Consider the following 110,948-nt stretch of genomic DNA (forward strand, 5'->3'; position numbering starts at 1 on the left):
CGGCTGGATCGGCTGGTACGAACGCCTGCCGCCGGTGGGCGAGTTGCTCGCCGCGAGCGTGCTCAACAATCTGCTGACGAGTTGGCTGATCGTCGGCGTGGCGCATGCGCTGGTCTACGCCGAACGCGCGCGCCGCCGCGAACGCCAGGCGATGGAGCTCGAAGCGCGGCTGGCGCGGGCGCGGCTCGATGCGCTGTCGGCGCAGCTCAATCCGCATTTCCTGTTCAATGCGCTCAATTCGATCGCCGAGATGGTGCATCGCGATCCCGACGGCGCCGACCGCATGCTGGTCGACCTCGGCGCGCTGCTGCGCCACAGCCTCGACCGCTCGCATCGCCAGGAGATCGCCTTGCGCGACGAACTGGTCGCGCTGGATCACTACATCGGCATCGAGAAGATCCGCCTCGGCGAACGCCTGCGCGTGCATTGGGCGATCGACTCGGCCCTGCTCGACGCACAGGTGCCGCAACTGTTGCTGCAGCCCTTGGTCGAAAACGCGATCCACCATGCGGTGGCGATGCGGACCACGCCCGGCGAAGTGTCGGTGCGCGCCGAGCGCCGCGAGGATCGCCTGATCCTCGAAGTCAGCGACGACGGCGGCGCCGGCGAGGCGGTGCACGGTGCCGGCATCGGCCTGCGCAACACCCGCGCGCGTCTGCAAGGCCTGTACGGAGACGATCACCGCTTCGACATCGGCGCGCGCACCGACGGCGGCACCTGCGTGCGCCTGCAACTGCCGTACCGGCGCTGGCAGCCGCTGGAGGCCGCCGCATGAGCCTGCTCGCGCCGGCGCCGCTGCGCGCGGTGGTGGTCGACGACGAGGCGATGTCGCGCGCGCGCCTGTGCCGCTTGCTGGGCCTGGAGGCGGATGTGGAAGTGATCGCCGAATGCGCCGACGGCGACAGCGCGGTCGCGGCCTTGCGTCGCTTGCCTGCGGACGTGGTGTTTCTCGACATCCGCCTGCCCGACCTCAACGGTTTCGGCGTGCTGCAGGCCTTGCCGGTGGCGCGACGGCCGCAGGTGGTGTTCGTGACCGCGCATGCCGAGCACGCCCTGCGCGCTTTCGATGCCGACGCCGTCGACTACCTGCTCAAGCCCTATTCGGCCGAGCGCCTCGGCGCGGCGCTGGCGCGGGTGCGGCGCGCACGCGCGGCGCTGGCGGAGCGTCCGTTGCGCGCGGTGGCGAGCGGCGAGGGCGTGCGCGAAGGCTATCCGCAGCGCCTGGCGGTGCCGGTGGGCGCGCGTCTGCGCCTGCTGCCGGTCGAAGAGGTCGAGTGCGTGATCGCCCAGAGCAACTACGTCGAGCTGCACGCCGGCGGCCAGGCCTATCTGCTGCGCGAGACCTTGAACGGCATCGAGGCGCGGCTGGACCCGCGCCGCTTCGTGCGCATCCATCGTTCGCGCATCGTCCATCTGCAGGCGGTGCGCGACATCGAACAGCTCGACGGCGGCCGCTATCTGCTGCGCCTGGTCAACGGCCAGCGCCTGGGCAGCGGCGCCAGCTATCGCGAACGGATACGCGAGGCCATGGGGCTGGGCTGAGCCTTGCGCATTCGCGCCGCGGCGATCAGTCCGCCGCCGCCTCGTCGCGCAACTGGCGGGCGCGGGCTTCGCCGAGGTAGCGGTGGATCCACATGCGCAGCAGATAGATCAGCGGGATCATCGCGAACGCGGCCAGCATCTTGTAGACGTAGTTGACCGAACCGATGGCGAGGAACTGCGGGATCGGCCAGTGCTGCGGGCCGAGAACGAAGGCGATGTAGAGCACGACGAAGCTGTCGACCAACTGCGAGACCGCGGTCGAGCCGGTCGCGCGCAGCCAGATGTGTTTCTCGCCGGTGACGCTGCGGATGCGGTGGAACACGCCGACGTCGATCAACTGGCCGATCATGAAGGCGATCAGCGAGCCGCCGATGCTCCACAGGCCCTGGCCGAAGATCGCCGCGAACGCGGCCTGGTAGTCCGGCACGCCCTGGGCCTGCGCCGCCTGCACCCACCACGCCGCTGGCGCCAGCGCGATCGCGGCGAAGGCGAACACGAAGCCGTAAGCGATCAACAGGGCCGCGAGCCAGGAGATCAGGCGCACGCCGCGGCGGCCGAAGAACTCGTTGATGACGTCGGTCATCAGGAACACCACCGGCCACAGCAGGGTGCCGGCGGTGAAGTTCAGCGAGCCGGTCTGGCCGAACAGATTCCACTGCAGCGGGGCGATGCCGAGGGTGTCCTCTAGGGCGAAGATCTTGACCCCGATGAACTCGGCCAACGCCGCGTTGACGCAGAAAAACGCCGACAGGACGATGAACAGACGCAGCGCGCGGTCCTGCAGGGTGCGGGTGCCTTCGCCGCCGGCGCTCGCGATCGCGGCGGCGGTCTCTATCCCGGATGCGCTCATCGCTTGGGCCTCACGTAATAGATCACGCCGCTCTTGTCGTCGCTGAAGAAGAAACTGTCGCGGCCCGTGCGCAGCACGTCGCAGGGGCGCCCGTGCACCTTGCCCTTGGCGAGGAAACCGTTGACCAACTCGCCGCCGCTGCGGCCGTCGGCGCCGACCCGGACGATGCGGTAGCCGTGATCGAGGCTGAGCTTGCTGCCGCCGTGCAGGGCGACCAGGTACTCGTTCTGCAGCATGGCGCCGTCGGCGGGCGGGAACCAGGTCAGGCCCAGCGCCGAGGCGTGCGAAGGGAAGGACGCGAACGGCTTGGGCACCTGCATGCAGCCGGGTTTGCGCGGAAACTTCGGATCGCTCAGGGCGCGGCCCTTGCTGTGATAGCAGAACGGCCAGCCGTAGTCCGCGCCGTCGCGCAGCGCGAACATCGTCTCGTCGGGTTTCTGGTCGCCGAGATGGTCGGCGCCCTGGTTGGTCGCGTACAGCTGGCCGTCGCGGAACAACAGGCCGACCGCGTTGCGCAGGCCCTGCGCATAGATGCGGCGGCCGCTGCCGTCCGGGTTCATCTGCAATATCGCCGCACGCACGTCTTCTTTCTCGATGCAGGCATTGCAACTGCTGCCGACCGAGACGTAGAGCTTGCCGTCGCCGAAGGCGAGGGTGCGGGTGAGGTGCCAACCGCCGTACTTGTAGCTCAGGCCGTAGTCGGGGAAGGTCGCCAAGGTCTCGGGTTCGGAGGAAGGCTTGAGGTCGCCGTTGCGGTAGCGGTAGCGCAGCAGCTTGTCGGTGTTGGCGAGGTACAGCCAGGACCGGCCCTGCGCATCGGTGTGGAAGGCGACGCTGTTGGGATTGCGCTGTTTCTCGAGATACACCGAGACCTTGCCGAACCGCGCGCGCTGCTCGTCCCAATCGTCGAGGGCGTAGACACGCCCGCGGCGGTTGTCGCTGAGGTCGTGCATGTCGGTGACGAACAAGCGCCCGTCCGGGCTGCGGGCGAAGAAGCGCACGCGCTTGAGGCCTTGCACCGCCGGGACGATCTCGAGCTCGGCCGGCAGGTTGAGAGTGAAACTGCGGCCGTCGTCGAGCGCGACGCGATGCGGCGTCAGCGCCGCAGGTGCGGCGACGGCAGCGCCGGCGAAGCCGGTGCAGGCGAGCAAGGCCGCGACCAGGCGCAGCAAGTGGCGTGGCTTCATGCTTGCGGCTCCTGCGGGTTCGGTGCGGCCGGCGACGGCACCGAGAACGGAATCGATTCGGGCGAGACTGCGCCCCCGGAGATGATGAAGCTCATCGCCTGGTCGACGGTCCAGTCGGTCGGGGTGATCTTTTCCACCGGCACGATCTCCAGATAACCCGAGGTCGGGTTCGGCGTGGTCGGCACGTACACCGCGGCCAGTTCGCGGCCGGTGCCTTGTTCGCGCATGACTCGGGTGACGAAGCCGATCGACTTCATCTCGTTGTGCGGGAAGTCGATCAGCACCACGCGCTGGGTGCCGTCGGGCTTGGTCTGCAGGATGTCGAGCAACTGCCGCGCGCTGCCGTAGATGGTGCTGGCCAGGGGGATGCGCTTGATCAGCGACTCGAACCAGCGCAGCACGGTCTGGCCGATCACGCGCCGGGTCATTACCCCCGACAGCAGGATCACCCCGAGCGTGGCGATCAGGCCGATCGCGGTCTGTACCCAGGGGTCGTTCAACCAGCCCAGCGTGTGCGGGTAGCCGAGGGCGAGGTTGTTGAGCAGCGGGCCGATCAAGGGACGGCTGGTGTCCGACAGCAGCACGAACACGAACTTGACCACGACCCAGGTCAGCCAGATCGGCAGCAGGGTCAACAGGCCGGTGAGAAACAGGCGTTGCAGGTTGGACATGCGCATGGCGCGGATTGTAGGCGACGGCGGTGGCGAACACGCGGCATGTGCCGACGCTGGCTGCACGGGTCGTCATTGCCAGCGCTGGTTCATAAGCAAATCCCCCCTAGCCCCCCTTTTGCAAAGGGCGGACGGTATGCCTCCGGTGATTCGTCCGTCCGAAAAGTCGTCCGCTCGAAAGCTCGCCCCTTGAAAGTTCGTCCCCTTTGCAAAGGGGGCGGCGCCCGATGTCGTTCGAGGTCGGGTGAGGCTCGCTGGCGCGGGGGATTTCGCTTCAGGTCGCGACGATCCCTGCGCCTCAGCCCCCAGCGCCTTAGCGTTCGCGCACCAGGCGGAAGCCGACGTCGTCGTAGCCGCGGGTGGCGTTGAGCGGACGCAGGGCCGAGCCGCTGCGCCAGGAACTGCCGCCGACCTGGCGTTGCTGGCAGGTGCGGCCGCAATCGCCGGACCAGATCGACAGCGCGCGACCGCCGCCGCCGGACATGCGCTGGGCTTCGTCGGCGGTCGGCAGACGATAGTGGCGGCCGGTCTGTTGGCTGTACCAACGCGCATAAGCCTCGGCGTCGGAGGTCGACACGCAAACCACCGGTTCGGTCTCGTTCTGGTCGAAGCCCGGCGCCTTCCAGTCCTTCGGCGCGATTACCCGCAGCAGCGACGCGCGTTCGCGGCACAACGCCGGCGCACGCTGGTTGGCGCTGACGAAGCGCGCGTACTCGCCGCGGCTGACCGGGCGCGGGTTGAAACTCACCGCGACGCTGCTGGCCGGCGCGGCCGCGCCGATCGTGGCCACGCCGCGCGCGACCGTGCCGTCGCCGGCGACGCCGCGTGCCTGCGCGATCAAGCGGGTGGACACGGTGCGCGGCAGGCCGAACTCCTCGGCCAGCGCGATCACGCGCCCGGCGTCGGCGCCGTCGCCGCGGCGCGCGGCCTGTTCCAGGCGGGTTTCCAGGGCTTGCGCGGCTTTTTCGCGCAGGCTGCGTTGCGCGGCCGAGTCGGCGGTGCCGGTTTGCTGGCCGAGCGCGGTGGCGTTGACTAGATGCTCGCGCGCACGCTGGTCGCGGCCTTCGCGCAGGTCGCGCGCCATCTCGTCGGCGAAGGCCTGAGTGAGTTCGCCGACCACTACGCCGACTTCCGGACTGGTGCTGTCCAGATGCCAGGCGGTGAGCAGGCTGTTGTAAGCGTTGGCGTCGGCCGGCGAGGCCAGGCGGCCCTGGCCGATGTAGATGCGGGCGTTCTGCAGCGATTCCTGCAGCGGCGCCTGCGGCAGCGGCGCCATCATCGCCTGGGTCGGGTCGTTGTCGATCCGGGCCGCATCGTTCTTGTTTGCGCTGGGCAGTTCGGCGCGGAAGAAACCGTCCTTCTCGACCCGGTTGAGGGCGAAGGCGATGCTGACCACGGCGACCGCGACCACCGCCAGGCCGGCCCAGGCCGGGGTCACCCAGCGCTTGAGCGGACGCAGTTGCGCGGCCGCCCGGCCGAAACGCGACAGCTCGCCGCGGTGCTTGATCTCGCTGACCGCCGCGGCCATTTCGGCGGCGTCGCTGAAACGCTGGTCGGGCTGCTTGGCCAGGGCGCGGTTCATGAAACGCTGCCAGTGCTTGAGCGGCGGCGGCAGTTTCGGAATCGGGTTCTGCGCGTGCATGACCGCCATCGACAACGCGTCCTGCGCCTCGAACGGCAGCCGGCCGGTCAACATTTCCCAGCACAACACGCCAAGGCTGTAGAGATCGGCGCGGCCGTCGACTTCTTCGCCGCGCGCCTGCTCCGGCGCCATGTAGGCGGTGCTGCCCACGGCCAGGCCGGTCGCGGTCATGCGCGCGCCGAAACCGCGGCGCAGGGCGATGCCGAAATCGGCCAGCAGCGGCCGCTCGGTGATGTCGAACAGGACGTTCTCGGCCTTGACGTCGCGATGCACGACGCCGCGCGAATGGGCGTACTCGAGCGCCGACAGCAGCGGCTCGACGATGGAAATGACCTCGGCTTCGCCGCGCGCGAAACCCTGCTCGATGCGCTTGCCCAAGTGGCCGCGCGGCAGGAACGGCATGGCGTAGTAGGGCAGGCCCTCGCGGGTGCGGCCGACTTCGTGGATACCGACGACGTGGGGATGTTCCAGGCGCGCGATCGTGCGGACTTCATTCTCGAAGCGACGGCGGCTGACTTCGTCGGCCAGCGCGTGCGGCAGCATGATCTTGATGGCGACTTCGCGGCCAAGCGCGACTTGCTCGCCCAGGTAGACCGTGGACAAGCCGCCGTGGTTGATGATCTGGCGCAGTCGATAGCCGGGAATCTCCGGCATCGGTGCGCTGGGTTCATCGGATTGCGTTGTGATGATCGACATTCGCGGCCCCGTGTCGCGACTGCACAGCATACGCTGTCGCAGTGCCCGCGTAAGCGGCTAGTGTGCTTCTTGCCGGCCCGCCATGACAAGTAGAGCGGGCGCTGGACCTTGGTCCACTGGCGCCGCGTTCGATCCGCTTGGATATGAGCAACCGGTCAACAATCGCGGTGTCGCGATCGCACCATACCTCCGCGCAGCAGGCGGAATGGTGCGGCGATCAGCGGTGGCTTGCCTTTCCAGCGCTTAGGGCGCTGTCCAAATTGGGCTTGTCGCGCTTGCGCCGCACGTACAGCTGTTTGCGGATCTTGGCGACTACTTCGCCGCTGGCGTCGACCACGTCGGTGTCGAACCAGTGCAGGTACTTGTCGCCGTGGGCGGTGGCCTTGCGCAGTTCGTCGAGCACCTCGTCGTCGAGACGGAATTCGGCGCGCACGGTGCCGCGCCCGGGTTTGACGAACTCGATCGAACCGGCGCGATCCCAGACGATGTACTCGCGGCCGAGGGCGTTCATCGCCAGCAGCATCCAGAACGGGTCGGTCATCGAGAACAGACTGCCGCCGAAATGGGTGCCGACGTAGTTGCGGTTCCAGGGGCGCATGCGCAGTTCGACCGTGGCCTGGCGATAGTCCGGTGCGATCGCGGCGACGTGGATGCCGGAAAACAGGAACGGCGGCCACAGATTGAGGCCGTGGCGCAGGGTGCTGGCTTTCATGGGGGCAAGGGTGGCGAAGGCCGGCCTAGCCTGCCATACGGATGCGTATAGTCAAGCCTTCGCTGGGTCTGGGACGTCGAAGGCCGGCGGCGGATCGGCCGCGTACCGGCTCCGGTCGGCCCGCTCAGAACAGCAGCGAGGCCATCTTGCGGCGGTACTGGCCGACCAGGTCCTGGTCTTCGACCACCTTGAAGGCATCGATCAGGGCCTTGCGCGGCAGGCCGTCCCGGTAGGTGCGGTCGCGACGCAGCAGTTCGATGAACTGCTCGAGCGCGGCCTGGTCGTGGCCGGCGGCGAGCAGGCGCGCGCCGAGCAGGTAGCGGGCCTGCAGGTCCTCGGGCTGGGCGGCGATGGCGGCCTCCAGCGTCTGCACCGGCGGCGCGTCCTTGCTCACGGCCAGGAAGCCGAGGCGGGCGCGGGCGCGCAGGCTGCGGTCGTCGGTGGCGAGGTTGGCCGGCAGGGCGTCGAGCAACTGCTCCGATTCCTGCGCCGCACCGGTCGCGAGCAAGGCCAGGGCCAGATCGAGCTTGAGTTCGGCCTTGTCGGGCTGTTCGGCGACTTCGTGGCGCAGGCGCACCACTTCATCGTGCGGATCGACCGCGGCAGGTTCGGCGACGGCCTCTTCGACCGGCGCGGCCTCGGCCGGCTCGATGCCGTGGTGCTTGAGGAATTCGCGCACCGCGCTTTCCGGCAGGGCTTCGGCGAAGCCGTCGACCAACTGGCCGCCCTTGACCAGGAACACGGTCGGGATCGAGCGGATCTGGAACGCGGCGCCGAGCTGCTGTTCGGCCTCGACGTCGACCTTGGCCAGCTCGAAGGCGCCGTTGTAGTCGGCCGCCAGTTTTTCCAGGATCGGGCCCAAGGTCTTGCACGGCTGGCACCATTCGGCCCAGAAATCGATCAGGACCGGCACCTGCAGGGACTTCTGCAGCACCTCTTCCTGGAAGCGATCGGCGGTGGCGTCGAAGACGTGGGGCTTGGCGGTTGCGGTCATCGTCTGGCTCGTCTGCGTGGTGCGCGGGTTGGAACCCGAAGTGGGGGCGATCGGGCGCAAGGCAAGCGCGCGCCGCGGGTGCGCACGCTAGCATGACGCGATGAAGCGCTCATCGAAATCGAGGAACGGGAACCCGACCACAGGCCCGGCGGCCAACACCGGCGCAGGCGCAGGCGCAGGCAAGGGCCGCGGCCGTGGCCGCATCCAGGCGCTCGCGTTGGCGGCGGCGTTGTGCTGCCTCGGCGCCTTGCTCGGTTTCGGCGCGGTGCTCGAAGGTTATTCGCATCGCCTGCATCCGCCGGGCCTGCTCGGCGCCGACGGCATCGCCCATGCGGCCGCCTTCAATCTGCTCGGCTTCGTGGTGCCGGGGTTGCTGTTGGCGGCAGTGGCCTGGCGGCTGCGCGAACGCCTGCGCAGCGGCGGCGCGATGGCGCGCATCGGCGCCTGGCTGTGGTGCCTGTCGGCCCTGGCCTGGGCGGCGCAGGGCGGGGTCTCGCTCGATCCGACCGACCTGGATGCGCAAGCCAGCCGTCTGCATGCGGCCGCCTGGATGCTGTGGTGGCTGGCCTTCGTGGCCGGCGCGGCCTTGCTCGCGATCGGTGCGCGCGGCCTGCCGGCGTGGCGCGGCCTGATCTCGGTCGAAGTGTTGTCCGGCGCGCTGGTGCTGGTCGCGGTGCTCGGCGCCGACATCGGCGTGTTGCCGGCGCCGGTCGCCCAGCGGCTCGCCTTGCTGGTCTGGTTGATCGCTTATGTGGCTACGGCGCGCGGCGAACGCTCCGGAGACTGATGCGCCGCGGCGCAACGTCGATGCGGCGCGGACGACCGCGAATGCGCGTCGCGCATCCGCTTCGATGACAGGTGCCGACGCCGCAGCAAGGTCGATCGTATTCGGCGCCTGCCGCGGACGCGACGTCCGCGGCCGACCTTGCTGCGGCGACGGCGGTCCTGGAGCGCGCGGCGTCGGAGAGGCCGAGGCCGCGCGGCGATGGACTCAGCGCGCGCTTTGCCGCGTGTCGACGATGCGCGCGGCTCGTACCGGCGTGGTCTGGTGGCGCTCGCGCGGCAACAGCGTGTCGCTCGCGGTGGCGGTGATTTCGCAATAGGTCGCGCGGCAGTCGTCGTACTCGACTTCGCAGGCCAGTTGCTGTTCCGGCGTGACGGCGCTGCGGATGCAGGCGCGGTAGGGATAGAAACATTCCGGGCACGGCGGGGCCGCGAATGCCTGGGTCATCGAAAGCAGGCTGCCGAGGGCGGCCGCACAAACGGCGGCGACGAGCAAGGGCGGTTTCATTCGAACTCCCTTTCAGTGAAGCGTGGGCCGGGAGGCGCGAGCGGCCTCGATGTACTGCGGCGTTTGAATCTCCTGTGCCGGATGCTGGCCCGGCACCGTGCTTATGCCACGCACGCGACGGGCCCGCCGTGACTCAGTTCACGGGCACGGCGGTGCTGCCGCCGCGGGCGGCTTTTCTGTGAACTGGAACTGGGCCGGAGCAGGCAAGCGGCTGCCAACGCCGACGCACGCTCACGCGCGTCGGCGTCCTCAGCGATGCGGTACGGCGCTTACGGGGCCTGCTTGAAGACCTGGCCGTCCTTCATGACGAAATCGACCTTCATCACCGCATTGATGTCCTCGAGCGGGTTGCCCGGCACGGCGACGATGTCGGCGCGCTTGCCGGCTTCGATCACGCCCTGATCGTCGACGCCGAGCACTTCGGCGGCGCGGATCGTCGCCGCCTGCAAGGCCACCGCGGCGGGAATGCCGGCTTCGACCATGTAAAGGAATTCGCGTGCGTTGTCGCCGTGCGGGCCGACGCCCATGTCGGTGCCGAAGGCGATCTTGACCCCGTTCTTGTAGGCCTTGGCCGCGGTCTGCTGGATCAGCGAGCCGATCCGCGCCGCCTTCGGGCGCACCACTTCGGGGAAGTAGCCGTCGATCTTGGCCTTGTCGGCGACGAAGCGGCCGGCATAGATGGTCGGCACGTACCAGGTGCCTTTCTGCTTCATCAGCGACATGACTTCGTCGGTCATGTAGGTGCCGTGCTCGATCGAGGTCACCCCGCCGAGCACTGCGCGCTTCATGCCTTCGGTGCCGTGCGCATGCGCGGCGACCCGATAGCCGTAGTCCTTGGCGGCGTCGACGATGGCCTGGACCTCGTCGACGGTGAACTGCGGCGCGTCGCCGGACTTGGCGTAGGACAGCACGCCGCCGGTGGCGGTGATCTTGATTACGTCGCTGCCGTCCTTGTAACGCTGGCGCACCGCCTGGCGTGCTTCGTCGACCGAGTTGATCACGCCCTCGGTCGGGCCCGGCGGGCCGAGCAGATGCGAGAGCGTGGCGTTATAGCCGTTGGTCGGGTCGGCGTGGCCGCCGGTGGTGGCGATCGACTTGCCCGCGGCCCAGATGCGCGGGCCGGCGACCAGGCCCTGGTTGATCGCATCGCGCAGGTGCGGGCTCACTTCGCCGCCGAGGTCGCGCACGCTGGTGAAACCGGCCATCAGGGTCTTGTTGGCGTAGCCGACCGAGCGGAAGGCGAAATCGACCGGGTCGAGGCGGAAGTCTTCTTCGTAGCTCTTCGGGCTGGACTGGTCGCCCAGGTGCACGTGCAGGTCGGTCCAACCCGGCGTACAGGTGTGGCCGGACAGGTCGACGGTGCGCGCGCCCGGCGCCTCGGCGCGGCCGTCGAGGACCTGCTCGACCTTGCCGTCGCGCACCACCACGGTGCGCGATTCCAGCACTTTGCCGCTGCGCGCGTCGAACAAGCGGCCGCATTGCAGCGCCATCGGTTCGGCCGCAGCGGCGGGGGCGGCATAGGCCGGGGCGGCGGACAGGACGGCGATGACGGCGACGGCGAGACGGGTCATATGCGGATTCCGGGACGAAGTTGGCCGATCTTAGCGGCCGATTCGGCCGCGCACCGTTGCCAAGGGTCATGCTTGACTGCAACTTGGGGGCCGATGCGGGCCGGCCGGACCGGAGGCCCGCATCGGCCGTACAGGCCCTTAGTCGGCATCCATCCGGTTCGTCCAGAACGAGTCGACCGTCATGATCAAGCTGTCGCTGTTGCTCGCCGCCGTCCTGTTGTCCGGGGCCGTCCAGGCCACCGATGTCCGCACCGCACCGGCTCCCGACCGCACCCGGGGCGGAGTCATCGGCAATCTGCCGAAGTTCTGCCCGATGGGGAAAACCGTCCGTCCGATCTACAACGAGAAGGGGCAGGTCGTCGCGTTCGAGTGCGTTTGAGCGCACGCCGGCGCCTGCGCCGGGGCGCTGCACCCTGGTCGCAGGCGTGAAAACCGAAGGCCGGTCCGCGAGGGCCGGCCTTCTTTGCAAGCGCCGGGGCGCGGCCGGCGAAGGCGGCAGGACGGCCTGTCGCGGGTCTTGCGGCCGCAGCCGCGGCCGCCCGCGCATGGCGGGGCTTGGTGCGCTGCGGTAGGCTTGCCGGTCCTGTCCTTCCGCTCATGCCCGCCTGTGTCTACCGACGTCCCCCACGCCCCGCACGACCCCAAGAGTGAAACCAAGGCCTTCGACCCGAGCAGCGTCGAAACCGCCGCCCAAGGCTATTGGGACGCCACCCGCGCGTTCGAGGTCGACGAAACGTCGGACAAGCCCAAGTACTACTGCCTGTCGATGCTGCCGTACCCCTCGGGTGCGCTGCACATGGGCCATGTGCGCAACTACACCATCGGCGACGTGATCTCGCGCTACAAGCGCATGACCGGCCACAACGTGCTGCAGCCGATGGGCTGGGACGCATTCGGCCTGCCGGCGGAGAACGCCGCGATCAAGAACAAGACCGCGCCGGCGAAGTGGACCTACGCCAACATCGCCCACATGAAGGCGCAGCTCAAGACCATGGGCTATGCCATCGATTGGTCGCGCGAGTTCGCCACCTGCACGCCGGACTACTACGTCCACGAGCAGCGCATGTTCGTGCGGCTGATGAAGCAGGGCCTGGCCTACCGCAAGAATTCGGTGGTCAACTGGGACCCGGTCGACCAGACCGTGCTCGCCAACGAACAGGTCATCGACGGCCGCGGCTGGCGTACCGGCGCGCTGGTCGAGAAGCGCGAAATCCCGCAGTGGTTCCTCAAGATCACCGACTACGCCCAGGAACTGCTCGACGGCCTGGACACGCTGCCGGGCTGGCCGGAAGCGGTCAAGACCATGCAGCGCAACTGGATCGGCCGCAGCGAAGGCCTGGAGATCCGCTTCGACGTGGTCGACGAGAACGGCGCCGCGGTCGAACCCTTGAACGTGTTCACTACCCGCCCCGACACCTTGATGGGCGTGACCTTCGTGTCGATCGCCGCCGAGCATCCGCTGGCCGCGCTCGCCGCGCGCAGCGACGCCGACCTGGCCGAGTTCATCGCCGAACTGCGCCGCGGCGGCGTGTCCGAAGCCGAGCTGGAAACCCAGGAAAAGCGCGGCCGCGACACCGGCCTGCGCGCGATTCATCCGATCAGCGGCGAAGCGCTGCCGGTGTTCGTCGCCAATTTCGTGCTGATGAACTACGGCACCGGCGCGGTCATGGCCGTGCCCGGGCACGATCAGCGCGACTGGGAATTCGCCAAGCGCTATCAGCTGCCGGTCAAGACCGTGATCGTGCCCGACGCGGTGCGCGATGCGCTCGCCGAGATCGGCGAGGACGTCGCCACCCAGCACAAGGACCCGATGCGCAGCGCCCTCGGCGGCGCGGCCTCGGTCGACGTCTACGGCACCACCGCCGCGGTGCAGGTGGTCGAGGAATTCCAGAGCGGCATCGACGAGCAGGGCGCCTGGACCGAGCGCGGCTGGCTGGTCAATTCCGGCGACTTCGACGGCCTGGATTTCCAGCAGGCGCTCGATGCCCTGGCGACCAAGCTGGAGGCCGAAGGCCGCGGCGCGCGCCGGGTCAACTACCGCCTGCGCGACTGGGGCGTGAGCCGCCAGCGCTATTGGGGCTGCCCGATCCCGGTGATCCTGTGCCCGAGCTGCGGCGACGTGCCGGTGCCGGAAAACCAGTTGCCGGTGGTGCTGCCGGAAGACGTAGCGGATGCCTATGCCAAGGCCGGCGCTATCACCTCGCCGATCAAGGCCGACCCGGAATGGCGCAAGACCACCTGCCCGCAGTGCGGCGGCGCGGCCGAGCGCGAAACCGATACCTTCGACACCTTCATGGAGTCGAGCTGGTACTACGCGCGCTACACCTCGCCGGGCGCCTCCGAGCAGGTCGACGGCCGCGCCAACTACTGGCTGCCGGTCGACCAGTACATCGGCGGCATCGAGCACGCGATCCTGCACCTGATGTATTTCCGCTTCTATCACAAGCTGCTGCGCGACCAGGGCCTGGTGAACAGCGATGAGCCGGCGACCAACCTGCTGACCCAGGGCATGGTCATCGCCGACACGTTCTATCGCGACAACGGCGACGGCTCGAAGGACTGGATCAATCCGGCCGACGTCGAGATCGTGCGCGACGAACGCGGTCGCATCACCGGCGCCGCGCTCAAGGCCGACGGCCAGCCGGTGCAGATCGGCGGCACCGAGAAGATGTCGAAGTCGAAGAACAACGGCGTCGACCCGCAGTTGATGGTCGGCAAGTTCGGCGCCGACACGGTGCGTCTGTTCTCGATGTTCGCCGCGCCGCCGGACCAGTCGCTGGAATGGAACGAAGCCGGCGTCGAAGGCATGGCGCGTTTCCTGCGCCGCCTGTGGACGATGGTCCACAAGCACGCCGCCGACGGTGCCGCGCCGGCGCTCGATATCGCCAGCCTGGACGCCGCGCAGAAGACCCTGCGCCGGCAGTTGCACGAGTGCATCCAGAAGGTCGGCGACGACTACGGCCGTCGTCACAGCTTCAATACCGCGATCGCCGCGGTCATGGAACTGCTCAATCACCTGGGCAAGTTCGACGATGCCAGCGTCAACGGCCGCGCCCTGCGCCAGGAAGCGCTGGCGGCGATCGTGTTGTTGCTCAACCCGATCACCCCGCATGCCAGTCACGCGCTGTGGCAGGTGCTGGGGCACGACGAGACCCTGCTCGAAGACCTGCCGTTCCCGGCGGTCGACACCTCGGCGCTGGCGCGCGACGCGGTGACCCTGGCGGTGCAGGTCAACGGCAAACTGCGCGGCACCATCGAAGTGCCGGTCAACGTCGCCAGGGAAGACGCCGAGCGTTTGGCCCTGGCCGAACCGAACGTGGTCAAGTTCATGGAAGGCCTGACCGTGCGCAAGGTGATCGTGGTGCCGGGCAAGATCGTCAACATCGTCGCGAGCTGAGTCGGGCGCTTGGGCGCGCGGCGCGGGTAAGGAAGAGCAACAGCAACAGCAACAGCAAATCCCCCCTGGCCCCCCTTTTGCAAAGGGGGGAGCGGTCTGGGTGGCCGCGTTGTTGTCCCCGTTGCCGTCGCTGTTGCCATCGCCGTTGCCGTTGCCGTCGCCGTCGCCGTTGCAGTCGCTGTTGCCATCGCCGTTGCCGTTGCAGGTGAGGCATGGCTGCCGCTCTCACCGAAGCCGCCGTCACCGCCTTCGCGGTTGCCGTTTCCCCCCTTTAAAAAAAGGGGGTAGGGGGGATTTGGCTTTTGGCTCTTACTTCCCAACTCCTCGAACCTCCGCCATGACCCCCATCCTCTACTGCCACCCCGATTCCGGTTTCAGCTACAAGGTCGCTTTGGCCCTGCGTCTGCTCGGTATCGACTTCGAGCAGCGCCACGTCGACATCCGCAGCCCGCGCGATCAGCGTTCGCAGGAGTTCCGCGAACTCGCCGCGCACGGTGAGGTGCCGGTGCTGCGTATCGACGACCTGGTGCTGTGCCAGTCAAACGTGATCCTCGACTACCTGGCGACCCGCGCCGGCGCGCTCGATGGCCAGACCATCGAACAACGCTTGCACGTGCGCGAATGGCTGTCGTGGGAAGCCAACCGGGTCAGCCTCAACGTCGCCCATTCGCGCTACGGCCGTCAGTTCGGCCACTACGATCCGGCGGTGTTGGCCTGGTACGACCGCCGCTCGCTCGCCGATCTCGATCGCCTGCAGGCGCAGTTGAGCCGGACGCCGTGGCTGGCGGGCGAGGCGCCGACCATCGCCGACATCGCTTGCAGCGGCTATCTGTTCTTCACCGTCGAGCCCTGGGCCGAGGCCGCCGGTTTCGCGATGCGCAGCTGGCCGGAGCGCTGGCCGGCGGTGCAGACCTGGCTCGACCGGCTCATGGCCCTGCCGGGCGCGCAGACGCCGCAGGCGCTGTTCGCGGGACACGCGATCCGTTACTGAGCGCCGACGGCGTCGCCGGATCGGCGCGCCGCCCGTGCCCCGAACGCGGGCGCAGACGCAGCCACGGCTGCGACCGCTTCGACGCCAATGCGGTTCAGGCTTCCTATTGATGCCCGAAGCCGCCTCGTCCAGACTTCGCCACATGACGCCTCGCACCCCCTTTCTCCGCGCGACCGCCCGCACCTCGCTGGCGGTCCTCGTGCTGGCCTTGTCGGCCTGCGGTTTCCAGTTGCGCCAGGCCCTGACCCTGCCGCCGGACCTCGGTCCGGTGCGGGTGGTCTCCGCCGACCGCTACAGCCCGCTCGCCGAATCCCTGGCCCAGGCGCTGACCCGCGCCGGCGCGGTGCCGGCGACCGCCGATTCCAGCGAAGTGGCGGTGCTCGATCTGTTGTCCGAGCGTTGGGGCGATACCCCGGCCGCGCTCGACGAACTCGGCCGCGTGCAGGAATACAGCCTGCGCTACGCCGTCGCCTTCGAGCTGCGCAAGGCCGACGGCACCGCCCTGGTGCCGCGCCAGAGCATCGAGCTGGCGCGCGACTACGTCTCCAACCCGGTCAACGCGATCGGTACCGAAGGCGAACGCGAAATCCTGATGCGCGAAATGCGTCGCGAGATGAGCGCCGCGGTGTTGCGCCGCGTCGGCGCCGTCAGCGAACGGCGTTGATCTTCGCTCACGGCTTGCGTCGGCGATCATGGAACTGACGCCCGAGCGTCTGCTCGCCCAGCTCGACAGCGAAGCCCTGCGGCCGGTCTATCTGATCGCCGGGCCCGAGCCCTTGCGCGTGCTCGAAGCCGCCGACGCGGTGCGCGCCGCCGCGCGCAAGCAGGGCATCGACGAACGCGAGGTGTACGAGGCCGAAGGCAATCAACGCGAACCCGACTGGAACGCGTTGTCCGGCGCCTTCCGCGCGCCGAGCCTGTTCGCCAGCCGGCGCCTGATCGAGCTGCGCCTGCCCAGCGGCAAGCCAGGCAAGGAAGGCGCCGAAGTGATTTCCGATTTCTGCGCCGACCCGCCGCACGACGTCAACCTGCTGATCACCGCGGGCGAATGGAGCAAGCAGCACGGCGGCAAGTGGAGCGAAGCGGTGGGCCGCGTCGGCCATATCGCCGTGGCCTGGGCGATCAAGCCGCACGAACTGCCGGAATGGATCGAACGCCGCCTGCGCGCGCGCGGCCTGCGCGCCGATCGCGACGCGGTGCAGAGCCTGGCCGAACGCGTCGAGGGCAATCTGCTTGCGGCCGCGCAGGAAGTCGACAAGCTCGCCCTGTTGTCCGATGGCGAGACCATCGACCTCGAACGCATGCAGACCCTGGTCGCCGATGCCGCGCGCTTCGACGTGTTCCGCGTGCTCGACGCCGCCATGAACGGGCAGGGCGGGCAGGTCTCGCGCATGCTCGCCGGCCTGCGCGCCGAAGGCGAGGCGGTGCCGGCCTTGCTCGGCATGGTGGTGATGGAATTGCAGCGCACCGCCGCATTGGCGCGGGTCAACGCGCGCGGCGGCAACATCAACGCCGAATTCAAGGCGCAGCGGATCTGGGACTCGAAGCAGCCCATGTACCGCCGCGCCCTGCAGCGTCACGACGCCCGCCGCTGGGAGGCCTTGTTGGCCCAGGCCGGCCGCGTCGACCGCATGGCCAAGGGCCGCGAGAGCGGCGATGCCTGGGTCGCGCTGGAGCGTTTGTTGCTGGCCGTCGCCGAGCCGCGCGCGCTGCGCCTGCTCGCGGTGTCCGGCGCCTGAGTCGCCGCCCATGGGCTTGCTGGTCTTCTACGGCGGCACCTTCGATCCGATCCACGACGGTCATCTGGCGATCGCTCGCGCCGCGCGCGACACGCTGCGCGCGCAGGTCCGGCTGATGCCCGCCGCCGACCCGCCGCATCGCGCCTTGCCCGGCGCCAGCGCCGAGCACCGCGCCCGCATGCTCGACCTGGCCGTGGCCGGCGAAGACGAACTCATGGTCGACCGGCGTGAACTGCGCCGCGAGGGCCGCTCCTACACGGTCGAGACCCTGCGCGAAGTCCGCGCCGAAGTCGGCCCGGAGCAGCCGCTGGCGCTGTTGGTCGGTGCCGACAGTTTTCTCGATTTGCCGAAGTGGAAAGAGTGGCAGGCCTTGTTTGGCCTGGCCCATTTCGTCGTCGCCGAGCGCCCCGGCAGCCCCCTCGACGCCGGGCGCATCGCATTCGCAGCAGGTCGCGAGACGGCCCAGGTCGAGGCCTTGAGGCAGGCCCCGGCCGGACGGGTTTTCCGCCTGAACCAGCCGCTCCATGCCGAATCGGCCAGCCAGGTACGTTCGCTGATCGCCGCCGGGCAGCCCTGGCGCGAATACGTTCCGGCGGCCGTCGCCGGCTATATAGAACGTCATGGTCTGTATGGCGTGCGAGCCCTGCGCGGCGCTTCGGTATAATCCCGGCACACTCCCCGTCACGCAGAGCCGATTTCCCCTTGACCAGCCAAGCCCAAGTCATCAAGACCCAGCTGCCGAACCCGCCGCCGCCGATCGCGTTGTTGCTCAAGACGGTCCACGCCGCGGTCGAAGAACTCAAGGCCAAGGATGTCGTCGAAATCGATGTGCGCGGCAAGAGCAGCGTCACCGATTACATGGTGATCGCCTCCGGCACCTCGACCCGTCACGTCAAATCCATCGCCAACGAAGTCGTCAAGTTCGCCAAGAACCTCGACGTCATGCCGTTGGGCGTGGAAGGCGAACGCGAGGCCGAGTGGGTGCTGGTCGATCTCGGCGACGTCGTCGTCCACGTCATGCTGCCGCGCGTGCGCGAGTTCTATGCCCTCGAGCGCCTGTGGACGGTCGGCGACCAGCCGCCGCCGCCGGAAGGCTACGAAGGCAAGTTCGAGACCGACGACGAAGATCGCTTCTGAGAAGGCCGCGCCCGATCCGAAGGTTTCGCAGCGAAGCAACGACGGCGCCCGAGGGCGCCGTCGTCGTTTGCGGGTGTATGTCTCACGCTTCGTAGCCACAGGCAACGGCGGCCGGGCCAGAACGCGTCCACCCCTGGGCAAAAAAAGGGCGCCCGAAGGCGCCCTTTGCAAAACACGAGCCGCTGGTATCAGTTGCGCGACTGCAGCTTCGACAGCAGGCGCAGGAACTCGATGTACAGCCACACCAGGGTGACCATCAGGCCGAACGCGCCGTACCACTCCATGTACTTCGGCGCGCCTTGCTCGACGCCGGTCTCGATGAAGTCGAAATCCAGCACCAGGTTCATCGCCGCGACCACCACCACGAACAGGCTGAAGCCGATGCCGATCAGGCCCGATTCGTGAATGTAGGGGATGTTGATGTTGAACAGGCCCAGCACCATCGTGGCCAGGTAGATCAGGAAGATGCCGCCGGTGGCCGCGGCCACGCCGAGCTTGAAGTTCTCGGTCGCTTTGATCAGGCCCGAGCGATACGCGAACAGCAGTGCGAACAGGGTGCCGAAGGTCAGCATGACCGCCTGGATCACGATGCCCGGGAACTTGGCCTCGAAGATCGACGAGATCGCGCCGAGGAAGAAGCCCTCGACCAGCGCGTACAGCGGCGCGGTGACCGGCGCCCAGGTCTTCTTGAAGGTGGTGATCAAAGCCAGGATCAGGCCGCCGATGGCGCCGCCCCAGACATAGGGGCCGGCGCCGATCGCGCCGAGCTCGGTGATCTGGACCTGGCTCCAGGCGAAGGACGCGGTGATGACGGTCAGCAGCAACAACACGCCGGTCTTGTTGACCGTACCGTTCAGGGTCATCACCTGGTCGCCGCCGCGCACGACCGAGCCGGTGCCGAGGTCGAGGAAGGTCGAGTCCTTCAATGCGGGATTGCCGCTGCGCATGGTCTTGCTCCTTGGAAAAACGCGGTTTCGAGAATGAATACTAGATAGGGTCGAAGCATACATCGCACAAGCGCCGCCGGCTCGGGCAGGGCGGTGCGCCGCCGGCAACGCACGATTGACAGGGAACAAAGCGCCGCCCACACTATGCGGCCTTTCGCGGTCTTGGCGTGTCGCGGGAGTCCCGGCTCGGGGTATAGCTCAGCCTGGTAGAGCGCCAGCTTTGGGAGCTGGATGTCGTGGGTTCGAATCCCTCTGCCCCGACCATCCATCGAGCAAGCTCGGCCGTCAGTTAAGATGTAATCTGGCGCCCGTAGCTCAACCGGATAGAGCACCGGCCTTCTAAGCCGGTGGTTGTGGGTTCGAGTCCCGCCGGGCGCGCCAAGAAAGTTTTCGTAAACGTGCGTTCGTGTTTCAATAACGTGCGTTGCAGTAGCAGGTTTATGGTGGATGTAGCTCAGTTGGTTAGAGCACCGGATTGTGATTCCGGGGGTCGCGGGTTCAAATCCCGTCTTCCACCCCAAAGTGTTGTGCGGTACTGATTTTTTCTGTATAGTTCCGCACCTGGTTTCATCGGGCTGTTAGCTCAGTTGGTAGAGCAGTTGACTCTTAATCAATAGGTCCAAGGTTCGAATCCTTGACAGCCCACCAAAATCGAAAGGCAGCTGGAGCAATCCAGCTGCCTTTTTCTTTGTCCGCGATTTTTGCCTGCAGTGCCTGCAATAGACGCGCGGCATTCGTCGCCGCCGAGCGGCACGCGGACGCGGACGGCGGCGATCATCCATCGCCTTGTGTCCGCAGATAGGCGATCAAGTCAGTGTCGTAGCCGGTGCGCATCGCCACGATGCGCCGCCAAGGCGCAGGACTTCCTAACTGCATGCGAAGTCGGCCGGTGGCCGTGCCCGGGTCATCCTCCGATGGGCCGCGATGGCTTGGGCACGAGGCGCTTTTTTTCGGCGCGGCGGCTAGAATGCGTCGGCCGCATCCATGCGATGCCGGCCCTGGGCGAAAGTGGCGGAATTGGTAGACGCACTGGATTTAGGTTCCAGCGGGTAACCCCCGTGCGGGTTCGAGTCCCGCCTTTCGCACCACACAAATCATTGAAAATCCTAACAGGATCAATGAGTTGTTATCGTGTTATCCCGAATGTGGGATGAGTTGTGGTCTTGGATTGATTGCGTTTCTGCAATCGGTGACGTTCCGGGGGTGAATCCTTGCAGCGCGCTGAGGGCTTCGACCTTGGTCGAGATCAGGGCCTTCGCGTAGATGTTGCCGGTGGTCTCGATCTTGGTATGGCCGAGCCACTCCTGGACCAGCTTGAGGTTCCCGGTCTTGTTGAGCAGGCGCGTGGCGCATGTGTGGCGAAGACTATGAATGACGCATTCAGGTTCGTCCGCGAGTGACGTCTCCTTCTTCGCGAGACTCCAAAGCGCCTGTGCCCGCCTTTTGTTCAATCCCATAAACGGGCCACGTCCCCCAAGCGCGCGCCTTCGCTCCAGGATGCGGCGCACCCGGTCGGTGGCCGGCGTGGTGCGCGTCTTGCCGCCCTTCTGCTCACCGGCGCGCCAGAAGCGAATACCGATCATGTTGGGCGCCCCGGCAACTCCGGCCTCAATCTCAACCACATCCCGCCAGGTCACCTTGTAGGCCTGGGCGTGGCGACAGCCGATGTCCGCCAGAAACACCAGGACATCGTGATAGTCCGCCGCGTCTCGAACGATCGGGTGCCCGCCGGCCGGGCCTTCAGGGCGCTCGTCGAGCTTCAGGAAGGCGCTAAACAGTTCAGCCTCCTCAGCCACCGTGAGGGTGAACAGGCGAGCGCTGTCTGCCTCGGAGGTCTGCCGGTAGTGGGGAATATCGCGGTGGTACTGCCCGGCGCGCTTTGCGAACCGCAGGACGGCCAGCAGGCAGAAAAGCTTGCGGTTGATCGTAGCGGGACTGTTCCCGCTGTCTGCGAGCGTCTCGACCAGGTCGTCCACGGTTTCTTGGTCGATTGACGCGACCGGCTTGGACTGGCCGAGAACCTTCTGGAGCATCCGGCAGTTGGTGGCGTAGGTCTCTTTAGACGCTGCCAGTGCCCAGCCCTTCGACTTCCCGTGTCCCTTCCGATCAGCGAGGGTCAGGTCGCAAGCTTGCTTGAAGTTCCAAGCTGTTTCATTTGCGCGACGCAGCGCGGAGATGGTGGTGTAGGCGCTGCCGCGGACCAGCGCCTTGAGTTCTTGCTTGGTGACCGATGGATCGGCCTGAATCGCATCTAGCACTATTTGTTCGCGGCGCAGCGCCAGTGCTTTATCACGTGTGCCGGATGAGAGACGCTCGCGGCGGTGGCCTGACTGCACGTCGATCATATAGACGCGACGGTCGGTTTCGCCCACGGCAGGGCGTACGCCCTTGAGGCGTAGAGGCATATGGGATTCCTTAGGGGCTTAGCGGCCCTTAGGTTCCAGGGCCTTGTTGACTTTAGTGGTGAGGCGTTCTATGAACTGCGCGCCTTTGGGGGTTATGTAAAGCAGGTTGCGACGGCGATAGTCTGGATCGGGCCGTTGCTGTATGAAGTCCTTGCCGGGCTTTCGGTTCTTATCCAGCTCGCTCCAGTCCATCACGTTGCGTGAGATGCTCGATGTCGTGAGGCCCTTTACGTGTTGGCCGACATCAATCTGCTGGAGGCCGGGGTTCCGCGCAGCAGCAACGAGAGTAAGAATCTTGTGGGCGATGATGTCGCCATCTACTTCGTCCCGAAACGTCTCTAGAGCGGTATGGAGCACTCGCAGTAGCTCGTCGGAAGTGAGCTGAGTCATAGCGTCGGAATCCGTAAATGTGGGACAGCCGAACCCACCCTGGATTCAGCCAACTTATGAAATATGTCCCTCAATTGAGATAATTGCAATACCGAGACCAACGACTGTATGTCTATCGTTGATCCGGTCGTGCCAAAAGCCGCGCTGCCAGGGCGTAGGGCGGCAAACGTGGAGGCTAATTCTTAGAAAGGGAATACGAAACACTGCCAATTCCTACGTTCCTGATTCGGGCCATGTTGCATGGCGGGCTAGTTTGAAACCGGTGAGATACAGGCTGCGGCGATCCTGCCGGCCACACTTATCTTTCATCGTTCTGAGAACGATCTACTTAGCTGGCGAACCGCGATTGACTTCGCGTCAGGCGCCAACTAAACGACAGTATTCCGTCACCTGAGCAGTAGTAGCCAACCAGCAACCAGAAGCAGTACGCCTCCGACCAAGAACGAGAGAAAGATGAGCTGGCCGACGCAGATGGCGAAGGTCAGCAGCAGTGATTTCATAGGCAACATTTCCAGAAGTAGAGGTGGTCATCGAAGGCAACCAAGAGTGGCGTGCCGTAGTGATCGCTGAGGATAGGAGTCATGTCTCTCGCTCGTTGAGACGGGCCGAAGGGCACCGAAATTGAGACGACCTCGTGCCCTGTCGCGGCCCATGCGACGGACTGTGCTGTGCGGCACAAACTTACGTTTGGTGGGCCGGCGACTGGGTCGCGGTCGGGCTGATAAGCTGGAGTGGCAACCCCCAGTTTGAATAAGGACATTCCGATGGCAGCTTCTCTACAGCGGGTGGATACCCGCGATCTGGCCGCGTTGCTCGCAGCCGCCGACTCGCAAGGACGGGTCGATCAAGTCGCCTTTGAGGCCGAACGTCTCATCTTGAGGAACCAACGAGTCGGCGGCGTGGACGCCGCGGCGCTCGTCAACGACCTACAGCACTCCGGGAGCCTGAAGCGGCATGATGCCGACACCCTTCTCGGCGCGATCGATCGGCGGCTGGAGGCCCCAGCAGAGCGGAGGCGATTCGCGGAGGCTCTGGATGCTGCGAACATCACCGACAGCTATCTGGAGCGCCAAGGCGAACGGCTAGCGGAAGCGGCGGCGGCCGTGCGCGATCACGCGGTCGAGCGCCTTAAGGCGGCCGACCAGGCGTTCGAGGACTTACGAGGAGCCGGTCAAGAACGACTACGCAACCTCGCCACCGACCCTAGCGCGAGCAGTGGCGAGAAGGCGGCAGCTGGTGCGGCGTCAGTCATGCTGGGTATGCATCAGTTTCAGGTGGGCATGGCGCGTGGAGCGTTGACCCACGCGGCCCGCACGGTCGGCGATTTCGTCGATGTGGCGCATATGGCTGATCGCCTTTCCAAAGACCCCGACTACCGAAAGATGGTCGTCGGCATGGCGAAGATGTATGCCGCCGAGGTCATGGACGACCCGAAGAAGCCAATGACCGACGCCCAGGCGGCGGCAAGCGACGCGCTGGAGAAATGGGACAAGGGGTTCCGCGAAGCTCAGGCTAAGCACACCGAGTCCGAATACCTGGGCGGCTCTGCCGGCGCCGTTGGTGTGGAGATCATCGCGAACTTCGTGCCGGCCGGCGCGCTCGGTAAGTTCGGTAAGGCGGCAAGCGCATTGGATACGCTCGTTCCCGCAGAGCATGCGGTCGAGTTGTCCCGACTGGGTAACGTTGTGCGGGTCGGCGGCCCCGACATGCACGTCCTAGGCAAAGCAGGAGATCTCGGCCGTGGTGCACGCGAGCTGGCCGGCGACACCGCAGAGGCCGTAAAGGACGCCGGTGATGTCCTTAGCAAGCTGGAACGAAATATAGGTCGCGGCGGAAGTGCCGCTGCCGGCGCCCAGGAGTTCGCGGAAGGACTAATCAGCAGCGCCCGCAGGAATGGCGACCTGGAAGGCATCGTCAGAGCTGCGCACTTGACGGACAACGTCGAAGGCATCTTGCGCAGCGGCCAGCTCACTCCAAAGGAACTGGGCGAGGTCGCCAAGCTCGACAAAACGATCTTCGACGGCAAGGTCAATTTCCAAGAAGCGCTGGACCACAGCCTGAAAGGTGTAGACCTCAATAGTCTCAGCCGAAAGCAGGTAGGCGACATTGGCGAAGCGCTCCAGACCTACAAGATGGTGGAGCAGGGCTACACCGATATTGTTTCGATCAAGAACAAGTCAGGGCAGGGCATTGACGTTGTTGGGCGTCATCCGGCCACCGAGCGGCTGGAGTTCTTTGAAGTAAAGACATCAATTCAAGGAAAGGCTGCGGCACAAAGCGGCCCCAGTCCTGAGGAATTTGTGGCTGCGCGCCTCGAAAGAGCAATCAACCAGCAGGGACAATGGCAGGCTCATCGAACGATCCCAGGCCTGGACGACATAGCTCGCGATATACAGCGAGAGGCTTTCCATAAAGGCAGTTTCAATGCAGATGCGACCTGGGTGAAGATCAATATTTCCAATGAGCCCGGGTCACACAAGCTCCGCATTGACGCCCATGACTCTGAGAAGTGGCTCCCGCCAGCAGAGCGTAAGGCCGAACTGTCGCCGAGCTTCGACGGCGTTAGGAGCAGCGCTGAATACCAAGCTATCTCTCGGGGAATTGCTGCGGCCGGTGGGCTCGATTCGCAACAGAGTGCGAACGTCTCAGCTGCATTGCTTCGAGAGGCCTCTTCCGACCCCCTGGTGCAGCGTATCGATCGTGCCGGCTTGTTCACATCGCAGGCCACCGGTGAACAGCTGGCGTATGCCATGTATTCTCCGCACGGCGAGAGAGGGCCTCACTTCGACGTGCGCGTTAGCGTGGCCCAGGCGGTCCAGGAACCTGCGGATCAGAACCTCGCCAAAGTTGAGCAAATCAATCTGCAACAGGCTGCCAAGCAGCAAGAGGCGTTGCAGCAGGCGCAGCAAAATCAAGGGCAGGGTGGTCCGAGGATGACGGTTTAATGCCAGCTAAAGACACTAAGGATGCGGCTCCGCGCTGGCATCCGTCTCTGAAGAAGGTGTTCAAGGACTGCGACCTGTGGTGGCAGAACAACATGGTCAAGCGGAACAAGCTTGAAGAAGAGCTTGGTGTCCTGAGCGTTGAGGTTGAGACTCCAGGCTTGTTCATTCCGAGCGCAGGAACCATGCAGATGGTGAGCCATGCTTATGCGACTGGAGCATGCACCAGCGAAGCCGTCGATAATCCTGCGTATCTCGCGGACATGCTCAGGCGCGCAGTGGAGTTCCGCGCGCTCGATTTGCGGACACTCGCGGGGATGTCGCTGCCCCTCGCAAATCAGCCGTTGCGGCCCTTCAAGTCCGGCATGTTGGCCGCGGGACCAGCGATGCTGTCACAGTGGCAACTAGCCGAAGTGTGCGCACAGGTGCTGATAGATGTTGCGGAAAAGGATTTGCAAGTGCACCCGCTCAAAGTCAGTCCTGATCGCTGGCGCCGGGGAACTAGCGATGCATTCTTGATCTACCTGTTTGCCGATGCGTTCAACCTAAGCACCACTTATGAACCCAAGGATTCCGTACTTCCGGAATACCAGGCGGTTCTAGACGCGTGGCGAACTGATGATGAGGGTCTTTTCCGTTCGATCATGCAGGCGGCCTCCGACTTTCACATCAGTCGCAGCCGCGGAAGCACGAACCGCATGGATTACGAGTTTGAGTACAACTTTGATCGGGTGTACCCGGCTGAGCTGCTGGCAGTTCAGGCGCTTCGCCGACGCATCGGGGCGCCTGAGTTCGCAGTAGGGCACATGCTGGTGGATACGCCGTGGACGTTAATTCGTGACTTGCCCGAAGTGGCCCCCCACGCGCTAGCTGTCCAAGCTGAGGCCCGACTGCGAAAGGATTACCCCAGCTTCCGCTGACGGTTTAAGGCACGTTGCCACCCTTGAGGGCGAGCCACACGGTGACGCAGCGCAGGGGATTGATGCACCAGCGGCGGTTATAGGGCGACCAATGCGCCCCGACCCAAGCGCTGCCCCATCTGAAGATGAGGCCGCACCTCAAGGGAACACCTCAGAAACGAGCAGCGCCGCCACTAGTACGCCGTCGAGGCTGAGGATGAGCCCGACTGCGTATCCAAGCGGGTTGCGCGCCTCAGCGGCCCGCAGACGTTCTTTCAGGGTCATGCAGGCGCCCCCTGGGACTGCGCCAGCGCATCGCGGGCCAGTTGGGCGTACTTGACGACGAACTGCGTCGCCGAGACGGGAATCAGCGGATAGACGCCGGTGACTCCGTCGTCGCGACGCCAGGCCAGCCCATCGATCGCCCGGCCGTCGAGCCCGTTCGCGCTGAGGATCGCGCAGAAGGCCGTCTTACAGTCCGGTCCCAGTTCATGCCCGTCGAAGCCGAGGTAGCGGATCGCGAACCGCGTGGCGCTGGTGGGGACGAGGCCATACGCCTGCGCCTCCATCAAGTCTTTGATGGTGGTGTCCATGTGTTGCTCCGAGTTAGAAGGCAGCCGTCGGCCGCCGAGAGAGGTAGTGCTAGAACCAGGGCTTGTGGTGCCCGTGTGTGTTTCGGTACGCGCTGCCGGCTGGCCGGGTGCGCGCATCAAACCAGCGCTCGACGCCGTAGCAGGCCCGGCGGACGCTTCGGTCCCGGGCGTATAGCGTGTGGTTCTTGCTGGTGTGAATCAGGATGCTTACTCCGCGGTCGTCGGGGCGGATCACGGCGACCGCCGAGCAGTTGAAGCGGAGCACGACTGGCCCGCCGAGGGACCGAGAGTCGATCCAGGTGTACGGCTTTGGGAGGATCGATTGTTCGCGGTCCAGGACTTCCATGCGGGAAGGCTAAGGCGCCCGAATCTCAGAATGTGATCCGCTAGTCGGCTTAACGGTTCAGTCGGCGTCGTCCTCTTGAGGCGTATGGCCCCAGTTGACGCCTTCCGATCCATAAGTCTGGACGATGCTCTCAACGGTTTCCCCGCGCGAGCTTATCCACTCCACGCAGGAAGCGCAGACGCCGTAGCCGGTGTCTTGATTCCAGTGCTGCTCCCAGCGTCCCGCGTAGTTCCCGCAGCAGGCGCATTGAAGGTTGCGTTTCATGCGACTCCGCCTACTCGGTTCACCGCGCAGTCGAGCAAGTGAGCGTGGGCGTGAGAACCACTGAGCCTTAATTGCTTCGCGGCTTCTCCCGCAATCGCGACCAGACCCTCGAAAGCCTCCAGGGCGCGTGCCACATCTTCGTCGCGCCCGACGATTTCGCCAGAGTGCGGGTCGCGTATCGCGGGATCGAGCATCTCCCGCACGTTTACGGTCTGCATTTCAGTTCTCCTAGTAGCTCAGGCGTTCGAAGCACGAACCGCATATTTCACGGTGTGCGCCTTCATCGGTGGAGAAGACCGGGCGCACTGCGTCGCCGTGTCGGTCTTCAAGGTTGTCGAGCAGCCCGTGTTCGTCGTGCTCGAACCGAATACGTCCGTCCGGGATGATTTGGCCCTCTTCGGCGTCCGCGCGAGCACACGCGGGGCACACGATGGTGGCGTTGTAGGAGTAGCCGAGGATTCGCATGCTGGGCCTCAGAAGTTGAATTCTTCGCAGAACAGGTCGATCTCTTCGGCCGTCATGCCGTCGTGGTCGCCGCTGCATGTGAGGATGTCGCCCACGTCGCCGTCGTTAGGTGCCACGGTGCCGGCGTCGAGGGAGAATTGCAGGAGACGCAGACCGGCTAAGATCGCGTCTCGCTCCTTGCTGGTGAATTCGCTCATCGCAGTTCCTCAGCAGTCGTGGATGAGGTAGGTCTCACCCCAAAAGGTGACCTCGGAGTAATCGACTTTCGCCTCTTCGGCGGCGGCCTCGAAGTCGAACGAGACGTGGCGCCAGGGCCATCCGCCGCTCTTCATCTCCTTCGGCATCTCGTAACAGTCGTCGATGAGCTGTTCGATGTAGTCTGTAAAGTGGCTCTCGCGGATCAGCGTTTCGCCATGTACCCAGTCGGAAACGTGGTCGCACTGATCGGCCAGGCTGCGCAGCTCTTGCAGTTCTTCCACCTCGCGGTTGTGTTCGTTTTCGTGTGCAGGGCTCGCGTCGGCCCGTACCGCCAGCAGCCACTCCTCGAACTCCAGGTTCGTCTCGCGGCTCTCGGTCTGAGCCCCATGCACTGCGCCGAGTTCACTTTCGAGTTCTTCGATGCGCTCGATCACGTCGCGGCTGTCGATCACGTCATCGGTGTTGGAAGGGGCCTTACGCATGTGCGGCTCCGTAGCAGTAGACGAGTGAAACGGCGACGCCGAAGCCGACCAGCGCCAGGAGGCGCCAGCCGACCACGTCAAGGATTTGTCCCAATGCTGCATTGATCCCGAATGTGGGATGCAATAGGCAAAGCTTGGGTGATCTTCTTCTTCTCGCGGCGTTGGACTGGATGAGAGGTCGAGCTTCCATGAGGGCCTCGCTTGTCGTGGTTGTTACAGCGTGAAAGGAATCAAGCCAGTGAAGCGGCCCCAAGGGTTGGGGGAGGTCGGGCAACCCTCAGAGCCGCTTCACTGGCTAGACTCTCCCCGTGTGATCGCCAGTTATCTCGCTACGGTGTTCGAGACTGGCGCGGGGCGTCTAGCCATGCCGGTTGTTTCATCGGTCGGGCCGTTCGTCACGGTCCTTTCCGACGCGCTTGGCACCTTCACAGTGCCTTGTGGCGGTCATGGGACCGTCCACCCTGTTACGCAGGTTCCGCCGTCTCGTTAGCAGGCGGTCAATCGTGTTGTGTTGCGACGTGTTGCATATTTGGGACGTATTAGCTACAGCAACCCGGGAGCGCCCACGTATCGCCGGGAGTTCATCCCGCTAGGCTCCCTTCGGTTCCCCAGCGATTGCCTTATGGCGTAGTCGCTGGCCCTTCAGGTGCCGCTCCGGTAGCGCTATGCACGGGCCGGAGTCGATTGGTTCGTATCGCTTCCCCTAGCGCCTCACTGGGAGGCTCGGGTGGGTCGGTGTCTGACCGTGGACATAGATTGACACGATCCCGAGTTCGCGTCAAGTCCCAAATCTGGTAAATGTTGCAGGGGCGCGCAGTGCGCATTAGGTAGGCCGCAGGGCAGGGCGGCAGGTGTGCAGGGTGTGCGCGGCAGGTGGACCGCATGTGTGCGCGGGTGGACCGTGGGTGTGTGTGTGCGTCCAGGTCAAAACTACAGATAGGGACAGACACAAGCGCATGCATGCGTTCGCATGCAGGGCCGCATCGGTGCGCTTGCGGTGCGCATGGTGTGGGCGTGCAGGGCAGGATTGGATAAGCAATCCAGCGATGCAGCGTGCTGCGTCAACAACTTAGGCGATCAGGTGACGCGGCAGGTGACGCGCACAAGGAACCGCAGGCGCGCGCGTGGGGCATTTAGGCCGGCTGTGTGTGAGCGCGAGGGGGTGGAGGGGGGCAACGCGCTGACCTTTGATGGTCATATCCCCTCACGGAAATTTGCGGTGGAATATTCGGACCACCTTGGACCACTCGAAGGCGCACCAGGAGCGCAGCAGGTGCGCGCACAGCGATCGTCTAGCCTGCCAGGTGACCGAGGGTAGCGGGGGCGATGAGCGCCCCGTGTAGCGCTGCTCAGTGCGCCTCGGCTTTAGCCTTCTCTCGCTTCTCGCGCTCGGCTTTATAGCGCGCGGCAGAGCCGCCCTCGTTGCGCTTCTCGGCCTCGGCGACCTGCTCAGTGATCGACGGCGCCGACCGGGTGTCCTCAGGAAGATCGAGGACCGAGGTCTTGCTCGGGATCGCAGCGGTCGTGGGCGCCTCTTGCGTGCAGGCGGTCAGGATCAGCACGGCAGTGGCGAGGATGACGACGCGAGTCAGCACAGGAGAACCTCAGGGGAACCGGTGGAGTACCTCAGGTGTTAGCTAAGTGATCCACCTACGGTTAGAACCTAAATATAAGACCTAAGGAGGAAACCTAAGATAGACCCTAAGGTACACCTTAGGTTTCTATCTATGATACCAGCCCTGTCAACACCCTCTCGGGTGGTCACCACTCGATAGCGGCACCGAAAAAGACGCTCAGGAATGCCCTGAGCGTCTCCGGGTACGAGGTCGCGTGAAGCGCCTGGTCTTCGTGTCGAACACGACCACGGGGCCGCCGGTCGAAACGTCGATTTCCGACGCAACTTCGACCGCACGGGCCGCGGAAGCGCCCATCTTGAGTGCTCCCAGGGCCGCCTGAGCGCCGCTTCCGTTGGCGTAGTGCTCCAGGTCCACCCGGGACGCCTTGGAAGGCCCACAGAACTCGCTGACGCCGTCTCCGTCGGCCCACAAGAGCAGCGAATAGTCGCCCTTGGGGAGCAGAAGGCCCCCTTCGAGGGCCTTCACCGCGTCCTGCACGTCGGCCCAAGTGCCACAGCCCATCACCACGGTCCGGATGCCCTCAGGCGTCTCGAACTCGAAGGCTTTTCGGGCCGTGAACTTGGTGTCGCCTTGGGTCAGCTGCGAGTCCACGGCCATGTAGCGGCCGTCGAACGCGATGGTGGTCATTAGAGGCCGCCAGCGCTCACAGGACGCGCCACAGGGCGAGCACAGCCAGCAGCGCTGCGGCGACCTCCACCGCGAACAGCAGGCCGTTGTAGGCCGCCTGCTTGCGCGTCACAGGCCTTCCGCCTTGAGCCACGCGGACACGTCAAAAGACGGGCAATCCTTGCGGACGCCAGGCCAATCGCGGTGACCGCGGACGACTAGGCCGGGGTACTTGCGCTTGTAGGCGCTCACCAGGTCGCGCAGGGCGACCTTTTGGGCCGGCGTGCGGGTGTCCTTCGGTGCCTTTAAGTCCTTCGTCAGGCCACCGACGTAGCAGACGCCGATATTGCCGGTGTTGTTCCGCCCGACGTGGGCGCCGACCTGGTCATCGTCGAGCGTGCGGACCGTGCGGCCCGCCAGTTCGATGACCCAGTGATAGGACGGCTGGCCGTAGGTGTCGATGTCCCATCTGGTGACATCGGCGGCCGTGTTAGCGCGACCCTCCGGCGTGGCCGCGCAGTGGATCGTCAGGAACTTGATCGGCGCCTTGGAGCGCTTGATGACGCCCATCATTCGGGCTCCGGGCTGGAGGCGGGGCCGTCGAATGGCTTGCGGCGGCGCAGCTTGCTACCGATGAAGACGATGACGATGGCGGCGATCACGAAGATCACCGCCGCGGTGGTGTTGTCCATGCGGGCCTCAGAAGTTGTCGTAGTAGTTGGGGTCGTTCGCGACGCCCTGCGTGAAGGACTGGATGAACTCCAGGTAGTCCTTCTCTTGCAGCTCTTCCTCTCGGCGCTGCTCTTCCTGGGTCACGTCGCGTGACAGCTGGTCGGACCAATAGGTCACGGCCATGGCGAGGGTCTCGATGCGGTCGTCGTGCTTGACGGCGCCGCGCTCCCGCGTCATGCGGGTCAGCTGATAGAACAGCTGGTGGTACAGCTTCTCGGTCTTGGCGTCGTTCTCGACCACCGAGCGGTCCACGACCAGGCGGTGCTGGTTCATCACCGGCTCCAGCGTGTCCACGATCCGCCGTTCCTTCTGCGTGTTGTGGCGGACCTCTTCGATGGTGCAGGGGTAGATGCGCTGGAGAACCGGTGCGAGCAGCTTGGCGAACATGCCGTCGCCGAAGTTCGACTCGATGAGGATCAGCTGTACCTTCTCGGCCCGCGCGATGTGGGCGATCGATTCCAGGACGGCGTCGTCATAGCCGCCTTTGAGGCCGCCGTTGCGCCGCAGGTAGATCATGCCGCGCAACATCTTGGTCACCGAGTAGCCGGTTTCGTCGTCGCCGCGGCCCGAGGGGTCGATAGTCATCAACGAGCCGGTGTAGGGCTCCAACTCGGGCGAGACGTACATCGGGGAATACCAGCGGTCGCCGGTGAACCCCACGGATTGCAGCTCGTTGATGACGTTTCCGAGCACGCGAGCCCATACGGTGCGCACCGGGGCGACCTCGCGGTCCACGTCCATGATGATGAGGTCGGAAAGCTTGAGCGGATAACGCTCACTATCGGCCATCGACGCGTCGAGCATGAACTGGAGCATGAAGCCGGAGCGCCCGTAGGACGCCTCGCGTTCCAGAAGATCTTCGTCGGTGAACCGAATGTTCTCGATGTTGGCCCAGGCCACGCTCGGATCAGCGTCGAAGACCTTGGCGACGATTGGCGCCAGGTTCTCGCCATACGCCTGTCTTTGCTTGGCGTCCCGGGGGTAACGCGCAGGCCACACGCGGATCGCGTAGCCGCGCTCCGGGAGCTTGTAGTAGAGCGATTCTTCCGTCTGCGGGGTGCCCAGGTAGGTCACCACGCCGTTCGGCTTGAGCACGGCGTCGAATTCCGTGACGAGTGCAGACAGCTTCTCGCGCTGCACGACCGTCATGGAGTTCTTAGGGACTTCGATGTCGTCCGCGATGATGTCGTCGGCGCGGGAGCCGGTGAGCTGGCCGGTGATACCGACGGACTTCACCGACGGGGACTGATCGGGCGTTGCGGGGCCAACGTCGAACGCGAGGTTTGAATCGCGCTGCCCGGGCTTCGGCTTGAGGTGGGCCAGTTCGGGGATGGTCTCAATCAGGCGCTTGACGAACACGGAGAACGCGTCGGCGCGCTCCTTGCTCGCAGAGACCACCATGATCTTGCGCTGCGGGTCTTTCCACAGTCGCCAGCAGACGAATGCGGCGGTAAGCCAGCTCTTGCCGATGCCGCGGTACGCCATGATGATGCGGCGCCGCGGGCCGTGCTGTAGGTAGTCGCAGATGTCGTACTGGAGCGGGGTCGGCGTAGGCAGACCCAGCTCTTTCCAGATGTGCCACGCAAAGTTCTTGAATACGTCGAAGGGGTGACGAGCGTGGATGCTCGTCATCGGCCCGACTGGAACGCCCTGGAGCGACTCGTCCGCATCCAATGCGAACGCGATCGCGCCTTCGAGTTCGGCGGACATCAGTGCGCGCGAGTGTCCTCAGCGGGATCGAAGGGGAACTGGGCGACCTTCTCGGCGAGAGCGCCGAGCGGCTGTCCTTCGCGTGGCGCGGCCTCGACGTTGTTGTCCTTGAGGAACTGGCGGGCTACGTTGAGGATTGCCGCGGTTCCCTTTTCGGTCGGATCGAGGTCTTCCAGTGCGGAGGCGAGGGTGGTTGCGAGCTTGTTGTGGAGGTCTTCGAGTGCGCCCTTCGACGCAGCCTTATTCACTTATTGAGGAACCGGTTGAAGAGCACCTCCAGTGCCGACACGCCAAGGCTCGCGAGGATGCAAGCGACGGCAATCTGCGGCACGAAGCCGATGCCCGGAAACAGGAGTACGATCGCACCCGCGGCGACGCCGAGAGCGCCGCTGAGGATGGCTCGGCCGACGATCTGGCGCGGCTTGAGCTTTTCGGTGGACGACAGCATCTTGGCGATGCCGATGACAGCACCGGCGCAGCCAAGCGCCGTCAGGAGCTTGAGGTCTTCGTTCATTCAGAGGTCCGTGTAGTAGTCGAGGGATACGCCCACGTCGATGAAGGCGCTTTGTCCCGAGGTGTCTGAGACGGTGCAGCGGAAGGTTGCGGACAGCGTGCTGCCCTTGGAGACTGAAGCGGACCAAGAGACGGTCTGCGCGGTAGTGCTGGAGATGTTGATGGCGTCGCCGCTAATGCGAACCCAGGAATAGCTCAACGCGCTGTTGCCGCCGCTGCCGGTGACGGTGTAGTTGCCGGCGGTCACGGTTGCGGAACCGGGAGCCGGTTCGGTGCGGAAGAGGTTGCCGTTGCTGTTCCCCGAGCCGGACACGGTGATGGGGACAGTAGGCGTCCAGGCGAGCTGCCAAGTGCCGCCGATGCGGACGTACATGGCTCGCTTGTGCCAGGCGCCGCCGGAGCGAACCCACACGGCTGCGGGGGTGCGCATTGCACCCCCGGATTTGATGCGGAGAACGGCCACTCAGAACTGAATCCAGATGTCGCCGTCCTGCGCCTGCCCGCCGGGGTCACCCGAGGACACGAAGGTGCGGGGTTGGTCTACCCAGGCGGCGCCGTTGGCTGCGAGAGTCTGCCAGCGGTTGTACGCCCGGGCCTGGCCTTCGATGCGGAACACGCCGCTTTCCGCGGTGAGCACCGGGCCACCGGCAATTTTCAGGCCGGCGAACGCCAGCTCATAGTGCGTGCCGTTGTAGTACAGGTATCGGTTGTTCGAGCCGGAGCCAAAGAAGATGACGCCGGTGGTGCCGTCGCGATTGGCGTACACGTCGCGGAAGGCCACGTCGCGCCCTTCCTCAGCAATCACTCGGTCAACGTTCCCAGAGTCCCTCGTGCGCAGCCGGCCACCGTTCCAGTAAATCGTGGTCGCATCAATGCCGGACCGATGGAAGCTAAGCATCGGGAAGGACGCGTCGTTGGTCCGGAGTTCGAGGTGACCCGTGCCGTAGGAGTTGGAATCGATCGGCCCGTTGCTCTTCGAGATGCGGACGTGACCGTCCCGGCCGACCCGGAGGCGCTCTTGATTGTTGGTGTAGAGCACCATGTCGTGGTCCGTGGCGACGGCCACACGCCCCTCGTTGTTCGCGTTGGCTGCGATCTGTATCTCGACGCCACCGATGTTCTGACATGCCACCGCGGTGTAGCTGGTGTTCGACTGCTGGTTCGTCAGGTTGGTGTTGACACGAATGCCGCCCGGGAGAACCGACAGCTCTTCCGCGGCGTCATCGCCGGCGGCGTTATAGCGCCGGAGGCGCACCGAGTTGTCACCGCGATTCCAAACGACGCCGGCCTTGTTTGCGCCGGTTTCATCCGCGAGCTGCACCAGGGAGTTCTGACCAACGGGCGCATTAAGCACCGCACGGCCCCCGGTGATGGTCATGTAGCCGTTGAACACCGGACTCGCAATCGGCGCCTTGGCGTCCAGTGCGGCGGCCAGGCCGGTCACCTGAGTGATAGGGTGGTTATGCGCATCCGGCGGCATCGTGGCAGGACGATTGGTCACGTCCGTTTGCCAGCTAACGGTGTTGCGAGTTGCCAGCGCGCCGAGGTCGCCGATGTCCGCAGCCACGAGAACTACCGAGCCGGACTTCCCGTTCACCGACGCTACCCTTTCGGTGTTGTCGATGACATCCCAGCTCGAACCGTTGTGGACGATCTGATCGCCGACATTGAACTCGTATCCGCCGTGAGTGCCACCGGTCGTGACCTTGTAGAAGTAGCCCTTCTGCGCGGGTGTCGGATAGGCGCCCGAGGATGCATCCCAGCCGCCCATGTAGACCAGCGTGCCGGTGACCGCGGCTGCGGCCTGGGACGCCCAGTGCTTCGCGCTGTACTCGCCTGGCTCAACCGGGGTGCCGGTAGGGGCGGACGACCACTGGCGGGCCTTGTCCCGTGCGGCCTCGGCGGCGGCCTTTGCCGCACTGGCGATCCCTGCCTCGGTGCCCGCGGTGTCCGCATGGGCACCGGCGGTTGCTTGGCTGTCCGCCGCGGCGTCGGCGCTATCGGCCGCTGCGAGCCGGTGGGTGTTCGCCGTGCTCGCGCTGTTGGCTGCCGCGTTGGCGCTCCCAGCCGCAGCGTCGGAGCTGGTGGCGGCTGCGGTCGAGCTTGCCGCCGCTGCGTCCTTTGCCGCGGTTGCAGCGGCGAGCACAGCAGCGGCGTCATCGGCCGCCTGATCGGCGGTCGCTCGGGCCTCCGCAGCGGAAGCACTGGCGGCGTCCGCGGCTTCACCCGCAGCGTTGCGGTGCTGGAGGGCGGTGTTCGCGTGAGCATACGCCTCGGCGACGCCGCCGGAGGCCTCGGACACTAGCCGGGTTACGTCGAGTTGCAACTGCGGGAACGAGGGCAGCAGATGGTTCTGTTCCAGGCCGTCCGTCACCGTCACCATGCCGGTCGGCTGGGTCAGCATCAGGCGCAGCTGGTTCTCTCGGGTGTTCCAACGATCGACCAGCTCCGCAATGCGCAGAGCCAGGTCGGAGTTCGTGATTGCCATTGATTCCTTGGTTTACCGGATGCCGTAGACGGAGCCGGAGATGCTGGTGATGTTCGTCCCGCCGGTGTAGAGAGCGCTCGTGTCCGGGCCACCTGCGGACAGGTAGACGACCTGGCGCCACCTCGCGATCACGCGAAACGCCCGGGGCGACGAGGTGGGCTGCCCGACTGCGTTGACGGTGACGTTCGTGTTCCGTAGCGGTGAGCGGATGCGGTAGAACGCGTTGCCTTCGCCGCCAGAGACCATGTAGTACGACTCGTAGTAGGCAACGTCGGTCCTCCCGATCTCGACCCATACCGACCCGCGGGCTTCCTGGACGATTACGTCGGGGCCGGGCATTCCCGGGGTGCAGCCGACGGTCAGGCTGAGCACGGGGGTATGCGCCTCGCCGACGAGCACGGGCGCTCCCAGGGTGAACTGGAGCACTTCGGTGTAGTCCTGGCCGATGGTCGTGGCCCCCGTCCAGTTGATTGCGGTCGCGGATTGGAACTGGCCTACGATGTTCGGAGCCGAGACCTTGCCGCGGAACGCGGCGTTGCCCCACCGGTCGAGCCAGAAGACGGCGTTGTTCTCGTTCTTGACGCCGGAGCCGACCCACAGGGGCCAGTTGCCGACGTTGGAGACCTCCACGCGGAACTCGCCGGGGTCGAGCACGTTGCCGTTGGCGTCCAGCGAGTGCGTTTTGAATGTGCCGCCGTTGATCGTGCCGGCGTTGGCCGTGATGGCCGACAGCGAGTTCGCCGTGATCTTCCCGGCGGTGACGGAGCCGTCCACTAGCAGTGCACCGGTGATGCCCACGGTACTGACGCCGCCGACATTGCCGACGACGAAGGGGACGCGCCGAACACCGTAGTTGGTGGGCGACACGATGGCGAAGCGGTCGGCCTGCACGACAAAGTCGGAGCCGTTCGGGTTGGCGCTGAGTGCGATGCCGGCGATGATCGGGTTGGCCGGGTCGCCGCCGTTGATGCGGAGGGACCATGTGCCGGACCACTTGGCGTCGTTGGAGCTGACGTAGGCGTTGTAGGACTGCTGGAGCGCCGCGAAGGTGCCGTTGGCGAACGCCGTCACGCTGGTGTTGGCTATCGACTGAGCTTCGGTCGGCGTGACCTTCGTGTCGATCTGCTGTTTGACCGCAGCCGCGACGGATGTGCCGCTTGCGCCGTCGCCGCCGAACTGGGCCGAGAACAGCTGGCGCCAGGTCGTGTTAGCACCGCCGGCGTTGGCGACGGTGGTCAGCGCTTCGTTCGTTGCGGCGATCGATTCGCCGTGCGTTGCCACAGTGCCCTCGACGGACTCCACGCGGGATTCCACGGCGTCCACGAGGGCGGTCACGTTGGACACTGCCTGTGCGACGTAGGTGTCGCGCTCGGTCGTGATCTGCGCGTGCAGGTCCGTCATGGACGACACGCGGGCGTTGCGCTCGGTGACGACCGCTTGGTTCACCTGGAGGAACTGAGCGGCGACGGTGGTCTCGCTAGTGACGATCCGGGTGAACAGCTCGGTGTACTGCTCGGCGAGCGCCTGCGTGGCGTCCTCGGTGAGCGAGATGCGCGTGTACGCGGTGTTGATCTTGTCGCCATGGTCGCGGTGCAAGTCGAAGAACTTGTTCGACCGCAGCAGCTCTTCGATGATGAGTTCGGCGTTGGCATCAACGTCCGGAATCTTTTCCTGGAGGATCAGGAAGGCCGGCGACTGCGTGACCAGGTCGATGAGGGTCTGGATGTCGATCAGCGAGTTGTCGCCGCCGCCGGGACTGCCGGAGACCCCGCCGGGGAACTCGCGGTTCTCCTGGTGGGCGTAGAGCAACTGCTTGAGCGAGGTATTGAGGTGGCTCTCGGGCAGCATCGCGCCGCCCTGGTATTCGATCGCAAGGTCTGCGATGGGCGTGACCCGACGGAGCGTCACGGCGTAAGGCGCGGTGAGGTGTGGCGTCTGATCCGGAATTTCTACGGTGGTGGCGTTGATCCACTTACCGAGGACGAAGCGCGGCGAGGCGGGGTCGCCTACCAGCACGCGGACGTGTTCTTGCTTGAGATACGGAAATGTGACGGTAAAACGCAGCGGCCCGCCTTCGTACTTGTATCGCACGAAGGACAGGCCGCGGGCCAATTCAATCATTGGGTCTCGTTAGTTGAAGATGGGATTGTCCAGCCAGGTCTTCTGCTTCTTCTCCGCGTTGCGCTCCTTGCGAGCTTCGGATTCGACTTCACTCTTCTTTTCGACGATCCCTTCCTGCTCCAGCCAATCGAACCCTTCACGCTGGATGTTCTGCCAGCCGGTCATGTTCTGGAACCAAAACAGTTTCGCGAAGTTCTCCAGTTCCTTTCGGGTGATCTCCTGGTCGTCCCGGATCATCTGCACCGGGAGCTTTGCGGCTTCCGCGGCGCGGGTCACGAAGTCGACCGAAGGGATGCCGCCCAGCATGTTGTTGGACAGGCCCGTCGAGCGGGTGTTAGCGAACACTGCCTCTTCGCCGGCAACGCCGAGCAGGGTGTCCGTGAGGGCCGGGATGACCGATCCCCACGACGACTGCGCCACCGCCGCTTTGAGGAAGTTGGCGCGGGTGAGCGTTTCCTTGCGCTTCTCTTCGTTCCCGGCCGTGTTGATGTAGCTGCGGGCGGCCCATTGCAGTCCGGCCAGGCTCGACGACAGCGTGACCATCTGCCACGTGTGCCAGTCCTTCCAGTGGTACGCCGAGTTGAGCAGGTGGCGTTCGTAGCTGTACGCCATGAAGCTGCGGAACTGGGTCACGAGCTTTCCGCCTGAGCTGTGCATCAGCATGATCGAATCCGATGCGTCACCTTCGAGTACCTGCTGCCGCGTCACGCGGAACATGAAGGCCGCGACGCGCTCCCTGTCGGCCAGCGAAAGGCCGGCTTCGGTGATGTCGTCCACCTTCTTGATCCCGCGAAGCGAGGCGAATAGCGCCTCCTGCGCTTCCTGGTCGAGACCGTAGGAACGGAGGCGCTGGATCATCGGCGCCGCCAGCGGGCGCTTGTCGTTCGCGAGCTGTAGGAGCTTCATGAGCGTGGCGCGTCCTGCGATCCGCTGGAGCATCGTGTTCATGGGCGCCATGCCGGACATCACGCTCGTGACGCGCTGCGCTTGGCCTTGCAGGTTCTCGTAGGCGCGGCCGATCTTGCTGTTGCCGTAGGTCGGGGAGGCGAATGCATCGTCCTCCAGGCGAAGGTACACGGGGTTTCGCAGGTGTTCCGTGCCGGTCGCGATCAGCTCGTCGAGGTAGCGAGCGGTGCCGCTCTTGAGCGTGCCGTCGGCCGCAGTGCGCATGAAGTCGCCGATGAAGCTAATAGACGACAGCGTGTTGCGGAGGCCCGCATGAGCGACCACGGGGCCTAGCTCGGTGAACAGCGTGAAGCCGACCTGGTTCATCACCCGGAGGAACTGGGTGTCCCTGAGAGCGCGAGCGATGCGGGCGCCGCCCGAGTTCGGGTTGACCTCGGTAGAGCGACCCATGATGCTGCGCACGCCGATGTCGAACATGCGCAGCGCCGTGTCGGTGTCGTCGCCGGCGATGTCCGCTTCCCGTTTGGTCAGCTGCCGGAGCGCTTCGAGTTCCCTTTGGTTCTTGACGCCGAGCTTCTGCGACAGGGCGGACCAGCCTGCGATGTCGCGGGTGTACGCCGTGACCACGCGGGAAACGTCGCTGTCCATGAAGTCGGTAACGCCGATCTCCACGTCGGCCCCGTGGCGGTTCTTGACGACCGTCCTGAACGACGGGTCGAGGGAGATGCGGCGCTTGGCGCTACTGATCTTTGCGTCCTCGGTTGCCTTGCGGGTGTACTTGTGGAGGATCGAGGTCGCCTTTTCCACGGAGACGCCAGCGTCATCCAAGGCCTGCTTGAGCTGCTCGAGGTCGTCCAGGTCCAGCGAGCGGACCATGTTCTCGGTCTCGCCGTGCACCTGGTTCTTGCCGCGGTTGATGATCGCTCTGGCATAAACCTCAGCCAGGTCTTCGTCAACCCCACCATCGTCCGCGATTTGCTTGGCCTGCTTGCGGGCGTAATCAACGTCTGCCTCGCGCTTGAGGGCTACCGCGAGCTTTTCCTTGGCTCCCTTGAGGCGCTCTTCCTGGCGCATCAGGCGACGCCGGCTCTCGTCGAGCTTGCGCTGTCTTGCGCGCCGGGAGATGTCCGCCCGTTTGCCGGTGCCGAGGTCTTCGGAGAGTGCAGCCTCGGCGTCGCGCACTGCCTGCTGGCGCAGCGCGAAGTCGGCGTTGATCTCGTCCGCGCGCGCGCGCGCGCGTTTAGCGGCATCGGAAGTGCCTTTGTAGGCGTCCTCCAGCTCGTTGATCTTGGCGACGTTAGCCGAGGCCTCGGGGTTGGCCGAGGCGCGCTTGCGCATATCGGACAGAATCGCCTGCTTGTAGATGTCGATGCCCTGGTCCTCGGACAGACCCATCTCGCCGAAGATGCGCTGATATGCGGCCTTCGACTGAATCTGCGGGAAGTAGCTCTCGTTCTTCGAGCCCGGGTCGAGGACGCCGTTACGGACGCCCGTGTCGAACGCCTCGTCCAGCACCTTGCGTACACGGGCTGCAGCAGCCTTGGCGGCCGGGGAATCGACCTCTACGCCGCGGAGCGCCTGGGCGACCTGACCGCTCCACTCCAGCTCGGCCGCTCGGTCCCACATGCTAAGGCCGCGGGCAGCTCGTTCGTCGCGCCAGGCGGCGTTGTAGCCGCGCTGGAGGGCCGTCTCGAAGCGCGCCCGGTGCATCCCTGCGAACTCGCCCGCGGACTGCTCCACGGCCTGATTGCGGTCGTTGTAGCCCACGCCGTCGCGGAACAGCTTGCGGCTGATCTCTCGGACCGTCGGGGACTTCATGTTGCCCATGCGGGCCGCGAGCGACCGGCGGATGTTGGCGAAGGCCGGCCGCAGCTCGATGTTCTCGACGCCTGCGTCCTTGATGTCTTCCATGGCGTCGCTCAGCGGCTTCCGGGTCAGGCCGGGAGTGGGCTCGTCAGGAATGCCGTACACCTTGGCGGCGCCGATGCTCTCGTAGGAGCCGGAGATGTCCCGGCGAACGATGTCTTGCACAGCCTTTGCGTTGACGAACTCGTCGCCGTTTCGCAGGTTCAGGGCACCGCCAAGCACAAAGCCGGCGCCGGCGGCGAGGACGATGTCCTTGTTGCCGACCTCCGGGTTGAACTCGGAGGCGCCGTAGGTCAGGGCGGCATTGGTGGCGCCCGCGGCGACGCCGGCACGGAGGCCGTTGACCAGGCGGCCGGCACGGGCAGCCCGGGCGAGACCGCCGGTGGCGGCGTCGGCGGCGAAGGCCACGGGGTCGGTGAGGCCGACCGCGAGGTTCGCGGCCAATCCGAACTGACCCTGCGTCTCCGAGGCCGCCTGGTTCTGCAAGGCGAACGACTGAAGCAGCTCGAAGTGCTCATCGCTGGTAGCACGGTCGAACAGGAGCCATTGCTCCTGCCCGATGCCGGCTTCCTGCATGCGCTCGGCGAAGTCCTCCGGGAGACGATAGTCCTCCTTGGCGTGCTCCATCACCGAGCCTTCCTGCCACATGCGGTGCAGGGTGCCGATGCCGCCTTGTACCTGCGCAGCGCCGATCAGGTCACCGACGGTCGAGTTCTCGCGCACACGCTCTGCTTCCGCTTGGCGTGCTCGTGACGCCTGCGCTCGGGCGGTGGAGCCGCCCTCGTTGCGCTGAGTCGCGATCGCGACTTGCTGGTTGATGTCCGGCGCCTGCTCGGGCGAGTCATCGGCCAGGTCGAGGATACTGATAGGCATTGCGATTACTGTCCTTTTGATTTCCGCGCAGTGCGGTGCTCTTGTAGGAAGTCCATGAACGACGGAAAGTCCTTGCCGTCCTCGGTAATGGGCTTGGTGCGGTTGTTAAATGCCTCGACCTCATCAGTGGTCATCAGCGACGGACCGCGCTTGCCGTCGTACCAGGGCGTCAGTCCGGCGCGCTCGGCGCCAACCCGCTGCTTGAACTTGGCGGACGCGCGAACTTCTGCTTCCTTGCGCTGGGAGTCGTACTCGACACGAGCTTGGGCCACTTCCAGCGGATCGAAAGTGATCGGACGGCCGGTCTTCGGGTTCACTACGGGATAGCCGTTAGGCAGCATCAACGCGAATCGGTTCGGAGCGCTCGGCAGCGGCGACGCGTACACGCCGGCCTGGAGTTCCTTTGGAATCACCCCATCCGTAGCCAAGCTCTGCGCCCCGTCTCGCACAAATGCGTCAATTGCGGGCTGGGCCGTCGGTCGCGCGCCACCGCGGGGCACCATGCGGCCATTTACTTCGATGAGATCGCCAAGCACCAAGCGTTCGGCCACAGCCAGATTGTCCAGTGGCGATGCATTGGGATTGGCGAGAGCGAGGCGTATTGCGCGTTGCTCGATTTGCGTCTTCACCTCACGAGTACGGGCCGCGCCGCTGGGCAAAGTAGGCCGTTCCTTATAGAACTGCGCCGTGGCTTGGCCGATCTCCCGCGCTACGTCCACGCGGCGACCTTTCGTTGCGCCGGTAGGCAGAGCTTGAATACTCTCTTCCGGCGTCATGCCGAACTTCGACACGTTGTCGTGGTGCTGCGCGAACAGCGTTGCATTGCTCTCCGACAGGTAGCGGTCGGCGGCGATCGGATCGATCTTCACCAACTCGGCGTAAAGGTTGTAGTTCGCGGTCAGATTGCGCGAAGTGGTGCGGCCGAGCATGTCCTTTAGCTGGGGGATGACGATGCCAGCGCGGGTGTAGCGCTCGATCACGGCCTGCTGCACCTTTCGGTCGCCGCCGGTGACCGCCGCGGCCCATTCCTTTTCGGCCGACTTGCTCAGCTGCGAGTCTGTCAGCGACAAGGCGTTCCCTGCGTTTATAGCCGCGATCACCTGTTTGTGTTCCTTGGCGCGGCGGGCTTCCGTTTCCATGTGCTTGAGGCCGGCGTCGTTCTGATCGATCCAGCGGCGCACGAAGGCGAGGCGGTCCTTGCCGTGCATGCCGACCTTGTCGGCAAGGGCGTTGATGTCGCCGATCGCAAGCTGGCCCTTGGAGGCGCGCCCCTGAAGCTGGTACTCCATGCCGGACAGCATCTCGGCCTGCGCCTCTTCGTACTTGCGGGCACGGACGGTGGAGCCGGCCGCGACGGCAGTCTCGAACTTCTCGCCCCAGCCGGTCCGATCCCACAGGGCGACCTTGGCGGCACCGATGGGCTTTTGGAGCGCGGCCTTCGCGTTCTCCGGGTCGATCTGCCCGGTCTCGATCAGGTCGATGTAGGCGCTCGACAGGATGTCGTCTGCATCATCGTCGTCGAGGTAGGCAAATGCCTCTGTGTTGAGCGCGGCGCGGAAGCTATCGACACCGGCGGGCGTCAGCAGCGAGCCGTCCTGCACGCCGTCGCGGGCGATCTGGCGCAGGTTCTCGGCCTGGCTGTCGAAGATTTCCGCCAGCTCGGTCTTTTGGCGGAACTCGACCACCCCTTCCTGCATCCGCTGGATCGCGGGCTGCATCTCCTTGAGGATCGCCGGGTCTTGGAACTCGGGCGCCTTGAGCATCTCTGTCATGCGCTCTTGCATAATCGGCGCGATGTCCTCGCCAGGCCGCAGCCCGGCCGTTGCCTTGGCGAGTTCGAGCTTGGTGGTGTGGATGCGGTTTGCGGCCTCGGTCAGGTAGTAGCCGCGGCGATAGCCGGCGGTCTTGTCCGCGAGCGACTCCGTCGGCTGTGCCGCGGTGCCACCAAGGGACTCGACGGTGCGATCCTTCTGGCCCTGGGTCTGATCCTCGGCGTCTTTACGCACCGCATGGTCGGCCTGGAGGCGCGATGCAGCGGCACCGAGACGGCCGAACACGTCAGCGGCGACCGAGCCCATGGCGGAATGTCCGCGGGATGAGTCGAGGTCGGCCTGCACGCGCAGGTTGGGCGCGTCGGAGTTCCGCTGCGCGGTTACGGTGCGCCGCGTGATCTCTTGCTTCTTGAAGCGCGCCATGCGCGGTCTCCTGGTAAGTGAGGGGAAGGACGCCGGGGTTTAACCCCCGGTCGCCCCTTTACGTCGGATCATGTAGTTCTGATAGCCGCTCATGCCGGTCGTGGCTGCGCCGCCGATGCCCTGGACCATCTCGGCGTTGGCGCCGCGGATGCGAGCGTTGGCCTCGGCCGAGCTGGCGAGGGAGCCGTTACGGCGATTGGTCTCGATCAAGGCAACGTCGCGGCCGGCCTGGCCCATCACGTCGATGCTGATCGCATCCACGGAGTTCCCGCCGATGGCGGCCTCTGCTGCTGCGGCCCGGGCTGTGGCGCGGAGGGCGCGTGCCTCTTCCATGCGCTCGTTCTTCTGCGTCGCTGCGGATGCGTCGATCTCGGCCTGTTGGACCTGGAGCGCATCCTTTGTCGCCTTCTTCTGCTCGCTGTTGGCGTAGACCGCGCCTGCGATCATGACCGCGGCGGTCGCGATGGTTACCGGCTCACACACCGGTGCCAACCCGATAAAAGTAGCGGAACGGAAGGCGAGCGACGCCGTAGGGCACGGGCTCGCCGAGCGTGAAGCCGGCCTTTACCAGCCAGGCCTTGGAAACCTCGTTCTCGTCGTCCACGAAGTTGTGCAGGATGGCGAACTGTTCGAGCCAGCCCTCCATGATCCGCGAGGTCTCCACTTGGAAGACCTTCGGGTCTTTCGTTAGGCCGTCGGTGCCCAGCATCCACACCGCGGCGGACATGCCGCCGTGATGGGCAACGCCGAAGATGCCCTCGGGCACGCCGTCGATTACGGCGGTGAACGAGTACGTCGAGGTGGACACCGCGGCGCACAGTGCGTTGAACGGCGTGTGACCGTGAGAGGCGGCTACTTCGAGAACATCGGACAGCCGCATGCGATCCGCGACCGACTGGATATCTTCGGTCGTCGGCGAGCGATACATTACTTCGGTCACACTTGGCTCCGGGAAGAGAACAGGGCGCGGTATTGCGCGGACTGCCACCAGCATTGGTAGGGCAGGCGATTGACTAGGGAGATGCGCACCTGGTCCGATCGGGACTGCACGGGGAACCGCTGCTCGCCCGAGTGGAACAGCGGGGCGTTGAGGCGGAACGTGGAGTCGTTGAGCGTGCGCGCGGTGAACAGGCCGGCGTGGCTCGCCAGGTAGGTCTGCGGGTCGGTCGAGCGCCCGCGGGTCGCCACCTCCACCTCGAAGTAGGCGGCGTCCTTGTAGGCGACCGTGATGTCGCGTACCTGAAGGCGGCCGACCGTGATGGCTTCGTTGTTTCGGTCCCGCAGGTACGGCCTGGTGAGGTCCGCCCGCGTGACGTAGCTGAGGCCGACCGCGAGGCGGCCCGCGGCGACGTTTCCGGGGAGTCGGAGCGTCATGCCGCCGTCTGCGAGCGTCGCGCCCTGTAGATCGACCAGCGACCCCGCGTCCGCCCAATCGTCCGTCTTGGCGACCACGACGTTCGTGAGTGATCCGAAGGCGTATGGCAGGTTGATGTCGGTGTAGTTGCCGAAGGGGTAGTGCGTCGGCTGCTGGACGGTGAGGCGGTCGAGCATGAAGCTGTAGTCGGCGGCGAAGTCGCTGTCCTCGGCAGCGAGGCTGAGCGACATGCGCAGCATCTCGACGCCGGTGGACGACCCAAGCTTTCGGGCGAGCACGTACAGGTAGCCGTCGATCACCTTGAGGTGGACGACCCGGCCGACGCCGGCGATGTCCCATTTGCACCAGGCAGACTGCACCTTGTCGGTGCCAGCCCAGCGCACGAAGTACGCATACAGCTGGTGCGGTGCGTTCTCTTGCGCGAGGACGATCACGTCCGCTTCGGGAGCGCCGGCCATAGCGCGGACGCGGCCGGGGATGTAGCGGGGGACATGGCTCGTTACGTCGGCGGCGTCGCCGGTGATGCTCACGTCGTCCACGAAGTATTCGCGGAGCGTCGCGAAGGCACCGGTGTCGGCCGCAAAGTACAGGCTATCGCCCAGCATCTCCGGCTTCACGTACCGCGAGCACTCGTAGTTCACGAGCGGATCGACCTTCGGCGTCTTCGGCGTCAGGAACGGGTCGGCGGTCATCTGGAAGTTGGCCCGGTCGCCGAAAAGGATCAGCGAGGACTCGTAAGAGATCGCATGGCGCAGTGAGGCGACGCCGTCGGTGTTGACCGCGAAGTCAACCGGGTCGGAGTCGAGCAGCTGCGTGACCGAGGTGCGCCAGAAGTTGAACGGACGGTCCACCTCGGACAGCGCGCAGTTCTCGGTCGAGAGGAACCCAACGCGGCTCCGGTGGTGGAACACGTCAACGATCTTCTCCCCCACAAAGGACGCAGGGATGTTCGTCGATGCGTCGCCGGCCAGCCGCCCTTCCCACTCGGGGGCACCGAAGGAGAAGTAGAAACCGTCGCCGTGTATCGGGTCGGGGATACGCTTGAGCAGATGCGGCATGGTGTTGCGGTCGAACCGGTGCTGGATACCCGGGCGGGCGACCTCCAGCCACACGCCAGCGCCAGCGCGCTGCACGTAGTAGTTGTCGAAGTCGTTGCCGGATGCGCCGACGATCTCGTAGATCACGCCCGGCGGCTCGGGGATGCTGCCGGTCGGCTTCGGGAGGTCGGTGAAGGTCTGGACGGAGCCCGTCAGTGCACCGGGGGAGAGTTCTGTGTCCATCTTGACGACTCGCTCGGTGTTCACGATGAAGGTCGTGTCGGCCAGCGTCATCGTCTTGAAGACGGACCAGGGCTGGAGCGAGGTCGCGAGGTACTGGAGCGCGTTGCCGGTCGGCACCACGTCGTACTCGTAGCCGGTCATGTGGTTGAACACCCGGATCGTGCCGTTACCGATGACCACCACGTAGCGCTCGAAGGCGTCGCGAACAATGGAGTGGTAGTGCGCCATCGGATCGAGGTCGTCGGCGAGCACCTTGACGAACTCGGCCGGCGGACGCTTGCCGGTGCCGAGTGCGGTGTGCAGCCAGGTGTTAATTGCTTCGCTGAGTTGGTTCGGACTGCGGACGGAATCGTCCTGTTGCGATGCGCCACCCAGGAACGACGGGTAGCGGCCAGTGGTCAAAGCCATTGCTTAGCTGCGATTTCCGATTGCGGACGTATCCGGGTCGTCGTTGATGAAGTTGTGGCATTGAGCGAACTCGAAGTCGTCCTGCTCCGATGCCAGGAGCGCGTAGGTCGTGCTTTCGTGCTCTTCGGTAAAGTGGTCCTGCGCCTCGCTGCCAAGCACGTTCTTCTGGAAGATGCGCGCCGCACGGATGGCGATGTACCGCCGCGCCGTTTCCGGCAGCAGCTCGTACTCGTAGAACCATGTGACCTTCGCGACCGGCGGCGACTCAGGGTCGAACACGTCGGTCCGATTGCTAAGGTCGTAGAGGAAGTTGTTGCGGTGCGTGATGCGCACCGTGCCGCGCCCGAGGGGCGTGACTCGAATGATCTGTGCGACCAGCGGAACCTTGTTCTCGGCGTTGAGCGTGAAGGTGTAGCTGTCGTCTTGGTTGAACCACCAGCCTTTCGACTGAACCTCACGGGAGATGCCGTGAAGAGTCTTGATGGCGATGGCCGCGTCGGTGTTGCCGACGGTGTCCAGGCTGCTCACGGGCATTTCGCCGATAGCGCCCAGCATCTCGTTTACCGCATCGAGTTCCGTGGTCAGAACGATCGGGAGTGCCATGAGTGTCCGTAGGTGAGTGGAAAAAAAAAGGGTGCCTCCGATAGATTGGAGGCACCCTTGGGGTGAAGCAGGCTGAGCGTTACGCGGCCTTCGACAGCTCGATGGCGCCATCGGCGCGGAGTTCGCCGTGGCCCAGCGCGTACTTGGACAGCATCAGGGTGCCCTGCTTGTTGCCCTGGTAAACGTCCTCGACCGACAGGCCGAGCAGCTGGAGGGTGCCGACCGATGCACGGTGGAAGATGGTGCCCACGGTGTTCGAGTAGTCGGCGCGGTACTTCGAGAGCACGCTGGTGTCCGCGGTCTCGTTGGTGTTCGGCACGCAGTTGATCTTGACGATCGGCAGGCGTGCGATCGAGGCGATCACGGCGTCGTTGTAGCTGCCCTTCGAGTCGGTGTTGATGTCCTTGTCGATCAGGTCCTTGTTCTCGGTCAGCAGGTAATACTGAGCCGGACGCAGGGCGGCGGTGTAATCCGACGGGTTGTCCGAGAGGTTCTTCTCGTCGAACACCTGGCGCGCGGCACGGAATGCACCGGCGAGGACGGTGGCGCTGGAGCCCATGGTGGTGTTCTTGATGACGGCACCGCCCGGCTGGCCTTCCACGACGGAGGTCGTGATGCGGGCTGCACGGATGGCGCAGCGCAGCTCGTTCATCATGCGCTTGCGGGCCAGCTCGTAGCCCTGCTGGCGGGTGTACTCGCCGCGCACGTCGAAGTGATTCATGGCCTCGTCGATGTTCGCGATGAACGCGTCCGAGATCAGCATCGGGTCGAGCGTCAGGATGCGCTCGTTGTGATCGACGGTCTGACCCAGGATGTCGGTGCCCGGCACGTGGTAACGCGAGCCGATGGTGCCGATGGCCGGGAAGGAGGCCGACTTGCCCGACGAGATGGAGCGGACCATGATCCGACCGTCCAGCTTGTACGCTTCCACGAAGGCCGCATCGACCTCCGCGGTGTAATTCTTGATGAACAACGCCCAGTCGTCGCCCGCTTTGTTGATCTGGCCGGGACGCGACGGGATGGAATCTGCCATTTAGTTCTCTTGAAGTAGAAGGGGTGTTTGACGCGGGTGCCCGCGGTCTCGCAGGTCTTGGGTTTGGGTCGGAGCGCCGCTGTGGTAGCCGGCGCCCCAGGTGTGGTTTAGAACGTGGACGCCATCAGGCGCGCTTCGTGTGCCTTGCGGTACGCCGGATCGGTGCGGTAGCGCGGATCGTTGACCGCGGTGCGAACTTCGGCTTGCGAGGCGTAAGGCGTGACGCCGCCTGCGGAGCTGGTCTTACCGTTGAGCAGCGTGGCCTTGCCGGCGTTCATTCGCGCGACCAGGCCGGCGACTGCCAGCTTCGCCTGCGCGGCGTTGCCGGAGCTGATCGTGGCGTTGAAGGCGTCGATGTCGCCGTCGCTGAGGTTCTGGCTTGCCCAGGCGGTCAACGCGGCGTAGCCCTCCTTGCCTTTGGTGCCTTCGTACAGCTGGGCCTCGTAGGAGCTGCGGCGGGCCTTGAGGCCGTCGAGGTAGACGTCCACCGTGGCGGAGTCGAACCCGGCCTTTTCCAGCTTCGCTCGGGACTCCTTGCCCAGGTCGCCGGTCTCGGCGAACTCTTTGGTGAAGTCGTCCTGATTCAGGCCAGCGGCCGTAAGCACGCTCTTGACACCGGCGTCGCCCGCTTCGTCCTTCGGCTTGATCGCCAGGTCGGCGTTCTTCGAGGGCTCGGGCGGGGCCTTGAGTGCCTTGTGGGCTGCGACCAGCTCTTCGACGCTGGCGAAGCCGGCGTAGTCGGGAGCGGCGTTGCCGCCGTCGGCCGGGGGTACTGCGGTGCCGTCGTTCGGCGGGGTGCTTCCGGGGTCGGCGGTGGACATCAGTTACGCTCGATGGCGACGGCGTTGAGCAGCACGGTGCCGTGCGCCAGCTCGGTCTTGATGACGTTGGCCGGCAATTCCGACTTCGCGGTCTTGGTCGGCTTCACCAGCGTTTCGAGCTTGGCGTCGGGGGTGCTTTCGGTCTTGTCGGTCATGCGGGGGCCTGTGGTGTGGGTAGTTGGTTTGCCATCGCGTTCGCCATGTTCGGCGCAGCGCGGACAGCAGCTTCTTGCATTGCGGCGCTCTGATCGTTCGCTTCAACGGTCTCGGGATCGAGCACCAGGCCCTTCGTCGAGATGTCCGCTGCGGCGCCGAGGCGCGACAGCCATTCGCCAGCGTCGATACGGCGCTTGAACTCTTGCTCGCCCAGGACGGCCTTGGCGGTATCGCCGAAGCGCACCAGCTTCTCGAAGTCGTGGCCGCGGCCAAGCGCTGCGGTGCCCACCGTGATGCGCGGCTTGATGAGACCCTTCGGCATCTGCGGGACGGAACCGTCGTTCTGCTTGCGGGCCAGGATGCGGCGCACGATAGGCGCGAGAATCTCCGGGCCAAGGACCGAGTAGATGCCCGCTCGGTTGTCTTCGAGGACGCGGGCGAGGTACTGAATCTCTTCCTTGGTCACGCGGTCGCCGCTGCGCTGGATCGCGGTGCCGACGCCGAAGACCAGCTCAAGCGCCTTCGCGGTGTCGGCAGCTTCCTGCCGGACGAACGTGAGGTCTTGGAACTTGTCGAGCGTGAGCGCGTCGATGTCGCCACGAGAGCCACGGACCACGGCGCCGGATTCGGCCTTCGTGAACTGCTCGACCTTGAGGGTCGAGTTCGGCTTGAGCATCCAGATGATCTTCGCGGCTGCGGCGGCGGCCTTACGGATCGCCTTGCGTAGCGCTTCGAGCGTCTCGAATTCGCCGCGGAAGTCCTCGATCAAGCCGCGACCATAGTCGTCGCCGGGGGACCGCGGGACTGCCATGGTGATCCACGGGCACGCGTCGATGGGGTATTGACCTTCGGAGTCGGGGATCATCACGCCCTCGACCTCCTGGTACACGAGCCAGTTCTCGTTCGACTCGTCGCGGTAGATGCGGGTATACAGCTCCACGTCTTCGGAGAGCTTCTTGATTCGCTCGGTTTCCGATACGCCCTGCAAGATCTGATTACGCACCGGCTCGGGTAGAACCTGGGGCGCGATCATGTCGAGGGTGACCATCTCCAGGATCGTTCCGAGGCCGTCCCGATCGACCACGTAGGACGTGAGCGGGTACAGCTTCGATGGACCGGTGTCCGGGATGTAGAGCGTGAAGTTGCCGCAGTAGACCGCGTGCTTGAGACCCTCGGCGAGGGTGGCGCGGACGGCCGCCTCGGTCTCGATCTCGTCCATGACGGACCGCTCGATCTCGGACAGCGCCGTCTCCAGCTCGCCCTTCTGAATGCCGGCCTCGTCCATCAGGTCTTGGGCGACGGACAGGTCAGGCGCCATCTTGAACGGGGTGATCGCGACGGGCAGCATGGCGAGCAGAAGCTGAGACGCCTGGGCGTTCACACAGCGGGCGCCGGTGCCCTGGACGGGCGTGACGTGGCTGGACTTCTTCTGCTGCGGATCGGTGTAGAGGGCCGGGATCGTGATGGCCGCGCAGCGCTTGGCGCGCGACTCGGCGTCTTGGCGCTTGGGTTTGAGATCGGTGTAGCGTTCTTTCGCTGAAACGAAGCCTTTCGACTCAGCCACGCGGGATGGTCAGTCCTGCGTACTGCTGCGGGGAGTTGAGGTCCAGCCGCAGGTCGCCCTTCTTGCGCTTGGCGGCGGCCTGGTTGGAGGCCTCGCCGTCGCGACGGGTAATCAGCAGGTCAGGCGTAGGGGTCGCCTTGGCCTTCGGGGTGCTGCACATCAGTAGCGGCTCTCGCGGGATTCTTCGAGATCGACCCGGCGACGATTGAGTAGAAACAGAACCAGGCGCCGTTCCCCCGATTTCAGCAGGAACTCGTCTCGATCCTGGGCGGGGTCGTAGATGACCTCGGGGTACTGCGCGGCCAGGTGGTCGATCAGCTCATCGGCCGTGAAGGGAATGGATTCCAAGGTTCTCCTTAGGTGTAACTAGAATGGGGAACCCTTCGGGTTCCCCTCTAGAACCACTGTTTTATTCAGGCCGCCAGCAGCGAGGCAAAGTACGCCAAGCGGTGCCGTGGGCCGTCATTGCGGAGGGAGCCGTTAAGCAGGTGCCGGCTCACGCCCGCCTCGCTGACGTGCTCGCTGACCGCAACGGCTTCGTCGCGAACCAGCTCGATCACACGCCCCCCGAGGCTCTGCACGAACTCGGCCTCGTTGTCGAAGCGCACGTCCGAGACCACTACGCCGGATTTGCCGTCCCGCTTGGCCCGTTCGATGGTGCGCTGCGCGATGATCAGCCACAGTTCGTCCGCGATCATCTCGCGTCCCCATTCGGTGCCGAGGGTTTGCATCATGCGGCGCGGGGTGATGCCGCCGAGCCAGGTAAGGGGCTCTTCCTTGAGCGGGCCGTCGGTCAACTGCTCGATGGTGAGGCCGGTAAGCTCGGCAACGAAGCTGCGGATCGGCCCAGCCAGGGTGATCTTGGCGAAGCCGTGGTGCTCCACCAGGTAGTCGGCCAGGGTGTCCTTGCCGGAGCGGGCACGGCCGGTGATTCCGATGATGTTCAGGGGTTTGTCTCCTCGGTCACTTAACGGCCGCTTGCAGCAACCGGCGGGCCAGCTGGGCCTCGCCGTCGCGGACGCCCGTGGCGTAGGCCAGGCCGCCGTCGGTGGGAATGGCGGGGTTCTTGGAGTCGATCAGCGTCGGCTGATCGGCGATGCCGCGGAGCAGGAGCGCCAGATTCGGGCTGAGGGTCAGGGCCTTCATGCGAAGAACCTCACGGCCAGCCACGACCAGGCCGCGAACGGCGCCCAGTAGGCGTGGGCGCGGGTCGCACCTACGAGAGGCGCGGCAGCGCCACGGGAGGCGATGACCACGTACCACAGGAACGACCACACCAGGGTGTAGATGGCGGCGACGAGGACGGCGACTACCGTCAGGAAAGCGAAGATGGTTTCCACAGGAGAACCTCGTTGGTTTTGTAGTTGAGATCGCCGTGCCGCAGGATGCGGGCGAGGCGTGCTTGAGTCAGTGCGTCGGCGGCCGTGAGCTTCTTGGCCTCGTAGGTCTTCACCACGGCGGCCCACAGGGCGGCCAGGTGTTCCTCGACGGGTGCTTCGCGGAACTGCTCGTGGACCGGCATGAGCGCCGCATCGGCGTTTACGGGGCCGCAGCGGGGGAGACCGGTGTAACCGTCGGTGCTGTCGCCGGTGAGCGTCTGCTTCATCCAGAACAGGTTTGCGTCGTGCTCGGAGATCGTGAGAGTTCCGAGGTCGGGCTTCTGCGGATTGAACAGGCGGCACGGGATGGTGCGAAGGTCTTTGTCGATCGAGACCACGATGCGAGCGTTCGGTGCGCGGCGAGGTGCCGGATGTGTCGCGAGTGTGCCGAGGATGTCATCGCCTTCGAGCGAATGGCGCATGACCACCTTGTCCTGATACTTCTCGCGGATGCATTCGTCCACGAAGTGCCACAAGGTCGGCCGCGGCTTCTCGTGCCGGGATTGCTTGTACGAGCTGAGCACGTCCTTGCGAAAGTTGTGCTCCGGGCAGGACAGGGCGAGCACGAAGTCGGTGGCCTTGAACTTGCGCACCAGGTTGTCGATCTCGCCGTCCAGGTCGTCGCGCGCTCGGTCGTAGTCGAGGATTTCCGTCACATCGCCGTCGTCGTCCCAGTCGATCGACTTGGTGTTGCCGTAGGCGAGCTGGTGGCGGAATACGTCGGCATCGATCAGGAGCGTGAGAGGCTTACGCTTGGGCACGAGCCCACTCGATGACAGCGTTGTAGTTGCGGCTGAACAGTTCCTTCGGAACCTCCACGACCTTGCGCTCGACGGCGGGCCAACGGTGAACGAACCGGCCGTCGTGAGTCTCGGCCTGCTCAAAGCCGTCCACCAAGCGCCACTGCCAGGCGCCGTTCTCTACGAAGCCCTTTACCGGCGGACCTTCTGGAGGCTGCACGGCGGACAAGTAGAGGCTGTCCCCGGCGCCTAGAAGAACTACGCGGCGACTCACAGTTTCACCTGCTGATCGTGCATGTGCGTGATGACCCTCTGTTCCAGCTGGGAGAAGTCGGCGTTGACGACGTGCCAGCGGTAGGGCTTAAAGGATTCCAGCCGAGCCAACATGCGGAACAGCGGGTCGGTACGCTCCCGGTACTCGCGATGGAGCCGCGCCAGCTCTTCGCGTATGTGGTGCTCCGGGAAATCCATGAAATAGCCGTCATGGGGGTCACTCACGGCTGCACCTTGCGCATGACCAAGTTGACAACGGTGTTTCCCGTTTCCATCTCGTAGAACTGCACAAGGCGCAGTTGAAGGCTTTGGAACGCACCGTCTACTGCGCTGTCCAGCTCGTCCGCCACCGAGGCCAGGATTGCGGCCTGCGCCTTCGCTTTGAGCTGCGCCTTGGCGTCGGCCAGAAACAAGCGGAGCAGGTGATCGTCGGGGATCGTGTTGCGCATCACGGCTTGCCGCCTTCGAGCTTACGAGCGCTCTCCAGCTGGCCGTTGCACCGGGTAACCGCGTCTTCGGCCTGGCCGGCGAAGTTGATGATGGATTTCGTGGTGGACACGGGATCGAGCATGACCTCGACGAGCGACGCGTGGTCGCCCTCGATCACGCACGGTTGCAGGAACGGATTACTGGCGGTATGCCTCACGCACGCCGTCAGGAATACGCTCGCGCAGATAATCGCCAGCAGGCGATGCTTCATTGGAGACCTCGTTGATTCGGGATTGGGTTTGCGCTCGGCGCTTGCGGACACCGGCGTCGAACTCGGCGCGGGTCACCATCTCTTCGGAGACGGTCTCCAAGCGGCGGGACACGTCGGCGAGCTGGTCTTTGGTCGCGCGGTTCTCTTCGGCGAGCTTGTCGTTCCGGCTGCTAAGCGTGGTGTAGTCGTAGATCAAGTACGCCAGGACCGCGAGCAGCACTGCGCAGGCGACGAGCTTGAGCTGGGCGAGCGGGGTCACCGCGGTCGCCTCACTTCCCGCACTTCGCCATTGAAGATCGGCGCGCAGTCCATGACGTACTCGACGCGCCGTTGCGGATCGTCCGGCGTATTGCCGCGAATGATCTCGCGGCCGATCCGGCTTTCGAGGCTGCGAATGATGTGCTCGCCATAGCCGTTGTCGTCGAGCAGCTCCGAGCGCAGCTCTTGATGCACGGCGTACACCTGACCGTTGATGCGGGCGCTGATTCGCAAGGCGACGCCGGGACCGCTGAAGTGTCGGTCGCGTGCGTGCGTGCCGAAGATATCGATCTCGCAGCAGTCGCTCAGTTTGGGGATTCTCATGAGTTCTCCTGGTAATAGCAGGCGACTTGCAGAAGTTCCGCAGGGGTCGCATCGGATTTGATTTGGTTCGCGCGTGAAGAAATGACGCGCACGTTGCCGCGCACGTAGCCCAGTTCGGGCTTGATTCGATCCAGCGTCGGAGAATTCGGCCCCTGCGCAGCGGCGCCCGCCGCTCGGTAGAGGGGGATGCCTAGCGCAGGGCAGAAACGCGGCACTTCCACGTCCTCGACGGTGAGGTCGAATGGAAGCCCGCGTTTCAATGCCCGACGTTTCGCAGAGCGCACAAGGACGCCTGCGGGATTCGTGTTGCGTTGCTTTCTCAGTGGGTTTCAGCCCAGTTGTTGCCGATCTTGTACTCGCCGGCCAAGGGACAGCGGAAGCCGAAGTAGTCGCCGGCCGCGGTGATGGATTCCACTGCGGTTCGGCCGACCAGCTCGGCGTACTCTTCATCGACCTCGATCTGCCACTCGTCGTGAACGTTCGCCACGAACTCGTAGTTCACGCCCGGGACAAGCCCGAGTTCCTGCAAGCGCGTATCGAGGATGTGCAGCGCCTTCTTCATCACCAGGGCTCCTGCGGATTGCAGCAGCGTGTTGAGGGCTGCGTGGTCGGACCGGATGTGAAGCCGGCGGCCGTCGAGGCCCTTGATCCAGCCTTTCTTCGCCGCCTTCTTGACGCCGGCAACGAGCTTGCGGAGCGCCGGCAGGCCCGCGAGGAACTGCTTGCGGAGAATGCCGCCGGCCTTGCGGCCCTTGCCGATGATCGAGCCGATCTTCCCGTCGCCCGCGCCGTACAGGAAGGCGTAGATGAAGGTCTTCGCCGCGTCGCGGTTCGGTAGACCCGCGGCCTCCATGTTGACGGTGTGGATGTCGCCTTCGAGCAGGATGCGTGCGTAGGCGCCGCCGTCGTGAAGCGCCATGAAGTGAGCGAGGCAGCGAAGCTCCAGCCCGGACGCGTCGGCGCCGACTAGCTTCTTGCCCTTCGGCACGGTGAACAGCTGGCGGCACTCGTAGCCCCAGCCGCCCTCCAGACCCATGAGCACGCCACGCTTCTTGCAGTGTTGGACCTTCGGGACCTGGGCCATGTTCGGGCCGCTGTGGGTCATGCGCCCGGTGACGGCGGCGTTCTGATTCACGCGGCCGTGGATGCGCCCGTCCTTCTTGCTGACGGCGTCGATCCACGCTTCGGACTTCTTGGGCTTTGCCTTGCTCGCCTCGCCGTTCTTGAGCAGCTTCGGCGCCGGGGTGGCGCACTGGCTGAGCCGCTTGGCGACCGTGAGGTACTCCAGCAGCAGCGGTATCTCCGGGAACTTGAGTTCGCTGAGCACCTCTTCATCGATCTTCGGCTTGCCCTCCGGTGTGAACACCGTGGGCTTCCAGCCGTAGAGCGTCTTGAGTCGGTTGGCGATGTGGTCGCGCGAGCCGGGGTTGAAGACGTACTTCTTGACTACCCGGTACGGCTCGCCCTTCACGCGGCCCCGCACCTTATCGTTGCGCTTGGCGATCTTCTCAGCGCCAAGCTCTTCCCACGGCGCGAACACCTTGGACAGCGCACTGGCGATCTCTGCTCGTTTCTCCAGCAGCTCGCGTTCCAGCTTGTTTGCGCGGGCAGCATCGAAGAGAAAACCGTAGCGCGTCTGCCTGGTCAGGATCGGCGCAATCGCGTGTTCGAGGCCGATGGCCTCATCAGACAATCCCTTAGACATCAGGAGAGCGAACAGCAGCATGGTGACCACCACGTCTTGTGCGCAGTAGTCGTCCATGTCCTGATTCCAGGCCGCCCAGGGGTCGAGCCCCTTGGCCTTCATCATTTCCGAGTAGTCGCCCTTCCACTCGCCCAGGCGGTAACCCCAGGCTTCAAGGGAGTGCCGACCCACCATCTGACCCGGTAGTCGCCCGGGCTTCTTCTTGAGGGTGTTGAAGTCCCGATCACGGAGGTCCGGGTAGATCAGGGTGGAGAGGAGCAGGGTGTCGATGGCGCGCTTGACGCGGAAACCGGGGAATACCTTTGCGATTGCGGGGATGTCGAACCCGACGATGTTGTGACCCACTACGAACGCCGCGTTGCGTAGCAGCTCCACGGCTTCGGCGACAGTTATGTCACCGTTGACGTTGTTCGCCTTGATCGGCGGCCCTAGCGATGTACCGTCTAGGGCCACCGGCCGGAGGTGGATGCAGTGAATCTTCGTCAGTTCGTCGAGCAGGCCATCGGTCTCACAATCGAAGCCGTAGCCTCCGATCATTTACGACTCGTGCCCGGTGCCGGAGACCGGAACGCGCGCGACATAGCGTCGTATACGGCGCGGGCGGGCGTTCGGCGTGAGCTTGATCCCGACCAGGCTGTAGCCGTAGTCGTTCTCGTAGTGCTCAATGCGCTTCGCCGTCCGCTCGGTGCCGTTGTTGTTCTGCAACTTGAGTCGTTTCTTTCGGCAATCGACGCGGGCTTGGTTAGCCATGACGGTCCGCAGCTCGGTGGCGCCGCGAATGCCGCCGGCGTTCACGACGAAGTAGGCGGCCAGCTGGCAGCATCGGAAGTCGAAGCGCCCGACGTGATCGAGCGGCTCACCGTAGACCAGCGACACCAGGTTGAACTCTTTCCCGCACGGTGAGAGCCAGCCCTCCGATCCACCTACCTTGCGGAGGTGGGTGAAGCCGGCTGCCGACATCTCGTTGACGGCCCGCAGGTAATGGCCGTGGTTGCGGAAGAACAGGTCGTAGTCCTTGACCGGAGTGCCATCGTAGTAGGCACGAAGGGCGCCACCCGCGAGGATCGAGACCTCGCGAGCACCCTTGGGAAGCACCGCCAGGATCGCCGCGGCGTAGGCCCGGAAGGTCACGACAGCAGGTCGTTCAGGCGGGAAGCGACGCGATGGGCGCGGCCGGCTTCGCTGCGCTTGTTAACGGCGGCGCGGATCATCTGCGCGGCTTTCTCTTCGGCCACCTTGGCTTCGGCGTTGTAGCGTTCGCGCGCGTCCAGCAGGCGGCCGTGGGTCGCGTGCAGCTGGGCGGCGATGGCCTCGACGCTTTCGGCCGGGCGGATGTAGAGCAGGATTGCGCGGAAGCCGGCGGCGATGGTTGCGGCGATCTTGGGGTTGCTCATTCGGGTAATTCCTCGGGTGTGATATGGACGACCACGCGGCGGCCTGGCTTCCCAAAGCGGGAAACGCAGGCGGCCGGGGTCTTGGGGAGTTCGTAGGGCAACGCCAGGCTCGCAGCAAAGGCGAGGGGAGCGTCGATGGGGATGTAGCCGACGTGACTGCGGCTAGTAATCGGTGCCGCCGGATTCATCGGCGAAGCCGTTGTCGTCGTACTGGGGTTCGCTGCACTCCACCAGGCGTCCCGTTTCGGAGACGTAGCGGAGATACAGGCAGTGGCCGGTGGCCTGGCCGGTGAAGCGATCCTTGAGGATGCGGAACGTGGTGGTACTTCGTTCGGCCAGGTCTTCGGCCTGCTGGTTACGCTCCATGCCGAACATGAAGTGGCTCCAGAAGCCAATGGCACGGGAGCCCTTGAAGTGGCGAATCATGACGCGACCGCCTTCCTCGTGAGGCTTGCCCTCAGGTGTAGCCAAGTGCGAGATGAAGTAGAAGCAGACGTTGTACTGCTGGGCGAACTTCGCGATCTGGGCGGTGATCGACTCCAGCGTCTTCTTTTCGTCATCGGCCTCGGCGGCGAACGCGGTCAGGTGGTCTAGGAAGATGTGCTTGACGCCCTCGACGAGCACCATGTGCTTCATCTTGGCCTTGACCACCTCCCAGTCCGACGAGCCGAAGTGGTCATACAGGAACACGTTGCCGGTGGCCTCGATCTTGTCGAAGGTCTCCGAGAGTTCCTCCTGCGTCCATCCGGCGTCCGGCACATGGAACCTGCGGTTCGCATGCTTGCCCGCGAGGCGCTTGCCTGTTTCCGTCGGCGGTTGCTCCAGGTAGAACAGACCGCATTTCTCGTTGAGGTCGATCGCAGTGAACTCGACCACCTCCATGAAGAGGTCCGTCTTGCCTACGCCGGTGCCGGCGCCCAGCGCGTACACCTCGCCGTAGCGTCGGCCATGCGTCAGCCGCGTCAGCTCCGGCCAGGGCCACGGCAGGCCGACCTGTACCGGGGCGAGCACGCGGTCCTTGAGCGAACCGAAGGTGACCACACCATCGGGGCGCACGGTCTGCGCCTCGTAGATGCAGCTCACGATCGCGCTCTCCATGCCGGCGACGAGCATCTCGTTCGGGTCTTTCAGCGGCAGCTGCGCGATCCGGGCTTTGCCCGGGGTCAGGATTTCAGCGACCGCTTCCGCGGCTTCACGGCCGGGCTCGTCCATGTCGAACATGAGGACGACTTCGTCGAAGCCCTCGACCCATTCGATCTCTCGCTTGATTGCCTGCACCGCGCCCTGTGCGCCGTTCGGCAGGGACACCACGGGCCACTTGAGGTTGAGCGCCTGGGCGACCGAGAGGCAGTCGATCTCGCCTTCGGTGATGACGAGTCGGCGCCCCGGCTGCCACAGGTGTTGGCCGAACAGGCCGGCTTGCTTGGAGTCGCCTAGGAAGGTGAACTTCTTGTCCTTGAAGCGGAGCTTCTGGCCGACGATCTGCCCGTCACGGCGGTAGTTCGCGATCTGACACGTCTTGTCGTTCTTGTTCTTTCCGACCCAGTAGCCGAACTTCCGGCAGGTCTCTTCGGTGAGCGCACGTGCGCCGAGCGCCTGTGCCTCACCGCTTGCAAAGTCTGTCATGCGCCTCGTGGTGGTTGAGGGAGAAGGCGAGTAGGTTCCGTCGCCTTTCTCGTGATGCCCGCAGCCGAAGCAATGGCCGTGCCCGTCGTCATAGCGCGCGAGGTTGTCTCGCGAGCCACACTTCGGGCACGGCTCTTTGGCTACGAACTGGGACTCACCGTGCTCCACGCAGCACGGACCAACCCGAGCGGTGCGGGGTCAGGCCGATCTTGCGGTTGAGTGCGGAGCGCACCATCGCGTAGAGGCGGGTGCGGCTGCTCTTCGGGGTGTTGGCCGACGCGGCGTCGAATGCCAGGCGCATTGCGTTGGGAATGTTCATGCGCGGTTCTCCATGTAGCGGGCGAAGTCTTGGGCGTCGTTCTCCGCGAACGCACGTTCGTCGAAGAAGTCCTGCTGCATTGCGTAGTCGGCGTAGCCGACGGTCAGCTCGGCGAGGGTGAAGCGTCGCTGCGACTGCACCGGCGCGTTCCGCGGCCGGCGGGTGCGCTTCTGCGCCTTCGTGAACGAGTAGCGCGTGTACGGCTGGCCGGTGGCGTCCGTGCAGCGGGCCTTCTCGATTTCGTAGCCGGCGTTCTTGAGTTCGCTGATACGCGACGCCAGGCGCCGGATGCGGTAGACGCCCTCGGCCTGCCAGCTGGTGAGGTGAGCTTCGGAGAACAGGTGGTTGCGGACGAGCGCGGCTTGCTTGGAGACTTTCATGTGGATTCCTGGAGGCAGATGCAGGCGCGGTCGAACACGACGGGCAGCTGGAGGGATTTCTCCAATGCTCGGAGCGCGGATCGCTGCTGCGGAGTGAATGTGTCGGCGGGAACGAGGGCTTCGCTGAGACCCCCGATCAGACACACCTGCAATGCGCGGTGGTTTGAGCCAGGAGCCAAGCAGCCGGGTTCGTCCGAGGCGCGTCCCGTGTGGACGGAACCGTCGCGCTCGATGACGTAGTGGACTGCGATCTTCGAGAAGCCTTGCGTACGGTGAATGCGCGCCAGCTCCGCTACGGTGACCTCGTGGGTCGGCCGCGTCATGGAGGCGAGCACGTAGAGCAGCTCGGCCGATGCCATCTTTTTAAGACGCATCAGGAGAGTGACTTGATGATTACGGCGGTGTGTGCGGCCTCACCGGGGCGAGCAAAGCGCTTGCGGGCAACTAGATCGGTGACCCACTTGTCGTCTTCCCACAGCTTTGCGTGTGTGATTGCGTCGAGAGGCGCTTTAACGTAGTTGTCGATGTCGCCTTTCGGGGTGGACAACTTCGAGGTGCGGGCGCGGGTGCAGACGACCTCGACGGTCACATGCAGGTGGCGGTCCGGCGGGACGCGGGCGGACACTGTGCTGAGGTATTTGGCCGCTTCCGCGAGCCAGCCCTTGTACGGCTTTGCGATGTAGGTTCCCCACTTCGTCACGCGCGGTCGCGAGGCGGGCAGAGGCTCCATCGGGAAAACCAGGGAGGCGCAAAGATGCGCCTCCCCGGACGGCGAATCAGTAATCGCCGCTTTCGTCGTCGGAGTCACCGCTCTCGCTGTCGTCGTCGCTGTCGTCGCCGGACTCTTCGGCGCCGTCGCCGCCGTCGAAGCCGTCCTCGTCGTCGAAGTCGTTAGCCGCAGCTGCGCCACCGCCGAATTCCACCAGCTCGATGATTTGCACCGCGACGAGCCGCAGCGACAGGCCGAATTCCTTGTCCTTTGCGTTGAAGTACGGCATGACCTCGAACGAGACCTTGAGCTTGCTGCCGCCGCCGATGTTCGGCGGATTCTTCAGGATCACCTTCTTGGCGTTGAGGATCGTCGGCTTCATGACGTAGACCTTGCCGGTCTTCTTCGCGGTGACCTTGGCCTTCATCTTGAAGTTCATGAGGGTGCGGCCGGTCTCTTCGCCGTCGTCGTCCAACTCGGCCGAGAAGAAGTCCACCTGCTTCGCGACCTTCTTGAACTTCGGGTTCTCCGAGAGGTACTGCTTGAACGCGTCTTCCCGGACGGCGGTCAGGTCGGCGATCAGCTTATTTGCGGCGTCGTCGTCGCCGTCGAACGCCAGCTTGGCGCTGTAAACGCCGTCGGCGTCGAACTTGGTGTCGGGTTGGTTCAGACGCGGCCAGATGGCCGTGCCCTTGGGCGACACGTAACGCTTACGTGCCTGCTTCTTCTGCGTCATCGTTGAACTCATAGAGGGGATTGATGATGTGGCCCGCCTCGATCAGGCGTGCCTCGATTGCGGCGTCCGCGCGGCCAGTGGTTTCCAGCTGGAACTCGCGGATCGCGTGCAGGGTGTCGAGGTAGCAGCTCATTGCAGCTTCCCCGCGATCTCGTTGTCGGCGTACTTCGCGACCGCCGAGAGGGTGTTGGCTTCGCGGAACCGGCAGTCGGCTTCCATGCGCTCGACGAGAACGATCAGGTCGATCGGGTCGTGCCCGCAGGCATCCGCGGTGTACTTGAAGGCACACGCCAAGCCGATCAGCTGATCGGCCGGGTGTTCGATGTCCTGCATCCCGTTGATGGCGGCGAAGGCCCCTTGCGAGGCGGCCTCCGCGCTGCGGGAGTACAGGACGTGGCGGCGCAGGCGCGGCTCAGCGTGCATAGAGCGGAACCGGCGAGCGGTTGGGCGGGAGCCACAGCCGCGGCGTGGGCCACGGCGGGGCGACGGGCTTGCGCGGGGGCTGAATGCTCATTCCTGATTGAGCCGCGCCATCGCGTTGCGGAAGCCGGCGATGTCGCCGTGCTCTTGCGGGCTGTAGATGCCGACGACCTGGCCCACGATGTCCTGCGCGACGTAGGTGCCGAGCTGCTTGTTGTAGTTGATGGTCATATGCTTCCTTTGTGGAACATGTTGCAAATGTGGGATGAATTAGGCAAAGAAGTACCTGGATTCGTGAACTCCGGCCAGGTCCAAATTGCCGACAGGTGGGAGGGGCGGAATTTTTTCGGCGATGTCCGCGGGGAGTTGCGCGACCAGCTCATCGCGGAACGCGCCGAGGACATCTGCCTCGTACTGCTGCACGAACGCGTGCCTCAGCGCTGCTGCGATGATCCCAGTGTTCGCTGCGTGCGTACCGTAGGAGTCGTGGATCATCGCGAAGCTATCCAGCCCGTTGTCCGCTGCCACATTCACGGTCAGCATCATGTGTGATGCGTCGCAGCTGTGGACGAAGTTCGGACTGATACCGAGGGCCTGGCGACGGCGGTCGAGGGTTGTACCGTCTATAACCACTGTTATATCGACAGCCCGCCCGCCGACATGCAGTTGGAGCCTCTTTCCCTTGTCTTCCCGGTACTCCTGGAGCACGGGGAAGCCGGCCGGGGTGGTCCAGCTGATCGGGAGATCGCCAGCGGATGCAACTTTGGAGGCGGCCTTGAGCCAGTCCATCGCGTGCCGTGCTGCGATCACCACGTCGCCGATGCACTTCCACAGCAGCTCCGCGAGGTACTCAGCTGCGGCCCAGTCAAGCTCGATTCCCTCCTTCGACGCGGCATCGAGCACCTGCGCGCGCATGCCGGCTTTCGTGACGCCGTAGGGGAGCGTCATCACCGGGGTCTTAACGATCTTCCGGGTCAGCCTGCCGTCAAGCACGAGTGCAGCGGGGATGCCAGCCTCGGCGTCCGCCTGCACGCGGGCAGCGACCAAGGTCAGCACCTCTGTATAGATGTCGGCCGGCTTGGGGTGTGCGATCAGGTTCGTCGCAGCGCCGCCGACCTCGTCCCGCAGCATTGCGGAGAAGTTCTGTAGGCCGTTGCAGGAGCCGTCGAGGGCGACCGGCAAGTGCGACACGTGGTCCTCGCCGTTGATGCGATAGCCCAGCCACTCGAAGCATGCAGCGAGTGCGCAGTAAGGCGAATCGGCTTTGCACCACAGGCGCTCACCGTCGAGCGGATTGATGGCCGAGTCGAGAATGGCGTCTTCGTTTGCCAGAACCCAAGCCACGCGGTCCTCAAAGCTCACCTTATCGACCCCGAAGCAGTTCGCGAGGTGGATGCTGAGCCAGTAGACGCCATCGGCGCCGAGTCTTTCACCCTTCGCGAAGGTCAGCAGGGACTTTGCCTGATCGTCGCCCTGCGGCGTCAGGATTGACGGGATGGGGTAGCACCGTCCGCGGAAGTCGAGGTTGTGCGGGAAGTAGATGGCCGCCTCGTCCTTGAACTTGACCGCGAGTTCGATCTTCTGAGCAGCGGCCACGCGCTGGGAAACGCTTCTGGCGTTCTGCTCGTACACGGCGGCTCGGCTACGCTTCCACGCCTTGAACTCGTCGGCGTGGTGCTCGCGGTAGAAGTCAGGATTCTCGACCAGCAGCGCCGGCTGATCGGGCAGGGCGGCCAGCTCCCGGTCGGGCAGACCGCCAATGAGACCCCCAGCTTCCCAGGCCTGCTGCATGACTTCGAGCACGGGCTTGTTGATCTTCCACGCGGTGCCCTGGATCAGGTTGAGGGCGCGGTAGACCTCGGGCATGTCGGCGTTAGCCAGCTCGGCCTTGTACGCGCGGTTGCGTGTGCGCACCAGGTCTGCCCGACCCCCAATGTCCGTCAGGTAGCCGCCATCGGTCGGGGTGGTCCAAGGCTGCGGCGGGACGAGCATCGGGAGCCACACTGGCAGGAACATCGAGGCGCTCTCGTGCGCCTTCTCCAGCCACTCCATGATCTTCGGCGTGCCGCGGAGCACCGTCATGCGCGACTTCGCGCTCTGGCGCAGGTCATGTAGCTCGGCCAGGCCGGTCGCCTGGATGAACAGCTCGATCAGCTTCATGCCGAGGGTCACTTCGGTCTTCGCGTCGAAAGTGAGGATCGGCAGGTCGGGCTTAGCGTCTTCCTTACCTGCCGCGCGATCGGCGGCGGCCTTCTCGTTGGCCTTCACGAGGGTGTGGTTCATCACGCCGGTCGCGTGGTGAGCCGAGGTGGACTTCTTGAGCTGCTCCTGGACGATCCGGTAGAGGCCCTTATGGGAGTCGCGGAGCAGCTTGTAGTTAATGTCCTGGGCCAGCGCCGAGGCGACCGACCGGGCTACGCCGGTGACGTGGGCCTTCTTGCCGGTCAGGGCGTTCACGCAGATGGTGGCGGTGAGGTAGGCGCAAGCGTCGGCGTCCATTTCCTTGAGCCACTTCACCGCGCCGTGTCTCTTACCAGGCCGGCCGGTGTCGGCCTCGGCCACGAAGGCCCGGATGGCTGCACCGGTATCCGCGACTGCGGCGAGCACAAGTCTGCGGCCGGGGCCGGTGTCGGCTTCGTCGGCGCGGGCCTGAGCCTTCGCGTAGCGGACGATGCCAAGAGAGGTGGATTCACGTTCCAGCTCGATCTGACGTTCATAGAGGTGGGAGGAAGATTGCATAATAGGAATGCGTCCCGGATTTGGAATGGACTAGGCAAAATGAAGCCACCCCCGCCGAAGCGGAGGTGGAAACGAGGAGCAACCGGATGAAGGCGCTTATGCGTGCCGGAGGGGCGGGGCGGTGATCGCCCTGAAGGGGGCCAGCCGCCTCTAACCCTCGGCCGCGGGCCAAGGGTGACGTGTGGAGTTCTCTATTAATGAGAACGAAGGGGACGGGGTCGTCTGTCTATAACCCCTGATATATCCGCCGTCACCAGGCGCGGCACCCCGTCACCTGGAACGTCACTCAGGGCGTCACCGATTAGCGGAAAGCCAATAGCGGCGGGGCCTGAGCCTGGATTTAGGTTCCAGCGGGTAACCCCCGTGCGGGTTCGAGTCCCGCCTTTCGCACCACGTCGGCGGGTCGGTACCCATCCGCCATGAATGCACCATTGGCAGGATGACCTGACCGGCCCTCAGCCTGGCCGCGCCAGCCTCCAGCTTCAGGGGTAGCCGCCGGGCCAGCCGCTCCCGTCCAGCCGGCTTCACTGCGCGCCAAACCGCCTCCAAACCCGCCCTCGGCTGCGACCCAGGTCGCGAATTCCGCCGTTTCGGCCCCCGCCACCCCGTCCGGACGGCTTTTCGGCCCCAGGCGCTGGCAGGCCGGCCCGTAATCGGCCAAACTAGCAAGTTCCGCTGGCCGGCGAGGGTCTCGTCGATAACGGCGGCCGGACAAGATCATCAACATCGTGCTGCGGCGAGTGCCGTGGTCGCAGGAGTGGATATGCAAGTTTCGCTCGAATCGCTGGGCTCGCTCGAACGCCGACTGACCTTCAGCCTCCCGGCCGAGAACCTGGAAAACCAGGTCGGCGGCCGCCTGCGCGAAATCGCGCGCGGCGCCAAGATCAAGGGCTTCCGCCCCGGCAAGGTGCCGACCAAGGTCATCGAGCAGCGTTTCGGCGCGCAGGTGCGGGCCGAAATCCTCGACGGCATGCTGCGCGAAAGCTTCGGCAACGCCATCCGCGAGGAAAAGCTGCAGATCGCCGGTAACCCGCGCATCGAGCCGGCCAACGAAAGCGGCGAGACGCTGTCCTACGTGGCGACCTTCGAGGTCGTGCCGGACTTCGGCGACATCGACGTGGCCAAGCTCAACATCGTCCGTCACGTTTCGGAAGTCGCCGACGCCGACATCGACGCGATGATCGAAAACCTGCGCCTGCAGCGCCGCACCCTGAAGTCGGTCGATCGCGCCGCCCAGCAGGGCGACGTGGTCGAGCTGGAGACCTGGACCCAGGTCGGCGAGGAGCGTCTGCCGGCCGAAGGCGCCGAGCACGGCAGCACCGTGATCGGTTCGGAATCCATGTTCAAGCCGCTCGAGGACGCCCTGGTCGGCCTCAAGGCCGGCGAGGAAACCGTCGCCGAAGTCGAATTCCCGGCCGAATGGCGCGCCCCGCAGCTCGCCGGCCAGAAGGCCAGCGTGCACCTGAAGCTGAACCACGTGTCCGAGCCGGTCCTGCCGGACGTCGACGCCGAGTTCATCAAGAGCTTCGGCGTGAAGAGCGGCGATGCCGAGCAGTTCCGCAACGACATCCGCACCAACCTGGAGCGCGAGCTCAAGGGCGCGCTGATGACCCGCCTGCGCCGCGAAGTGGGCGAGCAGCTGATCGCCGCCTACGAGTCGGTCGAAATGCCGCCGAAGCTGGTCGAGAACGAAGCCCGCGACATGGTCTGGCAGACCGTCGAGCAGGCCCGTCGCCAGGGCCGCCAGATCGAAGCCCCGGCCGACGCTCACCTGAACTACATGGACGCAGCGCGCAAGCGCGTGCTGGTCGGCCTGCTGGTCGGCGAGATCGCCCGCCGCCACGAGCTGCGCCTGGAGCCCAAGCGCGTCAACGAGACCCTGCGCCTGATCGCCTCGACCTATGAGGAGCCGCAGCAGGTGATCGACCTGTACCGCAACGACCAGCAGCTGATGGCCGGCTTGCAGAACCGCGTGATGGAAGAGCAGGTGATCGACTGGATCGCCGAGCGCGCCCAGCACACCGAGCAGCCGCTGTCGTTCAGCGAAGCGATCCGCCCGGCCTGATCGGCGGCTTTCGAGCTTTCCCGATCGGGCGTGCTAGGCGGTAATGCCGCTTTTAGCAATCGCGCCTCTTGCGCTGCGGTCCGGCCGGCCCCAAGTTGGCCGGACCGCGCTTGCATTACAAGCGCACTCCACGTCAGCCAATAGGTGCCGTTGAAATGGACAACCGAACCAAAGCATTGAATCTGGTGCCGATGGTGGTCGAACAGACCAGCCGCGGCGAACGCGCCTACGACATCTATTCGCGCCTGCTCAAAGAGCGCGTGATCTTCCTCGTCGGCGGCGTCGACGACCATGTCGCCAACGTGATCGTGGCCCAGATGCTGTTCCTGGAGGCCGAGAATCCCGAAAAGGACATCAGCCTCTACATCAACTCGCCGGGCGGCGTGGTCACCGCCGGCATGGCGATCTACGACACCATGCAGTACATCAAGCCGGACGTGAGCACGATCTGCGTCGGCCAGGCTGCGAGCATGGGCGCGCTGCTGCTCGCCGCGGGCGCCAAGGGCAAGCGTTACGCCCTGCCGAACTCGCGCGTGATGATCCACCAGCCGCTCGGCGGCTTCCAGGGCCAGGCGACCGATATCGACATCCACGCTCGCGAGATCCTGACCCTGCGTCAGCGCCTCAACGAGATCCTGTCCAAGCACACCGGCCAGGCGCTGGAGACGATCGCGCGCGATACCGAGCGCGATAACTTCAAGAGCGCCGAAGCCGCGCGCGAATACGGCCTGATCGACCAGGTCCTCGAGCGCCGTCCGGACGACTCGGTCCAGGCTGCCTGACCGTTCGTCCAGGCGCGCAAACCCTTGATCGCACTGGGTAACCGCCGCCAGTCCCGCCCGCAGGGCGGGGCCGGGGGGTGTGTTATTCTCGGGCTGCGATAGCCGAACGGCCATTTTGGCGCTTGCCGAGATGGCCAATCGGGAATATGAGTACGATTCGAGCACCAACGGGCCAAAGCATGACCGACGATCGACAAGGACGCAGCACGGGCGACAGCAACAAGATCCTGTATTGCTCGTTCTGCGGTAAAAGCCAGCATGAAGTCCGCAAGCTGATTGCGGGCCCGAGCGTCTTCATCTGCGATGAATGCGTCGAGCTGTGCAACGACATCATCCGCGAGGAGCTCGAGGAGAAGGCGCAGTCGGCCCGCAGCCATCTGCCGAAGCCGCGCGAGATTCTCGAAGTGCTCGACCAATACGTGATCGGCCAGCAGCGCGCCAAGCGCACCCTGGCGGTGGCCGTATACAACCATTACAAGCGCATCGAGAGCCGGCAGAAGAACGACGACGTCGAACTGTCGAAGTCGAACATCCTGCTGGTCGGCCCGACCGGTTCGGGCAAGACGCTGCTGGCCGAAACGCTGGCGCGCCTGCTCAACGTGCCGTTCACGATCGCCGACGCGACCACCCTGACCGAAGCCGGTTACGTGGGCGAAGACGTCGAGAACATCATCCAGAAGCTGCTGCAGAAGTGCGACTACGACGTCGAAAAAGCGCAGCAGGGCATCGTCTACATCGACGAAATCGACAAGATTTCGCGCAAGAGCGACAACCCGTCGATCACCCGCGACGTCTCCGGCGAAGGCGTGCAGCAGGCGCTGCTGAAGCTGATCGAAGGCACCATCGCCAGCGTGCCGCCGCAAGGCGGGCGCAAGCATCCGCAGCAGGAATTCCTGCAGGTCGACACGCGCAACATCCTGTTCGTGGTGGGCGGCGCGTTCGCCGGCCTGGACAAGATCATCCAGCAGCGCAGCACCGAGGCCGGCGGCATCGGTTTCGGCGCCAAGGTCAAGAGCAGCGAGCGCAAGATCGACATCGGCCGCATCCTGGCCGAGGTCGAGCCGGAAGACCTGATCAAGTTCGGCCTGATCCCCGAGTTCGTCGGCCGCCTGCCGGTGGTCGCCACGCTCGAGGAGCTCGACGAAGCGGCGCTGATCTCGATCCTCACCGAGCCGAAGAACGCGATCACCAAGCAGTTCCGCAAGCTGTTCGAGATGGAGAGCGTCGAGCTCGAATTCCGTCCCGACGCGCTCGCGGCGATCGCCCGTCGCGCGCTCAAGCGCAAGACCGGCGCGCGCGGCCTGCGCACCATCGTCGAATCGGTCCTGCTGGACACGATGTACGAACTGCCGTCGCTGGAGAACGTCAGCAAGGTAGTCGTCGACGAGTCGGTGATCGAGCACAAGTCCGAGCCGTACCTGATCTATCAGACGCCGCCAGCGCAGCCGAAGGTCGCCGCGGCCGAGTAAACCCCGAACGCCCCGGCCCTGCCGGGGCGTTTGCTATCCGGGGTCGGCAACGGCCGGCCGGAGCGGCAGGGCGGCTGCCGCGATGCGTCCGACCGGGCGCTCGGTACGCCGGGTGCTGATTGACCTGTCATCCGCCGCCCGCAAACGCATCGGCCGGCTTGCCCCTGTTTCTTCTGCGCCGGACCGAGAGGCCCCGCGGACGCCGCAGGCCGGCCTGCGCCATGCGCCGGCCGGACTGCTTCGGCTGGCTCTCGGCAGGCCTCAAGGCCGCTCCCGGGTCCCGCCTGTCCGATCCGGGCCGTGGGCGGCGTCTGATCGGGTAAGGCGCCGCATCGTCGCGGCCGGGGAGGGGAGATCGGCCATCGTCGGGTCGGACTGCGACGCCCGGTTCCGTGCATCTGCGCCAGTCAAATGTCAGTAGCTTGTGATACTGAACGCTTGGCTGGAACATTGAGTGCCGTAATCGCCTCAATGTCTTGATTGGCAAGGGTTTGGCGCATGCTGACGGCGTTGGGACCAATGTCGTGCTTGCATCGTTCGGGCGCCAACCCCATAAATCGGGCGTGGCCGCCGTAGTGGCTGCCTAACGCATACATCTGGAGTCCGCATGTCCGACCGTACCGAACACGAAATCCTGCAACTGCCGGTGCTGCCGCTGCGCGACGTGGTCGTGTTTCCGCACATGGTGATCCCGCTGTTCGTCGGCCGCGACAAGTCGATCCGCGCCCTCGACCTGGCGATGGAGTCCGACAAGCGCATCCTGCTGGTCGCGCAGAAATCCGCCGAGACCGACGATCCGGTCGCCGAGGATCTGTACGAGATCGGCACGCTCGCGCAGGTGCTGCAGTTGCTCAAGTTGCCCGACGGCACCATCAAGGTCCTCGTCGAAGGCGTGTCGCGGGTCAAGGTCGGCGACGTCCTCGAACGCGACGGCGCGCTGTCCGGCCAGGCCGACGTGGTCGAGCCGGTGATCGACCGCGAAGAGCGCGAAGTCGAGGCGATCGCGCGCTCGCTGATGGGCTTGTTCGAGCAGTACGTCAAGACCAACCGCAAGCTGCCGCCGGAGCTGATGCAGACCCTGGCCGGCATCGACGAACCCGGCCGTCTCGCCGACACCGTCGCCGCGCACCTGGGCGTGCGCATCGGCGACAAGCAGAAGCTGCTCGAGACCCACGCCATCGGCGCGCGCCTGGAACAGCTGGTCGGCCTGGTCGACGGCGAAATCGACGTGCAGCAGCTGGAGAAGCGCATCCGCGGCCGGGTCAAGTCGCAGATGGAGAAGAGCCAGCGCGAGTACTACCTCAACGAGCAGATGAAGGCGATCCAGAAGGAGCTCGGCGAGATCGACGATGCGCCCAACGACGTCGACGAGCTCGCGCGCAAGATCGCCGAGGCCGGCATGCCCAAGCCGGTGGAAACCAAGGCCAAGGCCGAGCTCAACAAGCTCAAGCAGATGTCGCCGATGTCGGCCGAGGCCGCGGTCGTGCGCAACTATCTCGACTGGCTGCTCGGCGTGCCGTGGAAGAAGCGCAGCAAGATCCGCAAGGACCTCAAGGCCGCGCAGGACGTCCTCGACGCCGATCACTTCGGTCTGGAAAAGGTCAAGGAGCGCATCCTGGAATACCTCGCCGTGCAGACGCGGGTGAAGAACATGAAGGGCGCGATCCTGTGCCTGGTCGGTCCGCCGGGCGTGGGCAAGACCTCGCTGGGGCAGAGCATCGCCAAGGCCACCAACCGCAAGTTCGTGCGCATGTCGCTCGGCGGCGTGCGCGACGAGGCCGAGATCCGCGGCCACCGCCGTACCTACGTCGGTTCGATGCCGGGCCGCATCGTCCAGAACCTCAACAAGGTCGGCAGCAAGAACCCGCTGTTCGTGCTCGACGAAATCGACAAGATGTCGATGGACTTCCGTGGCGACCCGTCTTCGGCGTTGCTGGAAGTGCTCGATCCGGAACAGAACAACGCCTTCAACGATCACTACCTCGAAGTCGACCTCGACCTCAGCGAAGTGATGTTCGTGGCGACCTCGAACTCGCTCAACATTCCCGGCCCGTTGCTGGACCGCATGGAAGTGATCCGGATCCCGGGTTACACCGAGGAAGAGAAGCTCAACATCGCCATGCGCTATCTGCTGCCCAAGCAGATCAAGGCCAATGGTTTGAAGGTCGAGGAAATCAAGATCGCCGAATCGGCGGTGCGCGACATCGTGCGTTACTACACGCGCGAATCCGGCGTGCGCAACCTCGAGCGCGAGATCTCCAAGATCTGCCGCAAGGTGGTCAAGGAAATCGCCCTGGCCGGTCCGAAGCTCAAGAAGGACAAGGACGGCGCGATGAGCGTCGGTTCGAAGAATCTCGAGAAGTACCTGGGCGTGCGCCGTTTCGATTTCGGCCGCGCCGAAGAGCAGAACGAGATCGGCCTGGTCACCGGCCTGGCCTGGACCGAAGTCGGCGGCGACCTGCTCCAGGTCGAAGCCACCCTGGTGCCGGGCAAGGGTCAGCTGATCCTGACCGGCCAGCTCGGCGACGTCATGAAGGAATCCGCGTCGGCGGCTTTGTCGGTGGTGCGTTCGCGCGCCGAACGGCTCGGCATCGATGTCGAGTTCCTGCAGAAGCACGACGTGCACGTGCACGTGCCCGAAGGCGCGACGCCGAAGGACGGCCCGAGCGCGGGCATCGGCATCGCCACCGCATTGGTGTCGATGTTGACCAAGAACGCGGTCAAGGCCGACGTCGCGATGACCGGCGAAATCACCTTGCGCGGACGCGTGCTGCCCATCGGCGGGCTCAAGGAAAAATTGCTCGCGGCGCTGCGAGGCGGCATCCGCACCGTGATCATTCCCGAGGAGAATCGCAAGGATCTTTCCGACCTGCCCAAGAGCGTGATGCAGGGCCTCAAGATCGTGCCGGCGCGTTGGATCGACGAGGTGCTCGACCTCGCGTTGGAACGCCCCATCGCACCGACGCCGCCCTCCGGCGAGGGCGAGCTGCCGGTGCGCGACGGCGGCAAGACGGCTGCGCAGCCCGACGTCAAGCATTAAGTCGGGCCGTCGGTCGGAAACCCGAAAAAAGCGCTGAAAGCCGCGTCGCTGCTAGCTTTCACGCTTGCGCCCCCAAAATGCCGCTGGTATAACGACCGCAACCGCGCTGCAGGAAATCCTGCTTCTGCAGCGCGGCACGCTTGATCGGGACGTACGCCTGCTGGCGTAGATCCGATTCTCAGAACACGCGGTCCAATCCGCACAGGAGTCAAGAAAATAATGAACAAGGCCGATCTCGTAGGGGCAGTTGCCGAAACCGCCGAGCTGTCGAAGACCGACGCTACCGCCGCCGTCGATGCATTGATCGACGTCGTCACCAAGGCGCTCAAGAAGGGCGACACTGTTACGCTCGTAGGCTTCGGTACCTTCCAGGTGCGCGCGCGCGCCGCCCGCCAGGGTCGCAATCCGAAGACCGGCGAAACGATCAAGATCGCAGCGTCGAAGAATCCTTCCTTCAAGGCTGGCAAGGCGCTGAAGGATGCTGTAAACTAAGCAGCTCGCCGGCGGTGCCTGGGGCATCGCCAAGCAGAATCCGATGCACTCGGGTGCTTAGCTCAGCGGTAGAGCGTCTCCTTTACACGGAGAGGGTCGGGGGTTCGAAACCCTCAGCACCCACCAGTCTCGCTGGTCTTTCTGCCAAGGCGTCATCCGAAAGATGAAGTCAGGCAAGACACACGAGTCAGGATTCGGTTGAAAGAGTTCAAAACGCGGAGTGGTAGTTCAGTCGGTTAGAATGCTGGCCTGTCACGCCGGAGGTCGCGGGTTCGAGTCCCGTCCACTCCGCCAGTTTTGCCAAAGGCGCCGGGAACGGCGCCTTTGTTTTATATAAGTGAGAGCATTCGTTTTTTACGCGATCGCGGCGCGGCGGATGCGGAAGTTTCAAAACGCGGAGTGGTAGTTCAGTCGGTTAGAATGCTGGCCTGTCACGCCGGAGGTCGCGGGTTCGAGTCCCGTCCACTCCGCCAGTTTTGCGAAGGCGCCGGAAACGGCGCCTTTTTTTATGCCTGCGATTCGGGCGCAGCCTGCGGCCGCGGCCCAGCCGCCGGCCTCGCTGCCACCGCCGGCATTCGCCGTCGTCCTGCAGCGGGTCGGCCCGCAGCGAGGCCCGCCTGCAGCGGAATCGCTCGCGCAGCCGCCGTTTTTCGCGCCGCAGCATCCGGCCCGACCCGTCCGCAGCCCGTCCGCCGGCCCCGGGCGGCCGCCCGGAATGCGACCGTCGTCGCCCCATCCGCCTGGGGGCCGGAACCGCGCTAAACTGTCCGGCTTACGACTGAACGCGACTCGGACATGCTGCAGACACTTCGCGACAAGACCTCGGGCTGGATCGCCACCGTGATCCTCGGCTTGCTGATCATTCCCTTCGCCTTCGTCGGCATCGAGCAATACCTCGTGCAGCGCGTCGACAGCTCGGTCGCGCGGATCGACATGGCCCCGTCGTGGTGGCGTTCGGCGCCGTCGTGGTGGCCGGCCTCGATGCTGTGGAAGCACGAGTCGATCGACGCGCAGGAATTCAATACGCGCTTCCAGCAAGAACGCGATCGCCGCCGCGCCGCCGAAGGCGAAGCCTTCGATGCGCGCGAGTTCGAGAAGCCCGAGAGCAAGCGCGCGATACTCGAAACGCTGATCGACGAGCGCGTGCGCAAGCTCGCGGCCGAAGTCGACGGCCTGGCGGTCAGCGATGCGCTGGTCATCAAGACCATCCAGGCGGTCCCGGAATTCCAGGACAGCACCGGCAAGTTCAACCAGGAGCGCTACGTGCTCGGCCTGCAGATGCGCCAGCCGGCGCAGACGCCGACCGAGTTCGAACAGTTCGTGCGCGCCCGCCTCATGGAAACCCTGCTGACCGGCGGTATCGGCCAGAGCAACTTCCTTACCCACGCCGAAACCGACCGCCTGATCAAGCTCATGGGCGAACGCCGCGACGTCAGCCTGGTGATGCTGCCGCCGCCGACCCCGGACACCGCCGAGGTCAGCGCCGCCGACATCCAGAAGTGGTACGACGGCCACGCCAAGGATTTCCGCGCGCCCGAGAGCGTCAACCTCGAATACGTCGAGATCAACGGCGCGACCCTGCCGCCGCCGCCGCTGCCGACCGAGAAGGCGTTGCAGGACCGTTACGAGGCCGAGAAGAGCCGCTTCATCGCCCAGGAACAGCGCCTGATCTCGCACATCCAGGTCAACGTCGCCTCCGGCGCCGATGCCGCGGCGCAGAAGGCCGCCGAGCAGAAGGCCGCGCAGCTCGCGACCCAGGCCAAGGCCGCCGGCGCCGATTTCGCCGCGCTCGCCCGCGGCAACAGCGACGACCTCGGCTCCAAGGCCGCCGGCGGCGAGCTGGGCTGGGTCAGCAAGGGCGACATCCCGGGCGCGTTCGAAGACGCCGCGTTCAAGCTCAAGGTCGGCGAGATCAGTGCGCCGGTGAAGGACGACAGCGGCTGGCACGTGATCGTGGTGCGCGAGGTCAAGAGCGGCGAGCAACAGCCGTTCGCGCTGGTCCGCGACGCGCTGCTGCGCGAAGAGACCGAAACCAGCCGCGAGCGCAATTTCAACGACTTCTCGGCCAAGCTGGTCGACCTGGTCTACAAGAACCCGACCTCGCTCGACGGTCCGGCCAAGGCGATGAACCTGCCGGTGCAGAAGGTCGGCCCGGTCACCCGCGATGCCGCGGCCAACGGCCAGGGCATCGGCGCCCACCCGGCGGTGATCCGCGCCGCGTTCTCGGATGCGCGCCTGCAGGACAACACGGTCAGCGATCCGATCGAGATCGGCCAGGAGCACAGCGTGCTGATCCGCGTCGTCTCGCATACGCCGGAACGCGCGCTGCCGCTGGCCCAGGTCCGCGACAAGGTGATCGCCGCGGTGCGCACCGATCGCGGCATCAAGGCCGCGCAGAAGGAAGCCGATGCGCTGGTCGCGCGCATCAACGGCGGCGAAGCGATCGCCGCGGTGGCCGCCTCCAAGCAGCTGACGGCCCCGGAAACGATCCCGGACGTCGCCCGCGGCATGCCGCTGCCGACGCCGGAAGTCAGCGAAGCGATCTTCGCCCTCAAGGCGCCGGCCGAAGGCAAGGTCGCCGCCGGCAAGTCGGCGCTCGCCGACGGCCGCGTGGTCCTGTTCGCGGTCAACAAGGTCAAGCCGGGCAGCAAGTCGGAAATCCCGGCGGCCCAGCTCGACATGCTGCGCACGCAGATCTCGCAGATGGGCGGTTACGAAGAAAGCCGCGAACTGACCACGGCGCTGCGCAAGCGCGTGCAGATCAAGGTGATCGAAGAAAACCTGCGCTGATCCTCGGCGCTGCGGAAACTCGAAGGCCCGGCATTGCCGGGCCTTCTTTATTTGCGGCCGGGTCTGCGGCCGACCGGATCCGCTGTCGCCGGGCCGCGCATCGCGACGCCGGTGCACGGCGCCGCGATGCGCGCAGGGCTGGGTTAGCCCGCGATCACAAGGGACCGCGTTCCCAGGGGCCGGTGATCGCGAAGGTGATGCCCGGCGACTGCATGTTGACGAACAAGGTGCGCGCGGCCGGGTCCCAGCAGGCGCCGCAGAATTCGCTGTCGCGGTAATCGCCTTCGGCGACGTGCTTGCCGGCGTTGGCGATCTGGGTCGAGGTCAGCTCGGCGTTGTTCTTGCACAGATAGAACGATTCGCCGCCGCGGGTCAGGCCGACCAGGCGCGTGCCCGGGCCGTACTCGTCGGGGCTGCCGGCCGGCGCCGCATCCGGGTCTTCGCACAGCACCACGCCGCCGCGCGCGTTGACGGTGATGTTGTCGGGGTTGTGCGCGGCGAGCTGGTGGCTGCTGACGAACAGCGCGCGCATGCGCTGGGTGAACAGGTCGAGCACCCACACCGCGCCGTTGCCGCGGCCCTTGCGGCCCTTGGCGTCGGTGCCGTTGCTGGTGTCGACGATGAACAACTTGCCGTAGCTGTACCAGATGCCTTCGCCGCGGCTCATGCGCAGGCCGCCTTCGCTCCAGGCCTGGGCGAACGGTCCGCTGAGGGTGTCGCCGGCGCCGATGTCGGGGAAACCGTTCGGCGCGGCGATCGAGTCCAGATCCGGATCCGGGATGTCGACCCATTCGAGTTGGTATTCGGCGCCGATGGCGACCGCGGTGAGGTCGGCGTTGGGCTTGCCGCGCACGCGCGCGGCCTGCAGGCGGCCGCCGTGTTCGAGCGAGCCGTGGCAGCCGGCGCGGCGGTTCGGAATGAAGCGATAGAAGCCGGACTTGTTGCGGTCGTCTTCGGTCAGATAGACGATGCCGGTGCGCGGATCGATCGCCACCGCCTCGTGGCTGAAGCGGCCCATCTCGACGATCGGGCGTCCGCTGGTGCGTTCGCTGCGCGGGTCGACCTCGAACACGTAGCCGTGCTTGTGGCCGGTGCTGGAGACCGCGTTGCTCTTGATTTCCTCGCAGCTCAGCCAGGTGCCCCACGGGGTCGGGCCGCCGGCGCAATTGACCAGGGTGCCGCCGAGGCTCGGTTCCACGCCGCGCCATTCGTCGCCGTGGCGGCCTTCGCCGGAGCGATAACGCAGGGTGGTGGTGCCGCCGCCGGGCTGGCCGCCGCTGACGGTGCCGGTGTCGTACATGCCGGGCGCGCGGATCGGGGTGCTGCCGGCGCCGCGTTCGTGGTTGCGGATCAGGATCAGTTCGCTGCGGCCGTGGCCGCGGCCGTGCGGATGCTGGGCGCCGCGATGCGTGGCGACCACGGCCATGCCGTCGTGACGGTCCGGACAGACCTGGCCATCGTCCATGCGGTCGCCGCTCCAGGCGAACGAGCGATAGCTGAAGCCGCGCGGCAACTGCAGCAGGGGCAGGCCGGTGCTGAGGTCGGCGACCGGCGCCAGCGCGCCGTAGCGGCTCGGGACGGGGGAAAGCCGGGTCGGGTCGGTCGCGGCGGCGGCCTGACGCGTGTACAGCGCGCTCAGACTGCCCATCGCGCCGATCGCCATGGCGGCGGCGCTGCTCTTGATGACCTGGCGGCGGGAGGGATCGAAAGCATCCATCGTGGAAACTCCTGCGGGGCTGGGGTGGGGCGGGGGAACCCTGCACGCTAGCCCGGTGCGGTAACCGGAATATGACAATGCCGCGCCGAGGCCGGCGGGACCGCGCACGCTTGGCTACCATGCGCGCATGAAAAGCAGACTGATCGCCGTCGGCGAGCGAGCGCCGCGCTGGGTCGCGGAAGGATTCGGCGAGTACCAGAAACGTCTTTCGCATTGGTTGCCGCTGGACTTGGTCGAGATCGAGCCGGGTCTGCGCGGCAAGGGCCGCGACGCCGTGCGCGCGACCCAGGACGAAGGCGCGCGGGTGATCGCCGCGCTGCCGAAGAACGCCTGTGTGGTCGCATTGGAAGGGCGCGGGCGCCTGTGGACCTCGGAGCAACTCGCGCAGCGGCTGGAGCATTGGCGCGGCCAGGGCCGCGACCTGGCGTTCCTGATCGGCGGCCCGGAAGGGCATGCGCCCGAGGTGCTGGCGCGCGCCGACGAACAATGGTCGCTGGGCCCGCTGACCTTGCCGCATATGCTGGTGCGGCTGGTCGCCGCCGAGCAGTTGTACCGGGCCGCCGCGCTGTTGGCGAACCATCCTTATCACCGCGCCTGAGCGGCGGGTTCGATCGCGGGCCGTTGCGGCCGGATCGATTTGCATCGAGGGCGCGCGCTTGGCCCCGGATCAACCGACGGCTCGCGCAACAAAGTTTGCGCGCAAAAAAAGCCCGGGCGATGAGCCCGGGCTTCGGTTCGATGCGTCGTTCGGGAATTATTGATCCAGCTTGAACTCGATCGGCACGCGGCCGCGCGCCTGCACCGGTTGGCCGTTGCTCATCGCCGGCTGGAAGGTCCAGCGGTTCAGCACGACCTTGCGCGCGGCCTGGTCGAGCAGGCGATGGCCGCTGCTGCGCACGATGCTGACGTCGATCGGCTTGCCGTCGATGCCGACCAGGATCTCCAGCTCGACCACGCCGGTCAGGCCCTCGCGCACCGCCTGCGGCGGATAGCTCGGCGGCGGGTTCTTCAGGCTCTGCAGGACTGCGCCGGTCAGGGTCTGCGGACCCAGGTCGATCTGCGGCGTGGCCCGGGTGACGGTCTCGGCGCCAGCGAAATCGATCGGTTGCGGCTCGGGGTTGTCGACCACGACCGGCGGGGCTTCGACCGGCTGGACCTGCGGCTGGACGATGGGTTGCTGTTGCTGCGGCCTCCGGACGACCTCGACCAGTTTCGGCGGCGGCGGTTCGACGAGCTGGGTAGGCCTGGGAATGAATTCCGGGATTACCGGTTCTTCGGGCGACACCAGCAAACGCGGCGCGCTCAGCGGGACCAGCATCAACATCAGCATCGCCGCGTTGAAGGCGATGGCGCCGGCGTTGGCGGCGATGCGGGTGCCGTCCAATGGCGTGTGGGAGTGAGAGGGAATCGCGCGAACCATGAGCTACCTCCTTGGCTTGTCTGACATCACTGACAACGTTCGGATACCGCCGGCGGGGTTGAGCAAGAACAGTGGTGCCGCGTCACAAAAATGCGCCGGCCGATTTGCGGATGCAAGCGCTTCTCGTTTGCGACTTTGGTCGGCCTGCGGCGCGCTCGACGGCCACCGGCGACGCCCGCAGACGAGGGCGGCGTTTGAAAAATCGCCGGGTTTTTTCGCTTCGGCGCAGCGTTCGCCGCGCCGGCCTGCGGCCCGCCCGCGAACGGCGGATGCTGAATGGACGGCAACGTCGCGTGGCGGGCATGCGCTTGGCCACTTGCCGGCCTGCATTGGTCGGTGCCGCCGCGCGCAAGAAACAGGAAGGCCCGCTTGCGCGGGCCATCCTGGTGTCTACGGCTCAATGAGCAAGGCTCAGCGGTCGGTCGGGTCCGGGCCGCTCTCGGGTTCGCGCTGCAGCCCGCCCTCGTCGGGGTTCGGCGGCTTGCGCGGGTGCGGCTGGCGCGCGTCGTCGGGATTGCGCGGCTGCGGTTCCGGGTAGCCGGGGGTGCGGCCCGGCTTCGGATCCGGCGCCGGCGGCGTGGTCTTGGTCGGGCCGGCCATGCTTACTTGCCCAACTCGAAGACGACGTCGAGGGTCATCGACAAGGCGTTCTCGCCCGGCGCGATCGGCGTGTCGGCCGACGCCTTTTCCATCCGGCCCATGGCCATCATCGGCATCGGCATCGGCGGTCCGAAGCGCGCGCCTTCGCTGACGCTGACGATGCGGCGGACCTTCATGCCCAGGGTCTTGGCGTACATCTCGGCGCGGGCCTGGGCCTTCTCGATGGCGCTGCGGCGGGCTTCGTCGTAGGCGACGTCCTTTTCCTTGTCGTCGATGTCGAAGCTGGGGCCGTTGATCTGGTTGGCGCCCGTGGCGACCAGGGCGTCGAGGATCTTGCCGAGCTTGGACAAGTCGCGCACGACGATGTTGACGTTGTTGTTGGCCTGGTAGCCGGTGATGACCGGCGGCTGGTTCTCGGCGTAGCGGTACTGCGGGTTGAGGTTGATGCCGCCGGTCTGGACGTCGCGGTCGGCGATGCCGGCGGCCTTGATCGCGGCCACGACCTTGCTCATTTGCTCGGCGTTGGCGCGCATCGCGGCATTGGCGTCGGCGGCCTGGGTGACCACGCCGGTCGACAAGGTGGCGATGTTCGGCGTGCGGCGCGCCTCGGCCTGGGCCGACACCGACAGCAGGGTGCCGTCGCTGGCGACGTAGGCGGGCGCGGTCTGGGCTTGGGCGGTCATGGCGGTTGCGGCTCCGAAGGCGAGGAAAGCGGCGAGCGCCAGCGGGCGCAACGAAAGGCGGGCGAAAGACTGTGGCGACGACCGGGTCATGTGGTGCTCCTTGAAGGACGAGGGGTAGGGTCTTGCTGAACTGGTGAACGAACCGTGATTCGTTACGGGGTTTGCGCGGCTCGTCGTCGGCTGGCGCTCAGTCAGCGCGGGTTATGCTTTCCGTATGCTCTATCTTGCCTCCAAGTCGCCGCGGCGACGCGAATTGCTGACCCGCCTCGGCCTGGAATTCGGCGTACTCGATCTCGATGTGCCCGAACACCGCCAGCCCAACGAACCGGCGCTGGAGTACGTCCGCCGGGTCGCCCGCGAGAAAGCCGGCGCCGGCCTGTTGCAGGTGCTGGGCAATCCGACCGCGCTGGTGCTGGGGTCCGATACCGAGGTCGTGCTCGACGACGAGGTGTTCGGCAAGCCGCGCGACGCCGACGATGCCGCGGCCATGCTGCGCAAGCTGTCGGGGCGTACCCACCAGGTGATTTCGGCGGTGTCGCTGGTCTCGCGCTCGCGCGAGGCGCAGGCGCTGTCGGTCTCGCAGGTCAGCTTCGCCGAGCTCGACGAGGCCACGATCGCGCGTTATGTCGCCAGCGGCGAGCCCGAGGGCAAGGCCGGCGCCTATGCGATCCAGGGCGGCGCCGAAGTCTTCGTGCGGCATCTGGCCGGCAGTTATTCGGGGGTGATGGGGTTGCCGCTGCACGAGACGGCGCGGCTGCTGCGGGAGTTCGGCGTCGGCGGCTAGGCCGCCGCGCTTACGTTCGACCGCGCCGCACCGCGTTCTTTCCATCCGACGATCGCCTGACTTGGGACTCACCCCGCCTCATGACTGAAGAAATCCTGGTCAACGTCACTCCGCGCGAAACCCGCGTCGCCGTCGTCGAGAACGGCATGCTGCAGGAGCTGCACATCGAGCGCGGCTGGCGCCGCGGCGTGGTCGGCAACATCTACAAGGGCAAGGTCCAGCGGGTGATGCCGGGCATGCAGGCGGCGTTCGTCGAGATCGGCCTGGAGCGCGCGGCGTTCCTGCACGCGGCCGACATCGTCAAGCACAACCCGGTCGGCGAAGGCGAGGGCGACGAAGCGCCGCTGCCGCCGACGCCGACCCGGCCGATCGCCGAGTTGCTGCGCGAAGGCCAGGAAATCATCGTCCAGGTGGTCAAGGACCCGATCGGCAGCAAGGGCGCGCGCCTGACCACCCAGCTCAGCATTCCCTCGCGTTATCTGGTGCTGCTGCCGCGCACGCGCGTGGTCGGGGTGTCGGCGCGGATCGAGGACGAGGGCGAGCGAGCGCGGCTGAAGTCGCTGGTCACGACCCTGGCCCCGGCCGGCGACAACCACGGCTACATCGTGCGTACCAACGCCGAGAGCCAGCCCGAGGAAGCCCTGGCCGAGGACATCGGCTATCTGAGCCGGGCCTGGGCCCTGATCGCCGAGAAATCGCAGAGCTCGAAAGTCGGCGAACGCGTCTACGAAGACCTGAGCCTGCCGCTGCGCGCGGTGCGCGACCTGATCCGCCGCGACGTCGAGAAGGTCAAGGTCGACTCGCGCGAGACCTGCGAGCGCCTGCGCAGCTTCGCCGCGCAGTACATGCCGGGGCTGGCCGAGAAGATCGAGCACTACACCGGCGCGCGGCCGATCTTCGACCTGTACGGGGTCGAGGACGAGATCCAGCGCGCGCTCGACAAGGAAGTGCCGCTGAAGTCCGGCGGCTATCTGGTCATCGACCAGACCGAGGCGATGACGACGATCGACGTCAACACCGGTTCCTTCCTGGGTCAACGCAATCTCGAGGAGACCGTTTACCGGACCAATCTCGAGGCGGCGCAGTCGGTCGCCCGGCAACTGCGGCTGCGCAACCTGGGCGGCATCATCATCATCGACTTCATCGACATGACCGACCTGGAGCATCGCCGCCAGGTGCTGCGCCAGCTGGAAAAGGCGCTGACCCGAGATCACGCCAAGACCACGGTCTACGAATTCTCGCCGCTGGGCCTGGTGGAGATGACGCGCAAGCGCACCACCGAGAGCCTGGAGCGCCAGCTCAGCGAGGCCTGCCACGAATGCGGCGGCCGCGGCACCCTGAAGACGCCGGAAACGGTGACCTACGAGATCTTCCGCGAGATCGTCCGCCAGGTGCGCCAGTTCGACGCCGCGCGTTTGCTGGTGATCGCCTCGCCGAAGGTGGTCGCGCGGATCACCGACGAAGAATCGGCGGCGGTGGCGGAGCTGGAGGAATTCCTCGGCAAGTCGATCCGCTTCCAGGCCGAGGACCAGTACGCGCAGGAGCAGTTCGATGTGGTTCTGCTCTGAAGCCGGGAATGGGGAATGGGGAATCGGGAATCGTGAGAGCGATTCTGCGAAGTCTTGCCCGCAACGCAGACTGACCGTGCCTTTGTTCTTCCGATTCCCGACTCCCCATTCCCGATTCCCGTCGGGCGCGCGCGGAGCGCGGGCCTGATGCCTACCCCGCTGCGCCGCCGCTTGCGCATGGCCCGTCGTGGCGCCTTCTATGGCGTCGCGATCGTGCTCGTGCTGGTGGCGGTGCTGCTGGGTGCGGCGAGCCAGGTCCTGCCTTTGGCTGAAAGCCATCCGGACCGCGTCGCGGCCTGGTTGAGCCAGCGCGCCGGGCGGCCGGTGGCGTTCGACAAGGTCGAGACGCAGTGGACGCGGCGCGGGCCCTTGCTGCGCCTGGATGGGCTACGCATCGGCGAGGGCAGCCAGGCCTTCACCATCGGCGATGCCGAAATGCTGGTCTCGGTGTACGCCGGGCTGCTGCCCGGGCAGTCGTTCTCGGAACTGCGCCTCAAGGGCCTCGACCTGACCCTGGAGCGCAGCGACGACGGCCGTTGGAAGGTGCGCGGTCTGCCCGGCCAGCAGGACACGCGCCAGCGCGATCCGCTGTCGGCGCTCGAAGGCCTGGGCGAACTGCAGGTCATCGATGGCCGGCTTGCGGTGATCGCGCCTTCGCTCGGCATCGATGCGCGGGTGCCGAAGATCGACCTGCGTCTGCGCGTCGACGGCAAGCGCGTGCGCGCCGGCGTACGCGCCTGGCCTACGGTCGGCGTGGCCGGTGCGCCGTCGACGCCGCTCGATGCGGTGGTGGACTTCGATCGCGAGCGCGGCGACGGCCGCGCCTATGCCGGCGCCACCCGCGCCGACCTGACCGGCTGGTCGCCCTTGCTCAAGCTCGCCGGCATCCGGGTCGAGTCGGGCCAGGGCCGGGCCGAGGCCTGGGCGGAACTGCGCGACCATCGCGTCGCTTCGGTGACGCTGTCGGCCGCGCTCGACCGCGTCGGTCTGCGCGCCGAGCGTGCACAGCCGGGGACGAACGCGGCTGCGGCCGCGGCCGCGGCACGCGTCGATTTCGAACACGTCGAAACTTTGTCGCATTGGCGCCTGACCGATCACGGTTGGCGTTTCGATGCCTCCAAGCTGCGCATCGGCAGCGGCGAGGAGGTGCAAACCCTCGACGGCCTCGCCGTCGCCGGCGGCGAGCACTACGCGCTGCGCGCCGAACGCATCGATGCCGGCCCGTTGATCGCGGTGGCCGCGCTCAGCGACGCCTTGCCGGAACGCTTGCGCAACTGGTTCGAAACCGCCAAACCGCGGGCGTCGCTGCGTAATATCGCGCTCAACGGCCGCCGCGGCGGCCCGATGTTCGCGAGCGCGAGCATCGAAGCGCTCGGCTTCGACGCGGTCGGCGATGCGCCGGGCCTGCAGGGCCTGGCCGGCCGTTTCGAGGGCGATGCCGACGGCTTCACCCTCGACCTCGACGAAAACTCGCCGATGCGCTTCGACTGGCCGCGCGGTTTCGGCGTGCCGCATACGGTCAAGCTGCAGGGCCGCGTCGGCGGCTGGCGCGAAGGCGCGGGCTGGCGCCTGGGCACCACCGCGTTGCGCGTGCGCGGCGACGATTTCGGCCTCAGCGCGCGCGGCGGTCTGTGGTGGCAGGGCGACGGCACGCGGCCGTGGATCGATATCGCCGCCGACATCGACCCGACCCAGGTGCCGGTCGCCAAGGGCTTCTGGATCCGCAACCGCATGTCGGCCAAGTTGGTGAACTGGCTCGACACTGCCCTGGTGGGCGGGCGCCTGAACGATGCGCGCGCGGTGATCTCCGGCGACCTCGACGATTGGCCGTTCAATCGCAATAACGGCCTGTTCGAAGCCAGCGCCCGTCTCGACGATGCGGTGGTGAAGTTCCAGCCGGAATGGCCGGCGGTCGAAGGCCTGGACGCCGAAGTGCGTTTCGTCGCCGACGGCTTCAGCGTCGAAGGCAGCGGCCGCATCGCCGGTGTCGGCGTGCGCAAGGTCGGCGCCGGTATCGATCACTACAAGGACGGCCATCTGCGCGTGCAGGCCGAAGCCGCGGCGGATGCGGCGCAGTTGCAGGCGCTGCTCAAGCAGAGCCCGCTGCGCAAGGACCACGCCGACACGCTCGACAATCTGCGCGCCAGCGGCCCGGCGCGGGTCGGGTTCGAGATGCAGATGCCCTTGCAGCCGAACAGCATCACCCGCATCGCCGGCACGGTCGACCTGGACAACGCCAAGCTCGCCGATCCGCGCTGGAAGATCGCCTTCGAACAAGTGCGCGGCCATGCCGAGTACGGCCGCGGCGGTTTCCGCGCCGAGGATCTGGCGGTGATGCACGAAGGCGCGCCGGGCAAGCTGTCCTTGCGTGCCGGCGACGAATTCGTGCGCGACCGCGGCAATGTGTTCGAGGCCGGGCTCGATGTCGTGTCCGGCGCCGACGAGTTGATCGGGCGCGGTCCGGACGAGTTGGCCTGGTTGAAGTCCTATCTCGACGGGCGTTCGCTGTGGACGGTCGGGATTTCGATTCCAAGGGCTGCTCATGCCGCTCATGCCGCCGGCACGACGCCGAGGCCCGGCGTGTCCGCGCCGACGCCGACCCTGTTGCGTCTGCAATCGAATTTGGTCGGTACCGCGCTGACCTTGCCGCCGCCGCTCGACAAGGCCGCCGCGGCGAACCTGCCGGCGACCATCGAAACCCCATTGCCGCTCGGCAGCGGCGATGTGCGCGTCGGCCTGGGCAATGTCCTGGCCTTGCGCGCGCGCAGCGCCGCCGGCAAGACCGGCGTGCGCGTCGTGCTCGGCGCGAACCGCGTCGACGAAGCGCCGCCGGCCAGCGGCCTGATCGCCACCGGCCGCGCCGCGACGCTCGAGGCGATCGATTGGATCGCGATCGCGCACGGCGGCGGCAGCGGCGACGGCCTTGCGCTGCAGCGCATCGACGTCACCGCGCAGCATCTGCAATTGCTCGGCGGCAGTTTCCCCAACACGCGCGTGATCGTCGCGCCGGCGCCGCGCGGCGCGACTGCGGTGCGCGCCGAGGGCGCGGCGCTCGAAGGCGCGCTGCTGATTCCGGGCGGCGAGGGCGGCACCATCGCCGGACGTTTCGCCCGCGTGCACTGGCGCACGCCGACCGCGTCGCCATCGACGTCCACGCCCGCGAATGCGGCCGCAACCAACGCGAGTAACGCGGCCGCCACGGCCGGCAGCGCGCCGGCAGGCGCGGCCGCGAACGCGGCGCCGGGCGGCGCCAATGCCATCGATCCGGCGAAGATCCCCGCGCTCGCGCTCGACATCACCGAACTGCGGGTCGGCGACGCCGCGCTCGGCAAGGCGATGATACGCACGCGGCCGACGCCGGCCGGCCTGCGCATCGAACAACTGAGCACGCGCGCCGACAAACAGTCGCTCGACATCAGCGGCGACTGGACCGGCCGCGGCGCGGCGGCACGCACCCATTTGAACGTCGCCCTCGACAGCGGCGATGTCGGCGCGCTGCTCGGCGGTTTCGGTTTCGCCGGCCAGATCGGCGGCGGCAAGGCCAAGGCCAAGCTCGATGCGGGTTGGCCGGGCAGCCCGGCGGCGTTCGCACTGGGTTCGCTCGAAGGCAGCCTGAGCCTGGAGGCGCGCAACGGCCGCCTGATCGAGGTCGAGCCCGGCGCCGGCCGCGTGCTCGGCCTGCTCAGCATCGCCCAGTTGCCGCGTCGCCTGACCCTCGATTTCCGCGACCTGTTCTCGAAAGGCTTCGCCTTCGATCGCATCGACGGCACCGTGCGCTTCGGCAACGGCACCGCGCGCAGCGACAACCTGGTGATCGACGGTCCGGCCGCGGCGATCGCCATCCGCGGCGCGGCCGATCTGCGTGCGCAGCGCTACGACCAGACCATCGAAGTGCGGCCCAAGGCGGCCAATCTGCTGACCGCGGTCGGCGCGCTCGCGGCCGGGCCGGTCGGTGCAGCGATCGGCGCGGCAGCGAACGCGGTGCTGCAGAAACCGCTCGGCAGCCTCGCCTCGAAGACCTACCGGGTCACCGGGCCGTGGAAAGAGCCGAAGGTCGAGGTGGTGACGCGCGAGCAGACGCGTTTGACGCCGCCGGTGGCGCCGCCAGTCGCGCCACCGCCGGGCTGAACGGCGATTCAGCCCGCACGCCAGGCTTCGGTTCGGCTGCGGCCCACGGCGCCGGCACGGCCATGGCGGGCGAATCGGTCCGGCCCAAACCGGCCGAGCCCCGGCCGCGGCCGCTTGCGGCGGTTGATTGCGCCGGCCGGCGCCACCATTTCGGTTTCGACAACGCGGTTGCGACACGGTTTCCCGCGCCGCAGCCGTCCACACTCGTCCGGGTGGCCGCGGACCGCGCCAAACCGCCGCCGCGCCGCCTAAGATGACCCTTCCACGTCCCCATGGTTCCGATATGACCCTTCCCCTGCAGATCGCCGAAAACCGCCTCTTGTTGCCCGCCGGGCTCGATGCCGGCGGCCTGGAGCGCAGCTTCGGCACCTTGCTCGGGCCGGGCATCGACTTCGGCGACCTGTATTTCCAGCATTCGCGCCGCGAGAGCTGGAGCGTCGAGGACGGCATCGTCAAGGACGGTTCGCATTCGATCGAGCAGGGCGTCGGCGTGCGCGCGATCAGCGGCGAGAAGACCGGCTTCGCCTATTCCGACGAGATCAACAGCGAGGCCTTGCTGGCGGCATCGAGGTCGGCGCGCGCGATCGCCCGCGACGGTCATGCGCAATCGGCGAAGACGCTGGTGCGCGGCGGCGGGCGTTCGCTGTACCCGAGCGAAGATCCGATCGACTCGATCGGCAACGAAACCAAGGTCGAGGCGCTGCGCCGTATCGACAAGCTGCTGCGCGCGGCCGACCCGAGGGTCAAGCAGGTCATCGTCAGCCTCAGCGGCGGCATCGACACGATCCTGGTGGCGCGCAGCGACGGTGTGCTAGCCGCCGACGTGCGCCCGCTGGTGCGGCTGAACGTGCAGATCATCGTCGAACACAACGGCCGCCGCGAAAGCGGTTATGCCGGCGGCGGCGGCCGCTACAGCTACGCCGAGCTGCTCGGTGGCGACAAGCCCGACCGGCTCGCGCGCGAAGCGCTGCGCCAGGCGCTGGTGAACCTGGAGGCGATCGATGCGCCGGCCGGCATCATGCCGGTCGTGCTCGGCCCGGGCTGGCCCGGCGTGCTGCTGCACGAAGCGGTGGGCCACGGCCTGGAAGGCGATTTCAACCGCAAGGGCACCTCGACCTATGCCGGCCGCATGGGCCAGCGCGTGGCCTCGCCGGGCGTGACCATCGTCGACGACGGCACCCTCGACGGCCGCCGCGGTTCGCTCAACATCGACGACGAAGGCACGCCGACCAACTGCACCACCTTGATCGAAGACGGCGTCCTGGTCGGCTACATGCAGGACACCCTCAATGCGCGCTTGATGGGCATGGCGCCGACCGGCAACGGCCGCCGCGAGTCCTTCGCCCATCTGCCGATGCCGCGCATGACCAACACCTACATGCTGGCCGGCCAGCACGATCCCGAAGAGATGATCCGCTCGGTCAAGAAGGGCCTGTACGCGGTCAACTTCGGCGGCGGCCAGGTCGACATCACCAGCGGCAAGTACGTGTTCTCTGCGACCGAGGCCTATCTGATCGAAGACGGCAAGGTCACCGCGCCGGTCAAGGGCGCGACCCTGATCGGCAACGGCCCGGAGACGATGCAGAAGGTGCGCATGATCGGCCACGATCTCGCGCTCGACGAAGGCGTCGGCGTGTGCGGCAAGGACGGGCAGAGCGTGCCGGTCGGCGTCGGCCAGCCTTCGCTGTTGATCGAAGGCCTGACCGTGGGTGGCACCAGCGCGTGATCGCGGCGGCAAGCCATCGTTGCCTTCTCCCGCAGGCAGGAGAAGGCGACGCGGAGCGCCGGATCGCAGTGCGCGACGAGAGTCCGAGCCGGATGGCTCGGGCGGCGGGCTTCATCGCCGGCGACGAGCGTCAGTCGTCGGGATGGCCGTCGTCGATGGTTTCGTCGGCCGCATCGGCCGCGGCGCCCGCGCCGAGGATCACGTCGCGCAGTTCGCGATACAGCTCGCGGAACGAATGCGGCGGCTTGTTGCGCTTGCGCTCTTCCAACGTGTTGCGCGCGAGTTGGCGCAGACGCTGGCGATCGGCCTGCGGGTATTCGTCGAGCAACGCGGCCAGCGCCGTATCGCCTTCGGCGAGCAGGCGTTCGCGCCAGTTCTCGATGCGGTGCATCGCCGCGACCTCGCGCCGCGCCGCTTCGCCGTCCTCGTCGAGGGCATCGCGGATCGCTTCGAGCACCTCGTCGTCCTCGCGCCGCATCTGCTTGGCCAGGAACGCCAACTGGCGCTTGTGGGCGATGTTGGCGGTGATGCGCTTGCAATCGCGGATGTGCGGCAGCAAGGACTCGGGCACCGGCAGCTTGGACAGCTGGGCCTCGGTCAAGGACACCAGTTTCTCGCCCAGGGCCAGCACCTCCAGCGCCTCGCGCCGGTTCTGGCTCCGGCTGGGGCTGAGGAACTCGCCGGTTTCTTCGTCTCTGCCGCGCATCGCAAAACACCTCTCGTACCGTCAAACTGACCTGAATTCCCGCGCCGCCGACGCGCCGCGTACCGCAAGGATAAGACATTGAACGCAGTCGCCCTCATTCCGACCGCTTCGGCCCACACTTTCGCCGATCCCGAGGCGCGCCTGGACCTGCTCGCCGACCTGTCCCAGCGCCTGCTGGCGGCCGCCAAGGCCCGCGGCGCCAGCCAGGCCGAGGTTTCCTGCTCGGAGGAGGCGGGGCTGAACGTGAACGTGCGCATGGGCGAGGTCGAGACGGTCGAGGCCACCCGCGACCGCGGCATCGCCGTCACCGTCTATTTCGGCCAGCGCAAGGGCAGCGCCAGCACCGCCGACCTGCGCGACGAGAGCCTGGAAGCCACGGTCGAGCAGGCCTGTGCGATCGCCCGATACACCGAGGACGACGAGGCCGCCGGCCTGGCCGATCCGGCCCTGATGGCGAGCGATCTGCGCGATTTCGACAGCTGGCATCCCTGGGCGATCGACGCCGACCACGCCGTCGAGCTGGCCCTGGCCTGCGAAAGCGCGGGCCGCGACTACGACGCGCGGATCGAGAACTCCGACGGCGCCTCGGTGGGCACCGGCGCCAGCCTCGGTGTGTACGCCAACTCGCACGGCTTCGTCGGTCGCGAGCGCAGCACCCAGCACAGCTTCGGCTGCGCGATGATCGCCGGCCGCGGCGACGCCATGCAGCGCGACGGCTGGTACAGCTCGGCGTTGGCCGCCGACGACCTGGAATCGGCCGCCAGCGTCGGCCGCAAGGCCGGCGAGCGCACCATCGCCCGGCTCGCGCCGCGGCAGATCGCCACCGGCGACTACCCGGTGCTGTTCGCGGCCGAAAGCGCGCGCTCGCTGGTCGGTCATCTGCTCAGCGCGATCAGCGGCGGCGCCTTGTACCGCCAGGCCAGCTTCCTGCTCGACAGCGTCGGCGCGCAGTTGTTCCCGTCCTGGTTCCAGATCGAGGAGCAGCCGTTCCTGCATCGCGGTCTGCGTTCGACGTCCTTCGACGCCGAAGGCGTGGCCACGCGCGAATCGGCCATCGTCAGCGGCGGCGTGCTGCAGCGCTACGTGCTCGGCAGCTATTCGGCGCGCAAGCTCGGCCTGCAGACCACGGCCAACGCGGGCGGCGTGCATAACCTGCAGGTCGCGGCGAATGCCGGCGATTTCCCTGCGATGTTGCGCGACATGGGGCGCGGCCTGCTGGTCACCGAATTGATGGGGCAGGGCGTCAACACCGTGACCGGCGATTACTCGCGCGGCGCCGCCGGTTTCTGGGTCGAGAACGGCCAGATCCAGTATCCGGTCGACGGCATCACCATCGCCGGCAATCTGCGCAAGATGTTCGCCGCGGTCGAAGCGGTCGGCAGCGACGTCGATTACCGCTCGCACGTGCGCACCGGTTCGATCCTGGTCGGCCGCATGACCGTCGCCGGCGAATCGGTCGAAGAATGACCCGCGAATGAACTCATGAACATGAGGTCGCGAGAGTGAGATCGGGTTAGCGGAATCGGGAGCGCGTCGCCAAAGCGGCCCGATCCTGTCAACGCAAGCGGCATCAGGGCGTTCATCCTGGAACTCCACTCCTGGGAGGCCGCATGAGTGCAAGCAAGGCGACGGCCGCCAATCGTTTCGGGCTCGGCGCCAAGCCGGGCGAACTCGAAGGCAGCGGCGACGGCCGCGAGATTCTGCTCGCGCAACTGCGCGAGCCGCCCCCGCTCGACGAATTTCACGGCCTGCCGAGCAGCGCCGTGACGATGACGCGCGAATACGAACAGCTCAGCGCCGCCCGCGCAGGCCGGGCCAAGACCGCGCCGCCCGCGGCGATGGGCGATATGCAGCCCGGTGCCTCGATGAGCGCTGCGGATGCGATGGCGCCGGTTCAACCTGCGGGCGAGGCCGTCGACGTCGACCAAGCCGGCGAACGCGCCGAGCAGATGCGGCGCGACCTGCGCCGTCGCCAGCTCGACGAATTCGCCGCGCGTTATCGCCATGCCTCGCGCACCGACCGGCCCTTCGTCGAGCGCCTGACCCAGTTCTGGTCGAATCACTTCGCGGTCTCCATCGACAAGGGCGATACGCGCTTGTACGCCGCGGCGATGGAGCGCGAAGCGATCCGTCCGCACGTGCTGGGCCGGTTCGAGGACATGCTGCTCGCGGTCGAAAGCCATCCGGCGATGCTGCGTTATCTCGATAATTCGATTTCGATCGGCAACGACTCGGCGGCGGCGCAGCGCGCCGAACTGATGCGTCGCGAACGACGCGGGCTCAACGAGAACCTGGCCCGCGAAATCCTCGAACTGCATACGCTCGGCGTCGACGGCGGTTATCGCCAGGACGACGTGCTCGAGCTGGCGCGTGCGATCACCGGCTGGAGCACCTTCAATTCGCGCGAGGCCAAGGCCGCCGGCGAGCGCATTCCCGACAACGCCTTCACCTTTCGCAAGGCCTCGCACGAACCCGGCGAACGTCGGGTGCTCGGCCGCCGTTACGCCGAAGGCGGGGTCGAGCAGGGGCGGGCGGTCCTGGCCGACCTGGCCAAGCATCCGTCCACCGCCCATCATCTGAGTTTCAAGCTCGCGCGCCATTTCGTCGCCGACCAGCCGCCGCCGGCGCTGGTCAAGCGCATGGCCCAGGCCTATCTGAGCCACGACGGCGATCTGCGCGCGCTGTACCGCGCCTTGGTCGAAAGCCAGGAGTCGTGGGCGGACAATGCGCGCAAGTTCAAGACGCCGAACGATTTCGTGGTCTCGGCATTGCGTGCCGGCGAGTTGCCGGTCGGCAACGATGCGCGCGCGCTGATCAATCTGCTGTCGAGCCTCGGCCAGCCGGTGTTCACCCCGCGTTCGCCGGCGGGCTTTCCCGACACCGCCGCCGACTGGAGCAGCCCTGACGGTCTATGGAAACGCATCCAGGCGGCGCAAATGCTCGCCGCGCGGATCGACCCGAAGGCGTCGGCGCCTTACCAATGCGCGGTATCGGTGCTCGGCAACGCCGCGGTCGACGGCGATTTCGCCATCGGCCTGCGTCGCGCCGGTTCCCTGAGGGACGGCTATGCGCTGTTGTTCGCCAGCCCCGCTTTCCAATGGAGGATCTGAGATGGATTCGCAACGCCGAGGTCTGTTGGCTGCATTCGGCGCGAGCGCACTGCTGACCCTGTTCCCGAACGCGTCGCGCGCCGCCGGCGACGATGCGGATACGCGTTTCCTGTTGGTGTTGTTGCGCGGCGGGCTCGACGGCCTGCATTTGCTGCCGCCTTACGCCGATCCGGTGTATGCCGCCTTGCGCGGCGCCGGTGCGGTGGCCGACCCGATCCGCATCGACGCGATGTTCGGCCTGCATCCGGCGATGCAGCAGGCCGCGGCGATGTACCGCGACAAGCAACTGCTGCCGATCGTCGCGATCGCGCCGCCGTATCGCGCGCGTTCGCATTTCGATGCCCAGGACTGCCTGGAAAACGGCACCGCGCGGCCGAACGGCGCGCGCGACGGTTGGCTCGGCCGCTGCGTGCAGGCGCTGCCCAGCGAAGCCGGTTTCGCGGTCGCGGCGGTGATGCCGTTGGCGCTGCGCGGCAGCGAGCGCACCAGCAATTGGTGGCCGCCGTTGCCGAAAGGCGTCGACCCGCTGCTGCTGCAGCAATTGCAGCCGCTGTACGCCGCCGATGCGCGGCTCAGCGAGACCTTCGAGCAATCCACCCGCTCGGCGGCGCTGGCCCGCGAAGGCAAGGGCGCGTTCGCGCTGCCCGAGGCCATGCGTGTCGCCGCCGAACGCATGAGCGCGGCCGGCGGGCCGCGGATCGGTTTCGTCGAAGACACCGGTTGGGACAGCCATCGCAATCAGGCGCCGCAGTTGGCGCGCAAACTGGCCGAACTCGACCGCGGCCTGGCCGCTGCGCGCGAAGGCTTCGGCGCGGCATGGCCACGCACGGTGGTGGCGGTGGTGACCGAGTTCGGCCGCACCGCGGCGATCAACGGCACCGGCGGCACCGACCACGGCACCGGCGGCATGGCCCTGTTGTGCGGCGGCGCGGTGCGCGGCGGCCGCATCGGCGGCGATTGGCCCGGCCTGGGGCCGGCGCAACTCAACGAAGGCCGCGACCTGCGCGCGACCAGCGACCTGCGCAGCCTGTTCAAGGGCATCGCCATCGAACACCTGGGGCTGGCCGAGGGCGTGCTGGAAAAGCGCGTATTTCCGGACAGCCGCGGCATCTCGCCGCTGGCGGGTTGGCGGGCGGGCTGAGCGGCGGCTACGGCCGGGTTCGGGGTTCGGTGCCCGCTCGGCGGGTCGAGGTTCGCGCTCGCGGCTTCGCGCGATGGCCGGAAATCGTCCCCGCCGACGTTGCCTCGCCGGCGCCTATAGCGCGGATCGGCGTGGTTAACTGTGACGAAGAAAGGTTTATGATGACCATTAGGGGGCCGAGCCGTGGGCGCGGAACTTTTCTATCGACACCATCCAATCACGTAGGGGAAGCGTAATGAACGATATCAGTCAGGACGAGAAGACTTGGGGCATGCTGGCTCATCTGAGCACGCTGGTCGGTTTGATTATTCCCTTCGGCTCCGTCCTCGGTCCGCTGGTCGTTTGGTTGATCAAGAAGGACACCATGCCGTTCGCGGCGGAACAGGGCAAGGAAGCGCTGAACTTCAACATCACCGTGTTGATCGCTTTCATCGTCAGCGCGATCCTGACCATCGTGCTGATCGGTTTCCTGCTGATGCTGGCCGTCGGCCTGGCTTGGCTGGTCCTGACGATCATGGCCGCACTGGCCGCGAACAAGGGCGAGTCCTACCGTTATCCGATGACGCTGCGCCTGGTCAACTGATCGCGCGCTTCATCGCGGCACGACAAAGGCGGACTTCGGTCCGCCTTTGTTTTGGGCGATAGGTTCGCGATGGCGCTTTGTGGTGCGGCCGCGGCCGCAGCGGGAGTGCGGGTCAGCGATCGCGTTCGATCGCCATCCGTCCCAGCGCGCGCAGGGCGTGGGCGCGTTCGCCGAACGGCTCCAGCGCTTCGTTCATCGCCTGCGCGAGTTCGTCCAGGCGCGCGCGCGAAGCGTCGAGCCCGATCAGCGCCGGGAAGGTCGATTTGTCCTGCGCGGCGTCCTTGCCCGCGGTCTTGCCGAGGGTCTGGCTGTCGCCTTCGACATCGAGGATGTCGTCGCGCACCTGGAAGGCCAGGCCGAGCGCGCGCGCATAGCGGTCCAGCGCGTCCAGCGAAGCCGGATCGGCGTCGCCGCACAAGGCGCCCATGCGCACCGCGGCGCGGATCAGGGCGCCGGTCTTGAGTGCGTGCACGCGCTCCAATGCGGCCACGTCCAGGCGCACGCCCGAGCCGGTGGCGTCGATGTCGAGCGCCTGGCCGCCGCACATGCCGGCGACGCCGGCGGCTTCGGCGAGAGTGCGCAGCAGCGCGACGCGGATGCGGTCGTTGCTGTCGGTATCGGCGAGCACGGCGAAGGCCAGGGATTGCAGCGCATCGCCGGCGAGAATCGCGGTGGCTTCGTCGAAGGCCACGTGCACGGTCGGCTGGCCGCGGCGCAGATCGTCGTCGTCCATCGCCGGCAGGTCGTCGTGCACCAGCGAATAGGCGTGGATCAGTTCGACCGCCGTGGCCGGCGCATCGAGCACCGACGGCGCGACCTCGAACAGGGCGCCGCTGGCGTGGACCAGCAGCGGGCGCATGCGCTTGCCGCCGAGCAGCACCGCATGCCGCATCGCCATGTGCAGCAGGCGCGGTTCGTCGTCGGGCGAAGGCAGCGCACGCGCAAGCGCGGCGTCGGCGCGTGCGCGCCAATCGCGCAAGCTGCCGTCAAGCATCGGTGTCGTTGCCCGGGTGGCCTGGGTGACTGGCTTGGGCGAACGGTTCGGCGCCGGCCGGGTCCTGCGGGTCGGTCAGCAGGCGCACGCGCAGTTCCGCCTGTTCCAGCGCGGTCTGGCAGCGCCGGTACAGGCCGACGCCGCGTTCGTACGCGGCCAGCGAATCTTCCAGGCTCATCTCGCCGTGTTCCATCTTGTCGACGAGTTGCTCGAGGGCGTCGAGCGACTGTTCGAAATCGGCGACGGGCGAGGCTTCGGTAGGGGTTTTACGGGCCATGTGAGAAGTGTGCGGCGGGGGAGGGGCAGGGTCAATGCGGCGGCGCATGCGCGACTGCGCCCAGGGGCCGCAGGTGGCAGCGCTAAAGCGGCCCAGGCCGCGATCAAGAGCGCTTTAGCGGCCTCGGGCCGCGATCAATGAGCGCCTTAGCGGCTAAGGCCGCGATCAAAGAGCGCTTTAGCGGCCAGGCCGCGATTCAAGAGCGCCAGGCGGCTCAGGCCGCCGCTCCGCGCTTCAAGTCCAGAGCAGGCGCGCCCCGCGTTCGCGCAGCCAGGCGTCCATGCGCGCCGACAGCAGCAAGTCGCCGGCCGCCAGCAATTCGCCGTCGGCGCTCGACAGCAAAGGCAGGCGGCGCCGCTCCCACGGCGGTACCCCGAGATCCTGCAGCGCCTGCTTGAGCGCATGGCGATGGCTGCGCCCTGGCAGAGCGATGCGCTCGCCGCCGCGGCGGCCGTGGGCGAGGCAGGGCGCCTGGAAGCGGTCGGCGCCGTGCAGGCGCCACTCGCCGCCGTCGGGCAGCGGCAGCGCATGGCGGCCGTCCCATTCGACACTCCAATCCTCGGCCAGGGGCGGGCGTTGGCGCTCGGCGTGCAGCAGGTCGCGCCAGGCGCGCACGACCGCACCGTGCCAGACGAATTCGGCTTCGGCGTCGGCCCGGGCGTCGAGCAACTGCGATTCGATCTGCGCCACGCCTTCGGCCGGCAACGGCGGCAAGCCGAGCGTGGCGACCCAACGCCGCAGCACGCGCGCGCGGCGCGCGCTGGGCAGCGCGCGCAGGCGCGAGCGCGACAGCGCCTGCGGATCGAGGCTGCGCACCTGGGCCAAGGCGATCGCATCCTCGCTGTCGAGCAATTCGGCGGCTTGCGCGTTCAAGCGGGCGGAGGTGGCGAAGGCCGCATCGGCCTGCGGCCAGCGTTCGCGCAACACCGGCAACACGCGATGGCGCAGGAAATTGCGGTCGTAGCCGTGTTCGTCGTTGCTGGGGTCGTCGATCCATTGCAACCGCTGCGCCGACGCATACGCCTGCAAGGCTGCGCGCGGCAGATTCAGCAGGGGCCGCCATAGCCTGCCGCGCCCGCAATCGCGCCAGGCGCGCATCGCCGCCAGGCCGTCCGGCCCCGAACCGCGCAACAGCCGCAGCAGCACGGTCTCGGCCTGGTCGTCGCGATGATGGGCGAGCAGCAGGGTCTCGCCTTCGCCCAGGCCGGCCGCGAAGGCGGCGTGGCGCGCGCGGCGGGCCGCGGCTTCCGGGCCATCGCCGCCGGCGAGGGCAACCGATACCCGCGAAACGCTGAATTCCAGGCCGAGCCGGGCGCAGTTTTCGGCGCAATGCGCGGCCCAGGCGTCGGCCTGCGGATGCAGCCCGTGATGCACGTGCCAGGCGCGCACACCCTGCGCCCGGGCCTGCGGCGAAGCGGCCAAAGCGTGCAGCAGCACGCTCGAATCGAGACCGCCGCTGTAAGCCACGCACAGCGGCGTCGGCGGCAATGCGGCGAGGGCTTGTGTGATCGCGTCGGCAGTCGGCGGGGGCATCGCGGCATGGTGCCATGGCGGCGGGACGCAGCAACCCACCGATGATGCTGCGCCGGCCGGCGCAGGCGATTAACGTCGTTTCTCCACATTCATAGCAGGCAAACCACCGTGTCCCGGCTTTTCGCTCCGCTGTCGCAACGATCGCTGAAGTTGCGCAACCGTCTCGTCGTGTCGCCGATGTGCCAGTACTCGGCCGTCGACGGGCTGCCGAACAACTGGCATCTGGTTCATCTGGGCAGCCGAGCGGTCGGCGGCGCCGGCCTGGTCATGACCGAGGCCTGTGCAGTGTCGCCGGAAGGACGCATTTCCGCCGCCGACACCGGCCTGTGGAACGCCTCGCAGGCCGAAGCCTGGCACCGCATTACCTGTTTCCTGCGCTCGCGCGAGGCGGTCGTCGGCGCCCAGCTCAGCCATGCCGGGCGCAAGGCCAGCGTCGAAGCGCCGTGGCTCGGCGGCAAGGCGGTGCCGGCCGACGCCGGCGGATGGACGCCGGTGGCGCCATCGCCGTTGCCGTTCCGCGACGACTCGACCGAGCCGCGCGAACTGCAGCCGATCGAGATCCGCACCGTGGTCGACGATTTCGCCGCGGCGGCGCAGCGTGCGCTGGATTCGTGTTTCCAACTGGTCGAGATCCACGCCGCGCACGGTTATCTGCTGCATCAGTTCCTGTCGCCGTTGTCGAACCGGCGCGACGACCGTTACGGCGGCAGTTTCGACAACCGCACGCGCTTGCTGCGCGAAGTGCTGGCGGCGGTGCGCGAGGTCTGGCCCGAGCGCTTGCCACTGTGGCTGCGGATTTCCGTGACCGACTGGGCCGACGGCGGCTGGGACATCGAACAGAGCGTCGAACTGGCGCGCATCGTCAAGGACCTCGGCGTCGACCTGATCGACGTATCCAGCGGCGGGCTGGTGCCGCACGCGCGGATCCCGAACGAGCCCGGCTATCAGGTGCCGTTCTCGGCGCGGATTCGCCGCGAAGCCGGCATCGCCACCGGTGCGGTCGGCCTGATCACCGAAGCGGCGCAGGCCGAACGCATCGTCGCCGACGGCGAGGCCGATGTCGTGCTGCTCGCCAGGCAGTTGTTGCGCGACCCGTATTTCCCGCATCGCGCCGCACGCGAACTCGGTACGACGACGCACGTGCCGGAGCAGTATCAACGGGCTTGGTGAGGCCCGCGTTTTTGAGATCCGAGTTGCTGAAATCCGCGGCTCCGGCTCGGGCAAGCCGGCTTCAATGCGCCGGCTTGCAGGCGATGGGCTTGAGTCGACTCAATTGCCGCATCGGATCGCCGTCGATCGCAACCAGATCGGACTTGGCGAGGGCGGCGGCGAAATGCGTGCGGAAGTCGGACGCATCGCAATAGGGGTCGATATAGCCCTCGGAGAAATTGAGGCTCAAAAGCGCCACGGTCTCTGCCTTGCTTAGGTGTTCTGCCGGCGCGCCGAAATAGGCTTGCGCTGCTTCGTCCAGGCCGGTGGTGCCGCGCCCGTAATCGGCGTGTTCGAGCACCATGTCGAGCATGCGCGTCGCCGGCCATTCGCGGCTGAGTCTTATGGGCAACGCGAGGCTTTGAAAATGCCGGTCGTATGAACGCTGTTGAAGTGCTTCTGCGTTAGAACCGATGCCGCTGTCCTGGACGACAGGCGCCGTTGGCGGTTTCGATACCTGTTCGATCAGGTAATCCGTGGAGTAGGAGGCCATTTCAAGCAAGCGCAGATCGGCCGGGGTTTGTAACTCCACGCTCGGGTTGAACAGGTAACGCACGCTGATCGACGCAGCGGTAACCGGGTAGGTGATCGCATTGAATTTACGTACCGAGATTTCGCCGCGGCCGCCCAACTGATCCCACAGCAGGGCTCGGGTGGCGTCAGGGTATTGCTGGCTCGGGCCCGGCAGTTGCCCGGGCAGACCGCGCGCGCCGTACCAATAGAGGCCTTGCAGGAACAGGCATAGCGCAGCGACCAGGGCGAATGCGCCGCCGAGCAGCCACTTGATCAGGACTTCCATGTCCGCGGCTCCGGGTGCGCTGGCCTTAGGCGGCTTCGTATGCGCCGTAGCCGCGCAGGCGCTCGTAACGGCGCTGCAGCAGGTCTTCGATCGGCAACGGTTCCAGCGCGTCGAGCTCGTTGAGCAGCACGGCTTTCAGGCGCGTGGCCATCTGCTTGGGATTGCGGTGGGCGCCGCCGATCGGCTCGCGCACGATCTTGTCGATCAGGCCCAGCTCGTACAGGCGCTTGGCGGTCAGGCCGAGCTGTTCGGCCGCGTCCTTGGCCTTCTCGGCGGTCTTCCACAGGATCGAGGCGCAGCCTTCCGGGGTGATGACCGAATAGGTGCTGTATTCGAGCATCAGGGTGCGGTCGCCCACGCCGATCGCGAGCGCGCCGCCGGAGCCGCCTTCGCCGATCACGGTGCAGATCACCGGGATCTTCAGTTCGGCCATTTCCAGCAGGTTGCGCGCGATCGCTTCGGACTGGCCGCGCTCTTCGGCATCGATGCCGGGCCAGGCGCCGGCGGTGTCGATGAAGGTCAGCAGCGGCAGATGGAAACGCTCGGCCAGCTTCATCAGGCGCAGCGCCTTGCGATAGCCCTCCGGACGCGGCATGCCGAAGTTGCGCTTGATCTTGCTCTTGGTGTCGCGGCCTTTCTGGTGGCCGATGATGACCACGCTGCGGCCGGCGATGCGGCCGAGGCCGCCGACGATGGCGGTGTCGTTGGCGAAAGCGCGGTCGCCGGCCAGCTCCTGGAACTCGTCGCACATCACCCGGATGTAATCGAGGGTGTAGGGACGCGCCGGGTGGCGGGCCAACTGCGAGATCTGCCACGAACTCAGGTCGCGGAAGATCTGCGCGGTGCGCAGGCGCAGCTTGTCCTGCAGGGTGTGGATTTCGGCGTCGATGTCGACGGCCGGGCCGCTGCTGGCGTGGCGCAGTTCCTGGATCTTGGCTTCCAGGTCGGCGATGGGCTGCTCGAAGTCGAGGTAATTCGGATTCATGCTCGGGCCGTTGGCCGGGTTGAGGCACAGTCTAGCCCAGGGCGGGGGGCCGTACCGAGAGGCATGGGAAAGGACGGAGGCGAGAAGCGAGGAGTGAGAGGCGAGTAACGGCGGCTTTGCGCACCCTCCTCACTTCTGCCCGCCCACTCCTAGCTCTGAGCCCAGGGCTTCGACAGGGTCAGCTTGACCGCCTTCACGCCGGGCTGCGCGCGCAGGGTGCCGACCAGGTCGGCATCCACGCGCACCGACTGGGTGCCGTTGAGGTCGAGCATGCCGGCGGCGCCGTCGCGCAGCAGATCCAGGCGGATCGGGGTCGGGCCGGGGCGCTGCTTGGCGAGCAGGGCGTCGACGCGCTGCCAGGTGCCGGGCACGCGCAGGTCCAGCCGCATCGACAGGCGCTGGGCGTGGCGCGAACACACCTGCGCGTAGTCCCAGCAACGCGCCGCGCGCAAGGCGAAGCCGCCGCTGAAAGCGTCCTCGCGCAAGCCGCCCTGGATCACCAGCAGGCGGTCGCGGGCGAGCATCGAGGCGAACTCGCTGTAGGTTTCGGAGAAGAACGCGCACTCCAGGCGGCCGCGGCCGTCCTCGATCTGCACGAACATCTGGCTGTCGCCTTTCTTGCGCAAGCCGACCACCTGGCCGGCGACGATGACTTCAAGCTCCGGACGCCAGCCGCTGCGCGCGCTTTCCGGGCGTTTTTCCCAGATGCCTTCGAGTTCGCCCAGGTCGGTGCCGACCAGGCTGCGCAGCTCGTCGCGGTACGGATCGAAGGGATGGCCGCTGAGGTAATGGCCGAGGGTTTCGCGTTCGCCGTGCAGGATCTGCGCGAGCGGCCATTCGTCGGCCTGCGGCAGGTCCAGGTGCAGCGCCGGTGCGGCCGCCTCGAAACCGCCGAACAGCGAAACCTGGCCGGCGGCGCGTTCCTTCGCCAGTTGGTCGGTGGCCTTGAGCACTTCCGGCAACTGCAGCATCAAGGTCGCGCGGTTGCGGCCAAGGCCGTCGAGCGCGCCGGCATGGGCCAGCGCTTCGAGCGCGCGGCGGTTGAGCTTGCCGGTGTCGACGCGCTTGCAGAAATCCAGCAGGTCGTCGAAGGGGCCGGCACGGCGCGCCTCGACGATCGCTTCGCAGACGCCGCGGCCGACGCCCTTCACCGCGCCGAGGCCGTAACGGATCGTATTGGCGTCGATCGCCTCGAACATGTAGTCCGATTCGTTGACGTGCGGCGGCAGCACGGTCAGGCCCATGACCCGCGCTTCGTCGAGGAAGTTGACGACCTTGTCGGTGTTGTCCATGTCCGACGAACAGGTCGCGGACATGAATTCGGCGGGGTAGTGACGCTTGAGCCAGCCGGTCTGATAGGCGACCAGCGCGTACGCGGCCGAGTGCGACTTGTTGAAGCCGTACTCGGCGAACTTCTCCATCAAGTCGAAGATCGGGCTGGCCTGCTTGGCCGGGATGTTGCGCTCGGCGCAGCCGGCCTCGAACTTGGCGCGCTCCTTCGCCATTTCCTCGGGCTTTTTCTTGCCCATCGCGCGACGCAGCATGTCGGCGCCGCCCAGCGAATAGCCGGCCAGGACCTGGGCGATCTGCATCACCTGTTCCTGGTAGACGATGACGCCGTAGGTCGGCCCCAGCACCGGTTCCAGGCTGTCGTGCGGGTAGGTGACCTCGGCGTTGCCGTGTTTGCGGTCGACCCAGTCCTTGTCCATCCCCGAGCCCAGCGGGCCGGGACGGAACAACGCGGCGAGCGCGATGATGTCTTCGAAGGTGTCGGGCTTGGCGCGCTTGAGCAGCTCGCGCATGCCGCGCGATTCGAACTGGAACACCGCGACCGTGTCGCCGCGCGCGAACAGCTCGTAGGTGGCCTGGTCGGTCAGCTCGAGTGCGGTGATGTCGAGCGGTTCCTGGCCTTCGCGGGCGCGGCGCTTGTTGATCGCGCGCACCGCCCAATCGATGATCGTCAGCGTGCGCAGGCCGAGGAAGTCGAACTTGACCAGGCCGACGGCTTCGACGTCGTCCTTGTCGAACTGGGTCACCGGGCTCTTGCCGCGGCCCTCGCCGTCGTGTTCGGCGAACAGCGGGCAGAAGTCCGACAGCGGGCTCGGCGCGATCACCACGCCGCCGGCGTGCTTGCCGGCGTTACGGGTCAGGTCTTCGAGCTCGCGCGCCAGATCGAGCAGGTCGCGCACGTCGTCTTCGCTGCGGTAGCGCGCGATCAGTTCGCTGGAGGCGAGCTCCGGGTTCTTGATCGCCGCTTCCGACTCGCCCAGGGCGTCGTCGAGCGAGATGCCCAGCGTGTTGGGAATCAGCTTGGCGATGCCGTCGACGAAACCGTAGGGATGGCCGAGCACGCGGCCGGCGTCGCGCACCACCGCCTTCGCCGCCATGGTGCCGTAGGTGATGATCTGGCTGACGCGGTCGCGGCCGTACTTCTGCGCGACGTAGTCGATGACCTCGTCGCGCCGGTCCATGCAGAAGTCGATGTCGAAGTCGGGCATCGACACGCGTTCGGGATTGAGGAATCGCTCGAACAGCAAGTCGTAGGGCAGAGGGTCCAGGTCGGTGATGCCGAGCGCCCAGGCGACCAGCGAACCGGCACCGGAACCGCGGCCCGGGCCGACCGGGATTTCATGATCCTTGGCCCAGTTGATGAAGTCCGCGACGATCAGGAAGTAGCCGGGGAACCCCATCTTGATGATGACGTCCAGCTCGATTTCCAGGCGTTCGTCGTAGACCTCGCGGGTCTTGCCCGGCGCCAGAGGATTCTTTTCCAGGCGCTTGATCAGGCCTTCGCGCGATTGCGCGCGCAGCCAGGATTCGATGGTGTGCTCGTCCGGCACCGGGAAGTCCGGCAGCGCGTACTCGCCGAGCTTGAGCTCGACGTTGCAGCGCGTCGCCAATGCCAGGGCGTTGTCGACCGCGTCGGGCACGTCGGCGAACAGCTCGCGCATTTCCTCGGTCGACTTGACGTACTGCTCGGCGCTGTAGTCGCGCGGGCGCTTGGGGTCGTCGAGCACGCGCCCGGAGGCGATGCACACGCGCGCTTCGTGCGCCTCGTAGCCTTCGCGGTCGAGGAAGCGGGCGTCGTTGCTGGCGATCAGCGGCAGGCCGCGCTTGCTCGCGGCCTGCATGGCGAAGGCGTTGAAGGCCTCTTCGCCGTCGCGCTGGCTGCGGGTCAGTTCCAGGTGCAGGCGATCGCCGAACACGCCTTGCCAGTCGACCAGCCAGGCATGGGCGAGTTCGACCCGGTTGCTGGCGGCGAGACGGCCGGCCAGGCTGTGACGGCCGGCGAGGGCGAACAGGCCCTCGTTGTCTTCGCGCAGCCATTCCGGGCGCAGCACCACGCCTTCGGTGCGGTGGCCTTCCATCCAGGCGCGGCTGAGCAGGCGCGACAGGGTCAGGTAGCCGCCGCGGTCGCGGCACAGCAGGGTCAGGCGCGAGGCGGTCTCGTTGCCGTCGGCCAGGCCGACGTCGGCGCCGATGATCGGCTTGATGCCGGCGCCTTCGCAGGCCTTGTAGAACTTGACCGTGGCGAAGAGGTTGTCGATGTCGGTCAGCGCGACGGCCGGTTGGCCGAGCGCGACGCAGCGTTTGACCAGTTCGCCGATGCGGATCGTCGAATCGGCGAGCGAGTATTCGCTGTGCAGGTGAAGATGAACGAATGGAGCGGACATGCGTACCGTTTCTGCGGCCGTACCGGGTGGATTCAAGCCGTGGGACGGCAAGCGGATTGCGTGCCGAACAGCAGGGTATCAGCCCGGTGGCCGGCGGCAAGCCTTGACAGGCTTGGATGGCCGCCCAGAGGTCGATCTCGCCGGGTTGCGACAAGGCCGCGTTCGGCCGGCGGCGGGGCCGTATCGCCCGCTGTTACAGGCCCGGTTATGGGCCGGTTGATTGGCCCGTTACTCGGGCCGTTATTCGGCACCGCGGCGGCGCCGGCGAACCGGGCGCCGATGGGGGGCATCGGTGCCGATTCGTCGCGCCGGCGGGCGGACCGGACGCGTTCAGGCGATCCGGAACACCGGTTCGGGCGAGCGTCCGTTCGCGTAGTGGCTGTCGTTGACCCGGGCGTTGTGCTGCAGCAGCGACAACTCGGCGATACGGTCGCGGACCCAGGCCGCGCGTTGCTCGGCGTCGTCGCCGCTCGGATGCTCGATCCGCCGGTAGACACAGAAATCGCGGTAGTCCTCGGCTTCGGCGGCGAACGCCGGCCAGGTCAGCTCGATCAGCAGCACGTCGTCGAGCAAGCCGAGCAGGGGCACCTTGTCCGGGATCAGGTCCTGGTCGTTGTCGACGTAGGCGAACAGCTTGGCCAGGCGCGCCTGCATCGCCGCGTCGCTGTCCCAGGCCGGGTCGGCGGCCATCGCGCGCAGGTCCAGCAGGCTCTGCATGCGCTCGTCGACGACGCGACGGGCTTCGCTGGCCGGCAGCGCCGCCAGCCAGCCGGCCAGGCGCTGCAGGCGCGCGGCGTCGACGCGCGCGGCATCGGGGTGCAACTCGTGCACCAGGGCATCGAAAGCGGCGATCGCGGCGGGGGTGATCGCCATGGCCGGCTCGTAGCCGACGCGGTTGCGCGGCAGGGCGCTATCGCGCTCGAACGGCAGCGGCTCGGAAGTCGGAGTGGGATGAGGCATGCGCATGAAACACCTCGCGTCCGGCCGGATAAGAAGGGCGGGATGCGCGCCGCGGGCCGGAGGCGACGCGAACCTGGGGAGCTTGCGAATCCACTCTGCGCCTGACGGCAGTGTGGGCGCGCCGGTATGAAGTCGTTGTGACCACTGGCACGGGATGCGTATTCAGCCGATGGGCGGTCGCGGTGGCGGGAACTTCGGCGGTGTTGTCGATTTTTCGGCGGGGTCGTTGCTTCAGGGGTAGGAGCGGCGCGAGCCGCGACCGTGTTTTTAACGGTTGCGGCGTTGTTCTCGGAGATGCGGGAACGTCTCGGCGTCGTTGTTTTTCACGATGCGCGGCGTTTCTCACATTGCATGAGGTTGCGGTGCGGCGTGCGGCGTGCGGTTGCGCGGTCGCGGCGTGCGCCGCTCCTACCCTGGGGCAGCGTTGCCGTTGCCGTTGCTGTGCGTCGTCTCGCACTCGCGAAGGCAATGGAAGACCCGGAGGGCGGCGCGCAAGGATGCGCGCCGTTTTTCATCGGGACAGGGATGTCCCGTATGAAAAAGCCCCGCGTATGCACCGCTCGCGCGGGCTTGTGATTCAAAGCAAAAGCATTTTTCTTTGGTGACTTTCTTTTGTTGCTTTAGACAAAAGAAAGTTACCCGCCGCTTTAGTGGCGGAAGCTTTTGGCGTTTGATCTTGTTTCTTCAGAAGCCACAGGCAAGAGCAGAGCTTCCGTCCGCTGACGCGGCCGGGTTACTTTCTTTTGCTGGCCCAAAAGAAAGGTAACCAAAGAAAAGGCCTTCCTTGACGAAGCTCCCCTGCAAGCACGCAGCTCGCGCCGGGATTTTTCGATAAGACGTCCCTGTCTTATCGAAAAACGGCGCACGTCCTGTGCGCCGCCCTCCGGGTCTCCAAGTGTTCTCGCGAGTTCGGTATTGCGCCAAGCTCATCCGGCAACAGCAACAGCAACAGCAACAGCAACGGCAACGGCAACGGCAACGGCAACGGCCGGGGTAGGTCGTCGTTGCTCTTGGGTAGGAGCGGCGTAAGCCGCGACACGAAACTACGTTTGCGTCGTCGTTACGGCCGGCTCGTATCATCCGGCCGCTGAAAATCCACTGCGAACTCATTACGTCAAAGCGTGTCCGGCAGCGACATCAATCCGCCAACACAGGCTCCACACGACCGTCGTAATAGATCAACTGTCCCAGCAGTGGGAAATCGGCCTGCGAAAAAAACCGTAGGCGGCCGTCGTCGTCCTGCGCTTCCCAGGACACGATGCGCGGCCCGAGTGCGCGCGGCATCGGCAGGGGGCCGAAAGCCCAGCCGGCGAAATCCCAGTGCAATCTGCCGGCTTCGGAACGCAAGGCGAAACGAAAGCGGAAGGCGCCGAACTGCTCGGCCAGGAAGTGGCCGTCGCGGCTCGGGGCAAACGACGAAGAAAAGTCGCGTTCGCCGAAGCGGCGGTGCCAGTGCTCGCGGCCGCCGCGTTCTTCGATGCGCAAGGACACGCGCACCTCTTCGCCCGGCACCGGGAAGCCGAACCACCAGCGCACCAGTCGCGCGAGGGGATGGCCGGCGCCGCGCACCACGGCTTCGCCACGGTAATGGGCCGGGCCGCGCTGATGGAAGTCGCGTACCGCCGGGGCCAGGCCGGCGCGGGCGTCGTCGTCGAGCAGACGCGCGAATACCGGCGGCGTTGCGGCGTTGGCAAGCGGGATGCTCAAAACAGCGACAGGTTTTCGTAGGCCGTGCGCACCGGCGCGAAGCTGCGGCGGTGATGCGGGCAGGGGCCGTGTGCGCTCAATGCCGCCAGGTGCGCTGCGGTCGAGTAACCCTTGTGTTGGTCGAAACCGTATTGAGGGTAGCGCTCGTGCAGACTGCGCATCATGCGGTCGCGCGCGACCTTGGCCAGGATCGAGGCGGCCATGATCGCCGGTTCGGTGGCGTCGCCGCCGATCAGCGCTTCGCCGCGGCAGGGCAAGCCGTGGGGCAGGTGGTTGCCGTCCACGCGCACCAAGTCGGCGACCGGCGCCAGGCCGATCACCGCCCGGCGCATGCCGGTCATGGTGGCCTGGAAGATGTTGATCCGGTCGATTTCCTCGACCTCGACGAACTCGATCCGCCAGGCCAGGGCGCGTTCCAGGATCAGCGGATACAAGGCCTCGCGACGGGCCTCGCTGAGCTTCTTGGAATCGTCCAGGCCGTCGATGCGGCGGCGCGGGTTGAGGATCACCGCGGCCACCGAGACCGGCCCGGCCAGGGGGCCGCGCCCGGCTTCGTCGACCCCGGCGATCAGGCGCGGCTTGGCCCGCGCGCGCACCGGTTCGCTCGCGACGACGGCGGTGTCGGCGAGGTCGAGCGAGTCGGTGGTCACGGCGAGGGACTCATGCAGGCGCATTCTCGCCGATCAGCTCGAGCACGGCATCGGCCGCGCGCGCCGAGGCGTCGCGCTTGAGTTCGAGATGGATGCGCTGGAACTTCGGCAGCAGCGCGGCCGCGGCCTGCGGGTCGCGCAGCCAGCGCAGGCAGGCGCCGGCCAGGTTCTCAGGGGTGCAGTCGTGCTGCATCAGTTCGGGCACGACGGCTTCGCCGGCGAGTACGTTCGGCAAGGCGTAGTGGTCGACCTTGAGCATGCCCAGGCGCTTGACCACGGCATAGGTCAGCGGCGCGACCTTGTAGCCGACCACCATCGGCCGCTTGGCCAGCATGGCTTCGAGGGTGGCGGTGCCGGAGGCGAGCAGCACCGCGTCGCTGGCGACCATCACCGTGCGCGCGCCGCGGTCGACGATGCGCAGGGCGCGGCGCAGGCGTTCGCCGTCGGGATGTGCGGCGAGGATGCGCTCGAAGGCGGCGCGCGAGGGGGCGTTGGCCATCGGTGCGACGATGCTCAGGCGCGGCTCGGCGGCCAGCACCAGCGCGGCGGCAGCGAGGAAATCGCCGGCCAGGCGTTCGATCTCGCCGACCCGCGAACCCGGCAGCATCGCCAGCACCGGCGCCTCGTCGTCGAGACCGAGGTTCATGCGCGCTTCGTCGCGGTCGGGGTGGATCGGCATTTCGTCGGCGAGCGGATGGCCGACGAAGCGCGCGTTGACCTCGTGCCTGGCGTAGATCGGCGGTTCCATCGGGAACAGGCACAGCACCCGGTCGGCGCTGCGGCCGATCTTCTCGGCGCGCTTCTCGCGCCAGGCCCAGACCGAGGGGCTGACGTAGTGCACGGTGCGTACGCCGCGCTGCTTGAGCCAGCGCTCGACGCCGAGGTTGAAGTCGGGCGCGTCGATGCCGATGAAGGCGTCGGGCTTCCAATCGCGGATGCGCTGGCGCACGTCGCGGCGCAGGCGCAGCAGGCGCGGCAGGTGCTTGAGCACTTCCGACAGGCCCATCACCGCCAGTTCGTTGGCGTCGAACCAGGTGTCCATGCCGGCCGCCCGCATCTGCTCGCCGCCGATGCCGACGAACTCGGCGCCCGGATGGCGGCGCTTGAGTTCCTCGATGAGGCCGGCGCCGAGCAGGTCGCCGGAGGCTTCGCCGGCGATCAGGGCGAAACGCAGCGGCGGCGGGGGCGGGGCGGGGAAGATTTGGTCGATCGGAGCGGGGGCGGGCGCGGCGGCATTCATCGGGGGAAAGGGCGCTCTTGGGAGTGACGTTCCTGGAAGTGACGCTCCAGTTCGAGCCGGTACTGGGTCCGATCGAACACGAACCGCAGCGGAGCGGCGGGAGAGAGCGAGGACGGCGCCGCATTCTCTTCCTGAACATTCTCGCCCGAATCCGGCCCGGACATGGGGCCATCATCGTCCTCCAGGGTCACTTGCTGCCAAACGACGTGATCGCCATCAAATTCCAGGACGCAGGAAATCACCCCGCAGTAGTCGCTGCCGCAGTGGCAGCGGTAGAGCACCAGCCGACCCGAGCCGAGCTGGTTGTGCGCCGGTTGCAGTCCGAGGAACGCGGCGCGGCCGCGTTCGGCCAGCGCCGGCGGCAAGGCGGGATCCAGGTCGGTATCGCTGTTGCTCAAATCGCGCGACAGGCCGAGCCAGTGCGCGAGCGGACGTTCGTCGATGAAGAGTTCGGCGACTTCGGCCTGGCGCAGCGCACCGTCGATGTCGCAGGCGACGACGGTCCGGCCGATGCGCAGGCGCTGGATCGTCGCGGCCATTCCGGCGTCTCAGCGCAGCAGCGGGCGGTCGCCGTTGCCGATGAAGTCGAGCAGGGCGCGCACGTCGGCGCTGCTCTCGGCGATCTCGTCGAGCTTGCCGCGCGCTTCCTCGAGCGAGGCGCCGGACACGTACAGCGCGCGGTAGGCGCGCTTGATCGCGCCGATGCGCTCGGCGTCGAAGCCGCGGCGCTTGAGGCCTTCGCTGTTGATGCCGCGCGGCCGACCGTAGCCGTCCTGGGCGACCATCACGAACGGCGGCACGTCGCCGTTGACCAGGGCGCCCATGCCGATGAAGGCGTGCGCGCCGATCCGGCAGAACTGATGCACGCCGGCGAAGCCGCTCATGATCACCTGGTCTTCGACGGTGACGTGGCCGGCCAGGGTCGAGTTGTTGGAGAACACGCACTGGTTGCCGATATGGCAGTCGTGGGCGACGTGGGTATAGGCCAGCAGCCAGTTGCCGTCGCCGATGCGGGTGATGCCGCCGCCGTTGCCGGTGCCGCGGTTGACGGTGACGAACTCGCGGAACACGTTGTCGTCGCCGATGACCAGCTCGGTGCGCTCGCCGGCGAACTTCTTGTCCTGCGGGTCGCCGCCGATCGCGCACTGGGCGTAGAAGCGGTTGCCGCGGCCGATCCGGGTCGGGCCATGGACCACGCAGTGCGGGCCGAACACGGTGCCGTCGCCGACTTCGACCTCGGCGCCGATGTAGCAGAACGGACCGACCACGACGCCGTCGCCGAGAACGGCGCCGGCCTCGACGAAGGCGGTGGGGTGGATCGTGTGGGTCGTGGCGCTCATCGCGTCACTCCTTGACCTCGGCGCAAAGGATCTCCGCGCACGCGGCCTGCTGGCCGTCGACGCGGGCGATACCGGTGTACATCGCCATGTTGCGAATGGTGCGCTTGAGGGTGACCTCCAGCTCGAGCTTGTCGCCCGGCGAGACCATGCGCGAGAAACGAGCGCCGTCGATCTTGACCAGGTAGAACAGCCGGCCTTCGGCTTCGCCGCCATGCGAGAGCTGGGTGAGAATGCCGCCGACCTGGGCCAGGGCTTCGATCACGAGCACGCCCGGCATGACCGGGTTGTTGGGGAAGTGGCCGTTGAAGAAGGGCTCGTTGCAACTCACGTTCTTGTAGGCGAGCACGCGTTTGTGCGCCTCGAACTCGACCACGCGGTCGACCAGCAGGAACGGGTATCGGTGCGGCAGCAGCTTCTGGATCGCCGTCACGTCGAGCGGGAGTTGCAGGGTCTGGCTCATCTTCTTGGTTCGTCCGTTATGCGCGTCCTGCGCGTTGAATCCGCCTTCCCTGTGCGGCCCCATCGTTGATTGGCTTGGATCGGCTGGCCGCTGGCGAACCGCGACAGCCGTGCCATTGTCCCGCAGTTTCCGCCCGCGGTGGAGCGGCGCCGTATGGTGCCCCGCGCCTAAGCGAACCGAATCGAAGCGCGCCGGCTCAGCCGTCCTCGCGGCCGCGCGGGGTGCGCCGGGCGATCGCGTCGAGCTGCTTGAAGCGCGCGGCGTTCTTGCGCCAGCTGCGGTTGTCCATCAGCGGCGTCCCGGAGGAGTACTCGCCGGGTTCGCGGATCGAGCTGGTGACCAGGCTCATCGCGGTGATCACGACCTTGTCGCAGACCTCCAGGTGGCCGAGCACGCCGGCGCCGCCGCCGATCAGGCAATAGCGGCCGATCTTGGCGCTGCCGGCCGCGGCCGAGCAGCCGGCCATCGCGCTGTGGGCGCCGATATGCACGTTGTGGCCGATCTGGATCTGGTTGTCGAGGCGTACGTCTTCCTCGAGCACGGTGTCTTCGATGGCGCCGCGGTCGATGGTGGTGTTGGCACCGATCTCGCAATCGTCGCCGATCGACACGCCGCCGAGCTGGGGCACCTTGAGCCAGCGGCCGGCTTCCATCGCCAGGCCGAAGCCGTCGGCGCCGAGCACCGCGCCGGGATGGATCAGCACGCGTTGGCCGAGACGCACGCGGGTCACCAGGGTCACCCGCGCGACCAGTTCGCTGCCGGCGCCGACCACGCAGTCGTCGCCGATCACGCAGCCCGGGCCGACGATCGCGCCGGCGTCGACGCGGCTGCGCGCGCCGATGCTGACGAAGGGGCCGATATGAGCGGTGGCGGAGACCTCGGCGCTGGCATCGATCGCCGCGGAGGCGTGGATGCCGGGCTCGCGCAGCGGGCGCGGCTCGAACAGGGCCGAGATCTTGGCGAAGGCGGAGTAGGGATCGCGCGCGATCAGCGCGGTGCCGGCGTAACCGACGGCATCGTCCTCGCGCATGACCACGATGCCGGCCTGGCTGGCCGCCAGTTGCGCGCGGTATTTCGGGTTGGCGAGAAAGGCGAGCTGGTCCGGGCCGGCCTTGGCCAGGGTGCCGACGCCGCCGACCTCGGTGGCGCCGTCGCCGTGCAGGCCGAGCGCGTAACGCTCGGCCAGGGCCTGGGCCGTGTAGCGGGTGCTGTCCACGATGCGGGCGGCGGTCGTCGCAGCTGCGATCAGAACGTGCCGCCGAAGGTGAACTGCAGGCGTTCCAGTTCGTCGCCGCGGTCGAGCTGAGTCTTGCCGTCGGCGCTGTAGGTCGGGCCCTGCTTCTTGAACGGGAAGGCGTAGCTGATCGAGATCGGGC

The 110,948-nt window shown here is 66.3% G+C and carries 113 protein-coding genes and 8 tRNA genes (2 of these 121 only partly in view); 36 read left to right on the plus strand and 85 right to left on the minus strand.

The window, feature by feature from the left end; translation table 11 throughout:
* Positions 1 to 775: the 3' portion of a sensor histidine kinase gene (locus ACKN61_RS08640; RefSeq protein WP_408953138.1), read on the plus strand. It extends 302 nt beyond the left edge of the window; the window shows 775 of its 1,077 coding nt (coding positions 303–1,077); the start codon falls outside the window, past its left edge; its stop codon occupies positions 773 to 775.
* Positions 772 to 1,542, plus strand: a complete 771-nt coding sequence (locus tag ACKN61_RS08645) for a LytR/AlgR family response regulator transcription factor (protein ID WP_408953139.1) — start codon at positions 772 to 774, stop codon at positions 1,540 to 1,542. Before ACKN61_RS08640 ends, ACKN61_RS08645 begins: the two co-directional genes overlap by 4 nt.
* A 25-nt stretch (positions 1,543 to 1,567) precedes the next feature.
* Here the strand turns inward: ACKN61_RS08645 and ACKN61_RS08650 are convergent, their stop codons facing one another.
* The 6 genes from ACKN61_RS08650 to ACKN61_RS08675 form a co-directional block, all read right to left on the minus strand.
* Entirely contained in the window at positions 1,568 to 2,392 is an 825-nt protein-coding gene (locus ACKN61_RS08650) for a queuosine precursor transporter (RefSeq protein WP_051885091.1), read from the minus strand.
* The gene (locus ACKN61_RS08655) at positions 2,389 to 3,579 is read right to left on the minus strand and encodes a PQQ-dependent sugar dehydrogenase (protein WP_408953140.1); all 1,191 of its coding nucleotides are present in this window, start codon (positions 3,577 to 3,579) and stop codon (positions 2,389 to 2,391) included. Before ACKN61_RS08655 ends, ACKN61_RS08650 begins: the two co-directional genes overlap by 4 nt.
* Positions 3,576 to 4,256, minus strand: a complete 681-nt coding sequence (locus ACKN61_RS08660; protein WP_051885092.1) for a DUF502 domain-containing protein — start codon at positions 4,254 to 4,256, stop codon at positions 3,576 to 3,578. The genes ACKN61_RS08655 and ACKN61_RS08660 overlap by 4 nt, the downstream gene beginning before the upstream one ends.
* A 307-nt stretch (positions 4,257 to 4,563) precedes the next feature.
* Positions 4,564 to 6,588 carry a bifunctional serine/threonine-protein kinase/formylglycine-generating enzyme family protein gene (locus ACKN61_RS08665; protein ID WP_408953141.1) on the minus strand — a complete coding sequence of 675 codons (2,025 nt, stop codon included), beginning with the start codon at positions 6,586 to 6,588 and terminating at the stop codon, positions 4,564 to 4,566.
* A gap of 217 nt (positions 6,589 to 6,805) precedes the next feature.
* On the minus strand, positions 6,806 to 7,300 hold the full coding sequence (locus ACKN61_RS08670) for a DUF4442 domain-containing protein (protein ID WP_408953142.1): 495 nt from the start codon (positions 7,298 to 7,300) through the stop codon (positions 6,806 to 6,808).
* A 124-nt stretch (positions 7,301 to 7,424) separates the two neighbouring features.
* Entirely contained in the window at positions 7,425 to 8,294 is an 870-nt protein-coding gene (locus tag ACKN61_RS08675; protein ID WP_408953143.1) for a tetratricopeptide repeat protein, read from the minus strand.
* Between the two features lie 100 nt (positions 8,295 to 8,394).
* Here ACKN61_RS08675 and ACKN61_RS08680 point away from each other — a divergent pair, with 100 nt between their 5' ends.
* Positions 8,395 to 9,081, plus strand: a complete 687-nt coding sequence (locus ACKN61_RS08680; protein ID WP_408953144.1) for a DUF998 domain-containing protein — start codon at positions 8,395 to 8,397, stop codon at positions 9,079 to 9,081.
* 204 nt (positions 9,082 to 9,285) lie between these two features.
* Here ACKN61_RS08680 and ACKN61_RS08685 read toward each other — a convergent pair whose 3' ends face one another.
* Together ACKN61_RS08685 and ACKN61_RS08690 are read right to left on the minus strand one after the other, a co-directional pair.
* Positions 9,286 to 9,585 (minus strand): hypothetical protein, encoded by a 300-nt coding sequence (locus ACKN61_RS08685; RefSeq protein WP_408953145.1) that lies wholly within the window; start codon positions 9,583 to 9,585, stop codon positions 9,286 to 9,288.
* Positions 9,586 to 9,854: 269 nt separating this feature from the next.
* Positions 9,855 to 11,156 (minus strand): amidohydrolase family protein, encoded by a 1,302-nt coding sequence (locus tag ACKN61_RS08690; RefSeq protein ID WP_408953146.1) that lies wholly within the window; start codon positions 11,154 to 11,156, stop codon positions 9,855 to 9,857.
* Positions 11,157 to 11,337: 181 nt separating this feature from the next.
* On the opposite strand from ACKN61_RS08690, the gene ACKN61_RS08695 reads away from it, so the two are divergent.
* The 7 genes from ACKN61_RS08695 (at position 11,338) to rsfS (ending at position 18,420) form a co-directional block, all read left to right on the plus strand.
* Positions 11,338 to 11,535 (plus strand): hypothetical protein, encoded by a 198-nt coding sequence (locus ACKN61_RS08695; protein ID WP_031372497.1) that lies wholly within the window; start codon positions 11,338 to 11,340, stop codon positions 11,533 to 11,535.
* 228 nt (positions 11,536 to 11,763) lie between these two features.
* Entirely contained in the window at positions 11,764 to 14,553 is a 2,790-nt protein-coding gene (gene leuS, locus ACKN61_RS08700) for a leucine--tRNA ligase (RefSeq protein WP_408953147.1), read from the plus strand.
* A 337-nt stretch (positions 14,554 to 14,890) separates the two neighbouring features.
* A complete protein-coding gene (locus tag ACKN61_RS08705; protein WP_408953148.1) occupies positions 14,891 to 15,544 on the plus strand; it encodes a glutathione S-transferase family protein in 654 nt (217 codons plus the stop codon).
* Between the two features lie 142 nt (positions 15,545 to 15,686).
* Positions 15,687 to 16,208 carry an LPS assembly lipoprotein LptE gene (lptE, locus tag ACKN61_RS08710; protein ID WP_051885094.1) on the plus strand — a complete coding sequence of 174 codons (522 nt, stop codon included), beginning with the start codon at positions 15,687 to 15,689 and terminating at the stop codon, positions 16,206 to 16,208.
* Between the two features lie 28 nt (positions 16,209 to 16,236).
* Positions 16,237 to 17,283: a DNA polymerase III subunit delta gene (gene holA, locus ACKN61_RS08715; RefSeq protein WP_031372501.1), complete on the plus strand. Its 1,047-nt coding sequence runs from the start codon at positions 16,237 to 16,239 to the stop codon at positions 17,281 to 17,283.
* Positions 17,284 to 17,293: 10 nt separating this feature from the next.
* Positions 17,294 to 17,947 (plus strand): nicotinate-nucleotide adenylyltransferase, encoded by a 654-nt coding sequence (gene nadD, locus ACKN61_RS08720; RefSeq protein ID WP_408953149.1) that lies wholly within the window; start codon positions 17,294 to 17,296, stop codon positions 17,945 to 17,947.
* Positions 17,948 to 17,985: 38 nt separating this feature from the next.
* On the plus strand, positions 17,986 to 18,420 hold the full coding sequence (gene rsfS, locus ACKN61_RS08725; RefSeq protein WP_036148873.1) for a ribosome silencing factor: 435 nt from the start codon (positions 17,986 to 17,988) through the stop codon (positions 18,418 to 18,420).
* A gap of 188 nt (positions 18,421 to 18,608) precedes the next feature.
* Here rsfS and ACKN61_RS08730 read toward each other — a convergent pair whose 3' ends face one another.
* The gene (locus ACKN61_RS08730; protein ID WP_408953150.1) at positions 18,609 to 19,367 is read right to left on the minus strand and encodes a Bax inhibitor-1/YccA family protein; all 759 of its coding nucleotides are present in this window, start codon (positions 19,365 to 19,367) and stop codon (positions 18,609 to 18,611) included.
* 187 nt (positions 19,368 to 19,554) lie between these two features.
* On the opposite strand from ACKN61_RS08730, the gene ACKN61_RS08735 reads away from it, so the two are divergent.
* The 5 genes from ACKN61_RS08735 to ACKN61_RS08755 all read left to right on the plus strand — a co-directional run bounded on the left by ACKN61_RS08735 (position 19,555) and on the right by ACKN61_RS08755 (position 20,455).
* Positions 19,555 to 19,631: transfer RNA gene (locus ACKN61_RS08735), tRNA-Pro, on the plus strand.
* Between the two features lie 40 nt (positions 19,632 to 19,671).
* Positions 19,672 to 19,748 (plus strand) — tRNA-Arg (locus ACKN61_RS08740).
* 62 nt (positions 19,749 to 19,810) lie between these two features.
* Positions 19,811 to 19,887 (plus strand) — tRNA-His (locus ACKN61_RS08745).
* Positions 19,888 to 19,939: 52 nt separating this feature from the next.
* A tRNA-Lys gene (locus ACKN61_RS08750) sits at positions 19,940 to 20,015 on the plus strand.
* 354 nt (positions 20,016 to 20,369) lie between these two features.
* A tRNA-Leu gene (locus ACKN61_RS08755) sits at positions 20,370 to 20,455 on the plus strand.
* A gap of 27 nt (positions 20,456 to 20,482) precedes the next feature.
* On the opposite strand, the gene ACKN61_RS08760 is transcribed toward ACKN61_RS08755, so the two are convergent.
* Positions 20,483 to 21,772 carry a tyrosine-type recombinase/integrase gene (locus ACKN61_RS08760; protein WP_408953151.1) on the minus strand — a complete coding sequence of 430 codons (1,290 nt, stop codon included), beginning with the start codon at positions 21,770 to 21,772 and terminating at the stop codon, positions 20,483 to 20,485.
* An 18-nt stretch (positions 21,773 to 21,790) separates the two neighbouring features.
* A complete protein-coding gene (locus ACKN61_RS08765; RefSeq protein ID WP_408953152.1) occupies positions 21,791 to 22,162 on the minus strand; it encodes a hypothetical protein in 372 nt (123 codons plus the stop codon).
* A 764-nt stretch (positions 22,163 to 22,926) separates the two neighbouring features.
* Between ACKN61_RS08765 and ACKN61_RS08770 the strand changes: the two genes are divergently transcribed.
* Together ACKN61_RS08770 and ACKN61_RS08775 are read left to right on the plus strand one after the other, a co-directional pair.
* Positions 22,927 to 25,107, plus strand: coding sequence for a hypothetical protein (locus ACKN61_RS08770; protein WP_408953153.1), 2,181 nt, complete (start codon positions 22,927 to 22,929; stop codon positions 25,105 to 25,107).
* A complete protein-coding gene (locus ACKN61_RS08775) occupies positions 25,107 to 26,024 on the plus strand; it encodes a hypothetical protein (protein WP_408953154.1) in 918 nt (305 codons plus the stop codon). The genes ACKN61_RS08770 and ACKN61_RS08775 overlap by 1 nt, the downstream gene beginning before the upstream one ends.
* A 138-nt stretch (positions 26,025 to 26,162) precedes the next feature.
* On the opposite strand, the gene ACKN61_RS08780 is transcribed toward ACKN61_RS08775, so the two are convergent.
* From ACKN61_RS08780 to ACKN61_RS09045, 54 genes are all read right to left on the minus strand, one after another.
* Positions 26,163 to 26,288, minus strand: a complete 126-nt coding sequence (locus ACKN61_RS08780; RefSeq protein WP_408953155.1) for a hypothetical protein — start codon at positions 26,286 to 26,288, stop codon at positions 26,163 to 26,165.
* Positions 26,285 to 26,596 (minus strand): hypothetical protein, encoded by a 312-nt coding sequence (locus ACKN61_RS08785; RefSeq protein WP_408953156.1) that lies wholly within the window; start codon positions 26,594 to 26,596, stop codon positions 26,285 to 26,287. Before ACKN61_RS08785 ends, ACKN61_RS08780 begins: the two co-directional genes overlap by 4 nt.
* Positions 26,597 to 26,645: 49 nt before the next feature.
* Positions 26,646 to 26,942, minus strand: coding sequence for a hypothetical protein (locus ACKN61_RS08790; protein ID WP_408953157.1), 297 nt, complete (start codon positions 26,940 to 26,942; stop codon positions 26,646 to 26,648).
* Positions 26,943 to 26,999: 57 nt separating this feature from the next.
* Positions 27,000 to 27,206 carry a hypothetical protein gene (locus tag ACKN61_RS08795; protein WP_408953158.1) on the minus strand — a complete coding sequence of 69 codons (207 nt, stop codon included), beginning with the start codon at positions 27,204 to 27,206 and terminating at the stop codon, positions 27,000 to 27,002.
* Entirely contained in the window at positions 27,203 to 27,424 is a 222-nt protein-coding gene (locus ACKN61_RS08800; RefSeq protein ID WP_408953159.1) for a hypothetical protein, read from the minus strand. The genes ACKN61_RS08795 and ACKN61_RS08800 overlap by 4 nt, the downstream gene beginning before the upstream one ends.
* Before the next feature lie 10 nt (positions 27,425 to 27,434).
* On the minus strand, positions 27,435 to 27,671 hold the full coding sequence (locus tag ACKN61_RS08805) for a hypothetical protein (protein WP_408953160.1): 237 nt from the start codon (positions 27,669 to 27,671) through the stop codon (positions 27,435 to 27,437).
* A gap of 8 nt (positions 27,672 to 27,679) precedes the next feature.
* The gene (locus ACKN61_RS08810; protein ID WP_408953161.1) at positions 27,680 to 27,868 is read right to left on the minus strand and encodes a hypothetical protein; all 189 of its coding nucleotides are present in this window, start codon (positions 27,866 to 27,868) and stop codon (positions 27,680 to 27,682) included.
* A 9-nt stretch (positions 27,869 to 27,877) separates the two neighbouring features.
* Positions 27,878 to 28,351, minus strand: a complete 474-nt coding sequence (locus ACKN61_RS08815) for a hypothetical protein (RefSeq protein ID WP_408953162.1) — start codon at positions 28,349 to 28,351, stop codon at positions 27,878 to 27,880.
* Positions 28,352 to 29,700: 1,349 nt separating this feature from the next.
* Complete coding sequence (locus ACKN61_RS08820; RefSeq protein ID WP_408953163.1) at positions 29,701 to 29,946, minus strand: hypothetical protein; 246 nt, start codon at positions 29,944 to 29,946, stop codon at positions 29,701 to 29,703.
* A gap of 198 nt (positions 29,947 to 30,144) precedes the next feature.
* The gene (locus tag ACKN61_RS08825) at positions 30,145 to 30,615 is read right to left on the minus strand and encodes a hypothetical protein (RefSeq protein ID WP_408953164.1); all 471 of its coding nucleotides are present in this window, start codon (positions 30,613 to 30,615) and stop codon (positions 30,145 to 30,147) included.
* Between the two features lie 108 nt (positions 30,616 to 30,723).
* The gene (locus ACKN61_RS08830) at positions 30,724 to 31,164 is read right to left on the minus strand and encodes an N-acetylmuramoyl-L-alanine amidase (protein ID WP_408953165.1); all 441 of its coding nucleotides are present in this window, start codon (positions 31,162 to 31,164) and stop codon (positions 30,724 to 30,726) included.
* Entirely contained in the window at positions 31,164 to 31,286 is a 123-nt protein-coding gene (locus ACKN61_RS08835; protein WP_408953166.1) for a hypothetical protein, read from the minus strand. The genes ACKN61_RS08830 and ACKN61_RS08835 overlap by 1 nt, the downstream gene beginning before the upstream one ends.
* 7 nt (positions 31,287 to 31,293) lie before the next feature.
* The gene (terL, locus tag ACKN61_RS08840) at positions 31,294 to 33,036 is read right to left on the minus strand and encodes a phage terminase large subunit (protein WP_408953167.1); all 1,743 of its coding nucleotides are present in this window, start codon (positions 33,034 to 33,036) and stop codon (positions 31,294 to 31,296) included.
* Complete coding sequence (locus tag ACKN61_RS08845; protein WP_408953168.1) at positions 33,036 to 33,284, minus strand: hypothetical protein; 249 nt, start codon at positions 33,282 to 33,284, stop codon at positions 33,036 to 33,038. Before ACKN61_RS08845 ends, terL begins: the two co-directional genes overlap by 1 nt.
* Positions 33,281 to 33,550, minus strand: a complete 270-nt coding sequence (locus ACKN61_RS08850) for a hypothetical protein (RefSeq protein WP_408953169.1) — start codon at positions 33,548 to 33,550, stop codon at positions 33,281 to 33,283. Before ACKN61_RS08850 ends, ACKN61_RS08845 begins: the two co-directional genes overlap by 4 nt.
* Positions 33,551 to 33,979, minus strand: coding sequence for a hypothetical protein (locus tag ACKN61_RS08855; protein ID WP_408953170.1), 429 nt, complete (start codon positions 33,977 to 33,979; stop codon positions 33,551 to 33,553).
* Between the two features lie 33 nt (positions 33,980 to 34,012).
* Entirely contained in the window at positions 34,013 to 36,037 is a 2,025-nt protein-coding gene (locus tag ACKN61_RS08860) for a hypothetical protein (RefSeq protein WP_408953171.1), read from the minus strand.
* 12 nt (positions 36,038 to 36,049) lie between these two features.
* Positions 36,050 to 38,158: a phage tail fiber protein gene (locus ACKN61_RS08865; RefSeq protein WP_408953172.1), complete on the minus strand. Its 2,109-nt coding sequence runs from the start codon at positions 38,156 to 38,158 to the stop codon at positions 36,050 to 36,052.
* A gap of 9 nt (positions 38,159 to 38,167) precedes the next feature.
* Entirely contained in the window at positions 38,168 to 41,803 is a 3,636-nt protein-coding gene (locus ACKN61_RS08870; protein WP_408953173.1) for a hypothetical protein, read from the minus strand.
* 5 nt (positions 41,804 to 41,808) lie between these two features.
* A complete protein-coding gene (locus ACKN61_RS08875; RefSeq protein WP_408953174.1) occupies positions 41,809 to 43,998 on the minus strand; it encodes a hypothetical protein in 2,190 nt (729 codons plus the stop codon).
* A gap of 39 nt (positions 43,999 to 44,037) precedes the next feature.
* Complete coding sequence (locus tag ACKN61_RS08880) at positions 44,038 to 44,445, minus strand: hypothetical protein (RefSeq protein ID WP_408953175.1); 408 nt, start codon at positions 44,443 to 44,445, stop codon at positions 44,038 to 44,040.
* A 28-nt stretch (positions 44,446 to 44,473) separates the two neighbouring features.
* Positions 44,474 to 44,938 (minus strand): hypothetical protein, encoded by a 465-nt coding sequence (locus ACKN61_RS08885; protein ID WP_408953176.1) that lies wholly within the window; start codon positions 44,936 to 44,938, stop codon positions 44,474 to 44,476.
* Positions 44,935 to 47,061, minus strand: coding sequence for a hypothetical protein (locus ACKN61_RS08890; protein ID WP_408953177.1), 2,127 nt, complete (start codon positions 47,059 to 47,061; stop codon positions 44,935 to 44,937). Before ACKN61_RS08890 ends, ACKN61_RS08885 begins: the two co-directional genes overlap by 4 nt.
* 3 nt (positions 47,062 to 47,064) lie before the next feature.
* Positions 47,065 to 47,664: a hypothetical protein gene (locus tag ACKN61_RS08895; protein WP_408953178.1), complete on the minus strand. Its 600-nt coding sequence runs from the start codon at positions 47,662 to 47,664 to the stop codon at positions 47,065 to 47,067.
* Positions 47,665 to 47,743: 79 nt separating this feature from the next.
* On the minus strand, positions 47,744 to 48,697 hold the full coding sequence (locus ACKN61_RS08900; RefSeq protein WP_408953179.1) for a hypothetical protein: 954 nt from the start codon (positions 48,695 to 48,697) through the stop codon (positions 47,744 to 47,746).
* Positions 48,698 to 48,804: 107 nt separating this feature from the next.
* On the minus strand, positions 48,805 to 49,518 hold the full coding sequence (locus tag ACKN61_RS08905; protein ID WP_408953180.1) for a capsid assembly protein: 714 nt from the start codon (positions 49,516 to 49,518) through the stop codon (positions 48,805 to 48,807).
* Complete coding sequence (locus ACKN61_RS08910; protein ID WP_408953181.1) at positions 49,518 to 49,673, minus strand: hypothetical protein; 156 nt, start codon at positions 49,671 to 49,673, stop codon at positions 49,518 to 49,520. Before ACKN61_RS08910 ends, ACKN61_RS08905 begins: the two co-directional genes overlap by 1 nt.
* Complete coding sequence (locus tag ACKN61_RS08915) at positions 49,670 to 51,238, minus strand: portal protein (protein ID WP_408953182.1); 1,569 nt, start codon at positions 51,236 to 51,238, stop codon at positions 49,670 to 49,672. Before ACKN61_RS08915 ends, ACKN61_RS08910 begins: the two co-directional genes overlap by 4 nt.
* Complete coding sequence (locus ACKN61_RS08920) at positions 51,231 to 51,398, minus strand: hypothetical protein (RefSeq protein ID WP_408953183.1); 168 nt, start codon at positions 51,396 to 51,398, stop codon at positions 51,231 to 51,233. The genes ACKN61_RS08915 and ACKN61_RS08920 overlap by 8 nt, the downstream gene beginning before the upstream one ends.
* Entirely contained in the window at positions 51,398 to 51,586 is a 189-nt protein-coding gene (locus tag ACKN61_RS08925; protein ID WP_408953184.1) for a hypothetical protein, read from the minus strand. Before ACKN61_RS08925 ends, ACKN61_RS08920 begins: the two co-directional genes overlap by 1 nt.
* Positions 51,587 to 51,651: 65 nt before the next feature.
* The gene (locus ACKN61_RS08930; protein ID WP_408953185.1) at positions 51,652 to 52,122 is read right to left on the minus strand and encodes an adenylate kinase; all 471 of its coding nucleotides are present in this window, start codon (positions 52,120 to 52,122) and stop codon (positions 51,652 to 51,654) included.
* Between the two features lie 79 nt (positions 52,123 to 52,201).
* Positions 52,202 to 52,384 carry a hypothetical protein gene (locus tag ACKN61_RS08935; protein WP_408953186.1) on the minus strand — a complete coding sequence of 61 codons (183 nt, stop codon included), beginning with the start codon at positions 52,382 to 52,384 and terminating at the stop codon, positions 52,202 to 52,204.
* Positions 52,381 to 52,578, minus strand: coding sequence for a hypothetical protein (locus tag ACKN61_RS08940; RefSeq protein ID WP_408953187.1), 198 nt, complete (start codon positions 52,576 to 52,578; stop codon positions 52,381 to 52,383). The genes ACKN61_RS08935 and ACKN61_RS08940 overlap by 4 nt, the downstream gene beginning before the upstream one ends.
* Positions 52,554 to 53,378: a phage exonuclease gene (locus tag ACKN61_RS08945; RefSeq protein ID WP_408953188.1), complete on the minus strand. Its 825-nt coding sequence runs from the start codon at positions 53,376 to 53,378 to the stop codon at positions 52,554 to 52,556. Before ACKN61_RS08945 ends, ACKN61_RS08940 begins: the two co-directional genes overlap by 25 nt.
* Complete coding sequence (locus tag ACKN61_RS08950; RefSeq protein WP_408953189.1) at positions 53,365 to 53,586, minus strand: hypothetical protein; 222 nt, start codon at positions 53,584 to 53,586, stop codon at positions 53,365 to 53,367. Before ACKN61_RS08950 ends, ACKN61_RS08945 begins: the two co-directional genes overlap by 14 nt.
* A gap of 41 nt (positions 53,587 to 53,627) precedes the next feature.
* Complete coding sequence (locus ACKN61_RS08955; protein WP_408953190.1) at positions 53,628 to 53,855, minus strand: hypothetical protein; 228 nt, start codon at positions 53,853 to 53,855, stop codon at positions 53,628 to 53,630.
* Positions 53,852 to 54,079, minus strand: a complete 228-nt coding sequence (locus ACKN61_RS08960; protein ID WP_408953191.1) for a hypothetical protein — start codon at positions 54,077 to 54,079, stop codon at positions 53,852 to 53,854. Before ACKN61_RS08960 ends, ACKN61_RS08955 begins: the two co-directional genes overlap by 4 nt.
* Positions 54,079 to 54,330, minus strand: coding sequence for a hypothetical protein (locus ACKN61_RS08965; protein ID WP_408953192.1), 252 nt, complete (start codon positions 54,328 to 54,330; stop codon positions 54,079 to 54,081). The genes ACKN61_RS08960 and ACKN61_RS08965 overlap by 1 nt, the downstream gene beginning before the upstream one ends.
* A complete protein-coding gene (locus ACKN61_RS08970) occupies positions 54,257 to 54,589 on the minus strand; it encodes a hypothetical protein (RefSeq protein WP_408953193.1) in 333 nt (110 codons plus the stop codon). Before ACKN61_RS08970 ends, ACKN61_RS08965 begins: the two co-directional genes overlap by 74 nt.
* Positions 54,586 to 54,912 carry a hypothetical protein gene (locus tag ACKN61_RS08975; RefSeq protein ID WP_408953194.1) on the minus strand — a complete coding sequence of 109 codons (327 nt, stop codon included), beginning with the start codon at positions 54,910 to 54,912 and terminating at the stop codon, positions 54,586 to 54,588. The genes ACKN61_RS08970 and ACKN61_RS08975 overlap by 4 nt, the downstream gene beginning before the upstream one ends.
* Complete coding sequence (locus tag ACKN61_RS08980; RefSeq protein WP_408953195.1) at positions 54,909 to 55,172, minus strand: hypothetical protein; 264 nt, start codon at positions 55,170 to 55,172, stop codon at positions 54,909 to 54,911. Before ACKN61_RS08980 ends, ACKN61_RS08975 begins: the two co-directional genes overlap by 4 nt.
* A gap of 59 nt (positions 55,173 to 55,231) precedes the next feature.
* Positions 55,232 to 57,154, minus strand: a complete 1,923-nt coding sequence (locus ACKN61_RS08985; protein WP_408953196.1) for a DNA polymerase — start codon at positions 57,152 to 57,154, stop codon at positions 55,232 to 55,234.
* The gene (locus ACKN61_RS08990) at positions 57,155 to 57,748 is read right to left on the minus strand and encodes a hypothetical protein (protein ID WP_408953197.1); all 594 of its coding nucleotides are present in this window, start codon (positions 57,746 to 57,748) and stop codon (positions 57,155 to 57,157) included.
* Positions 57,745 to 58,011, minus strand: coding sequence for a hypothetical protein (locus ACKN61_RS08995; protein WP_408953198.1), 267 nt, complete (start codon positions 58,009 to 58,011; stop codon positions 57,745 to 57,747). The genes ACKN61_RS08990 and ACKN61_RS08995 overlap by 4 nt, the downstream gene beginning before the upstream one ends.
* A 162-nt stretch (positions 58,012 to 58,173) precedes the next feature.
* A complete protein-coding gene (locus tag ACKN61_RS09000) occupies positions 58,174 to 59,637 on the minus strand; it encodes a DnaB-like helicase C-terminal domain-containing protein (protein WP_408953199.1) in 1,464 nt (487 codons plus the stop codon).
* Positions 59,638 to 59,791: 154 nt separating this feature from the next.
* Positions 59,792 to 59,956, minus strand: coding sequence for a hypothetical protein (locus tag ACKN61_RS09005; protein ID WP_408953200.1), 165 nt, complete (start codon positions 59,954 to 59,956; stop codon positions 59,792 to 59,794).
* Positions 59,953 to 60,336, minus strand: a complete 384-nt coding sequence (locus tag ACKN61_RS09010; RefSeq protein WP_408953201.1) for a helix-turn-helix domain-containing protein — start codon at positions 60,334 to 60,336, stop codon at positions 59,953 to 59,955. Before ACKN61_RS09010 ends, ACKN61_RS09005 begins: the two co-directional genes overlap by 4 nt.
* Complete coding sequence (locus tag ACKN61_RS09015) at positions 60,333 to 60,710, minus strand: hypothetical protein (protein WP_408953202.1); 378 nt, start codon at positions 60,708 to 60,710, stop codon at positions 60,333 to 60,335. Before ACKN61_RS09015 ends, ACKN61_RS09010 begins: the two co-directional genes overlap by 4 nt.
* Positions 60,710 to 61,144: a RusA family crossover junction endodeoxyribonuclease gene (locus ACKN61_RS09020; RefSeq protein ID WP_408953203.1), complete on the minus strand. Its 435-nt coding sequence runs from the start codon at positions 61,142 to 61,144 to the stop codon at positions 60,710 to 60,712. Before ACKN61_RS09020 ends, ACKN61_RS09015 begins: the two co-directional genes overlap by 1 nt.
* On the minus strand, positions 61,113 to 61,781 hold the full coding sequence (locus tag ACKN61_RS09025; protein WP_408953204.1) for a hypothetical protein: 669 nt from the start codon (positions 61,779 to 61,781) through the stop codon (positions 61,113 to 61,115). The genes ACKN61_RS09020 and ACKN61_RS09025 overlap by 32 nt, the downstream gene beginning before the upstream one ends.
* Entirely contained in the window at positions 61,756 to 61,914 is a 159-nt protein-coding gene (locus tag ACKN61_RS09030; protein ID WP_408953205.1) for a hypothetical protein, read from the minus strand. The genes ACKN61_RS09025 and ACKN61_RS09030 overlap by 26 nt, the downstream gene beginning before the upstream one ends.
* Entirely contained in the window at positions 61,911 to 62,204 is a 294-nt protein-coding gene (locus ACKN61_RS09035; protein ID WP_408953206.1) for a hypothetical protein, read from the minus strand. Before ACKN61_RS09035 ends, ACKN61_RS09030 begins: the two co-directional genes overlap by 4 nt.
* 87 nt (positions 62,205 to 62,291) lie before the next feature.
* A complete protein-coding gene (locus ACKN61_RS09040; protein ID WP_408953207.1) occupies positions 62,292 to 62,432 on the minus strand; it encodes a hypothetical protein in 141 nt (46 codons plus the stop codon).
* Between the two features lie 39 nt (positions 62,433 to 62,471).
* Positions 62,472 to 64,940 (minus strand): DNA-directed RNA polymerase, encoded by a 2,469-nt coding sequence (locus ACKN61_RS09045; RefSeq protein ID WP_408953208.1) that lies wholly within the window; start codon positions 64,938 to 64,940, stop codon positions 62,472 to 62,474.
* A gap of 763 nt (positions 64,941 to 65,703) precedes the next feature.
* On the opposite strand from ACKN61_RS09045, the gene tig reads away from it, so the two are divergent.
* The 9 genes from tig (at position 65,704) to ACKN61_RS09090 (ending at position 75,578) form a co-directional block, all read left to right on the plus strand.
* Positions 65,704 to 67,005 (plus strand): trigger factor, encoded by a 1,302-nt coding sequence (tig, locus tag ACKN61_RS09050; protein ID WP_408953209.1) that lies wholly within the window; start codon positions 65,704 to 65,706, stop codon positions 67,003 to 67,005.
* 155 nt (positions 67,006 to 67,160) lie between these two features.
* Positions 67,161 to 67,787, plus strand: a complete 627-nt coding sequence (gene clpP / locus ACKN61_RS09055) for an ATP-dependent Clp endopeptidase proteolytic subunit ClpP (protein ID WP_031372506.1) — start codon at positions 67,161 to 67,163, stop codon at positions 67,785 to 67,787.
* Positions 67,788 to 67,966: 179 nt separating this feature from the next.
* Positions 67,967 to 69,256 (plus strand): ATP-dependent Clp protease ATP-binding subunit ClpX, encoded by a 1,290-nt coding sequence (gene clpX, locus ACKN61_RS09060; protein WP_031372507.1) that lies wholly within the window; start codon positions 67,967 to 67,969, stop codon positions 69,254 to 69,256.
* A gap of 607 nt (positions 69,257 to 69,863) precedes the next feature.
* Positions 69,864 to 72,296, plus strand: a complete 2,433-nt coding sequence (gene lon, locus ACKN61_RS09065) for an endopeptidase La (protein WP_408953210.1) — start codon at positions 69,864 to 69,866, stop codon at positions 72,294 to 72,296.
* A gap of 219 nt (positions 72,297 to 72,515) precedes the next feature.
* Positions 72,516 to 72,788, plus strand: coding sequence for an HU family DNA-binding protein (locus ACKN61_RS09070; protein WP_031372509.1), 273 nt, complete (start codon positions 72,516 to 72,518; stop codon positions 72,786 to 72,788).
* 51 nt (positions 72,789 to 72,839) lie between these two features.
* Positions 72,840 to 72,914 (plus strand) — tRNA-Val (locus ACKN61_RS09075).
* Between the two features lie 91 nt (positions 72,915 to 73,005).
* A tRNA-Asp gene (locus ACKN61_RS09080) sits at positions 73,006 to 73,082 on the plus strand.
* A 102-nt stretch (positions 73,083 to 73,184) separates the two neighbouring features.
* Positions 73,185 to 73,261, plus strand: a tRNA-Asp gene (locus tag ACKN61_RS09085).
* A gap of 322 nt (positions 73,262 to 73,583) precedes the next feature.
* Positions 73,584 to 75,578 (plus strand): peptidyl-prolyl cis-trans isomerase, encoded by a 1,995-nt coding sequence (locus tag ACKN61_RS09090; protein WP_408953211.1) that lies wholly within the window; start codon positions 73,584 to 73,586, stop codon positions 75,576 to 75,578.
* Between the two features lie 154 nt (positions 75,579 to 75,732).
* Here ACKN61_RS09090 and ACKN61_RS09095 read toward each other — a convergent pair whose 3' ends face one another.
* On the minus strand, positions 75,733 to 77,295 hold the full coding sequence (locus ACKN61_RS09095) for an alkaline phosphatase PhoX (RefSeq protein WP_408953212.1): 1,563 nt from the start codon (positions 77,293 to 77,295) through the stop codon (positions 75,733 to 75,735).
* Positions 77,296 to 77,422: 127 nt separating this feature from the next.
* Here ACKN61_RS09095 and rlmH point away from each other — a divergent pair, with 127 nt between their 5' ends.
* A complete protein-coding gene (gene rlmH, locus ACKN61_RS09100; RefSeq protein ID WP_031372512.1) occupies positions 77,423 to 77,893 on the plus strand; it encodes a 23S rRNA (pseudouridine(1915)-N(3))-methyltransferase RlmH in 471 nt (156 codons plus the stop codon).
* 156 nt (positions 77,894 to 78,049) lie between these two features.
* On the opposite strand, the gene ACKN61_RS09105 is transcribed toward rlmH, so the two are convergent.
* From ACKN61_RS09105 to ACKN61_RS09115, 3 genes are all read right to left on the minus strand, one after another.
* Complete coding sequence (locus tag ACKN61_RS09105; protein ID WP_408953213.1) at positions 78,050 to 78,715, minus strand: energy transducer TonB; 666 nt, start codon at positions 78,713 to 78,715, stop codon at positions 78,050 to 78,052.
* A 411-nt stretch (positions 78,716 to 79,126) separates the two neighbouring features.
* Positions 79,127 to 79,315 (minus strand): hypothetical protein, encoded by a 189-nt coding sequence (locus ACKN61_RS09110; protein ID WP_408953214.1) that lies wholly within the window; start codon positions 79,313 to 79,315, stop codon positions 79,127 to 79,129.
* 2 nt (positions 79,316 to 79,317) lie between these two features.
* Positions 79,318 to 80,088 carry an SIMPL domain-containing protein gene (locus tag ACKN61_RS09115; protein ID WP_051885096.1) on the minus strand — a complete coding sequence of 257 codons (771 nt, stop codon included), beginning with the start codon at positions 80,086 to 80,088 and terminating at the stop codon, positions 79,318 to 79,320.
* 124 nt (positions 80,089 to 80,212) lie between these two features.
* On the opposite strand from ACKN61_RS09115, the gene ACKN61_RS09120 reads away from it, so the two are divergent.
* From ACKN61_RS09120 to tldD, 4 genes are all read left to right on the plus strand, one after another.
* Positions 80,213 to 80,782, plus strand: a complete 570-nt coding sequence (locus ACKN61_RS09120) for a Maf family protein (protein ID WP_408953215.1) — start codon at positions 80,213 to 80,215, stop codon at positions 80,780 to 80,782.
* A gap of 80 nt (positions 80,783 to 80,862) precedes the next feature.
* Positions 80,863 to 82,350: a ribonuclease G gene (gene rng, locus ACKN61_RS09125; protein ID WP_031372517.1), complete on the plus strand. Its 1,488-nt coding sequence runs from the start codon at positions 80,863 to 80,865 to the stop codon at positions 82,348 to 82,350.
* 147 nt (positions 82,351 to 82,497) lie between these two features.
* Positions 82,498 to 86,478, plus strand: a complete 3,981-nt coding sequence (locus ACKN61_RS09130; protein ID WP_408953216.1) for a YhdP family protein — start codon at positions 82,498 to 82,500, stop codon at positions 86,476 to 86,478.
* Between the two features lie 283 nt (positions 86,479 to 86,761).
* On the plus strand, positions 86,762 to 88,204 hold the full coding sequence (gene tldD / locus ACKN61_RS09135; protein WP_031372519.1) for a metalloprotease TldD: 1,443 nt from the start codon (positions 86,762 to 86,764) through the stop codon (positions 88,202 to 88,204).
* Positions 88,205 to 88,334: 130 nt separating this feature from the next.
* Here tldD and yjgA read toward each other — a convergent pair whose 3' ends face one another.
* Positions 88,335 to 88,910 (minus strand): ribosome biogenesis factor YjgA, encoded by a 576-nt coding sequence (gene yjgA, locus ACKN61_RS09140; RefSeq protein ID WP_408953217.1) that lies wholly within the window; start codon positions 88,908 to 88,910, stop codon positions 88,335 to 88,337.
* A gap of 96 nt (positions 88,911 to 89,006) precedes the next feature.
* Here yjgA and pmbA point away from each other — a divergent pair, with 96 nt between their 5' ends.
* From pmbA to ACKN61_RS09160, 4 genes are all read left to right on the plus strand, one after another.
* Entirely contained in the window at positions 89,007 to 90,377 is a 1,371-nt protein-coding gene (gene pmbA / locus ACKN61_RS09145) for a metalloprotease PmbA (RefSeq protein WP_223619607.1), read from the plus strand.
* Between the two features lie 143 nt (positions 90,378 to 90,520).
* Complete coding sequence (locus ACKN61_RS09150) at positions 90,521 to 92,020, plus strand: DUF1800 family protein (protein WP_408953218.1); 1,500 nt, start codon at positions 90,521 to 90,523, stop codon at positions 92,018 to 92,020.
* 1 nt (position 92,021) lies between these two features.
* Positions 92,022 to 93,161, plus strand: coding sequence for a DUF1501 domain-containing protein (locus ACKN61_RS09155; protein ID WP_408953219.1), 1,140 nt, complete (start codon positions 92,022 to 92,024; stop codon positions 93,159 to 93,161).
* 235 nt (positions 93,162 to 93,396) lie between these two features.
* On the plus strand, positions 93,397 to 93,744 hold the full coding sequence (locus tag ACKN61_RS09160) for a DUF4870 domain-containing protein (protein ID WP_031372524.1): 348 nt from the start codon (positions 93,397 to 93,399) through the stop codon (positions 93,742 to 93,744).
* Between the two features lie 112 nt (positions 93,745 to 93,856).
* Here the strand turns inward: ACKN61_RS09160 and ispA are convergent, their stop codons facing one another.
* The 3 genes from ispA to tilS form a co-directional block, all read right to left on the minus strand.
* Positions 93,857 to 94,738, minus strand: a complete 882-nt coding sequence (gene ispA / locus ACKN61_RS09165) for a (2E,6E)-farnesyl diphosphate synthase (protein WP_408953220.1) — start codon at positions 94,736 to 94,738, stop codon at positions 93,857 to 93,859.
* Positions 94,731 to 95,015: an exodeoxyribonuclease VII small subunit gene (locus ACKN61_RS09170; RefSeq protein WP_408953221.1), complete on the minus strand. Its 285-nt coding sequence runs from the start codon at positions 95,013 to 95,015 to the stop codon at positions 94,731 to 94,733. The genes ispA and ACKN61_RS09170 overlap by 8 nt, the downstream gene beginning before the upstream one ends.
* Before the next feature lie 234 nt (positions 95,016 to 95,249).
* A complete protein-coding gene (gene tilS, locus ACKN61_RS09175) occupies positions 95,250 to 96,548 on the minus strand; it encodes a tRNA lysidine(34) synthetase TilS (RefSeq protein WP_408953222.1) in 1,299 nt (432 codons plus the stop codon).
* Between the two features lie 108 nt (positions 96,549 to 96,656).
* Between tilS and ACKN61_RS09180 the strand changes: the two genes are divergently transcribed.
* Entirely contained in the window at positions 96,657 to 97,718 is a 1,062-nt protein-coding gene (locus ACKN61_RS09180; RefSeq protein ID WP_408953223.1) for an NADH:flavin oxidoreductase/NADH oxidase, read from the plus strand.
* A 61-nt stretch (positions 97,719 to 97,779) separates the two neighbouring features.
* Here ACKN61_RS09180 and ACKN61_RS09185 read toward each other — a convergent pair whose 3' ends face one another.
* From ACKN61_RS09185 to bamA, 12 genes are all read right to left on the minus strand, one after another.
* On the minus strand, positions 97,780 to 98,556 hold the full coding sequence (locus ACKN61_RS09185; protein WP_408953224.1) for a transglycosylase domain-containing protein: 777 nt from the start codon (positions 98,554 to 98,556) through the stop codon (positions 97,780 to 97,782).
* A 25-nt stretch (positions 98,557 to 98,581) separates the two neighbouring features.
* The gene (locus ACKN61_RS09190) at positions 98,582 to 99,541 is read right to left on the minus strand and encodes an acetyl-CoA carboxylase carboxyltransferase subunit alpha (RefSeq protein ID WP_031372530.1); all 960 of its coding nucleotides are present in this window, start codon (positions 99,539 to 99,541) and stop codon (positions 98,582 to 98,584) included.
* A 149-nt stretch (positions 99,542 to 99,690) separates the two neighbouring features.
* The gene (gene dnaE, locus ACKN61_RS09195; protein WP_408953225.1) at positions 99,691 to 103,215 is read right to left on the minus strand and encodes a DNA polymerase III subunit alpha; all 3,525 of its coding nucleotides are present in this window, start codon (positions 103,213 to 103,215) and stop codon (positions 99,691 to 99,693) included.
* A 330-nt stretch (positions 103,216 to 103,545) separates the two neighbouring features.
* The gene (locus ACKN61_RS09200) at positions 103,546 to 104,175 is read right to left on the minus strand and encodes a hypothetical protein (protein ID WP_408953226.1); all 630 of its coding nucleotides are present in this window, start codon (positions 104,173 to 104,175) and stop codon (positions 103,546 to 103,548) included.
* 1,137 nt (positions 104,176 to 105,312) lie between these two features.
* Entirely contained in the window at positions 105,313 to 105,882 is a 570-nt protein-coding gene (locus ACKN61_RS09205; RefSeq protein WP_408953227.1) for a DUF4166 domain-containing protein, read from the minus strand.
* Positions 105,879 to 106,478 (minus strand): ribonuclease HII, encoded by a 600-nt coding sequence (rnhB, locus tag ACKN61_RS09210; RefSeq protein ID WP_408953780.1) that lies wholly within the window; start codon positions 106,476 to 106,478, stop codon positions 105,879 to 105,881. The genes ACKN61_RS09205 and rnhB overlap by 4 nt, the downstream gene beginning before the upstream one ends.
* A 64-nt stretch (positions 106,479 to 106,542) precedes the next feature.
* Positions 106,543 to 107,772: a lipid-A-disaccharide synthase gene (lpxB, locus tag ACKN61_RS09215; RefSeq protein WP_408953228.1), complete on the minus strand. Its 1,230-nt coding sequence runs from the start codon at positions 107,770 to 107,772 to the stop codon at positions 106,543 to 106,545.
* The gene (locus tag ACKN61_RS09220; protein ID WP_408953229.1) at positions 107,769 to 108,311 is read right to left on the minus strand and encodes a hypothetical protein; all 543 of its coding nucleotides are present in this window, start codon (positions 108,309 to 108,311) and stop codon (positions 107,769 to 107,771) included. Before ACKN61_RS09220 ends, lpxB begins: the two co-directional genes overlap by 4 nt.
* Before the next feature lie 9 nt (positions 108,312 to 108,320).
* Positions 108,321 to 109,112, minus strand: coding sequence for an acyl-ACP--UDP-N-acetylglucosamine O-acyltransferase (gene lpxA, locus ACKN61_RS09225; protein WP_031370422.1), 792 nt, complete (start codon positions 109,110 to 109,112; stop codon positions 108,321 to 108,323).
* Between the two features lie 4 nt (positions 109,113 to 109,116).
* Entirely contained in the window at positions 109,117 to 109,572 is a 456-nt protein-coding gene (fabZ, locus tag ACKN61_RS09230; protein ID WP_031370423.1) for a 3-hydroxyacyl-ACP dehydratase FabZ, read from the minus strand.
* 196 nt (positions 109,573 to 109,768) lie between these two features.
* A complete protein-coding gene (gene lpxD / locus ACKN61_RS09235) occupies positions 109,769 to 110,788 on the minus strand; it encodes a UDP-3-O-(3-hydroxymyristoyl)glucosamine N-acyltransferase (protein ID WP_408953230.1) in 1,020 nt (339 codons plus the stop codon).
* A gap of 29 nt (positions 110,789 to 110,817) precedes the next feature.
* Positions 110,818 to 110,948, minus strand: the 3' end of a protein-coding gene (bamA, locus tag ACKN61_RS09240) for an outer membrane protein assembly factor BamA (RefSeq protein ID WP_408953231.1). The gene runs 2,344 nt beyond the window's last position; only the last 131 of its 2,475 coding nucleotides appear in the window; its start codon lies beyond the right edge, outside the window; its stop codon occupies positions 110,818 to 110,820.

It is taken from the genome of Lysobacter sp. Hz25, assembly GCF_046097045.1.
GTDB classification, from domain to species: domain Bacteria; phylum Pseudomonadota; class Gammaproteobacteria; order Xanthomonadales; family Xanthomonadaceae; genus Lysobacter; species Lysobacter antibioticus_B.

Coding starts and splice junctions, on each gene's coding strand:
- ACKN61_RS08985 (WP_408953196.1), bottom strand. CDS start 57,154: ATGATCGGAGGCTACGGCTTCGATTGTGAGACCGATGGCCTGCTCGAC.
- rlmH (WP_031372512.1), top strand. CDS start 77,423: ATGAAAAGCAGACTGATCGCCGTCGGCGAGCGAGCGCCGCGCTGGGTC.
- fabZ (WP_031370423.1), bottom strand. CDS start 109,572: ATGAGCCAGACCCTGCAACTCCCGCTCGACGTGACGGCGATCCAGAAG.
- ACKN61_RS08760 (WP_408953151.1), bottom strand. CDS start 21,772: ATGCCTCTACGCCTCAAGGGCGTACGCCCTGCCGTGGGCGAAACCGAC.
- ACKN61_RS09190 (WP_031372530.1), bottom strand. CDS start 99,541: ATGAATCCGAATTACCTCGACTTCGAGCAGCCCATCGCCGACCTGGAA.
- ACKN61_RS08815 (WP_408953162.1), bottom strand. CDS start 28,351: ATGCGTAAGGCCCCTTCCAACACCGATGACGTGATCGACAGCCGCGAC.
- ACKN61_RS09115 (WP_051885096.1), bottom strand. CDS start 80,088: ATGACCCGGTCGTCGCCACAGTCTTTCGCCCGCCTTTCGTTGCGCCCG.
- ACKN61_RS09130 (WP_408953216.1), top strand. CDS start 82,498: ATGCCTACCCCGCTGCGCCGCCGCTTGCGCATGGCCCGTCGTGGCGCC.
- ACKN61_RS08870 (WP_408953173.1), bottom strand. CDS start 41,803: ATGCCTATCAGTATCCTCGACCTGGCCGATGACTCGCCCGAGCAGGCG.
- clpX (WP_031372507.1), top strand. CDS start 67,967: ATGACCGACGATCGACAAGGACGCAGCACGGGCGACAGCAACAAGATC.
- ACKN61_RS08895 (WP_408953178.1), bottom strand. CDS start 47,664: ATGGCACTCCCGATCGTTCTGACCACGGAACTCGATGCGGTAAACGAG.
- ACKN61_RS09010 (WP_408953201.1), bottom strand. CDS start 60,336: ATGAAAGTCTCCAAGCAAGCCGCGCTCGTCCGCAACCACCTGTTCTCC.
- ACKN61_RS09110 (WP_408953214.1), bottom strand. CDS start 79,315: ATGGCCGGCCCGACCAAGACCACGCCGCCGGCGCCGGATCCGAAGCCG.
- ACKN61_RS08910 (WP_408953181.1), bottom strand. CDS start 49,673: ATGACCGACAAGACCGAAAGCACCCCCGACGCCAAGCTCGAAACGCTG.
- ACKN61_RS08810 (WP_408953161.1), bottom strand. CDS start 27,868: ATGAGCGAATTCACCAGCAAGGAGCGAGACGCGATCTTAGCCGGTCTG.
- ACKN61_RS08965 (WP_408953192.1), bottom strand. CDS start 54,330: ATGAAGCATCGCCTGCTGGCGATTATCTGCGCGAGCGTATTCCTGACG.
- ACKN61_RS08860 (WP_408953171.1), bottom strand. CDS start 36,037: ATGGCAATCACGAACTCCGACCTGGCTCTGCGCATTGCGGAGCTGGTC.
- ACKN61_RS08905 (WP_408953180.1), bottom strand. CDS start 49,518: ATGTCCACCGCCGACCCCGGAAGCACCCCGCCGAACGACGGCACCGCA.
- ACKN61_RS08685 (WP_408953145.1), bottom strand. CDS start 9,585: ATGAAACCGCCCTTGCTCGTCGCCGCCGTTTGTGCGGCCGCCCTCGGC.
- lptE (WP_051885094.1), top strand. CDS start 15,687: ATGACGCCTCGCACCCCCTTTCTCCGCGCGACCGCCCGCACCTCGCTG.
- ACKN61_RS08645 (WP_408953139.1), top strand. CDS start 772: ATGAGCCTGCTCGCGCCGGCGCCGCTGCGCGCGGTGGTGGTCGACGAC.
- ACKN61_RS09030 (WP_408953205.1), bottom strand. CDS start 61,914: ATGAGCTGCTACCTCGACACCCTGCACGCGATCCGCGAGTTCCAGCTG.
- ACKN61_RS08850 (WP_408953169.1), bottom strand. CDS start 33,550: ATGAACGAAGACCTCAAGCTCCTGACGGCGCTTGGCTGCGCCGGTGCT.
- ACKN61_RS09200 (WP_408953226.1), bottom strand. CDS start 104,175: ATGCCTCATCCCACTCCGACTTCCGAGCCGCTGCCGTTCGAGCGCGAT.
- ACKN61_RS08680 (WP_408953144.1), top strand. CDS start 8,395: ATGAAGCGCTCATCGAAATCGAGGAACGGGAACCCGACCACAGGCCCG.
- ACKN61_RS09155 (WP_408953219.1), top strand. CDS start 92,022: ATGGATTCGCAACGCCGAGGTCTGTTGGCTGCATTCGGCGCGAGCGCA.
- ACKN61_RS09015 (WP_408953202.1), bottom strand. CDS start 60,710: ATGCGTCTTAAAAAGATGGCATCGGCCGAGCTGCTCTACGTGCTCGCC.
- ACKN61_RS08865 (WP_408953172.1), bottom strand. CDS start 38,158: ATGATTGAATTGGCCCGCGGCCTGTCCTTCGTGCGATACAAGTACGAA.
- tilS (WP_408953222.1), bottom strand. CDS start 96,548: ATGCCCCCGCCGACTGCCGACGCGATCACACAAGCCCTCGCCGCATTG.
- ACKN61_RS09040 (WP_408953207.1), bottom strand. CDS start 62,432: ATGACCATCAACTACAACAAGCAGCTCGGCACCTACGTCGCGCAGGAC.
- lpxB (WP_408953228.1), bottom strand. CDS start 107,772: ATGAATGCCGCCGCGCCCGCCCCCGCTCCGATCGACCAAATCTTCCCC.
- ACKN61_RS08875 (WP_408953174.1), bottom strand. CDS start 43,998: ATGGCGCGCTTCAAGAAGCAAGAGATCACGCGGCGCACCGTAACCGCG.
- ACKN61_RS08795 (WP_408953158.1), bottom strand. CDS start 27,206: ATGAAACGCAACCTTCAATGCGCCTGCTGCGGGAACTACGCGGGACGC.
- ACKN61_RS09160 (WP_031372524.1), top strand. CDS start 93,397: ATGAACGATATCAGTCAGGACGAGAAGACTTGGGGCATGCTGGCTCAT.
- tldD (WP_031372519.1), top strand. CDS start 86,762: ATGACCCTTCCCCTGCAGATCGCCGAAAACCGCCTCTTGTTGCCCGCC.
- ACKN61_RS08805 (WP_408953160.1), bottom strand. CDS start 27,671: ATGCGAATCCTCGGCTACTCCTACAACGCCACCATCGTGTGCCCCGCG.
- ACKN61_RS08960 (WP_408953191.1), bottom strand. CDS start 54,079: ATGCGCAACACGATCCCCGACGATCACCTGCTCCGCTTGTTTCTGGCC.
- ACKN61_RS09095 (WP_408953212.1), bottom strand. CDS start 77,295: ATGGATGCTTTCGATCCCTCCCGCCGCCAGGTCATCAAGAGCAGCGCC.
- ACKN61_RS08900 (WP_408953179.1), bottom strand. CDS start 48,697: ATGGCAGATTCCATCCCGTCGCGTCCCGGCCAGATCAACAAAGCGGGC.
- ACKN61_RS09035 (WP_408953206.1), bottom strand. CDS start 62,204: ATGCACGCTGAGCCGCGCCTGCGCCGCCACGTCCTGTACTCCCGCAGC.
- ACKN61_RS08880 (WP_408953175.1), bottom strand. CDS start 44,445: ATGATCGCAGGCGCGGTCTACGCCAACAGCGAGCAGAAGAAGGCGACA.
- ACKN61_RS08855 (WP_408953170.1), bottom strand. CDS start 33,979: ATGCGCACCCCCGCAGCCGTGTGGGTTCGCTCCGGCGGCGCCTGGCAC.
- ACKN61_RS09170 (WP_408953221.1), bottom strand. CDS start 95,015: ATGGCCCGTAAAACCCCTACCGAAGCCTCGCCCGTCGCCGATTTCGAA.
- ACKN61_RS09025 (WP_408953204.1), bottom strand. CDS start 61,781: ATGACGCAGAAGAAGCAGGCACGTAAGCGTTACGTGTCGCCCAAGGGC.
- ACKN61_RS08935 (WP_408953186.1), bottom strand. CDS start 52,384: ATGAAGGCCCTGACCCTCAGCCCGAATCTGGCGCTCCTGCTCCGCGGC.
- ACKN61_RS09105 (WP_408953213.1), bottom strand. CDS start 78,715: ATGGTTCGCGCGATTCCCTCTCACTCCCACACGCCATTGGACGGCACC.
- ACKN61_RS09045 (WP_408953208.1), bottom strand. CDS start 64,940: ATGCAATCTTCCTCCCACCTCTATGAACGTCAGATCGAGCTGGAACGT.
- ACKN61_RS08655 (WP_408953140.1), bottom strand. CDS start 3,579: ATGAAGCCACGCCACTTGCTGCGCCTGGTCGCGGCCTTGCTCGCCTGC.
- ACKN61_RS08705 (WP_408953148.1), top strand. CDS start 14,891: ATGACCCCCATCCTCTACTGCCACCCCGATTCCGGTTTCAGCTACAAG.
- ACKN61_RS08770 (WP_408953153.1), top strand. CDS start 22,927: ATGGCAGCTTCTCTACAGCGGGTGGATACCCGCGATCTGGCCGCGTTG.
- ACKN61_RS08830 (WP_408953165.1), bottom strand. CDS start 31,164: ATGGGCGTCATCAAGCGCTCCAAGGCGCCGATCAAGTTCCTGACGATC.
- ACKN61_RS08800 (WP_408953159.1), bottom strand. CDS start 27,424: ATGCAGACCGTAAACGTGCGGGAGATGCTCGATCCCGCGATACGCGAC.
- ACKN61_RS08920 (WP_408953183.1), bottom strand. CDS start 51,398: ATGTGCAGCACCCCGAAGGCCAAGGCGACCCCTACGCCTGACCTGCTG.
- ACKN61_RS09000 (WP_408953199.1), bottom strand. CDS start 59,637: ATGACAGACTTTGCAAGCGGTGAGGCACAGGCGCTCGGCGCACGTGCG.
- ACKN61_RS08675 (WP_408953143.1), bottom strand. CDS start 8,294: ATGACCGCAACCGCCAAGCCCCACGTCTTCGACGCCACCGCCGATCGC.
- yjgA (WP_408953217.1), bottom strand. CDS start 88,910: ATGCGCGGCAGAGACGAAGAAACCGGCGAGTTCCTCAGCCCCAGCCGG.
- ACKN61_RS09070 (WP_031372509.1), top strand. CDS start 72,516: ATGAACAAGGCCGATCTCGTAGGGGCAGTTGCCGAAACCGCCGAGCTG.
- ACKN61_RS08835 (WP_408953166.1), bottom strand. CDS start 31,286: ATGGACAACACCACCGCGGCGGTGATCTTCGTGATCGCCGCCATCGTC.
- clpP (WP_031372506.1), top strand. CDS start 67,161: ATGGACAACCGAACCAAAGCATTGAATCTGGTGCCGATGGTGGTCGAA.
- ACKN61_RS08995 (WP_408953198.1), bottom strand. CDS start 58,011: ATGAGCAACCCCAAGATCGCCGCAACCATCGCCGCCGGCTTCCGCGCA.
- lpxA (WP_031370422.1), bottom strand. CDS start 109,112: ATGAGCGCCACGACCCACACGATCCACCCCACCGCCTTCGTCGAGGCC.
- ACKN61_RS08670 (WP_408953142.1), bottom strand. CDS start 7,300: ATGAAAGCCAGCACCCTGCGCCACGGCCTCAATCTGTGGCCGCCGTTC.
- tig (WP_408953209.1), top strand. CDS start 65,704: ATGCAAGTTTCGCTCGAATCGCTGGGCTCGCTCGAACGCCGACTGACC.
- dnaE (WP_408953225.1), bottom strand. CDS start 103,215: ATGTCCGCTCCATTCGTTCATCTTCACCTGCACAGCGAATACTCGCTC.
- ACKN61_RS09090 (WP_408953211.1), top strand. CDS start 73,584: ATGCTGCAGACACTTCGCGACAAGACCTCGGGCTGGATCGCCACCGTG.
- nadD (WP_408953149.1), top strand. CDS start 17,294: ATGGGCTTGCTGGTCTTCTACGGCGGCACCTTCGATCCGATCCACGAC.
- ACKN61_RS08890 (WP_408953177.1), bottom strand. CDS start 47,061: ATGGCTTTGACCACTGGCCGCTACCCGTCGTTCCTGGGTGGCGCATCG.
- terL (WP_408953167.1), bottom strand. CDS start 33,036: ATGTCCGCCGAACTCGAAGGCGCGATCGCGTTCGCATTGGATGCGGAC.
- ACKN61_RS08790 (WP_408953157.1), bottom strand. CDS start 26,942: ATGGAAGTCCTGGACCGCGAACAATCGATCCTCCCAAAGCCGTACACC.
- ACKN61_RS09005 (WP_408953200.1), bottom strand. CDS start 59,956: ATGAACATTCCCAACGCAATGCGCCTGGCATTCGACGCCGCGTCGGCC.
- ACKN61_RS08785 (WP_408953156.1), bottom strand. CDS start 26,596: ATGGACACCACCATCAAAGACTTGATGGAGGCGCAGGCGTATGGCCTC.
- ACKN61_RS09185 (WP_408953224.1), bottom strand. CDS start 98,556: ATGGAAGTCCTGATCAAGTGGCTGCTCGGCGGCGCATTCGCCCTGGTC.
- ACKN61_RS08730 (WP_408953150.1), bottom strand. CDS start 19,367: ATGCGCAGCGGCAATCCCGCATTGAAGGACTCGACCTTCCTCGACCTC.
- ACKN61_RS08780 (WP_408953155.1), bottom strand. CDS start 26,288: ATGACCCTGAAAGAACGTCTGCGGGCCGCTGAGGCGCGCAACCCGCTT.
- ACKN61_RS08775 (WP_408953154.1), top strand. CDS start 25,107: ATGCCAGCTAAAGACACTAAGGATGCGGCTCCGCGCTGGCATCCGTCT.
- ACKN61_RS09120 (WP_408953215.1), top strand. CDS start 80,213: ATGCTCTATCTTGCCTCCAAGTCGCCGCGGCGACGCGAATTGCTGACC.
- ACKN61_RS08650 (WP_051885091.1), bottom strand. CDS start 2,392: ATGAGCGCATCCGGGATAGAGACCGCCGCCGCGATCGCGAGCGCCGGC.
- ACKN61_RS08665 (WP_408953141.1), bottom strand. CDS start 6,588: ATGTCGATCATCACAACGCAATCCGATGAACCCAGCGCACCGATGCCG.
- ACKN61_RS08765 (WP_408953152.1), bottom strand. CDS start 22,162: ATGACTCAGCTCACTTCCGACGAGCTACTGCGAGTGCTCCATACCGCT.
- holA (WP_031372501.1), top strand. CDS start 16,237: ATGGAACTGACGCCCGAGCGTCTGCTCGCCCAGCTCGACAGCGAAGCC.
- lon (WP_408953210.1), top strand. CDS start 69,864: ATGTCCGACCGTACCGAACACGAAATCCTGCAACTGCCGGTGCTGCCG.
- ACKN61_RS08975 (WP_408953194.1), bottom strand. CDS start 54,912: ATGAGAATCCCCAAACTGAGCGACTGCTGCGAGATCGATATCTTCGGC.
- ACKN61_RS08660 (WP_051885092.1), bottom strand. CDS start 4,256: ATGCGCATGTCCAACCTGCAACGCCTGTTTCTCACCGGCCTGTTGACC.
- rng (WP_031372517.1), top strand. CDS start 80,863: ATGACTGAAGAAATCCTGGTCAACGTCACTCCGCGCGAAACCCGCGTC.
- ACKN61_RS09150 (WP_408953218.1), top strand. CDS start 90,521: ATGAGTGCAAGCAAGGCGACGGCCGCCAATCGTTTCGGGCTCGGCGCC.
- ACKN61_RS08825 (WP_408953164.1), bottom strand. CDS start 30,615: ATGACCACCATCGCGTTCGACGGCCGCTACATGGCCGTGGACTCGCAG.
- ispA (WP_408953220.1), bottom strand. CDS start 94,738: ATGCTTGACGGCAGCTTGCGCGATTGGCGCGCACGCGCCGACGCCGCG.
- ACKN61_RS08690 (WP_408953146.1), bottom strand. CDS start 11,156: ATGACCCGTCTCGCCGTCGCCGTCATCGCCGTCCTGTCCGCCGCCCCG.
- ACKN61_RS09220 (WP_408953229.1), bottom strand. CDS start 108,311: ATGGCCGCGACGATCCAGCGCCTGCGCATCGGCCGGACCGTCGTCGCC.
- ACKN61_RS08695 (WP_031372497.1), top strand. CDS start 11,338: ATGATCAAGCTGTCGCTGTTGCTCGCCGCCGTCCTGTTGTCCGGGGCC.